This window comes from Bacteroides cellulolyticus (assembly GCF_025567135.1).
GTDB classification, from domain to species: Bacteria; Bacteroidota; Bacteroidia; order Bacteroidales; family Bacteroidaceae; genus Phocaeicola; species Phocaeicola cellulolyticus.
In genome coordinates, this window is sequence record NZ_JAOQJJ010000003.1 from 1 (window position 1) to 115,343 (window position 115,343).

83 protein-coding genes, 5 tRNA genes and 2 pseudogenes (1 of these 90 running past the window's edge) are annotated in these 115,343 nt (G+C 40.5%); 47 read left to right on the top strand and 43 right to left on the bottom strand.

Annotated features, from left to right (window positions below; all coding sequences use genetic code 11):
- A pseudogene (locus OCV82_RS04655) lies at positions 1 to 376 on the top strand (hypothetical protein); the annotation flags it as partial.
- A 226-nt stretch (positions 377 to 602) separates the two neighbouring features.
- Positions 603 to 3,359, top strand: a complete 2,757-nt coding sequence (locus OCV82_RS04660; protein WP_154043366.1) for a substrate-binding domain-containing protein — start codon at positions 603 to 605, stop codon at positions 3,357 to 3,359.
- Between the two features lie 46 nt (positions 3,360 to 3,405).
- Here OCV82_RS04660 and OCV82_RS04665 read toward each other — a convergent pair whose 3' ends face one another.
- The 14 genes from OCV82_RS04665 to OCV82_RS04730 form a co-directional block, all read right to left on the bottom strand.
- On the bottom strand, positions 3,406 to 3,684 hold the full coding sequence (locus OCV82_RS04665) for a Txe/YoeB family addiction module toxin (protein WP_262543082.1): 279 nt from the start codon (positions 3,682 to 3,684) through the stop codon (positions 3,406 to 3,408).
- Positions 3,684 to 3,998, bottom strand: coding sequence for a hypothetical protein (locus OCV82_RS04670; RefSeq protein ID WP_154043368.1), 315 nt, complete (start codon positions 3,996 to 3,998; stop codon positions 3,684 to 3,686). The genes OCV82_RS04665 and OCV82_RS04670 overlap by 1 nt, the downstream gene beginning before the upstream one ends.
- A gap of 141 nt (positions 3,999 to 4,139) precedes the next feature.
- Positions 4,140 to 5,018, bottom strand: coding sequence for a carbohydrate kinase family protein (locus tag OCV82_RS04675; RefSeq protein ID WP_154043369.1), 879 nt, complete (start codon positions 5,016 to 5,018; stop codon positions 4,140 to 4,142).
- 107 nt (positions 5,019 to 5,125) lie between these two features.
- Positions 5,126 to 6,289, bottom strand: a complete 1,164-nt coding sequence (locus tag OCV82_RS04680) for an MFS transporter (RefSeq protein ID WP_154043370.1) — start codon at positions 6,287 to 6,289, stop codon at positions 5,126 to 5,128.
- Positions 6,290 to 6,294: 5 nt separating this feature from the next.
- On the bottom strand, positions 6,295 to 8,163 hold the full coding sequence (locus OCV82_RS04685) for a GH32 C-terminal domain-containing protein (protein ID WP_154043371.1): 1,869 nt from the start codon (positions 8,161 to 8,163) through the stop codon (positions 6,295 to 6,297).
- A 36-nt stretch (positions 8,164 to 8,199) separates the two neighbouring features.
- Entirely contained in the window at positions 8,200 to 10,545 is a 2,346-nt protein-coding gene (locus OCV82_RS04690) for a TonB-dependent receptor (protein WP_154043372.1), read from the bottom strand.
- Between the two features lie 202 nt (positions 10,546 to 10,747).
- Positions 10,748 to 11,626, bottom strand: coding sequence for a carbohydrate kinase family protein (locus OCV82_RS04695; RefSeq protein ID WP_154043373.1), 879 nt, complete (start codon positions 11,624 to 11,626; stop codon positions 10,748 to 10,750).
- A 6-nt stretch (positions 11,627 to 11,632) separates the two neighbouring features.
- Positions 11,633 to 12,787 carry an MFS transporter gene (locus tag OCV82_RS04700; RefSeq protein ID WP_154043374.1) on the bottom strand — a complete coding sequence of 385 codons (1,155 nt, stop codon included), beginning with the start codon at positions 12,785 to 12,787 and terminating at the stop codon, positions 11,633 to 11,635.
- Between the two features lies 1 nt (position 12,788).
- A complete protein-coding gene (locus tag OCV82_RS04705) occupies positions 12,789 to 14,576 on the bottom strand; it encodes a GH32 C-terminal domain-containing protein (protein WP_262542959.1) in 1,788 nt (595 codons plus the stop codon).
- A 39-nt stretch (positions 14,577 to 14,615) separates the two neighbouring features.
- Positions 14,616 to 16,547 (bottom strand): glycoside hydrolase family 32 protein, encoded by a 1,932-nt coding sequence (locus tag OCV82_RS04710; protein ID WP_154043376.1) that lies wholly within the window; start codon positions 16,545 to 16,547, stop codon positions 14,616 to 14,618.
- Between the two features lie 133 nt (positions 16,548 to 16,680).
- Entirely contained in the window at positions 16,681 to 18,258 is a 1,578-nt protein-coding gene (locus OCV82_RS04715) for a glycoside hydrolase family 32 protein (RefSeq protein WP_154043377.1), read from the bottom strand.
- Positions 18,259 to 18,274: 16 nt separating this feature from the next.
- A complete protein-coding gene (locus tag OCV82_RS04720) occupies positions 18,275 to 19,675 on the bottom strand; it encodes a DUF4960 domain-containing protein (RefSeq protein ID WP_154043378.1) in 1,401 nt (466 codons plus the stop codon).
- Positions 19,676 to 19,700: 25 nt separating this feature from the next.
- Entirely contained in the window at positions 19,701 to 21,434 is a 1,734-nt protein-coding gene (locus OCV82_RS04725) for a RagB/SusD family nutrient uptake outer membrane protein (RefSeq protein WP_154043379.1), read from the bottom strand.
- A 50-nt stretch (positions 21,435 to 21,484) separates the two neighbouring features.
- Positions 21,485 to 24,535, bottom strand: coding sequence for a SusC/RagA family TonB-linked outer membrane protein (locus OCV82_RS04730; RefSeq protein WP_394802648.1), 3,051 nt, complete (start codon positions 24,533 to 24,535; stop codon positions 21,485 to 21,487).
- A 376-nt stretch (positions 24,536 to 24,911) separates the two neighbouring features.
- Between OCV82_RS04730 and OCV82_RS04735 the strand changes: the two genes are divergently transcribed.
- Both OCV82_RS04735 and OCV82_RS04740 read left to right on the top strand, forming a co-directional pair.
- Positions 24,912 to 26,195, top strand: coding sequence for a voltage-gated chloride channel family protein (locus OCV82_RS04735; RefSeq protein ID WP_154043381.1), 1,284 nt, complete (start codon positions 24,912 to 24,914; stop codon positions 26,193 to 26,195).
- Positions 26,196 to 26,380: 185 nt separating this feature from the next.
- Positions 26,381 to 27,442, top strand: a complete 1,062-nt coding sequence (locus OCV82_RS04740; RefSeq protein ID WP_154043564.1) for a linear amide C-N hydrolase — start codon at positions 26,381 to 26,383, stop codon at positions 27,440 to 27,442.
- Between the two features lie 59 nt (positions 27,443 to 27,501).
- Here the strand turns inward: OCV82_RS04740 and OCV82_RS04745 are convergent, their stop codons facing one another.
- Entirely contained in the window at positions 27,502 to 28,407 is a 906-nt protein-coding gene (locus OCV82_RS04745) for a glycosyltransferase family protein (RefSeq protein ID WP_154043382.1), read from the bottom strand.
- 126 nt (positions 28,408 to 28,533) lie between these two features.
- On the opposite strand from OCV82_RS04745, the gene OCV82_RS04750 reads away from it, so the two are divergent.
- From OCV82_RS04750 to OCV82_RS04775, 6 genes are all read left to right on the top strand, one after another.
- On the top strand, positions 28,534 to 33,135 hold the full coding sequence (locus OCV82_RS04750; protein ID WP_154043383.1) for a translocation/assembly module TamB domain-containing protein: 4,602 nt from the start codon (positions 28,534 to 28,536) through the stop codon (positions 33,133 to 33,135).
- Positions 33,116 to 35,440: a translocation and assembly module lipoprotein TamL gene (gene tamL, locus OCV82_RS04755; protein WP_262543084.1), complete on the top strand. Its 2,325-nt coding sequence runs from the start codon at positions 33,116 to 33,118 to the stop codon at positions 35,438 to 35,440. The genes OCV82_RS04750 and tamL overlap by 20 nt, the downstream gene beginning before the upstream one ends.
- A gap of 26 nt (positions 35,441 to 35,466) precedes the next feature.
- Positions 35,467 to 36,309: a peptidylprolyl isomerase gene (locus tag OCV82_RS04760; RefSeq protein WP_154043385.1), complete on the top strand. Its 843-nt coding sequence runs from the start codon at positions 35,467 to 35,469 to the stop codon at positions 36,307 to 36,309.
- Positions 36,310 to 36,315: 6 nt separating this feature from the next.
- Complete coding sequence (locus OCV82_RS04765) at positions 36,316 to 37,566, top strand: M16 family metallopeptidase (protein ID WP_154043386.1); 1,251 nt, start codon at positions 36,316 to 36,318, stop codon at positions 37,564 to 37,566.
- On the top strand, positions 37,563 to 38,882 hold the full coding sequence (locus OCV82_RS04770; RefSeq protein ID WP_154043387.1) for an MATE family efflux transporter: 1,320 nt from the start codon (positions 37,563 to 37,565) through the stop codon (positions 38,880 to 38,882). Before OCV82_RS04765 ends, OCV82_RS04770 begins: the two co-directional genes overlap by 4 nt.
- 104 nt (positions 38,883 to 38,986) lie before the next feature.
- Positions 38,987 to 41,539 (top strand): ATP-binding response regulator, encoded by a 2,553-nt coding sequence (locus OCV82_RS04775; protein WP_154043388.1) that lies wholly within the window; start codon positions 38,987 to 38,989, stop codon positions 41,537 to 41,539.
- A 35-nt stretch (positions 41,540 to 41,574) separates the two neighbouring features.
- Here the strand turns inward: OCV82_RS04775 and OCV82_RS04780 are convergent.
- Positions 41,575 to 41,880 (bottom strand): annotated as a pseudogene (locus OCV82_RS04780) (glycosyl hydrolase 115 family protein); the annotation flags it as partial.
- 369 nt (positions 41,881 to 42,249) lie between these two features.
- Between OCV82_RS04780 and OCV82_RS04785 the strand changes: the two are divergent.
- The 3 genes from OCV82_RS04785 (at position 42,250) to OCV82_RS04795 (ending at position 49,023) form a co-directional block, all read left to right on the top strand.
- The gene (locus OCV82_RS04785) at positions 42,250 to 45,390 is read left to right on the top strand and encodes a SusC/RagA family TonB-linked outer membrane protein (protein ID WP_154043389.1); all 3,141 of its coding nucleotides are present in this window, start codon (positions 42,250 to 42,252) and stop codon (positions 45,388 to 45,390) included.
- 11 nt (positions 45,391 to 45,401) lie between these two features.
- Positions 45,402 to 47,105 (top strand): RagB/SusD family nutrient uptake outer membrane protein, encoded by a 1,704-nt coding sequence (locus OCV82_RS04790; protein WP_154043390.1) that lies wholly within the window; start codon positions 45,402 to 45,404, stop codon positions 47,103 to 47,105.
- A gap of 232 nt (positions 47,106 to 47,337) precedes the next feature.
- Positions 47,338 to 49,023 (top strand): GH35 family beta-galactosidase, encoded by a 1,686-nt coding sequence (locus tag OCV82_RS04795; RefSeq protein ID WP_154043391.1) that lies wholly within the window; start codon positions 47,338 to 47,340, stop codon positions 49,021 to 49,023.
- 78 nt (positions 49,024 to 49,101) lie between these two features.
- On the opposite strand, the gene OCV82_RS04800 is transcribed toward OCV82_RS04795, so the two are convergent.
- The 7 genes from OCV82_RS04800 to OCV82_RS04830 form a co-directional block, all read right to left on the bottom strand.
- On the bottom strand, positions 49,102 to 50,382 hold the full coding sequence (locus OCV82_RS04800) for a murein hydrolase activator EnvC family protein (RefSeq protein ID WP_154043392.1): 1,281 nt from the start codon (positions 50,380 to 50,382) through the stop codon (positions 49,102 to 49,104).
- Between the two features lie 6 nt (positions 50,383 to 50,388).
- Positions 50,389 to 51,213, bottom strand: coding sequence for a DUF4292 domain-containing protein (locus OCV82_RS04805; RefSeq protein WP_154043393.1), 825 nt, complete (start codon positions 51,211 to 51,213; stop codon positions 50,389 to 50,391).
- Positions 51,214 to 51,223: 10 nt separating this feature from the next.
- A complete protein-coding gene (locus OCV82_RS04810) occupies positions 51,224 to 53,008 on the bottom strand; it encodes a tetratricopeptide repeat protein (RefSeq protein ID WP_154043394.1) in 1,785 nt (594 codons plus the stop codon).
- A gap of 13 nt (positions 53,009 to 53,021) precedes the next feature.
- Positions 53,022 to 53,456, bottom strand: coding sequence for a dUTP diphosphatase (dut, locus tag OCV82_RS04815; RefSeq protein ID WP_154043395.1), 435 nt, complete (start codon positions 53,454 to 53,456; stop codon positions 53,022 to 53,024).
- A 53-nt stretch (positions 53,457 to 53,509) separates the two neighbouring features.
- A complete protein-coding gene (locus tag OCV82_RS04820; protein WP_154043396.1) occupies positions 53,510 to 54,841 on the bottom strand; it encodes a deoxyguanosinetriphosphate triphosphohydrolase in 1,332 nt (443 codons plus the stop codon).
- A gap of 137 nt (positions 54,842 to 54,978) precedes the next feature.
- Positions 54,979 to 55,956, bottom strand: a complete 978-nt coding sequence (locus OCV82_RS04825; RefSeq protein WP_154043397.1) for a GNAT family N-acetyltransferase — start codon at positions 55,954 to 55,956, stop codon at positions 54,979 to 54,981.
- A gap of 27 nt (positions 55,957 to 55,983) precedes the next feature.
- Entirely contained in the window at positions 55,984 to 56,802 is an 819-nt protein-coding gene (locus tag OCV82_RS04830; protein ID WP_154043398.1) for a 1-acyl-sn-glycerol-3-phosphate acyltransferase, read from the bottom strand.
- A 436-nt stretch (positions 56,803 to 57,238) separates the two neighbouring features.
- Between OCV82_RS04830 and rsmH the strand changes: the two genes are divergently transcribed.
- From rsmH to OCV82_RS04905, 15 genes are all read left to right on the top strand, one after another.
- Positions 57,239 to 58,153: a 16S rRNA (cytosine(1402)-N(4))-methyltransferase RsmH gene (rsmH, locus tag OCV82_RS04835; RefSeq protein ID WP_154043399.1), complete on the top strand. Its 915-nt coding sequence runs from the start codon at positions 57,239 to 57,241 to the stop codon at positions 58,151 to 58,153.
- A 3-nt stretch (positions 58,154 to 58,156) separates the two neighbouring features.
- Entirely contained in the window at positions 58,157 to 58,513 is a 357-nt protein-coding gene (locus OCV82_RS04840; RefSeq protein WP_154043400.1) for an FtsL-like putative cell division protein, read from the top strand.
- Positions 58,513 to 60,627, top strand: a complete 2,115-nt coding sequence (locus OCV82_RS04845) for a penicillin-binding protein (protein ID WP_154043401.1) — start codon at positions 58,513 to 58,515, stop codon at positions 60,625 to 60,627. Before OCV82_RS04840 ends, OCV82_RS04845 begins: the two co-directional genes overlap by 1 nt.
- A gap of 43 nt (positions 60,628 to 60,670) precedes the next feature.
- Positions 60,671 to 62,122 (top strand): UDP-N-acetylmuramoyl-L-alanyl-D-glutamate--2,6-diaminopimelate ligase, encoded by a 1,452-nt coding sequence (locus OCV82_RS04850; protein ID WP_154043402.1) that lies wholly within the window; start codon positions 60,671 to 60,673, stop codon positions 62,120 to 62,122.
- A 28-nt stretch (positions 62,123 to 62,150) separates the two neighbouring features.
- Positions 62,151 to 63,419 carry a phospho-N-acetylmuramoyl-pentapeptide-transferase gene (locus OCV82_RS04855; RefSeq protein ID WP_154043403.1) on the top strand — a complete coding sequence of 423 codons (1,269 nt, stop codon included), beginning with the start codon at positions 62,151 to 62,153 and terminating at the stop codon, positions 63,417 to 63,419.
- Between the two features lie 10 nt (positions 63,420 to 63,429).
- The gene (murD, locus tag OCV82_RS04860; RefSeq protein WP_154043404.1) at positions 63,430 to 64,764 is read left to right on the top strand and encodes a UDP-N-acetylmuramoyl-L-alanine--D-glutamate ligase; all 1,335 of its coding nucleotides are present in this window, start codon (positions 63,430 to 63,432) and stop codon (positions 64,762 to 64,764) included.
- A 12-nt stretch (positions 64,765 to 64,776) separates the two neighbouring features.
- Entirely contained in the window at positions 64,777 to 66,060 is a 1,284-nt protein-coding gene (locus tag OCV82_RS04865; protein ID WP_154043405.1) for an FtsW/RodA/SpoVE family cell cycle protein, read from the top strand.
- Between the two features lie 142 nt (positions 66,061 to 66,202).
- Positions 66,203 to 67,333 (top strand): undecaprenyldiphospho-muramoylpentapeptide beta-N-acetylglucosaminyltransferase, encoded by a 1,131-nt coding sequence (gene murG / locus OCV82_RS04870; RefSeq protein WP_154043406.1) that lies wholly within the window; start codon positions 66,203 to 66,205, stop codon positions 67,331 to 67,333.
- Positions 67,323 to 68,699, top strand: a complete 1,377-nt coding sequence (locus OCV82_RS04875; protein ID WP_154043407.1) for a UDP-N-acetylmuramate--L-alanine ligase — start codon at positions 67,323 to 67,325, stop codon at positions 68,697 to 68,699. Before murG ends, OCV82_RS04875 begins: the two co-directional genes overlap by 11 nt.
- A complete protein-coding gene (locus tag OCV82_RS04880) occupies positions 68,696 to 69,430 on the top strand; it encodes a cell division protein FtsQ/DivIB (RefSeq protein WP_154043408.1) in 735 nt (244 codons plus the stop codon). Before OCV82_RS04875 ends, OCV82_RS04880 begins: the two co-directional genes overlap by 4 nt.
- A gap of 8 nt (positions 69,431 to 69,438) precedes the next feature.
- A complete protein-coding gene (gene ftsA, locus OCV82_RS04885; protein WP_154043409.1) occupies positions 69,439 to 71,214 on the top strand; it encodes a cell division protein FtsA in 1,776 nt (591 codons plus the stop codon).
- Positions 71,215 to 71,279: 65 nt separating this feature from the next.
- Positions 71,280 to 72,587 carry a cell division protein FtsZ gene (ftsZ, locus tag OCV82_RS04890; RefSeq protein WP_154043410.1) on the top strand — a complete coding sequence of 436 codons (1,308 nt, stop codon included), beginning with the start codon at positions 71,280 to 71,282 and terminating at the stop codon, positions 72,585 to 72,587.
- 45 nt (positions 72,588 to 72,632) lie between these two features.
- Positions 72,633 to 73,082, top strand: a complete 450-nt coding sequence (locus tag OCV82_RS04895) for a GatB/YqeY domain-containing protein (RefSeq protein ID WP_154043411.1) — start codon at positions 72,633 to 72,635, stop codon at positions 73,080 to 73,082.
- Between the two features lie 119 nt (positions 73,083 to 73,201).
- Positions 73,202 to 74,119, top strand: coding sequence for an ABC transporter ATP-binding protein (locus OCV82_RS04900; protein WP_154043412.1), 918 nt, complete (start codon positions 73,202 to 73,204; stop codon positions 74,117 to 74,119).
- Positions 74,120 to 74,152: 33 nt separating this feature from the next.
- Positions 74,153 to 75,451, top strand: coding sequence for an ABC transporter permease (locus OCV82_RS04905; RefSeq protein WP_154043413.1), 1,299 nt, complete (start codon positions 74,153 to 74,155; stop codon positions 75,449 to 75,451).
- A 103-nt stretch (positions 75,452 to 75,554) separates the two neighbouring features.
- Here the strand turns inward: OCV82_RS04905 and recO are convergent, their stop codons facing one another.
- The 4 genes from recO to OCV82_RS04925 are packed head-to-tail and all read right to left on the bottom strand — an operon-like array spanning position 75,555 to position 79,085.
- The gene (gene recO / locus OCV82_RS04910; RefSeq protein WP_154043414.1) at positions 75,555 to 76,280 is read right to left on the bottom strand and encodes a DNA repair protein RecO; all 726 of its coding nucleotides are present in this window, start codon (positions 76,278 to 76,280) and stop codon (positions 75,555 to 75,557) included.
- A gap of 34 nt (positions 76,281 to 76,314) precedes the next feature.
- Entirely contained in the window at positions 76,315 to 77,763 is a 1,449-nt protein-coding gene (locus OCV82_RS04915; RefSeq protein ID WP_154043415.1) for a catalase, read from the bottom strand.
- Positions 77,764 to 77,778: 15 nt separating this feature from the next.
- A complete protein-coding gene (locus tag OCV82_RS04920) occupies positions 77,779 to 78,216 on the bottom strand; it encodes a flavodoxin family protein (RefSeq protein WP_154043416.1) in 438 nt (145 codons plus the stop codon).
- Positions 78,217 to 78,221: 5 nt separating this feature from the next.
- On the bottom strand, positions 78,222 to 79,085 hold the full coding sequence (locus OCV82_RS04925) for a YncE family protein (protein ID WP_154043417.1): 864 nt from the start codon (positions 79,083 to 79,085) through the stop codon (positions 78,222 to 78,224).
- 106 nt (positions 79,086 to 79,191) lie between these two features.
- Between OCV82_RS04925 and OCV82_RS04930 the strand changes: the two genes are divergently transcribed.
- The 8 genes from OCV82_RS04930 to OCV82_RS04965 all read left to right on the top strand — a co-directional run bounded on the left by OCV82_RS04930 (position 79,192) and on the right by OCV82_RS04965 (position 88,621).
- Positions 79,192 to 80,076 (top strand): LysR substrate-binding domain-containing protein, encoded by an 885-nt coding sequence (locus tag OCV82_RS04930; protein ID WP_154043418.1) that lies wholly within the window; start codon positions 79,192 to 79,194, stop codon positions 80,074 to 80,076.
- 194 nt (positions 80,077 to 80,270) lie between these two features.
- A tRNA-Glu gene (locus OCV82_RS04935) sits at positions 80,271 to 80,342 on the top strand.
- A 42-nt stretch (positions 80,343 to 80,384) separates the two neighbouring features.
- Positions 80,385 to 80,639: a 30S ribosomal protein S20 gene (rpsT, locus tag OCV82_RS04940; RefSeq protein ID WP_154043419.1), complete on the top strand. Its 255-nt coding sequence runs from the start codon at positions 80,385 to 80,387 to the stop codon at positions 80,637 to 80,639.
- Between the two features lie 187 nt (positions 80,640 to 80,826).
- Entirely contained in the window at positions 80,827 to 82,788 is a 1,962-nt protein-coding gene (gene gyrB / locus OCV82_RS04945) for a DNA topoisomerase (ATP-hydrolyzing) subunit B (protein WP_154043420.1), read from the top strand.
- Positions 82,789 to 83,050: 262 nt separating this feature from the next.
- The gene (locus OCV82_RS04950) at positions 83,051 to 85,729 is read left to right on the top strand and encodes a 4-alpha-glucanotransferase (RefSeq protein ID WP_154043421.1); all 2,679 of its coding nucleotides are present in this window, start codon (positions 83,051 to 83,053) and stop codon (positions 85,727 to 85,729) included.
- Positions 85,730 to 85,913: 184 nt separating this feature from the next.
- The gene (locus OCV82_RS04955; protein ID WP_154043422.1) at positions 85,914 to 86,516 is read left to right on the top strand and encodes a ribonuclease HII; all 603 of its coding nucleotides are present in this window, start codon (positions 85,914 to 85,916) and stop codon (positions 86,514 to 86,516) included.
- Positions 86,517 to 86,969: 453 nt separating this feature from the next.
- A complete protein-coding gene (locus OCV82_RS04960; RefSeq protein ID WP_154043423.1) occupies positions 86,970 to 87,407 on the top strand; it encodes an Hsp20/alpha crystallin family protein in 438 nt (145 codons plus the stop codon).
- Positions 87,408 to 87,685: 278 nt separating this feature from the next.
- On the top strand, positions 87,686 to 88,621 hold the full coding sequence (locus OCV82_RS04965; protein WP_154043424.1) for a DnaJ C-terminal domain-containing protein: 936 nt from the start codon (positions 87,686 to 87,688) through the stop codon (positions 88,619 to 88,621).
- Positions 88,622 to 88,658: 37 nt separating this feature from the next.
- Here the strand turns inward: OCV82_RS04965 and OCV82_RS04970 are convergent, their stop codons facing one another.
- Together OCV82_RS04970 and OCV82_RS04975 are read right to left on the bottom strand one after the other, a co-directional pair.
- Positions 88,659 to 89,051, bottom strand: a complete 393-nt coding sequence (locus tag OCV82_RS04970) for an antitoxin HicB (RefSeq protein ID WP_154043425.1) — start codon at positions 89,049 to 89,051, stop codon at positions 88,659 to 88,661.
- A gap of 39 nt (positions 89,052 to 89,090) precedes the next feature.
- Positions 89,091 to 89,279, bottom strand: coding sequence for a type II toxin-antitoxin system HicA family toxin (locus OCV82_RS04975; protein ID WP_154043426.1), 189 nt, complete (start codon positions 89,277 to 89,279; stop codon positions 89,091 to 89,093).
- 218 nt (positions 89,280 to 89,497) lie between these two features.
- Here OCV82_RS04975 and gpmI point away from each other — a divergent pair, with 218 nt between their 5' ends.
- Positions 89,498 to 91,012 carry a 2,3-bisphosphoglycerate-independent phosphoglycerate mutase gene (gene gpmI, locus OCV82_RS04980; RefSeq protein WP_154043427.1) on the top strand — a complete coding sequence of 505 codons (1,515 nt, stop codon included), beginning with the start codon at positions 89,498 to 89,500 and terminating at the stop codon, positions 91,010 to 91,012.
- A gap of 97 nt (positions 91,013 to 91,109) precedes the next feature.
- Positions 91,110 to 91,823 carry a hypothetical protein gene (locus tag OCV82_RS04985; protein ID WP_154043428.1) on the top strand — a complete coding sequence of 238 codons (714 nt, stop codon included), beginning with the start codon at positions 91,110 to 91,112 and terminating at the stop codon, positions 91,821 to 91,823.
- 81 nt (positions 91,824 to 91,904) lie between these two features.
- Here OCV82_RS04985 and OCV82_RS04990 read toward each other — a convergent pair whose 3' ends face one another.
- Complete coding sequence (locus tag OCV82_RS04990) at positions 91,905 to 92,651, bottom strand: hypothetical protein (protein ID WP_154043429.1); 747 nt, start codon at positions 92,649 to 92,651, stop codon at positions 91,905 to 91,907.
- Between the two features lie 229 nt (positions 92,652 to 92,880).
- Here OCV82_RS04990 and OCV82_RS04995 point away from each other — a divergent pair, with 229 nt between their 5' ends.
- Positions 92,881 to 93,462: a DUF3109 family protein gene (locus OCV82_RS04995; RefSeq protein WP_154043430.1), complete on the top strand. Its 582-nt coding sequence runs from the start codon at positions 92,881 to 92,883 to the stop codon at positions 93,460 to 93,462.
- A gap of 90 nt (positions 93,463 to 93,552) precedes the next feature.
- On the opposite strand, the gene OCV82_RS05000 is transcribed toward OCV82_RS04995, so the two are convergent.
- From OCV82_RS05000 to OCV82_RS05010, 3 genes are read right to left on the bottom strand one after another with little or no spacing between them, the layout of a single operon-like run.
- Positions 93,553 to 95,268, bottom strand: coding sequence for an outer membrane beta-barrel protein (locus tag OCV82_RS05000; RefSeq protein WP_154043431.1), 1,716 nt, complete (start codon positions 95,266 to 95,268; stop codon positions 93,553 to 93,555).
- A 5-nt stretch (positions 95,269 to 95,273) separates the two neighbouring features.
- Positions 95,274 to 98,282 carry a tetratricopeptide repeat protein gene (locus OCV82_RS05005; RefSeq protein WP_154043432.1) on the bottom strand — a complete coding sequence of 1,003 codons (3,009 nt, stop codon included), beginning with the start codon at positions 98,280 to 98,282 and terminating at the stop codon, positions 95,274 to 95,276.
- 11 nt (positions 98,283 to 98,293) lie between these two features.
- A complete protein-coding gene (locus tag OCV82_RS05010) occupies positions 98,294 to 98,818 on the bottom strand; it encodes an NUDIX hydrolase (protein WP_154043433.1) in 525 nt (174 codons plus the stop codon).
- A gap of 273 nt (positions 98,819 to 99,091) precedes the next feature.
- Here OCV82_RS05010 and OCV82_RS05015 point away from each other — a divergent pair, with 273 nt between their 5' ends.
- The 3 genes from OCV82_RS05015 to cysK all read left to right on the top strand — a co-directional run bounded on the left by OCV82_RS05015 (position 99,092) and on the right by cysK (position 100,912).
- Complete coding sequence (locus OCV82_RS05015; RefSeq protein ID WP_154043434.1) at positions 99,092 to 99,556, top strand: Lrp/AsnC family transcriptional regulator; 465 nt, start codon at positions 99,092 to 99,094, stop codon at positions 99,554 to 99,556.
- On the top strand, positions 99,556 to 99,885 hold the full coding sequence (locus OCV82_RS05020; protein ID WP_154043435.1) for a DUF4491 family protein: 330 nt from the start codon (positions 99,556 to 99,558) through the stop codon (positions 99,883 to 99,885). The genes OCV82_RS05015 and OCV82_RS05020 overlap by 1 nt, the downstream gene beginning before the upstream one ends.
- Before the next feature lie 94 nt (positions 99,886 to 99,979).
- Complete coding sequence (gene cysK / locus OCV82_RS05025; protein WP_154043436.1) at positions 99,980 to 100,912, top strand: cysteine synthase A; 933 nt, start codon at positions 99,980 to 99,982, stop codon at positions 100,910 to 100,912.
- 36 nt (positions 100,913 to 100,948) lie between these two features.
- On the opposite strand, the gene OCV82_RS05030 is transcribed toward cysK, so the two are convergent.
- The 4 genes from OCV82_RS05030 to OCV82_RS05045 form a co-directional block, all read right to left on the bottom strand.
- Positions 100,949 to 101,023 (bottom strand) — tRNA-Val (locus tag OCV82_RS05030).
- A gap of 38 nt (positions 101,024 to 101,061) precedes the next feature.
- Positions 101,062 to 101,136, bottom strand: a tRNA-Val gene (locus tag OCV82_RS05035).
- Positions 101,137 to 101,171: 35 nt separating this feature from the next.
- Positions 101,172 to 101,246: transfer RNA gene (locus OCV82_RS05040), tRNA-Val, on the bottom strand.
- A 33-nt stretch (positions 101,247 to 101,279) separates the two neighbouring features.
- Positions 101,280 to 101,354, bottom strand: a tRNA-Val gene (locus tag OCV82_RS05045).
- A 460-nt stretch (positions 101,355 to 101,814) separates the two neighbouring features.
- On the opposite strand from OCV82_RS05045, the gene OCV82_RS05050 reads away from it, so the two are divergent.
- Entirely contained in the window at positions 101,815 to 102,783 is a 969-nt protein-coding gene (locus OCV82_RS05050) for a calcium/sodium antiporter (protein ID WP_262542981.1), read from the top strand.
- Between the two features lie 86 nt (positions 102,784 to 102,869).
- On the opposite strand, the gene trpS is transcribed toward OCV82_RS05050, so the two are convergent.
- The gene (gene trpS, locus OCV82_RS05055; RefSeq protein ID WP_154043437.1) at positions 102,870 to 103,961 is read right to left on the bottom strand and encodes a tryptophan--tRNA ligase; all 1,092 of its coding nucleotides are present in this window, start codon (positions 103,959 to 103,961) and stop codon (positions 102,870 to 102,872) included.
- Positions 103,962 to 104,041: 80 nt separating this feature from the next.
- On the bottom strand, positions 104,042 to 104,680 hold the full coding sequence (locus OCV82_RS05060; RefSeq protein WP_154043438.1) for a lipoprotein signal peptidase: 639 nt from the start codon (positions 104,678 to 104,680) through the stop codon (positions 104,042 to 104,044).
- Positions 104,681 to 105,001: 321 nt separating this feature from the next.
- Here OCV82_RS05060 and OCV82_RS05065 point away from each other — a divergent pair, with 321 nt between their 5' ends.
- The 4 genes from OCV82_RS05065 (at position 105,002) to carB (ending at position 111,205) form a co-directional block, all read left to right on the top strand.
- Positions 105,002 to 105,742: a (Fe-S)-binding protein gene (locus OCV82_RS05065; RefSeq protein WP_154043439.1), complete on the top strand. Its 741-nt coding sequence runs from the start codon at positions 105,002 to 105,004 to the stop codon at positions 105,740 to 105,742.
- Complete coding sequence (locus tag OCV82_RS05070; protein ID WP_154043440.1) at positions 105,739 to 107,106, top strand: lactate utilization protein B; 1,368 nt, start codon at positions 105,739 to 105,741, stop codon at positions 107,104 to 107,106. The genes OCV82_RS05065 and OCV82_RS05070 overlap by 4 nt, the downstream gene beginning before the upstream one ends.
- Positions 107,107 to 107,108: 2 nt before the next feature.
- Entirely contained in the window at positions 107,109 to 107,723 is a 615-nt protein-coding gene (locus OCV82_RS05075; protein ID WP_154043441.1) for a LutC/YkgG family protein, read from the top strand.
- A gap of 257 nt (positions 107,724 to 107,980) precedes the next feature.
- The gene (gene carB, locus OCV82_RS05080) at positions 107,981 to 111,205 is read left to right on the top strand and encodes a carbamoyl-phosphate synthase (glutamine-hydrolyzing) large subunit (protein ID WP_154043442.1); all 3,225 of its coding nucleotides are present in this window, start codon (positions 107,981 to 107,983) and stop codon (positions 111,203 to 111,205) included.
- Between the two features lie 166 nt (positions 111,206 to 111,371).
- On the opposite strand, the gene OCV82_RS05085 is transcribed toward carB, so the two are convergent.
- From OCV82_RS05085 to buk, 4 genes are all read right to left on the bottom strand, one after another.
- Positions 111,372 to 111,671, bottom strand: coding sequence for a heavy-metal-associated domain-containing protein (locus OCV82_RS05085; RefSeq protein WP_154043443.1), 300 nt, complete (start codon positions 111,669 to 111,671; stop codon positions 111,372 to 111,374).
- 125 nt (positions 111,672 to 111,796) lie between these two features.
- Positions 111,797 to 114,016 (bottom strand): TonB-dependent receptor plug domain-containing protein, encoded by a 2,220-nt coding sequence (locus OCV82_RS05090; RefSeq protein WP_154043444.1) that lies wholly within the window; start codon positions 114,014 to 114,016, stop codon positions 111,797 to 111,799.
- Between the two features lie 116 nt (positions 114,017 to 114,132).
- A complete protein-coding gene (locus tag OCV82_RS05095) occupies positions 114,133 to 114,555 on the bottom strand; it encodes a hypothetical protein (protein WP_154043445.1) in 423 nt (140 codons plus the stop codon).
- 131 nt (positions 114,556 to 114,686) lie between these two features.
- Positions 114,687 to 115,343, bottom strand: the 3' portion of a protein-coding gene (gene buk / locus OCV82_RS05100) for a butyrate kinase (RefSeq protein WP_154043446.1). Its footprint extends 408 nt past the window's final position; the window shows 657 of its 1,065 coding nt (coding positions 409-1,065); its start codon lies beyond the right edge, outside the window; it ends in the stop codon at positions 114,687 to 114,689.

The following is a 115,343-nucleotide window of genomic DNA, read 5'->3' on the forward strand; positions in this document are numbered from 1 at the left end:
AGGACTGGAAATAGAGGAACAGCTTGTGGTTGACAGGCTGATAAAGGCAGCTGTCGAACCGGATGTAAGAAGGGATATGGATGTTGAGGATGAAATTCTTTCGGAAATAGAATCACGTGACACTACGATAATGATGAAGAATAAGGAGCTGGAGCTTAAGAACAAGGAACTTGAGAGCAAAAGCCAAGAACTTGAGAGCAAGAGCCAGGAACTTGAGAGCAAGAGCCAGGAACTTGAGAGCAAGAGCCAGGAACTAATTTCTAAAAATAAAATGCTAGGAAATATGATAAGCCTCTTAAGGAAACAAGGGCTATCCGATGAAGATATTGCTAAAGAGCTGAATATAGGAATTAATAAACTCTCGGAATATGTATAAAAAAGTGAAATAGATATTGTATCTCACATTGTATTTACGCTTAGCAAACATTGTATGCATACTGCTTGAATGTAGTTTTGAAAATCATACATGTTCACTAAGCGTTATTTTTACTCACCTATAGAAAAGATACAGCCCCCTATACGACATTTGTAAATATTGTATTTATTGATTACTTTTGCATAATAGACAGTAGAATAAATACCAATATACCTAACCAAATAAGATGAAACACAGCAGAATCAAACATATCGCAGGCAATGTCTGTATAACCCTTTCGTTTTTTCTGTTATTATTTATTTCATCATGTTCTAAATCCGAACATGATTTCATTATCGGTGTATCGCAATGTAGCGATGATGAGTGGAGAAACCGAATGAACGACGAGATAAAGCGTGAAGCACTCTTCTACCCTAATCTGAAAATTGAAATAAAGACTGTAAAAGACAATAGTAAAGAACAGATAGAAGATATAGAAGAATTCATTTCAGAAGGAGTTGATCTGCTTATTGTATCACCCAACGAAGCAAAAGCCATTACCCCTGTAGTGGAAAAGGCTTACGATGGGGGTATCCCTGTAGTATTGGTGGACAGGAAAATAGCTTCCGACAAATATACGGCATTTGTTGGAGGTGATAATTATCTGATGGGAGAACAGGTAGGAACATACATAGCCAACAGACTTAACGGAAAAGGCAGAATAGTTGAACTGACCGGACTAAAAGGCTCCACTCCAGCCCTGGAAAGACACAAAGGAATGAACGATGTTCTGAAAAATTATCCTTCTATCGAAATAATTGCTACGGCTGATGCCGCATGGCTGAAAGCAAATGCAGAAAACAAGTTTGATTCAATTCTTTCAATATACAAAGATATCGATCTGGTATTTGCACAAAATGACCCGATGGCTGCCGGTGCCTACGAAGCAGCCAGAAAAAAAGGACGTGAAAAAGAAATGCTCTTTGTCGGTGTTGACGCCCTGGCTGGCGAAAAGCTTGGTGTCGAACTGGTAACCGACAGTATTCTTGACGCTACGTTTATATACCCTACAGGAGGTGACAAAGCTATCCAGGTAGCTATGAACATCTTGGAAAAGAAGAAATACGAAAGGGAAAATCTACTATCATCGGCACTTGTAAACGCCGGAAATGCCAGAATCATGCAGATGCAGACATCACATATCAAGACTTTGGATGACAAAATAAAAATACTGAATGAAAAACTTGATACATACCTTATGAGGTATTCATCACAAAAGATGTTTCTGTATGCATGCATAGTAATAGCCATCCTACTGGCAGTATTACTGTTCTTTGTAGTCAGGGCATACTGGACAAAAATAAGACTTAATGCGGAACTTGCCGAACAGAAACAACAATTGGAAGAGCAAAGGGATCAGCTTATTGACCTTTCACAGAAACTTGAAGAGGCTACAAAAGCAAAGTTGTCTTTCTTCACAAATGTATCTCATGATTTCCGTACTCCTCTCACTCTTATAGCCGATCCTGTGAAACGGTTGATGGAAAGCAAAAACATTAAAGAAGAAGAGAAATTCCTACTCAACATTATAAACAAGAATGTTACCGTTCTACTCAGACTGATAAATCAAATAATGGATTTCCGTAAATTTGAAAACGGAAAGCTGGAAATGCATCTCTCTGAATTCAACATAATGGACTGTATGAAAGAATGGGCAGAGGCGTTTCGTACATTAAGCTACAGAAAACATATCACATTCAGGTTTAATGCAGAAGAAGGCGATTATAATATCATAGCAGATGCAGAGATGATGGAAAGAATAACTTATAACCTGTTGTCGAATGCTTTCAAATTTACACCCGAAAATGGCTGTATAAGCATCTGCTTACGCAGGGGTACTGATAACAAGATTACAATGAAGTTTACTGACACAGGCGCAGGTATGCCTGCAGAACACGTAAAACATATTTTCGAGAGTTTCTACCAGATAGACGTACATCATGCCGGTTCTGGAATAGGTCTTGCACTTGTTAAAGCATTTGTTGAAATGCATCATGGCGAGATTAATGTGGAAAGCACTGAAGGTAGTGGTACTGTATTCACTATCTGTATTCCTGTAAAACAGGATGGAACTGTAACGGGAAGTGTTGATCGTAAAGCTCTGCTTAACAATCTTAAAGAAGGAGCTGTAGTTATGGCAGATCAGGAAAGTCTTAAGGCAGAAAATAATAATGCAGGCAAGAAAGATGTATCGAAAGGAATAGTGCTTGTTATTGACGACAATCAGGATGTCAGGGACTATGTGAAATCGTTACTGGAGGGTGAATATTCTGTAATGGAAGCTGGCAATGGAGAAGAAGGATTGAAACTTGCTATTGCCGGAGTGCCAGACATAATAATCTGTGATGTGATGATGCCAGTAATGGACGGTATGGAATGTTGTCGCCGTCTGAAGGCAGAGCCACGCACATCACACATTCCTGTAATGATGCTCACGGCATACTCAATGGACGAACAGAAGATAAAAGGATATGAATGTGGTGCGGACTCATACATATCCAAACCTTTCAGTTCTGAACTTCTGATGGCAAGACTACATAATCTTATAGATAACCGTAAAAGGCTGAAGGATTTCTTCGGAGACAAGACATTGACCAATGCTACTCCTCTGGCAGATGCAGACAAAGGTTTTGTGGAAAAGCTGCGCCGTCTGATTGAAGAAAATATCGGTAATGCTGATTTCAGCGTAGAAGATATGGGAGAACAGATAGGATTCAGCCGCGTACAGCTGTACAGAAAAGCTAAAGCATTGACAGGATATACACCCAACGAGTTGTTAAGGATAGCAAGGCTTAACAAGGCAAATGCTATAATAAAGACTTCAAGCGAAAAAAGTATATCGGAAATAGCATACGAAGTGGGATTTTCATCGCCATCATACTTCACAAAATGCTATAAAGAGTTTTTTGGAGAAAATCCTACGGATGTATTAAGGAAAAAATAATAATCTTTTTAATTGACGAGCTGACTAACTAGTCGTCAATTAAATTCTATTTCATACCATAATGACCTTTTGCGGAAACTACCACAACAGTAACAATTTCTTCTTCAATGGTATAAATCAAACGATTGTATTTATCAATTTTTCTGCTCCAGAAACCGGAAAGATTTCCTTTCAAGGCCTCAACCTGACCGGTACCTGATGTAGGATGTTCTTGCAGCTCAACAAGAAGTTTTCGGATTTTAATTATAGCTGAAGTATTTCCACTTTTCTTTAATAAGGCTATATCATCTGCAGCCCTATCACTGATTTCAACGATATACATTATCAAAGGTTATTTATGAAATTATTTATATCATCAACAGATTTCAGTACTACCTTTGATTTTGTTTTTCCCCTCTTATACTCATTTACTCTTTCAACCGTTTCATTCAGATTTTCAGGATAAGAGAAAAATTCATCATCACTCGGGCTGGGATTCTGTACCTCTAATTGTAATGTATCGGCTTTTGCTACAAGAATATTCTCAATATATGCCTTTAGGCTTTTTCCTTGTGATGCAGCCATTATGGAAAGTTTCTGTAATGTTTCTACAGGTAAGTCTATATTCTTTCTTTTCTTTTGTAAAGCAACTGTTACCATAATCATATATTTTCTGCAAATATATATAATATACATGATATATATCATATACATTATATTATTTAATCCTAAATATATAAAAAAAGCAAGTTGACGAGACCAGAACCTCGTCAACTTGCCAACTTATATATTTGTTACATATTAGTCCAGATACACATCCGGCAACACAGGCATGGCGCCATTCTGCGTACATACGTATGCAGAGACTTTTACTGCAAGCTCATGAGCCTCACGTACTGACTTTCCTTTAAGAATGGAAGCTACGAATGTAGCGGTAAAGGAATCACCTGCCCCAACTGTGTCGGCAACAACCACTTTCGGCGTCTCTACAAATGAAACACTGCCCGGAGTAAATACATAACTGCCGTTCACTCCGCAGGTGAGTATCAGCATCTTCAGGTTGTACTTGGCCAGGAGGATCCAACATTTGTCCTGAAGGTCGATGCCGGGATAGCCGAACATGCGGCTCACTGTGACGAGTTCTTCATCGTTTATCTTCAGAATGTTGCACTTACGGAATGAATTGCAAAGTATTTCCTTTGTATAAAAACCCTGACGAAGATTGATATCAAATATCTTCAATATATCATCACCATCAGGCATAGCGTCTATAAAACGGTTGATTGTCTCACGAGACACGACACTGCGCTGTGCCAAAGAGCCGAAACATACGGCACGGGTATGGCGGGCCAAATCTTCAAGGGCAGGAGTAAACGGGATATTGTCCCATGCAACACCTTCCTTTATGTCATAACAAGGAACACCTTCGGCATCGAGTTCCACCTGAACGGTTCCTGTAGGATAAGGTACTGTCTCTACTATTCCGTAAAGCTTCTTTTCACGGAAATTTTCAAGTATTTCTGCACCTAGTTTGTCATCACCTACAGCACTTACTACTCGGCTGTTAAGGCCGAATTGTGAAATATGGTATGCAAAATTTGCAGGGGCACCACCCAATTTCTTTCCTTCCGGAAGCACATCCCATAGCGCTTCACCCATTCCTACTACTATATCGTTCATGATATTCAATTAAGTCAATTAAGAATTAAAAATTAAGAATTAAGAACCGACGGTCAACGTAGTTAATCAAGAACCGACGGGCGACAAAGCTAATTAATGAGCACTACTCATTTTTTCAATTTCATGGTGTAGAAGAGTAAGTAGATAACTCCTACTGCCATTACTGCTACCGCTCCGTCCTGACCGGCTGCATCGGAAGCAAATCCCATAAGCAATGGGAATACTGTTCCACCGAAAAGGCCCATTATCATCAAACCTGATATCTCGTTTTTCTTTTCTGGCATTGAAAGAAGAGCCTGAGAGAATATTATCGAGAATACATTTGAATTACCGAAACCTATCAATGCGATGGATGTGTATATCACTGAATCTGCATCTGAAGTCAACAGTCCTACCATTGCAGCAAGCATACAGAGTACACTTATAAGGAAAAACAAACGGGCAGAAACTTTCTGAAGAATAATAGAACCGGAGAAACAGCCGATAGTCCTGAAGATGAAATAAAGGCTGGTCGCAAAAGAAGCCTCATCAAGGCTCATGCCAAGACGTTCCATCAGTATCTTTGGAGCTGTAGTATTGGTTCCGACATCTATACCTACATGACACATTATACCGACAAAACAAAGCAGGATGAAAGGAGAGCCAAGAAGTTTAAGACAATCGGCAAAACCGGATGCCTTGTCGGGACGTTCTTCTTCTATAGGAGTAGCGCCTAGCCAAAGTACGGCTATAACAGCTATTATCATGTATATAGGGAAGAGAATTCTCCAGCCAAGACCAAATGTAGGCATGGCCTGAGTAGCTCCCCACATGGCGATGTATGGTGCCAGAAATGAAGCTATTGCCTTGACAAACTGTCCGAAAGTCAAAGAACTGGCCAACTTGTCACCGCTTATGATATTACTTAATAGCGGATTCAATGATGTCTGCATAAGGGCATTTCCTATACCTAACAAAGAGAATGAACAGAGCATAAGCATATAACTGTCACCGAATATAGGCAGAAGCAATGAAGCGAATGTCACTACAAGACTCAACAGTACTGTTTTCTTACGACCTATACGGTTCATCAGAATTCCGGTCGGTACTGAAAATATCAGAAACCAGAAGAATACCAAGGAAGGGAAGATATTGGCTTGAGAATCACTCAAGCCAAGGTCTGCCTTCACATAATTGGATGCTATTCCCACCAGGTCAACAAAGCCCATGGCGAAAAAGCAGAGCATCACAGGGATTAGTCGAGAAAGGTTATTTTGTGAAGTGGTATTCATAACTATTATAATCCTAATTTATGAATACTCAAGTTCTTAACCTCTGCTTTACCACCCTCTGTATAGAAACGAAGAGAATTATATACTTCTGTCGGGAATACAAGATTTGTCATTGCTATACGTCCTCCGTCAACGAAAAGTTCTACAGAACATTTGTCAACGAAAACGTTAAGATGATATGACTTACCTTCACACAATGAAAGTGGTGCCCATGTTCCCAAAGCGAAATCATTGATATAGTTTATAGATTCTGTCTTGCGGCGGTCATGATTTTCCTTGAAGTGTGGTTCGGCTTTCTCACCAAAAGCGATCAAACCGCTTTCAGTACGATCCATCACAGCACGACCGGATTTCAGATCAAGATAGATTTTTGTCTTCTCACCTTTGGCATTCATTATGTCGAAACCTACTGTCTGAGCCTTACCCGGAACGATATCCATTTCCAATTCAACACCACTGTTCAATCCGTCAGTTATACTGTCTATTACAGTTTCACCTTCTACAGAAAGACTTTCTATATTGCGTGTTGACTTACGAAGAGCTTCAGTTTCTTTCACTACATTTGCAGCCATATATATTTCGCCGTTCTTGGTATAAAGAGAAAGTTCTCTTGGCAATGCATTAGCTCCACGATATTGGCGTATAGGAGTTACGTTGGCGTACTGCCAGTTGCTCATCCATGGAACAGCAATTATACGGTCGCCTGTATTTGAGAAACAAACTGTAGCATAGTGGTCTTTACCGAAATCAAGCCATTTAGTTACACTCTTGTCTGTATCGCATTTGAATTCTTTTCCGTCGAAATCACCGATAAAATATTCAGTAGCGCTACCACCGAAAGGACATCCCGGATTGATGTTTACTATCATAACCCATTTCATGTTGTCCTTGTTGCCGTCAACAGGAAGCTGGATAAAGTCTGGACATTCAAACTGGTTAGGCTGTACACCGTAGCCTTCGCCAAACTGGCTGAGGTATTCCCACTGCTTAAGATCTGTAGAAGAATAGAAACGCATGTTCTTGTCTGCAGAAACTATCATATACCATTTCTGTGCCGGTTCGTACCAGAACACTTTAGGGTCGCGGAAATCCTTCAATCCGTCAAACGGAGTAAGGATAGGATTCTTTTCGTATTTTGTATATGTACGTCCGTTGTCGTTGCTATATGCCATGCACTGTATCTGTCCGTGTTCGTCACTGGCAGATGTATAGAATGCTATCATGGCATCTTTGCCGTAGCCTGCGCTGTTATTCTTGTCTATAACTGTACTTCCTGAGAAGATATGTCCCAATGTATCGCGTGCGATAGCCGGGTCTAGATGTTGCCAGTGTACCAGGTCTTTACTTACAGAGTGTCCCCAGTGCATATTTCCCCATTTTGAGCCATAAGGGTTATACTGGAAATAAAGATGATATTCACCATCCTTGTAAACAAGTCCGTTAGCATCGTTCATCCATCCGTAAAGCGGAGTGTGATGATATTCAGGACGGTAATAATCAGTATTCGATGTATCGAATGTATCAGCAAGAGAGATATTATCCCAGCATACCGCATTGGCAGCTACACGTCCGATAGTAACAACTGCTTCCTTTACTCCCTGTGGTAATGCGAAAGGTACGTAATATTCTACGCTGTCAACAGCCAGACGAACGTCCATTGCCATATCTGCAGGACTTCCTGTATCAAGTTTCACTTTACCCTCATTACAAGATTCCTGAATAGGAAGGATAAGATATTTTGAAGGATTTGTAATATGTACTATTGTTAGAGTATCACCCTGATGTTCAAAGGTAAGACCACTCTTCTGTGGCTGACATGCAGTAAAGGAAACAGCTGCCATAGCCACTGCCAGATGATTGATAATCTTTTTCATGGTTGAATATTTTTTGTTAGTTTATTTTTTCTTTTCTCAGAATTTCAAGCTTGCAGTAAATTCTACAGTGAACGGACGGATATAGCTACCTGCCATTACATGTCCTGCATACTGTCCTGCATCTTCTTTTTCGATAAGTTCAGCACCTGCTATACTACCTTTTGCTCCTGTCTGGTTAAGGAAGTTGACAACAGTACATCCAAGAGCCAGTTTCTTGTTAACCTGCCAATTCAAACCACCGAATGTTTCCCAACGACCGTTGAAATAATATGCATCATTGATGTTTGCATATGTCTTGCTGAAATAACGGAAGCTTGTCCAGATTTTCAGGTCTTTTGTAATCATATAACTTGGGTCGATTTCAACAATCACCTGTGGAATTTCAGCTACGATATTTCCTGTTGCATTAATACTTCCTACATAACCGTCTGAGAATGTAACTGAAGTTTCATATTTCTTGTAAGTCGGTTTCTGATATGTGAACAGGAAGTGAAGATCAAATCCCTTGAACGGACGTGCTACAACGTCAGTTGTCCATCCCAATGTCTTGATATCGTATGTCAGAGGAGCAGCCATGATTTCAGTCTGTCCCGCATCTGTTTTATGCTGAAGATTCAAAGTTGAGTTATTGTTTGTCTTTGAAATATATGAGAAGAGTGATGTCAAACTCAACCATTCATTGTTGTAATATATTCCGGCACGTCCCAAAGGTACAGAAATTTTGTCAACGTTAGGCAATGTAGCCGGAGCGAAATTCTCGATTTTCGGATGCTGTGTGATATAAGTGAAGTCACCTGTGAAACCGAACTGTTTTGTCAACTTATATGTTGCAGCTGCAGTAAGAGCATAGTTCAACCAGTCATAGCTCATAGGAGTTGCAGCAATTTTTGTAACACCGTCAGGAGCTGTTGTACCAAGATTATAATTTGCGAAGCGTCCTACATAATTACCATTTGCATCTTTTACAGCTGCATTCTCACCACGCAATGCCTGATATTCAAGACGTGCACCGTAGTAAACATTCAGGAAATCTGTGATATCCCAGTCATGAGTAAAGTAAAGTGCAAGTTTGTTTTCATATCCGTTGTAATACTCCGAAGCATTCTTGTTCAGGTCGTAATAATAACCATTGCCTGCGTATGTGCGGCTAGCATATGAAGCATAATCTGTATTGTACAGTCTTACAGGATAGCTGCCGTCTGAAGGGACAGACTGATCGTACATTGTTGTACTTGAGCTGTAATCTACATCGTAATACCATTCGTTAAGACCTAATCTCCATGTACCATTGTTCAACTTTCTAGAAAGCTCTGTAGTAAACATGAATGAATCGATAAATCCACGGTTCAGACATGACATTCGGCTCTGTACATATTCGCCTGTATAAGGCTGCATGCTTCCATCGGCTGCTTCGTACTGATAATTGATACCTGCTTCGTTTTTATCAAGTGACATCGGTGACTGATATACCAGCGAACCGGTAGAATGATCATACTTCATAACTGTCTTCCAGTTCAAGCCGTTGTCCCATGAATAATCGTTCATCAATGTCACTACATGACCGATATTTTCTGTAGCATCGTATAAGTTAGTCTTTTTCACTTCTCCTGTACGCATGTCACGATACACCATTTCATTATCCATAGGAAGATATGATGCAGTACCGAGAGTAAAATCGCCGAATTCACGTACACTACCGTCGCCTACATATACGAATGGAGCAGACTGAGTGGCAAATGTATATACCGGATGGCTCTTTGAGAAATTATAAAGTGCAGTGAAAGCACCTCTGTTATTATTATATTTCTTTGTGATTGCAAATTTATATATCTGTGTACGGTCCTGGAACGGAGTTGCCTTAATATCGAATGTTCCCGGATCGAAGTCCTGATACATGCTGGCGCTGTATAACCAACCTTTACCAAGTCCGCCGTTAAGGTTAAGCGAAACTTCCTGCATTCCGAAGTGATTGGTCTTATAATTTAAAGTACCGTTGAATTTATCCTGACCAAGCTGAGTAAAAGAGTTTACGGCATAACCGATGTTACCTGTAGTCACAGCTGTTTCTGAGATTTTAAGCAATCCCACATGGCTAAGGCTGGCATCAGCACGCCAAAGAGAGTTCACACTGTGAGGGTTAGTAGCATAAGTAACGGGAATACCGTTTTCAAGAACGTTCACATCGGCCGAAGGAAGACCAATCTGGATTTCACGAGGACCGTTAGCACTTGCGGCATTAAGCATAACGTTTCTGTTTGCTTCTTCCTTTTTGCTGTCACTGTTTTCATTTTTCTCTTGTGCATAAGAAGTTGCACATGCAATGGCAAGTAATAGTACTGCCGAATTCATTCTCTTCAATAGTTGTTTCTGTTCTGCCTTCATAGCATTCACATTGTTCTAGTAGTTTATGTTTTTTGCAAATGTATGAAGAAGTAAAACAAAGATTTATAACAAATGTTTCATACAAAATAAAAAATGTTTCATGCAACATTTGTATATGTACATGAAACATTTTTAGGAAGATACTAATCTTTCTAATTTTAAGACATAAAACCCTATTAAACAATAAAATGCTCTTAACTTCTTAGTCCAGATATACATCTGGCAGTACAGGCATTGCACCATTCTGTGTACATACGTATGCCGACACTTTTACAGCAAGCTCATGAGCCTCACGTACTGACTTTCCTTTAAGAATGGAAGCTACAAATGTAGCGGTAAAGGAATCACCTGCCCCTACTGTGTCGGCTACAACTACTTTCGGTGTCTCTACAAATGAAACACTGCCGGGAGTAAATACATAACTGCCGTTCACTCCGCAAGTCAGTATCAGCATCTTCAAGTTATATTTGGCAAGGAGAATCCAGCATTTGTCCTGAAGGTCAATACCGGGATATCCGAACATACGGCTCACTGTAACGAGCTCTTCATCATTTATCTTAAGTATATTACACTTACTGAATGAATGGCAAAGGATTTCCTTGGTATAAAAGCCCTGACGAAGATTGATATCAAATATCTTCAATATATCATCACCTTCGGGCATAGCGTCAAGGAAACGGTTGATTGTCTCACGAGACACGACGCTGCGCTGTGCCAAAGAGCCGAAACATACCGCACGCGTATGGCGAGCCAAATCTTCAAGACCCGGAGTAAACGGTATATTATCCCATGCGACACCTTCCTTTATGTCATAACAGGGAACACCTTCAGCATCCAGTTCTACCTGAACGGTTCCTGTCGGATAAGGTACTGGCTCTACTATTCCGAAAAGTTTCTTTTCACGGAAGTTTTCAAGTATTTCGGTGCCAAGTTTGTCATCGCCTACGGCACTTACTACACGGCTGTTAAGACCGAACTGTGATATATGGTATGCAAAGTTTGCAGGGGCACCACCCAATTTCTTTCCTTCAGGAAGCACATCCCATAGTGCTTCACCCATTCCTACTACTAAATCATTCATAATGTGTTATTTTTTAAGTTTCATGGTATAAATCAATAAATAAATCACTCCTACTGCCATTACTGCTACTGCTCCGTCCTGACCGGCTGCATCGGAAGCAAATCCCATAAGTAATGGGAATACCGTTCCACCGAAAAGACCCATTATCATCAAACCTGATATCTCGTTTTTCTTTTCTGGCATTGAAAGCAAAGCTTGGGAGAAGATTATTGAGAAGACATTTGAATTGCCGAAACCTATCAGAGCGATTGATGTATATATCACTGAATCGACATCAGAAGTCAGCAGTCCAACCATGGCAGCAAGCATACAGAGGACACTTATCAGGAAAAACAAACGTGCAGAAACCTTCTGAAGGATTATTGAACCCGAAAAACAGCCGATGGTACGGAAGATGAAATAAAGGCTAGTAGCAAAAGATGACTCATCAAGACTCATACCCAGGCGTTCCATCAATATCTTCGGAGCAGTGGTATTCGTTCCCACATCGATTCCGACATGACACATTATGCCGACAAAACAAAGCAGAATAAAAGGTGAACCAAGAAGTTTAAGACAATCGGCAAAACCGGATGCCTTGTCAGGACGTTCTTCTTCTATTGGTGTAGCAGAAAGCCAGAGAACAGCTATTACGGCTATTATCATATAGATGGGGAAAAGCACACGCCATCCCAAGCCGAAACTTGGCATTGCCTGAGTGGCTCCCCACATGGCTATGTAAGGGGCCAGGAATGAAGCTATGGCTTTTACGAACTGTCCGAATGTCAAGGAACTGGCAAGTTTATCTCCACTTATAATGTTGCTTAACAGCGGATTCAATGATGTCTGCATAAGGGCATTTCCTATACCCAACAAGGAGAATGAACAGAGCATCAGCATGTAACTGTCGCCGAATATTGGCAGAAGTAATGAAGCAAATGTTACAACAAGGCTTAACAGTACTGTTTTCTTACGGCCTATACGGTTCATCAGAATTCCGGTCGGCACCGAGAATATAAGAAACCAGAAGAATACCAAGGAAGGGAAGATGTTGGCCTGAGAATCACTCAAGCCAAGATCTGCCTTCACATAATTGGATGCTATTCCCACCAGGTCGACAAAACCCATGGCGAAGAAACAAAGCATCACGGGAATTAATTTATTTAGTTTTACTGTAGCCATATTACTTTATCTGATATATATTTATATTTTTAACCTTATACCTATTGCCGTCACTTTCAAATGTAATCATATCGTATGGTGCTGACGGGAACACACAGTTTGTCATAACGAATTCTCCATTATTGACAAAAGCCTCTACACTGGACTTGTCGACAAACAGACGAAGCTTCAATTCCTTGGATTTGCTTACAGGCATTTCTGTCACTGCAGGGAAATCTTTACTGAAAGATACTTCACCACTCTTCGAACGGTCCATTGCTAAAGTTTTTTTCACCGTATCATATGTTATCAGGACTTTCTCTCCTTTTCCGTTTGAAAGAGTGAATGATACTTCTTTTGATTTGCCCGGATTGATTGAGAGTTCTACTTCGTAAGCTCCGTTACCACTCTGTGGTGACAGTGATATTGTTTCAGCTTTGGCTACATTTACTGCCTTTATCTGTCTGCCATCTTTTCTTGCTTCAACCATTTCCTTACAAGGCTCCGATTTCAGGAATATGCTTCCATTCTGTTTGAAAAGAGACAAATCGCGGGCTATGGTATTTGCGCTGCGGTACTGGAGTGTCGGAACATTATTTGCATACTGCCAGTTACTCATCCAACCAATGGCTATACATCTTCCGTCAGGAGCATTGTTCCATGTCACTGTAGCATAATGGTCCTTACCGTAATCCATCCATTTGGTTTCTTCAGGATAATTGTTTGTAAAAGTGCTGCCGTCAAAATCGCCTACAAAATACTGTGTAGCCGAGCCGCCGAAAGGACCTCCGGGATTGATATTGCATATAAGCACCCATTTCTTTTCCTTAGTACCTTCTACCGGGAGTTCCACCAGATCCGGACATTCCCATACTCCTCCATGACATCCATAACCTTCACCAAACTCACTTTCCTTAGTCCAGTCCTTCAGATTCTTTGACGAATAAATTTCCATGTGCTGACCTACAGCAAGCATCATAACCCAATGTTCTTTTGGTGCATACCAGAACACTTTCGGATCGCGGAAATCTTTTTCTGAAGATGTCAAAATAGGATTATTCTCATATTTAATAAATGTCTTACCATTGTCAAGACTATAAACCATACTCTGTGTCTGGCAGTCACCCCATGGAGTTTGTTTTGCTGAAGTATAGAATGCCACCACAGCGCCTTCGCCGAAGCCAGATGTATTGTTATGGTCAACCACACACGAGCCGCTGAAAATTGTTCCTATGGCATCGGGAGCAATTGCAACACCTTCATTTTTCCAGTTCACCAGGTCAGTAGAAGTAGAATGTCCCCAATGCATGTTTCCCCACATTGATCCGTAAGGGTTGTACTGGAAATACAGATGATAGACTCCATCCTTGTAGAACATTCCGTTAGGGTCATTCATCCATCCGTATGCTGGGGTATGATGATATGAAGGGCGGAATTTCTCTACACTAATCGACATATCGTCTGACTCTTTTATATCATTCCAACAAACAGAGTTCGAAGGAACACCCCTGACTATCATAATAAGACTGTCCTTGTCGAATTGTGACAAGTCAACCGGTACATAATAATCAGTCTTGCCACGAGATAGACGCACCTTCTGAACGTATTCTGTCAGGCTGCTGTTCTGATATACAAAATCTATCTCTCCTTCCGGTGCAGAGTCTTCCACCGGAATCAGCAGAAACTTTTTCTCCGGACTGATGTAAACGAAATTATTTTCGTTACCAAGATTTTTAACCCTGATTGCTGAATTCGCGTCCTGTATCCCCAAAGAGAATGCAAGCGACACGCAAAGGGCTGTGATTTTCATGCTATTCATATTTATTCTAATAATAGTTAATTCACAAATTTACTGTTTATTCCATACACTTTTTATATTCCAGGCCTTAAGACTGACTTTAGCAGTATTTCCATTCTCGGAGTATAATTCTACTCCTGTCTGATTATCACCGGGGAAAGTCAGTAAAGAGAAAACCAATTTTCCGTCACCGGCAAAAATCTCTACACTAGACTTATCTACAAAAATATGCAGTCTGAGTTTGCCGTCGGCAAGCGGAATATGTCCGTTCATCTTACGACTGAATCTCGGGATATCCTCCGAAGTACAGCTGGTTCTGTCGACAGTCAATAATGAAACCCTTGAGTCATATCTTACAGGAAGGCTGCGACCGTCGCCTGTACAAAGATTCAGACCTATCACATCGGGCTCAGTGAGAGTAAATGTCACATCCATCTCGTATACATTCTGTTCAGGAACGAAAGACGGTATTGCCATACTGCCTTTTCGGACTACTCCACTGTATTCTTTTTTATTTGTACGCAGTTTCTTCAGTTTGTCAAACGGTTTCTGAACCATGCGTACTCCATCAGGATATGTCTTTAAAGATATAGTGCGCGGAATAGACCAAAATCCAAAGCCTCTGGAGGCAGGTATTTCGCCCCTGGCATAATCCCAATTATTCATCCACCCCATCCATACAGTTTCATCAAGTGTACCGTCATAATCTTTAAAAGCTCTGGCAGCATAGAAGTCACTTCCTTCGTCCACCCATAAGGCATGCTCCATATTGTTAGTCATCAGCTCGTCAGAGAACATTATATGGTCAACACTGATAAAACCGAAATCCTCGCCGTCATAATCGTCATTTATCCTTATTCTGGCCTTACTTCCAATATAGTCTGAAACATTCCATCCATTCCATTTCAGATATGAAGAATTGCCGCCGGTAGCTGTTCTTACTACAGAATCATTGACAAGCAAATCAATACATGTCTTTCCGGGATGATTTCCGCCGGCAATAAGAAAGTTAATTGCCGTCGATGATATTACAAACTCCGGAGAAAGCAATGTTCCTTTCATTCTATCACCTCCACCGTATGACGAAGCCATACCCGAGCCAAGATGAGCAGAAGTGTTATTTCTGCGGGGCGACATCCAGAATGCCTCACCTTTGTATTTCCAATCTCCATAGTCATTCGCATCGAAATCTGCAAAGACATCACCTTTGAGTCCTTTACCTTCAAGCAGAAATTCTCTGCAATCTTCGTCCAACTCGAAAGATTTACCGTTGAAAGTACCAATAAAATACTGTCCTTTATTAGGACCAACAGATGTCATCAGTACCCATTTCCTATTGCTGGAATCTCCATCCAAAGGCAACTCATAGATATCAGGACATTCCCATATATTCTCGCACGACCCCAACTGTCCGAAATCACTCATCCAATCCCACTGCTTCAAATCTGCTGAAGAATAGAATCTGATTTTTCTCTCTATAGGCAAAGCTATCACCATTACCCATTTCTGCTCCGGCTCATACCAGAAGACCGTAGGATCGCGAAAATCCTCATAATTTATATCAAGCACAGGATTGCCTTCATAATAATGCATCAATCCGTCATCACCTTCTACTGAAAGTCCCTGCGACTGGATTTTATTTTTCTTATTTGCCATGGTATAGACAGCAATCACCTTGTCTTTGCCAAACGACGCTGTATTGTTCTTGTCGACTACACAGGAGCCGGTGTAATACATAAAACTGTTGTCATCGCCTACTACTGCTCTGGAAGCAGTTTCATTATAAGTCGTAAAATCTTCAGTGTAAGCTCTACCCCACCAAAACAAATTAAACTTTCCTTTATTATAAATCAATCCGCACGGGTCACCAATTCCACCTTTCTTGGGAGCAAAATGATAAACAGACCTGTAACTTTCATTATACTGAGAATATGAGACTGAAGAAAAAAGCGAAAAAGCCAATAGTGCAAATATTATTCTCATGTCCTTTAGATTAATAAGTTTTAGACTTTGAAACAAGCTACAACTGCCGTCTGCGGCTGTTTATCTAAAAAAAACCTAAACATAATAAAGATAAACAGCACGGAACGAACAGCAATAATTAATTATAGTCTATTTAATAATACATTACTTTCAAATCACTGACAGAAATATTTCCATCATAACAGTTGATAGACCAACAATTTTTCTGTATGCCATATACTCTGTTAGTATATGCCAGAACATCATTGATATATACTACACACACTGAATTATCCGTAAAGACTGTAACATTATATGTATTGTCGGCAGGTGATTCGAACGTATAGCTGTCTGCACCAGCTATAAATCCCATTCCCAAATTTCCTTCTTCCTCAAAATTCAGTTTTTTCTTACTTTCTCCTTCCGGATTTATAACCATGCTGTAGAATTTGTCTGAATCAGTACCACGGCATAAAGAAAATCCGAACTTGTCTGAGGCATCAGAGACCGAAACCTTAAATGTTATCTTGTTGTGTACATTAAGTCTGTTAAACAATACATAACCGCCAGAGGATAATGAATATGTTTCATTATTAATCTGAACACCTTCTTCTGATTGAGCCATAACTTTAATTTCTGATGTTTTAGCATATTTATCAGATATACCGTCAATAGCACCAAGTGTAATGGTTCCATTCTCATGTTGGATCAGTTTATGAGCAACCAAAGCCCCTGCCCACTGCGGTTCCGCAGGTGCAGCACCTACAGCTGTGTTATTATTACCCTCTCTAGTGGGACACCATCCCCAAATATACCTTTCAGTACCATTAGAGGCTGTTTTCCCTGCATAAAACCCTCTTGAATCAAGAAAGCCTTCATGAGCATCAGGCCAAACAGCATTGTCATTAAGTGTAGAATTCTTTAATTCATCAAGAGTACGTCCTTTGAAATATTGTACTCTTCTTATAGCAGAGTGTTTCTCAGAATATATCATGTACCACCAATCACCCATTTTGAAGATATCCGGACATTCATAGAATCTGTCCCACATCATTGTCATGAAAACTCCGTTATCCTGCCAATTTATCAAATCTTCAGACAAAAACTCAACTAAAGACCCTTTACCGTTTTTCATTGTTGATACTATCATGTGATACTTTCCGTCATCACCTTTAAACACAAAAGGATCACGGAAGTTTTTTACATCATATCCATATTGTCCCCCCTGAAGATAAAAAGTATTATCTTTGATCCATGTCTTAAAATCAGATGATGTAGCAAGCATTATAACTTCTTGTGCAGATGTATGACCTGTATAAAAAGTATAATACTGCTTATTTCCTTCATTATAAATAGTTGAACCAGTACCTATTGCTGCATCAGCATCTGTTCTTGAGCCGTATGGTATTAATTCACCCATTGATGTATAAGAAGACATATCAGATGTCGAAACAGCCCATATTGGATGATAAGTATATTCAGGATTAGGACGAAAATCCTGAAGATACAGAATTTTGAAGTCTCCCGCAACCGGATCGTAGAAAGGCATCGGGTCACCTACATAACCTACATAAGGCTGATAGTACGTTCCGAAAGTTTTCTCATCGGTTGAAGAGAAGTAATTTGTTGTACCATCCCAGTCCTTTTGTGTAAGGACTGGAGATTCATCGTCACAGCTTGCAAATGACATTGCCATAGAAGCCAATAGTAAAGCATATATCATATTTTTCATAACCTTTTAGATTTGATTATTCACCCTTTAAATAATTGATTGCATTTTCTGTTAATTTAGCCACATTACCGTGATATCTATCGCCCGAAGCATCAACTCCATAAGAATACCAGTCATAACATCCTGAGCCTATACATACGATACCGCCTCTACCATTATTTGGAAGATATTCCCAAGCAACAACAGCACCGTCACCTCCATTTCCAATAGCTTTTGCTCCGTGTAGAATTTCCCAATCAGCTTCTGTAGGATAACCACCCCAATCGGAACCAATGTGCCATTGTGCGGTACTGTTAGTTATTCTATATCCTGCATCACAAGTATACACTTTATCACTTTCTCCAGAATTCATTACAAGATTCTGATAAAGAGCATGTTCCGTATTACCTTGAATGAAGAAACTCCAAGGTCCGGAAGTTATTTCACCACTTTCTTCAACCTGTCCCCAGCAATTATTAGGATTATTTCCATCTAATGTAGCACCTAATTTTACGGCATAATAGGAAGCAAACCTAGTCAGCAACAAACTACCGCCAGCTTCGTAGAAATCCTTTATTTTCTGTATGGCAGTCAGTGAAGAAGCTGCATTCTGATCAAATTTATCCATATTGTCTATTCCGCCGTCAATATGAAGATGCCACCACATAACTTTACATGAACTTAAATCTACAACTCCTTTAGCAATATCATCAAACGAAACATACTGTGAGGAAGGAACATTTAAAAGCATCCAGTTTGCAGCCTCTTTTTCTTCAGAATTTAAAGATTCAACATTCTCTGCCAAACCTACATAAAGGACTTCTGCAGCATCTGATTGTATTACAGAAACCGTATAAGTAGTTCTAGCTGTGTTGTTCTCAACCACAAATTCAACAGGAGAGGAATAGTCCAAATTGCTGTAGTTTTCCGGGGAAACAATTACAGTTCCTTCATTCATCTCAATATTTGCAGTAAGGGAAGAAATATTTTCGGAAGTAGGAATTCTTACTGTTATAACATTTGTTTCATGATTTATAACTCCAATATATCCATTCAGCTTAAATGATAATATTTTTGCCTCATCATGCTTTACATTTATTGTATAATCAAAAAAAGCATCCCCATTAACAACACGTACGCTTTGTGAAAAAGAGAAATTCACTATATCACCAGTCTTTATTGTAGCTTCTGCTCCTTCCGACAATTCCAACTGACTGACAGTCATAGCTTCTGTATCGTATGCATAAGGAACACCTATGGTTATACTGGCGTTCTTATTGTCTATAACCCCTTCATACTGGTCGTCAAGAACAATTTTATTGATAAATGTGTCTCCATCCAATGAAAGACTTTTATTCTCATTATTATCGCACCCAGACACAACAATCATGAACAATGCCAAGGACAATAGATACAGTTTATTTATATATGTTTTCATAATCATTCTCTTTTTAAAATATTTATTACCAACCTCCGCAATTCTGATCATAAATACCGTTGCTGGCACTTATCTGAGCAAAAGGTATAGGAAGATACTCATTCTTGTTTTTAGTAAAATGAGCATTTGAATATATTGTACAAACCTCTGCTTCCGCTGCATAATATGCGTTAAGAACTCTTTCAGCTTCCCCCCAACGAACCAGGTCGAAAAATCTATCAGACTCCATGGCCAATTCTACACGACGCTCAAATTTAAGTCTCTCCAAAGCCTCTTCCTGTGTGAATGTACCATAATATGGTTCTACATCATACTTCACTCCGTACTCAGAAGGATAATTAGCTATCATCGCAGTGGAAGCCTTAGCTCTATTTCTTACACGATTAATCAGATCAATAGCTTCCTGAATTCTTCCGTCATTAAGCTGGATTAAAGCCTCGGCTCTCATAAGCAATACATCTGCATATCTCAATACTATGTGGTTCATAGGAGTTCCCCACCAAGAACCTTTTACCAGATATTCACTTTCTGGATCAACATTCTGTTTAAGTGTTACATAGTAACCGTAAAGTCCATTACTTCTGCTCCATGTTGATGATTTATCCATCATAAATTCAGGATTAAACTCATAAGGAAGTCCTGGTATACCTACAGTAAGGAACAGACGAGGGTCCGCATTGTCTACACTCATGTCATAATCATCATCGTTGAAATTATCAAACAGCGGATGACCGTTATTGTCTGTCTTGAAAGCATTTACCAAATTCTGACTTGGTTTGTAAAAATCACAACCTCCATCAGTTACGCCAGGAATATTAGGTACAATAAGACCTGTAGACCAGTTACAGTTACCGTTTGTAGTACCATCATTGATAGAATACTGCATTGCCCACAAAGATTCCTTGCCGTTCTCATACTGAGGTTCTGGACGGAAATTATTATGGAAATCACTTTCCAAGTCATAACCACCTGCATTCATGATTGAAGCCTCAGTATATTCCACGACCTTTTTCAGGTCCTCAGCATTAATGCTTGTAACTTCATTTGTTTCCGGATTATCCTGTCTGTATGCCTTATACAGATAAGTCTTTGCAAGATAAGCAGCTGCTGCACCTCTTGTAGGTCTTCCTTTATCTGCTTGAGTATCAGGAAGATTTTCGTATGCAAACTGGAAATCGTTAGCTATCTGCTGCCAGCCTTCATCATTAGTATAAACAGTATTAGACAGATTATTATATTCCTCAGGAGAAAGATTTTCATCGTTAGCAATTACAATCTTCTTGAAAAGCTGTTTCAAGAGGAAATGTCCGTGTCCGCGCAAGAACCTCATTTCCGCTATTCTCTGCTGTTTGAGAGGATAAGTGTTTTCATCCATCTGATCGAGCAACTGCAATGCGGCATTTGAACGAGAGATACAGTTATAAAGTCTTTGCCACATATCGCTGATGTTCCATGCAGTAGTCATAATACCCTGTGAAACTTCAAGGTTATGGAACACGTCACCATCCTCTGTACCGTTTCCGCCTTTATAAGCGTCGTCTGAACGAACATCATAGTTCCACATTGAGAATGATGAATTTATATCCTCGGCTGAAATCCATATAGCGTATGCAGAAATCACCAGATTGTCTACATATTCTGGGTTATTAAGCTGTTCATTATCTATCGTACCTTGAGGGGTGTGACGGTCAAGGAAATCAGAGCAACCTGATGATAGTAACATTAAACTTATAATGAATATATTTATATATGTTTTCATAAGTGTATGTTTGTAAGTTATTATTTTTTATAAAAGTTATTCCTCCAATATTAGAAACCTACGTTGATACCGAATGTCAAGTTCATCGGGATAGGGTAACCGTAGTTAGGGTTTTCCGGATCTACACCTGTAAATTCCTTGCTTGTGATAGTAAGCACATTCTGTGCACTAAGGTACAATCTCAATCTGTCTACCTTAAACTTCTGAGATATTGATTTTGGCAAGTTATAACCTAATTGTATATTTCTTAATTTAAGGAAAGAACCGTTTTCAACGAAGTATGTTGATACTCTCTTTTCATTATTAACGTCACTTCTTGTCAATGCAGGAATATCTGATGAAGAATTATATGGAGTCCATGCATCAAGAAGACGTTTACCCTTATTCAGGAAACCGATATTCAAACCGCTCCACAAGTCTGTTTCCTTCTTCAGGTCACTGATGATATCAACACCTTGTACACCCTGCCAGAACATTGTGAAATCGAAATCCTTATATTCGAAGTACATATTCAAACCATAGCTGAATGCAGGTGTCGGATCATAGATCCACTGCTGGTCTTTTTCGTTGATTACACCGTTACCGTCCAAGTCACGCCAGCGGATACGTCCTACTCCGGCACCTTCTTGTACAGCATGATTATCAACTTCTTCCTGAGATTTGAATATTCCGTCTGCCACATAACCCACTTGTGAACCATTTGCATGACCGATGACGCTTTCTACGCCATTACCACCGAATGTACCGTTAGCTGCTACAGTGATAGGCAAAGCAGTAATTTTGTTTCTATAAGTAGAGATATTAGCATTGAAATCATATTTGAATCCGTTGTCGAATGTTTTTCTATGACCGATATTGAATTCGAAACCTTTATTTTCCATTTCTCCGGCATTAATCCACTGGGTAGTACCTTCTCCCATAGAAGCGATACCCGCCATCTGAACAAGGATATCAGTAGTTTTCTTATAGAACCAGTCCAAAGATCCATATACCTGCTGATTGAACAATGAGAAGTCAATACCGATATTAGTCTGAGTAGTAGTTTCCCATTTTATATCATCATTACCCAACTGATTACGTTTAAATCCAGACTGAAGAGTCTTTCCACCGTTTGTACCTTCAATATCATAAGAAGTACCGTAACTCTGACCTCCTGATTCTGTAACACCATAGTTAGGAACATAAAGAGTATAACGTGCAGTATTAGAAATTTCCTGGTTACCAGTCTGTCCCCAAGATGCTCTCACCTTAAGGTCATCAAGCCATTCAATATCTTTCATGAATTCTTCCTGACTCATACGCCATCCCAAAGATACAGAAGGGAAAGTTGCAAAACGATTATTCTTACCGAATCTTGAAGAACCATCCCTACGTACTGTCAATGAAGCCAGATATTTGTCATCGAATGTATAGTTGAATTTACCAAAGAATGATACCAATGAATAACCATCACCAGAACCGTAAGCCTGTGCTGTACCTACTCCGGCATCAGGCCACATGAAATCAGGATTCAGAATTGAGAAATCTTCTTTATAACCAGAGAACCATGTATTGTCTTCGTTATTCAACTCAACACCAATCATAGCATCACCTCTGTGCTTGCCTTTTTCGAAGTTATAAGTAGCAACGGCATTCCACATCCATCTCATCCAATGTTCCTGTTTTGCCTCAACAGCATTCTTGTCATTGGCTACGTTACCTTCAGTGATAGGATATGTGAATATTCTCTGTTGTTTCTGAGAATAATCGATACCAAAAGTAGAACGAACATTAAATCCTTTGAATAGATTAAGGTTGATGTATGCATCACCAAACATTCTCCAATAATAATATTTTGTATCAGAATTTCTCTCAAGGCGAGCTACCGGATTTTCACGGTCAGGATAACCACCTACCGGACCTGCATATTCTCCTTCGGTAGTATATACAGGCAAAGACGGATTGGCCTGCAACACATTCTGCAAGAAACCACCAGGTGCTACTACTTCAGAAGTTCTGTTGACAGTAAAATGCTCTCCTATAGTAAGGATGTTTTCAATCAAGTTATAATCTGAATTCATACGAGCTGAAAAGCGTTCGAAATCAGAAGTCTTTATAATACCATTGTTCTTATAGTATCCTAAAGAGAAATAAGACGAGCCTTTCTCAGAACCATTGCTTACAGAAAGATTGTATTGCTGTATTACACCGGTACGGCTGATTTCGTCAAACCAATCTGTATCAGCAGAAGGAACGGTATTCGCAGAATCCAAGAAACGTGACATGCTGATTCCATGCAATACAGGAATACCATTCTGGTCGTATCCCCAATTATAAGAATATCCCAAAGCATTTGTATTCGGATCCTGACCATCGTTTACATAAGCTTGCCACATAGCCTGACCATATTCTCTGGCATTGAGGACTTCCATCTTGTTTGTGTACATGGAAGCTGATACAGAAGCGTCGAAATTAACTTTAATCTGACCTTGCTTACCTTTCTTAGTTGTTACAATGATAACACCGTTTGCCGCGCGCGAACCATAGATTGAAGCAGAAGCGGCATCTTTCAACACCTGAATAGACTCGATATCGTTACCATTCAACTCATGCATACCACCCTTTGTAGGCACACCATCAATAATGTATAAAGGGTCATTGTTGTTCAATGTTCCGATACCACGGATACGGATTGTTGTTGAACCGCTTGGGTTACCGTCAGCTGTAATATTCATACCTGGAACCCTTCCCTGAAGAGCTTTCATGGGATTGTTTTCGTTCTGTTTTGAGATTTCGTCCATACTGACAACAGAAACGGCACCGGTAAGGTCAGCCTTACGTTGAGTGGTATAACCCGTTACCACAACTTCTTCAAGAACCTCTGAATCTTCATCAAGCACAATGTTCATCATGCTTTCAGCTTTAAGAGTAACTGTCTTGAAACCGACAAAAGAAACAGTGATTGAACTTCCGGAAGCAACATTCAACGTAAATTTACCGTCAAAATCAGTAATAGTACCGTTGGTATTATTACCATTCTCCACTACAGTTGCTCCAATTACAGGGAAATTATCAACGGCAGAAATGACCGTTCCCTGAACCACCAAATCTTGCGCATGCATGACTATGCATATAAATAAGAAGAGCGCAATAAGAAATTTTCTTTTTATGCTTTCCATACGCATTAAAAATTAGATTATTAATAATTGTTTTAAAATTCTGTTACAAATATATAATGGTATAACAAAGATATTTATAATAAATGTTTCATAGCCATGTAAAAATGTTTCATGTATCATTTTTACATGGCTATGAAACATTTATTAAAATTAGGTTTTAAGGCCTACTCCCAAAAAAAACATTGATTTTCAACAGATTATAAATAACATATAAATATCTGTCATCCAATCTAAAAAAAGACTCCGTATGTTATAATAATCTTGTTATTATATTAATCATTTGAATTAACTTTGCAGCGCATTTGATTCCTTAAAAAAAATGAGACTTAACAGAAAAATTACAGAATTAGGAACAACTCCTGAGCAATTGCCTATATTATGGTACTTGCTGAAATGGACAATTATAGGTGCGGTAGCCGGCGCACTGATAGGATCGGCATCAGCCTTGCTGTTGGCATCACTTAACTGGGCGACCGATTATCGTGAGAATAATCTGTGGATTATTGCCTTACTGCCATTAGGGGGTCTGGCTATAGGACTGATGTACCACTATTGGGCAGGTACGGCAGCCAAAGGCAATAATTTCCTGATAGAGGAGATACGTTCGTCAAAAAATATCATTCCTTTCAGAATGACGCCACTGGTGTATGTAGGTACAGTACTTACACACTTGTTCGGAGGTTCTGCCGGACGTGAAGGTACGGGAGTACAAATGGGTGGAGCAATAGCCGATTTCATGTCAAGACTGCTGAAAATGCATCCATACGACAGAAAGATAATGATACAGATAGGAATAGGAGCCGGATTTGCTTCAATCTTCGGTACCCCATTGGCAGGAGCAGTTTTCGCTCTTGAAGTAATAATTGTGGGAAGACTGAGATATGATGCCATACTTCCGGTTTTCCTGTCGGCCTTCTTTGCTAATTTAACATGTCATGCCTGGGGAATAGCACATACTCATTACGTCATCAGCTACACACCGGACATAAACATACAGACGTTATTGATTGTACTTGTGGCAAGTATCCTTTTCGGACTGGCAGCCATGACATTCTCACGTTTCATAGAGATATGGGGTGGTCTGGCTAAAAAATATATAAGTTATCCACCGCTGCGCCCATTTATAGGCGGTATTTTCATTGCCTTGAGTGTTTATCTGTTGGGAACTACCAAATATATAGGTCTGGGCGTTCCCACAATAGTAGCTTCATTCAGCGAAGTGCAGATGTGGTATGACTTTCTTCTGAAAATACTTCTCACCACGTTCACCATCGGAGTAGGATTCAAGGGCGGAGAGGTTACTCCATTGTTCTTCGTAGGTGCCACTTTGGGTAGTGCATTATCTGCCGTACTTCCATTGGATGTTTCATTGTTGGCAGGTTTGGGCTTCGTGGCTGTATTTGCAGGCGCCACCAACACTCCAATAGCATGTACTCTGATGGGTATAGAGCTGTTTGGTGCTGATGCAGCTGTTTACATAGGTATAGCATGTGTAACCGCATATATGTTCTCCGGACATACAGGTATCTACACATCACAAGTTATAGGAAGTCCGAAACATATCATTTTCTGGAAAAAGAAAAAAGGAAAGATGTTGGACTGATACTGTTTTTTCAAAGAAATCCTTGATTTTTATCAACAAAGTCTTTAATTTTGAGGATATAAGCAACAAAACTGTTATTTCTGTTGTTTAGTATCATTAAAGAACAAAGACATTCACAGTTTATGAAAAAACAGATTCTTACAATCGGAAGATCAACGAAGTTAATCGGAAGATCGATTAAATTAATGTGCATCGCCGCTACCATTGCAGCAGTAGGCACAGATACAGCTAATGCATGTACAGGCATCACACTTACAGCAAAAGACAGTACAAAAATCCTTGCTAGAACAATTGAATGGGGAGGAAGCGACCTTAACAGCCAATACGTGATAGTTCCTCAAGGCTATACAGCACAATCATACATACCAGGCGGTATTGACGGTATGAAATTCACTTCGAAATACGGATACGTAGGTCTGGCTGTAGAGCAAAAGGAATTCATTGCCGAAGGGCTCAACGAAAAAGGGCTTTCAGCAGGCTTATTCTATTTTCCCAAATACGGCAAATATGAGGACTACAACCCGGCTTATAAAGGGGAAAGTATAGCCGACCTTCAGCTCGTGTCATGGATTCTCGGTGAATGTAAAAACGTGGAAGAAGTTAAAGACGCAATTAGCAAAATCCATGTGATAGCAATAGACCCAAGAGCCTCGACTGTACACTGGAGATTTGCCGACACAACAGGAAGACAGATAGTGCTTGAAATAATAGACGGAAAGCCTGTGTTCTATGAAAACAAGCTTGGAGTTCTCACAAATTCACCTGACTTCAATTGGCAGATGACAAATCTGAACAATTATGTAAATCTTTTCCCGGGATCGGCTCCTTCGCAAAAACTTGGAGAGACAGAGCTGTCACAGTTCGGTGCCGGAAGCGGTTTCCTAGGAATACCTGGCGATGTCACTCCCCCATCACGATTTGTAAGGGCTGCATTCTATCAGGCTACGGCACCAGTACAGGAAACTTCGGAAGAAACAGTTCTGCAGGGATTTCAGATATTAAATAATTTCGATATTCCGGTTGGAATAGAATTTGCGAAAGGACAGGTTCCGGTAAACATCCCGAGTGCTACACAATGGACATCGGCTACCGACATGAACAATCTGAAGATTTACTTCCGAACAATGTATAACAGTGCTATAAGAAGTATTAATCTGAAAGATATTGATTTCAAGAAAGTGAAATATCGTGCTGTACCAATGGATACAGAAAAACAACAACCTGTGTTCAATATAAAGATTAAATAGACAAAAAAACGGATTGCCCCACAATAAGGCAATCCGTTTATATATTGTAAAATTGCTTATCAGAACAATTTAGAAGGATATTCACCTGCATCTACCAATGCCTGCAATTTTTCAACTACACTAGGACGGTCTGCTGCATATGTTACACCGAACCATTTAGATGTAGTATCAAGAACCTTAACATTAGCAGTCTTTTCATTGATAAGTTTATTAACCATCAATGGAATAAAATACTCAGCCTTAAGGTTTTCCTTATTTGCATCAAGGAATTCAGTAAAGTAATCTTCTGAATATTTGAAATAGTCAGGAGTGAATCCCCACATATTCATAGAAACAGGTGTATTGTCATCAAGACCTACCCATTCACCATTTTCGTCCTTATAGCTTACAACACCATTTACACGCATGATTTCAGTACGTTCAACAACTGTAGTAAGGTTACCTTCTTCATTTGCAGAACAAACGCCACGTGCAACAGAACCACTTTCAGATAAAGTATTGCCTATGCGGAAACCTACCATGCAATAGTCGTTCTTTGAACCTTCAGGAAGTTCTGACAAATATTTGCCTAATACTGCAAAACTGTCTCTTCCATAAAAATCGTCTGCATTGATTACTGCAAATGGTTCTTTGATAACATCCTTACCCATAAGTACAGCATGGTTAGTACCCCATGGCTTAACACGGCCTTCCGGACAAGTATATCCGGCTGGAAGATTATCCAAAGCCTGGAAGACAACTTCTACAGGGATATGATTTTCATATTTGCTGAGAACGATTTTACGGAAGTCATCTTCAAAATCTTTACGGATTACAAATACTATTTTACCAAATCCACCACGGATAGCGTCATAAATAGAATAATCCATAATTGTTTCACCGCTTGGTCCGACTCCGTCAAGCTGTTTAAGACCGCCGTAACGGCTTCCCATACCGGCTGCCAATACAAATAATGTTGGTTTCATAAGTTTTATTTTTAGTTAGTAACTATGCAAAGATAGGCATTTATTATTAATCACGTACTTCTTGAACAAATTATATTAATTAGTAGTTATTTTTTTAGTATATTCGCATCACAAACTGTCATTAACATGAAGAAATTTTTAAAATGGTGTGGAATAATAATATCTATTCCATTTGCTTTATTTATAATTATATCAATATTGATCTATATACCGCCTATACAGAACTTTGCTGTAAGAAAGGCGGCATCAATCGCTTCTGATGCTACAGGTATGGACATCAGTGTAGGAAGAATTTCACTTTCTTTTCCATTGAATCTGGGAATCCATAATGTGACTGCCATACAGGAAAACGACACTCTTCTAAGTGCCGGAAAAATGACTTTAAAGGTTCAGATGAAACCTTTGTTCAGAAAACAGATTGAAGTTGATGCTTTAAAGCTGGAGAGTGTAAGCGTCAACACAAAGGACATGATTGAAGGATTCATGATGAAAGGCAAGCTGGGAGAGCTTTATCTGGAATCGCACGGAGTCGCCTTATCACCGGAAACGGCAACAATCAACTCCTTTATAATAAAGGATACACATGTGGATATAAGCATAGCCGATACAACTGCCACAGATACAACTGCCAGCGAGCCTCTGTATTGGAAATTCATGCTGCAAAAGGCCAATTTTGAGAATGTAGCCGTAAATCTCAGTATGCCATTAGACAGTATGGACATGGGAATAAACATCGGTTCTGCTGTACTGACAGAGGGTATTGTAGATTTAAAGAAAGAGGCTTATTCTTTGCAAAAATTCAAAATCAGCAATTCATCAGCACAATATATTATTGGGGAAAAACAGCAGACTGAAGGTTTCAACCCGTCATTTATATCTCTTGCCGGATTAAATATAGACCTGAGTTCTATATATTATTGTGGTAATGCAGTAAATGCCGAGATCAAAGATTTCAAGATGAAAGAACATTCAGGACTGGAAATCACATCTGCAGGAGGAAAAATTACAGCCAATGATGAAAAAATTGAAATTTCAGGCCTGGAACTGAAAACCACAGATTCGTACTTTTCTGTACAGGCAAATGCTGACTGGAACATCTCACAGATCAACAACGACGGCAGCATATCAGCCAGAATAATGGCAGACATCGGAAAGAATGACCTGTTCAGGTTCGTTACAGATATGCCTGAAGATTTCAAGAAAGATTTTCCTGCAGAACCAATACAGATAAGAGCCGGTATTGACGGAAGCATAAACGAAATGAAAATTACTGCCGTAAGCGCAGAAATACCGGAACATGTTAAATTCACAGCAGGAGGATATGTGAATGATTTACCGGACAGTACAAAAATATCTGCACATTTGGATATGGATGCCGTTTTCCCTGACATGGCTTTTGCTAAATATTTTATTGGAACTGCAGTTATCCCATCGGATATGGTCTTAAAGGGAAGTGCCGATATAAGGAACGACAGCATAAACGCATTATTAGGATTGACACAAGGTGAAGGTGCGATAAATCTCAACGCCGGCTTCATTCCAAAAACAGAATCATTCTTCGCTAAAATGGATATCAACGAACTGAATATCCATAACTTCATGCCGTCAGATTCACTGTTCAGAGTGACAGCTTCACTTATGGCGGAAGGAAAAGGTTTCGATATATTCTCGCCAACTACAAAAATGGGAATGGAAGCGGGTATATCATGCTTTGAATATGCCAGCTATTCTTTTTCCGGAATAAACATGAAAGCCGGAGTGGAAAACTGTAAGTCGTCTGTAACATTAAACATCAACGACAACACCATGGAAATAGGTTCCACACTGAATGCTGATATTTCCGCAAAAGAAATAGCGGCCCAAATGCGCACAGATATCAAACGTCTTGACTTGCATGGATTGGGACTTATTGCACAACCGTTCAAGATAGGACAAATAATAGACATTGATGCACATACAGATATGAATAACAGGCATCGTGCAAAAGTGTCTATAAACAACATCAAACTTATGACCGAAAAAAAGACTTTCAAAACGAAAGATCTGAACTTCGGTGTCAGTATGACAGAGGACTCCCTACGTACTTATATAAACTCGGGTGACATGACCATGCTGCTGCGTACAACGGGAGGAATAGATAAAGTTACGGAAAAAATAAGCAAGATTTCCGAACTGGCAGCCAAACAGTGGGAAAACAAGTTGATGGATCTTGAAGCATTGCGTACATTGTTGCCGGAAACATCATTCAGGCTTTTTGCAGGCGACGACAATCCGTTTGCAAATACCCTGGAAATGAGGAATATCGGATTCAAGAGACTTTATGCATCGCTAAATACATCCGAGAATAGCGGTATTAACAGCTCGGCATATCTCTATGGTCTGCATACGGACAGTCTGCGACTGGACACAATAACTTTCCGTGCTTCACAAGATTCTACAGGAATAATAATAGCAGGTGGAGTGAAAGCCAACCAGACGAAGAAACAGGAAGCTTTCAGTATAGCGTTGGATGGAGGTATATTCAACGACAATGCACACATGCTTGTGAAATATGATAATGCACAGCAGCAGACAGGAGCACTGATCGGTATGAAGGCTGTACTTAGAGACAAAGGCATAAGCCTGCATATACTGCCGGAAAATCCTATTCTGGTATATAGAAAATTCCATTTGAACGATGAAAACTATATTTTCCTGAGCGACAAAGGAAGGATACATGCAGATATGCGTCTGAACGATGATAATGGAACCGGATTGCAGATTTACTCTGTTCCAGATTCTACCGTGCTGCAAGACGTAACTGTAAACATAAACAAACTTGATATCGGTGAATTCAGACGTATCATTCCATACATGCCACCTGTAGAAGGTATAATTAATGCTGAAGCACATTACGTACAGCAGAAGGAGGATATGTTCATGACAGCATTTGAGACAGATGTGAACAGACTTGCCTACGGAGGAAAGCCGCTTGGCAACTGGACTATGAGTGCTGTATATCTGCCTATGGAGAACAGTGGTCATCATGTGGATGGATACATAACACATAATGGAAACACTCTGGCAGAAATCAACGGACAGTACAATACACCGCTTACTGAAGAGGAAGAGGACAAGGTAAACGCACACCTGTCGATATACCGTTTTCCACTGGCACTGGCTGGAGCATTTGTTCCGGAAGAAATGGCACAGTTGAAAGGGTATGCAGGAGCAGACATATCTTTAAGCGGGTCAACATCAGCACCAGTCATAGATGGAAGTGTCACAACCGACAGCGTAAACGTGTTCATTCCTATGACATCAATGAACCTTAGATTTGAAAACAAGCCTATTACGGTAAAGAACAACAAGCTGATGTTTGACAAATATAGCATATTCTCAAGAGGCAAAAATCCGTATATAATAGACGGTAGTGTTGATTTTGCCAATATGGAGAATATGTATATGGATTTGAAAATGACTGCCAGAAACTTTGAGGTATTCAATTCAAAGAAAAACCGTACTTCAATGGTTTACGGGAAAATGTATATTGACCTCAACACTACCATAAAGGGTACACCTGACGCCATTTCGGTTAAAGGTAATGCCAATATTTTGGGTAGCAGTGATTTCACATACATACTCCGCGAATCGCCTCTGACGGTGGAAGACCGACTGGCTGAGACAGTAACATTCGTAAACTTTGCAGATACAGCCTCTGCACGCAGAAAACCGCTTCAGGAAATGCGCCCAGGCGGTATAGACATGCTTGTCAACCTGCATATTGACCAGGCTGTACAATGCCGTGTCGATATTAACGAGAGCGGTTCCAACTATATGGAAGTGGAAGGTGGAGGAGATTTGGCATTCCAATATACTCCCGACGGAAACATGTTGTTGAACGGACGTTACCAGCTGATGAGCGGAGAAATGAAATATGAAATGCCAGTCATACCGCTTAAGACATTTAAAATACGCGAAGGAAGCTACATTGAATGGACCGGAAACGTAATGGACCCGAAACTGAATATCCAGGCGTACGAGAGGACAAGAGCTTCAGTAACTCAGGAAGGCCAGGCTGCAAGAATGGTAAGTTTTGATGTGGGCGTAAGTATCACCAACAGGCTGAACGACCTGGGATTTGAGTTTACAATCGAAGCTCCTGAAGACGGTTCAATGCAAAATGAACTGGCAGCAATGTCAGCGTCACAGAAGAATAAGGCTGCGGTAACAATGCTCGTAACAGGTATGTATATTTCAGACAGTTCGACAGCTAAACTGGATGCCAACAGTGCGCTTAACTCATATCTGCAAGGACAAATAAACAGCATTGCAGGAAATGCCCTAAAGACAATTGACCTTAGTGTGGGTATGGAAACAACAAATGCGACAGAGACAGGCGACACACGTACAGATTATAATTTCCAGTTTGCAAAACGTTTCTGGAACAACCGTGTGCGTGTAGTAATCGGTGGAAAAATTTCCACAGGAAATGCTGCAGTGAGAGACGAATCATTTATCGACAATATATCATTGGAATACAGACTGGACAATAGCGGTACCAGATATGTCAAACTTTTCCACGACAAAAAATATGCAAATGTCCTTGAAGGAGAAGTGACAGAAACAGGAGCCGGTATCGTTCTTAAAAAGAAAGTGAGCCGTATAAAGGACTTGTTTATATTCCAAAGAAAGAAAAAGAAGATTAATGAAACAGAGGAAAAAGGAAATGAAAATGAGAATAAATAACATAGTTGTGGCATTAATAGCCGTTTTAGGCTTTGCAGGATGTTCCACCACAAAAAATCTTCCTGAAGGCGAAACTCTTTATACCGGTATAAAGAGAATAGAAATAAACGAGAAAGACGAAAGCGCCAATGGAGAAAAGACTATTGAGGAGGTGACAGCCGCAGTAAGCGTTGCACCTAACAATTCTTTCCTTGGAAGTGCTAAATACCGAATTCCCATTCCTTTCGGATTATGGATATACAATAATTTCCAGAAATACGAAAAAGGGCTGGGAAGATGGATATTCCGTAAAATGGCTGCCACTCCTGTCACAGTATCGTCTGTAAACCCTGACACACGAGTAAAAATTGCATCCAACCTGCTTAAAGATTACGGATATTTCAACGGCAATGTGACTTACACTGTAGATAGCACCCGTAACCCAAGAGCCGTAAAACTGAGTTACCAGATTGATATGGGAAAACCATATTACATTGATACCGTACTGTACGAAGGTTTCACAGGACGTGCCGACTCGCTTATCAGAAAACACTTTGATGAAAGACTGATACACAGAAATGACAATTTTGACGTTACACGTCTGAACGAGGAACGCGAAAGGCTTGTTACATTATTCAAGAATAACGGGTATTATTTCTTCCGCAGCGAATATATCACATTTTTGGCAGATACACTTATGCGCCCCGGATATATCAATCTGAAGATTATACCAAAGAGCAACACACCTAAAGAAGCCAAGACAAAATATATAATAGGAAAAACCGATATTAATCTGATTGGATACAACGGAGAACAGCCTGACGATTCAATTTGTGCTAGAGACTTCACCGTACATTATTTTGGTGAAAAGCCGGAACTAAGATACGGCGTTTTAAGGAAAAGATTCCTTTACAGAAGTGGTGAGACCTACTCGCAACTCAGGATGAACTATACCCAGGAAGCACTTGCCAGACTAGGCGTATTCAAGTTCAACGAGTTTCAATATACGCCACGTAACGGATCGGACACACTGGACATAAAAGTGAATTCGATGTTTGATCTGCCATACGACAGTGAACTGGAATTTAACCTGACAACCAAAGACACGAAACAGACAGGTCCGGGAGCCAAATTTAATCTTTCCAGAAAGAACTTCATGCGTATGGGAGCATCATTGAATCTGGAATTGAAAGGTTCGTATGAGTGGCAGACAAGCTCTACCGTTGACGGACGTAGTTCTGTGATGAATTCATACGAACTGGGAGCTGCTCTGTCATTGGATTTTCCACGTCTTATCCTTCCATGGATAAAAAACAGGATAGATCCGTTCCGTTTCCCTTCCAATACCAACTTCAAGGTTTATGCCGAGCAGATTAACCGAGCTCGATATTTCAAGATGTTGTCATTCGGTGGAACCGTATCGTACAGTTTCCAGCCTAAAAGAAGTATAAAGCATTCTGTAACTCCTTTGAATCTGGCATTCAATACACTGCAAAACAGTACGGATGAATTCAATCAGATAGCTGCACAGAACCCGATGCTGTTCTACAGTTTGAGTGACCAGTTCATCCCGTCGCAATCATATACTCTGACATACGACAACTCATTCCGCAAACGTAAGAACCGCTTGTGGTGGGAAAACTCGCTTACCAGTGCAGGTAACGTGACATCACTGATTTATGCGGCTTTCGGACAGAAGTTTACAGAGAAAGACAAGAAACTTCTTGGTACACCGTTCGCACAATTCCTGAAATACTCGTCGGAAGTAAGAAATACAATTTGGTTCAATGACATGCATCAGCTGGCATTCAGAGCTATGGGAGGAATAATTTGGTCGTACGGTAATAAGACGATAGCACCATATACGGAACAGTTCTATGTAGGAGGAGCCAACAGCATACGTGCGTTTACCATACGTTCAATAGGTCCGGGCAGGTATCGTCCTTCGGAAAGCAACACATATTCATACGTCGATCAGACCGGTGATATAAAACTTGAAGCCAATATGGAGTACCGTTTCAGAATATTGTCTAAATTTGCAGGCGGAAACCTGAACGGTGCGGTCTTCCTGGATGCCGGTAACGTATGGCTACTAAGGGAAGATCCAGCACGACCGGATGCACAATTCACATTCAATCATTTCTTCGACAGTATAGCCCTAGGTACAGGCGCCGGAATAAGATATGACCTTGACTTTCTGGTTCTACGCTTAGATCTAGGTATTGCCCTCCACGTGCCATACGATACAGGGAAGAAGGGATATTATAATATTCCACGATTTAAAGACGGAATGGGACTGCATTTTGCAATAGGTTATCCGTTCTAAAAAATTAATGACTAAAATTTAAGACCATGACAAGAACTTTCATCACTATAATGATTGCCATCTTCATGACGGCATGTACAGGAAACAGCAAATCAGAAAAAAAGATAAATATGGAAAATGTAAAGGAAACATTGGTATGCCTGGAAACTACTATGGGCAACATCACAGTGAAACTGTATGACGAGACTCCAAAACACAAGGAAAACTTTATCAAACTGGTGAAAGAAGGTACATACGACAGTACACTGTTTCATCGTGTCATAAAGGATTTTATGATTCAGGCAGGCGATCCGCTTAGTAAAAATGCTACTGACACAACAACACTGGGAAGCGGTGATGTAGGCTACACTATCCCTGCAGAATTCAACAAAAACTTTTTCCACAAAAGAGGAGCCCTTGCAGCAGCACGCCAAGGCGATGAAGTGAACCCGGAAAGAGAATCATCAGGATGTCAGTTCTATATAGTGACAGGAAGAAAATTCAGCGAGGCACAAATGATAAATATGGAAAACCATATGAACGAAGCCCGTCTGGAAGAAGTCTTCAATAATCTGGCACGCAAACACATGAAAGAAATATACAAGATGCGTAAAGCAGGCGATACTGAAGGGTTGCTTGAACTTCAGGACTCTCTCGAATCGCAAGCACGCAACATTGTTGATAAAGAACCTGCACTGAGATATACCAAAGAACAGAAACAGGCTTATACCACAATAGGCGGTGCACCTCATCTGGACGGAGCATATACTGTATTCGGTGAAGTCATTGACGGAATGGATGTTGTAGAAAAGATTGAGCAGGTAGGAACAAACCGTGCCGACCGTCCGAAAGTAGATATCCGTATCCTTAAAGCTACAGTGATTAATTAAACGGACATGATAACTGTAAACCGTCATATACTGGAAAACGGACTACGCATTGTACACAGTGAAGATACCACCACACAAATGGTGGCACTGAACCTGCTATACGATGTGGGAGCAAGAGACGAACACCCCGAACACACGGGGTTTGCTCATCTGTTTGAACATCTTATGTTCGGAGGTTCAATAAATATTCCTGATTACGACACTCCTGTACAGAATGCCGGAGGGGAGAACAATGCGTGGACCAACAACGATATAACCAACTATTATATTACTCTGCCTTGCAACAATGCGGAAATAGGTTTCTGGCTGGAAAGCGACAGAATGCTGTCGCTTGACTTCAATGAAAAAAGCCTTGAAATACAAAAGAATGTGGTGACAGAGGAGTTCAAACAAAGAAACCTGAACCAGCCTTATGGTGATGTGTCGCACATACTGAGGAAGATGGCATACAAGACACACCCCTACCGCTGGCCTACAATAGGAAAAGAAATAAGCCATATAATGAATGCTACACTGGAAGAGGTGAAAGACTTCTTCTATAGCTTCTATGCACCCAATAATGCAATACTGGCAGTCAGCGGAAATATCACATTCGAAGAGACAAAACGTCTTGCTGCAAAATGGTTCGGAGATATCCCTGCCAGAGACATCAAACCTAGAGAACTGCCACAGGAAGAGCCTCAGACAGAAGAACATCGCGTCACTGTATTCCGTGATGTTCCAGTGGATACACTCTACATGGCTTTCCATATCTGCGGAAGAAGAGACAGCAGTTATCATACATTCGACATCATGTCTGACATTCTTTGTAACGGACGTTCATCACGTCTCATTCAAAGACTGGTAATTGAAAAGAAAATATTCAGTTCCATAGATGCCTATATTTCCGGAAGCATAGACAGCGGACTTTTCCATATTACAGGAAAACCATGTGACGGAGTCAGTCTGGAAGAAGCGGAAAAAGCCGTTTGGGAAGAGCTTGAGGATCTGAAAAATCATCCCGTAGAAGAATTAGAGTTGGAGAAAGTAAAAAACAGATACGAGAGCGAGCAGATTTTCAGCAATATAAATTATCTGAACGTAGCAACAAATCTGGCTTTTTTTGAACTTATAGGCAAAGCGGAAGACATCAATGATGAAGTAAGGAAGTACCGTTCCGTATCGTCCGAACAAATAACCGAGATGGCAAGAAAGTGCTTCATCAATACTAACAGCAATATTTTATATTACAAAAAAGCATCAGGCGAAATAGAATGAAACAACACTACCGTACCCTTCTGGCACTGGGAATCCCTATAGTTATCGGACAAATAGGAGTTATAATACTGGGATTTGCCGATACACTGATGATTGGTCATCACAGCACTACAGAACTGGCTGCAGCAAGTTTTGTCAATAATATGTTCAACCTGGCAATAATCTTCAGTACAGGTTTTTCGTATGGGCTTACTCCTATTGTGGGTAGCCTGTTCGGACGCGGCATGCGCAGTGACGTAGGCCGTGCATTAAAGAACAGTCTTGCAGCCAATACACTGCTTGCCGTACTTGTGTGTGGAGTTATGGCATGTGTTTATGCAGCAATTCCACGAATGGGACAACCGGAAGAACTGATTCCGTACATCCGCCCATATTTCCTGATTCTGCTTGCCTCAATACCTTTTGTATTATGGTTCAACGGTTTCAAACAATTTGCCGATGGAATAACAGATACCAAGGTTTCGATGTGGATTCTTTTAGGTGGAAATGTACTTAATATCATAGGTAACTATATCCTTATATACGGTAAACTGGGATTACCTGAGATGGGACTTTCAGGAGCAGGTATTTCTACTCTCACATCAAGAATTCTGATGGTAATAGCTTTCGTCACGCTGTTCTTCATGACCGACCGCTACAAAGAGTTCAAGGAAGGATTCAAACGCGGAAGAATAAATAAAGCGGAATTTGCCCACCTTAATAAACTGGGATGGCCTATAGCCGGACAGATGGGAATGGAAACAGCATCATTCAGCCTCAGCGCCATCATGATAGGATGGTTGGGAAGCATGGAGCTGGCATCGTATCAGATTATGATAGCCGTATCGCAAGTATGCTTCATGATGTATTATGGCATGGGAGCTGCGGTTTCAGTAAGGATAAGTAATTTCCACGGACAAGGAGATATGGAAAACGTACGCCGTACGGCAAATCACGGTTTCCACATTATACTGGTAATGCTACTTATGACCGGTATCCCTATATTTTTATTAAGGGAGCACATCGGAGGCTGGTTTACAGACAGTGAAGAAGTAAGCCAGATGGTAGCAAGCGTCATTTACCCGTTCCTGCTCTACCAGTTTGGAGATGCACTACAGATAAACTTCGCCAATTCATTGCGTGGTATAGCAGATGTAAAACCTATGCTCCTGTATGCATTCATAGCCTACTTCGTAATCTCTCTGCCTGCCGGATATATTTTCGGTTTTGTTCTAGATGGAGGACTAACAGGAGTATGGATGGCATTTCCTTTCGGACTGACTAGCGCAGGTATCATGTACTGGCTACGTTTCAGGAAAAAAACTACGATTGCTTAATAGTTGTTAGTTGTTGGTTATTTGTTTTTAGTTTCCAGCCGCATGACTCTAACAACTAACAACTGAAAACTCATAACTTTTAATTATTAATTCTTAATTACCCCATGTTTTCCACCAAGACCAAACTGGCATTCGGATATATCATCCTGATTATCCTACTCTTAGGAGCTATAGGATATGTATATAAGCAGATGAACCTCCTTACGCAACCTACCGGACTGGAGGAAAGCATTTATAACCGCCGCCGTACGACACACAATATCATAAGCCGGTTATACGAGACTGAAGTTATAGGTCAGGCACTCCGTACTGGAAGCTCGGATGAAATCTGGCTTTACACCAAAGCCATGAAAAAAGTACATCTTTCGCTTGACACTCTTAGAAACCAGCTAACCGACACTGTACAACAGGCACGTATTGACACTGTAAACATGCTCTTGCGCGACAAGGAGCGTAACATGCTGGCTGTGTTGGAGGCCATGAGCACTACTCCCACCGACATTATCTACAGAAAGCAACTTGACAGCCTTCTGAACGAACATGATTCTCTCATTACAGAAAGTCATGTACGCCGCCGTGTGGTGACACATCACAACACATATACCATCCATCATGAACCTAAAAGTTTCTTCAGACGCCTGGCAGATGTTTTCTCTCCCGGTAAAGCAGACTCTACGGAAGTGAGCAATGTAGTTGAGGAAGTATTCACCGATACAATTGATCAGGTATTCAGTCCGATAGACACCATTGCATCAATGCTGTCCGGAATACAAGACAAGGTATTCCAAACACGTCAGGATGAACTTCGCACTCTAAGTTACAGAATAAACCGTCTGAAAATAGCAGGAAGCCACCTAAGCCGACGTGTAAACCAACTGCTTGAAAGCATAGAACAAGATGAACAGGAAGCCTTGGCAGCACGTATGTATCACGAACAGTCCATACGCCGCGATGCAGCTCTGGCAATGGCAGTCATATCCGTTGCTGCAATAATACTCGTTCTGGTATTCTTCACGATAATATGGAGAGACCTGACACGCAGCAATCACTATAGGAACGAATTGGAAAAGGCACGCGACTACGCCGAAAACCTGCTTAGGGCACGCGAAAAACTGATGCTCACCATTACACACGACATAAAGGCTCCTGCAGGCTCGATAATAGGATATACAGACCTGCTGGAACGTCTTATAACAGACAAACGGCAGACATTCTATCTTAACAGTATGAAGAACTCTGCCCAACACCTTCTGGCCCTCGTTACGTCATTACTTGACTATCACCGCCTTGAAGCCGGAAAGATGGATCTTAATCCGGTAGCGTTCCGTCCATACAGACTGATGGAAGATATATACAACAGTTTCCTTCCACTGGCTGAGAAGAAAGGAATCACACTGTCATACGTTCCTGATTTACAGCAAGACCTTACACTTGAAGGTGATCCTTTCCGCATAAGACAAATAGTTGAAAATCTGTTGTCGAATGCTCTAAAATTCACAAACGAAGGCAGTATCACTTTAAAGGTTTCATATTCAGGTGTACGCCTGACATTCAGCGTAGAAGATACAGGCTGCGGTATGAGTAAGGCCGAGCAGGAAAAGATATTCACCGAGTTCACACGTTTGCCAGGAGCACAGGGACAGGAAGGGTTCGGATTGGGACTTTCAATTACCCGCAAATTAGTTGAACTCCAGGACGGAGAAATAAATGTAGAGAGTACACCGGGACATGGCAGCTGTTTCAGTGTAATAATCCCATTGCCATCATACGTCCACGAAAAGCCAGCAGAAGAAAAAGAAATTGAAAATCCTGTATCATTCATCTCTGGAATACGTATTCTCATAATAGACGATGACCGCATCCAGCTTGGTCTGACACGTGACATGCTGTTAAGTCTTACCAGCACAAGTAAGGATGCAATGCCTGATATTGTATGCTGTCAGCATCCGGAAGAAGTGTTCGAACATATCAGAAAAGAGAAATTTGACCTTCTTTTCACAGATATCCAGATGCCTGCCATGGATGGTTTCAATCTTCTGGAAGCAATACGCGCACTTTCTTGCGAGCAAGCCAAGAACATCCCTGTAGTGGCAATCACCGCACGTGCCATTCCGGATGATGAAGGTTTCCGTGCAAGAGGTTTCGCAGCCGTACTACGCAAGCCATTCAGCCGCAAAGATATCATTAACGCAATAAGCCTGGCACTAAACAAGACATCTATTGATACGTCAGAAATCAGTACCTCAGCGAAGGAATCTATTTTACCTTCAGACAACATTCAGCCATCTGAAGAAAGTATTACCGAAAATTCTTCCAGACAAACAAAGTTCAATTTTTCACGTCTTACAGAATTTTCTATGGACGATGAAGAAGCCGCACGCTGCATACTCAACACGTTTGCTGAAGAGACACGTAAAAATATCATCAAGATGAATGAAGCCATTGACAGAGGAGACACCACAGAAATATGTGCCATAGCACATAAGATGCTCCCTACATTTATTATGATAGAAGCACGCGAAGCAATTCCTGCCCTACAATGGCTTGACGAACATAAAAATAAAGGCACGGACCCTGCTACAGCAGAGGCCCATGCCCATACAGTGATACGTATTGCACAAGAGGCAATAGAGGTTATACAATCAGTTAGTAAATAATAAATTCTATCTGATTATTTTCTTCTACATTCCGATTAGTTCATATACAGATATGACTTTTCATATCCTCCGAAATCCACAACGATTTTCTCCAGTACAACAGCAGGATCATGTGGCATAAAGTCAAGTACATACATTCCATTATCCGATGCAGGGAGAGACAATGTCACTTCGTTTTCCACTACCCTACGGGCTACCGTCGGATAATATATTGTATATATGTTCTCAGGGTTTTCATTTAGATTAGCATTAAAGTTAACCCTTTCTGCTTTTGCCCCTCTGAAACCGATAGAATATTCATGTCCTTCCTTGCGGCTGAAAGCAAGGAAGGATTTTAGTATACCTATACTTAATTTATTCTTGAAGAATTCTTTTAATTATTACGATGTAAACACGTATAAATATGTTATATAGCATTTTACTACATCTATTGTAACATACGTGATAAAATATGTAACATTTATCTTCTTTTGTATTACATCTAAAAAACAATTGGTAACGTCTGAAATTTTATCTTATTGATTAATACGTACATTTGTATTGTCGATAACAATTGTTTTACTTTAATATACTAAGTATGAAAAACGGTTCAATTTAAGTATATAAAAAAATTGTTATTAGGTTACTTATTACCTATATATTAATTAATAGAAGAAGTGATATTAATTTATAAAACTTAATACTTAATGTTTAATTTAATTATTTCAATCATGAAAAGCACAAGAAATCTGAAACCTTTATGGTTATTGATGTTTTTTTGCCTGATACCTTTTTGGGCAATAGCACAGACTGTAACTATTAGTGGTAACGTTAAGGACTCATCAGGCATACCGGTTATTGGTGCCAGCGTGCTAGAAAAAGGTACTACCAATGGTATTATCACCGACTTTGACGGAAACTTCACTTTATCTGTAGAAAGCAACTCTACACTTGTTATTTCTTTTGTCGGATATAAGACACAAGAAATAATTGTAAATGGTCAGACTTCGTTCAATGTAATATTAAAAGAAGATACAGAAGTATTGGAAGAAGTTGTTGTCGTTGGTTATGGTGTTCAAAAGAAGAAACTTGTAACAGGTGCTACAGTGCAAGTAAAAGGAGATGACTTACAGAAGTTAAACACTGTAAGTGCTTTAGGTGCATTGCAGAGCCAGAGTCCTGGTGTTAACATAACACAAAGTTCAGGTATGCCTGGAGAAGGATATAAAGTAAACATCCGTGGTATGGGTACTATTGGGTCTTCTGCTCCTCTATACGTTATAGACGGTGTAGCTGGTGGAGACATAAATATGCTTAACCCTGCAGATATCGAATCTATTGACGTATTAAAAGATGCTGCTTCGGCTGCAATCTACGGTGCCCGTGCAGCAAACGGTGTAATCCTTGTCACAACCAAACAAGGTAAAACAGGAAAAGTACGAGTATCATATGACGGATATTACGGTGTACAGCAAATAGCTAAAAAACCGGAGTTATTGAATGCCAAGCAGTATATGGAGATAATGGATAGAAAAGACGGCGCATACGATTGGGAAAGCTTACTTCCGTCATACCTTTATGATTCTATTATGGACGGTTCATGGAACGGAACAAATTGGCTGGATGAAGCCACAAACAATAATGCACCCACCCAGAACCATGCATTCAATATTACAGGTGGAAATGAATTCTCTAAATTCTCATTAGGTTTGTCATATACTTCTCAGGAAGGAACCATTGGTAAACCCGTTGAACCTAACTATGAACGTTATACATCTCGTCTAAATTCAGAACATGTAATTTTGAAGAACAATGATTTTGATGTTATCAAGTTCGGAGAAAACATGACCTACAGCTATACAGAAAGATCAGGTATAGGAATTGGTAATATATATTGGAACGACGTCCATAACTTCCTTGTAGCAAATCCTTTGATGCCTGTTTACGACAGCGAAGGCAATTATTATGACCAGGACGACAAAGTAGCAGAAGGTTGGGGGTTTGAACCTAATGCTGCCAACCCTATTGCTTCGATGGTTTATCAAAGAGGTAAAAACCTTACAAGGAATCATGCTTTCCGTGGAAACTTCTATTTGGAAATACAGCCAATAAAAAATTTAAAATATAAAACCAGCTTTGGCTATCGTTTCAATTCATCAAGTTACAGATCTTATACAGACAAGTTCAATTTATCTGCAGCTACAATAAATACAAACGATAAAGTAACCCAAACTCAGAGCATGGATCTGGCATGGACATGGGAAAATACTTTAAGCTATAGCCTGAAAAAGAACTATCATGCTTTTGATGCCGTTATCGGTCAATCAATGGAAAAATGGGGTATAGGAGAAAATGTTTCTGCTACAAATGCAAACTCATTGTTCCCTGGACTGTTTGACTACGCTTATTTGAGCAATACACAAGGTATTAATTCAAGTTTGACAACTGTCAGCGGAGCACCTCAGACCGCAGGTCGTCTGGCTTCTTTCTTCGGTAGAGTTAACTACAACTATAACGAAAAATATATGTTCTCTGCAACTTTACGTGCCGATGGTTCAGGAAACTTTGCAAGAGGAAACAGATGGGGCGTCTTCCCATCATTCTCAGCAGGTTGGGTAATTACTAATGAATCGTTCATGGAAAGTGTTCAAAACTGGATGGACTTTTTGAAGATCCGTGCCAGCTGGGGTCAGAACGGTAACTCAGACATAACTAACTTCCAGTATCTTTCAACTATTGCTTTTGATGCCCAGAACTCATATGTATTTGGAACAGATAAAGTTACACAAACTACAGGAGCCTATGCAAATATATTGCCAAATAAAGACATCTCATGGGAAACATCAGAACAGTTAGACTTGGGTATTGATGCACGTTTCTTTAATTCCAGACTTGGATTAGCTTTCGATTACTACCACAAAGTAACTAAGGACTGGCTTGTTCAGGCTCCTATCCTTGCCAGCTACGGTACAGGTGCTCCATACATAAATGGTGGTGACATTGTAAACAAAGGTTTTGAAATAGCTTTGAACTGGAATGAAAGAATAAGAGACTTTAATTATGGTATCAATTTCAACCTGTCACACAATAAAAACGAAGTTACAAGAATCGCCAATACAGAAGGCATTATCCACGGTCCTAGCGATGTGCTTACAGCTATGAGTGGCGGTGAAATTTACAGAGCCGAAGTCGGTTATCCAATAGGATATTTCTGGGGATATAAAACAGCAGGAGTATTCCAGAACCAGGCACAAGTAGATGCTACAAAAGCTAAATTATCAACAGCTGCTCCAGGTGAACTTATATTTGTTGATGTAAACGGTGACGGAGAAATATCAGAGGCTGATAAAACTATGTTAGGTGATCCAAACCCTGATTTCCGTATGGGATTCTCTTTCAACCTCGGTTATAAAGGATGGGATTTGTCTGTTACAACTAACGGTGCTTTCGGACAGCAAGTTGTAAAATCATACCGTCAATATTTGGGTGAAACAAAACAGAACTTTACAACAGATGTTTACGAATGCTGGAATGGTGAAGGCACATCAAACACTATGCCGTCTATCTACAAGATGGAAAGTAGCGAAAGCTGGAAAAACTTCTCTGACATTTTCGTTGAAGATGCCAGCTATCTGAGAATACAGAACATCACATTAGGATATGATTTCAAGAAATTGTTCCCTAAAATGCCTCTTGAACAAGCCAGAATATATTTGTCTGTTCTTAATGCTTACACATTCACAGGTTATTCTGGTATGGATCCGGAAGTTGGTGCAAGCGGTAACGATTCTTATAGCTGGGCTTCAGGTATAGATTTAGGTTTCTATCCAAGTCCTCGTACATATATGGTTGGTGTAAATCTTAAATTTTAAATAGTATAGTCATGAAACTAAAATATATATACGCAGCAATTTTTGCAGCACTTACATTAAACAGTTGTGAAAACTTTCTCGATACTGAGAATTACACACAGAAAACTACAAGTAACTTCCCTAAAACATCTGAGGATATCAGTATGATGTTGTCAGGTTTGTATTCAACATTGAATCATCAAAACAGACAGCACACTGTCAATATATACTATGTGGCAGGAGCAGCTTCAGACGAATTATTCGGCGGTGGCGGTTCTGCAGATAAAGCATTCCAAATGACAGACAAACTGTTAAATGTAGGAGTTGATGCATTCCAATCATTCTGGGAAGAAAATTATAAGGGAATATATCGTGCAAACATGATACTTGAATACGTTGGCAATGTAACTGATTGGGTTGACGAAGCAACGAAAAATCAGGCTATCGGCGAAGCCAAGTTCATGAGAGCCTTGCTTTATTTCCAGATGGCACAAATGTTTGGCGAAGTTCCGATGCCGTTAACTTCTGAGGCGCAAAACCTGCCAAAATCTTCTGCCGAAGAAATATATGCCCAAATAACTACAGATTTGAAAGAATGTATTGAAAGCATGCCTGACAAGAAATATTCTCCTGATTTCTCCGGTCATGCAACAAAATATGTAGCAGAAGCTTATATGGCAAGGGTATTCTTATTCTACACCGGTTACTATAAGAAAGATACATTACCTTTGGCTGATGGTGGAAGTGTTACAAAAGATGAAGTTATAAGCTGGCTGGAAGATTGCAAGGACAACGGTGGTTATGGTCTTGTAAATGATTATAGGGAATTATGGCCATATACTAATCCTTATACTATAAATGACTATTCTTATACAAAGGGGCAAAATGCAATTGACGGTACAAAACTGGCATGGGAAACGGATGTGAATAATGAAGTGCTTTTCGCTACTAAATATAACGTATATGGTTCATGGGATGATGTAAGTCTTTCAAACATGTTTCCACTTTTCTATGGTCTCAGAAATCAGGATTACGCCAAGACTTTCCCATTTGGCCAAGGTTGGGGATGTGGAACTGTAAACTCGGTATTATTTAATGACTGGTTGGCAGACGAGCCTAACGACCCAAGACGTAATGCTTCTATCTTAGATGTTAAAGAAGAAGGAATAACATATTCATGGGACGGTAATGACCAAATGGAATATACAGGATATTTCCAGAAGAAATATATGAATATAAATGCTAAAGCATCTGATGGTTCACTTGTGGTATATTCATATTTAATGTATGGTGCACAAAACAATATGCAGCTAGGTCAGACTCAGGATTTGGTAATGATGCGTTATGCCGATGTTCTTTTAATGCACTCTGAATTGACAGAAACAGCAGATGGCTTGAATAAAGTACGTAACAGAGTAGGACTTCCAAGTGTTGACTATTCACTGGACAACATAAAAAAGGAAAGAAGATACGAACTAGCATTCGAAGGTATCCGTTGGTTTGACCTTATGAGATGGGGCGATGTAGAAACTCAGTTGGAAAGACAGATAGGCGTAAAAATCATAAATGCCGGAAAAGAAACTACAATGCAATCATTCGGTGGCGGATTTACCAAGAGATATCAGGAAACAGGTGGTTTCTGGCCAATACCTAAATCTCAGATGGATTTGTCAGGCGGTGTACTAGTTCAGAATAAAGGATGGGGTACTACTGATGCTGAATTCTTAGGCTGGTAAAAAATCTAAATTCAAAATACTTAAAATAAAACCGACATATATCGTAATTAAAAAAATTGATATATGCCGGTTTTTTTTATACTCATTAATATAAACAACGAATATGTTACAAATGCTTCCGTATATATTACATACACCATTTTTACATCAGATATTATTATTTTGAAGAAATAAAATAATTTACCTTTGTCTCATTCTCAAAACATAATATCATGAAAAACATTTATTATCCATGGCATTATTTTTTGCCATATCAGCATCGTACGCACAAGAACTGCCTCATTGGACCAGACAAGGGACAGCCACACAAATGACAGTCAATGACAAGCCAATGCTTCTTCTAGCCGGTGAACTTGGAAACTCCTCGGCTTCATCGCCAGAAGACATTGAGAGTATATTCCCAAAATTAAAACGTATCGGACTGAATACCGTACTTGTACCGGCTTATTGGGATCTGATAGAGCCGGAAGAGGGGAAATTCGACTTCTCACTCATTGACAAGGCCATCACTGAAGCTAGGAAACAAGATATGAAAGTCGTTTTCCTGTGGTTCGGCGCATGGAAAAACTCCATGAGCTGTTATGCCCCGCTATGGTTCAAAAGCAATTACAAGAAATATCCACGGTGTTATACTGAAGCCGGAAAGCCACTAGAAATAGCCAGTCCTTTTTCGGAAAATGTTTTCGAAGCCGATTCCAAAGCTTTCGTGAAACTGATGAGCCATATAAAGGATTTTGATTCAAAGGAGAATACGGTAATCATGATTCAGGTGGAGAATGAGATAGGCATGCTGGAAAGCGCAAGAGATCACTCAAAGACGGCTGATAAGCTGTTCAAATCTCCGATACCGGAAGAGCTGAAAAAATATTTGAAGAAGAATATCAATACTCTTCACCCATGGCTGAAAGAAAAATGGCAGAAAGCCGGTGGAAAAACGGAAGGCACATGGGAAGATGTTTTCGGGAAAGACATTTTCACTGATGAAATATTTATGGCATGGCAATATGCCGCATACGTAGAGAAAATGATTCAGAAAGGAAGGGAAGTATATAACCTGCCAATGTATGTCAATGCAGCGATGAACAGCCGTAACAGGAAACCGGGCGAATATCCTTCAGCAGGACCGCTTGCACACCTTATTGATATATGGAAATGTGCAGCTCCAAGCATAGACCTTCTTGCTCCGGACTTGTATGACAAAGGATTTGTGGACTGGGTTGCACAATACAAACTTCATAACAATCCGCTTTTCATTCCAGAAATAAGACTCGAGCCTAATGATGGGGTGAGAGCATTCTATGTGTTCGGACAGCATGATGCCATAGGCTTCAGTCCTTTCTCAATAGAGGATGCTCCCGACGACGGCAATTACAAACTCACCAAGGCCTATGCCAAACTTGAAGAACTTATGCCTCTGATCACCAAATATCAGGGTAAGGAACAGATGAAAGGCATATTATTCGACCAGACGAACAAGGAAAAGAACATTGAGTGGGACGGGATTACGCTTTCATGCAAGCATTTCTTCACTCTTCCTTGGGATGCCCGTGCCACTGACGGAAGTGTATGGCCCGAAGGCGGAGGTATCATAATAAAGCTGGACAGATACGAATATATTGTTGCCGGAAGCGGTATTGTAATAGAATTCAAGAATCCTAATGAATTGAAGGGATTTATACAGAAGAAGCTTGGCGAGGACGGTTTCATTGCTGCCGGTGGTAATACCGCCAATGAAGAAAAATGGTATGCGGAAAAACGTATAGGAATAGGTTCGGTAGATGAGGTCAGTATAGACGAGGAAGGAAATATGAAATATTTGCGCCGGCTTAACGGCGATCAGGATCATCAGGGCCGACACGTCAGAATTGGAGTCGATGACTTCAGTATTTTACACGTGAAACTATACGAATATAGATGAGCGTTCATTTAATTTAAAACAGACGTTCATTTTACATACAACGACAGTTCATTTTACTTCGAATGAACTGTCGTTTTTTTATCTTGCTATCCAAAGCTCTGGATTAAGCTTTTCTTTCTCCTTTCTTAACTGAAAATGAAGTACTGTATTGCCGTCTGCATCAGTATTTATCTGCCCTATTACGTCACGCGTTTTCAACTGGCTTCCTTGTTTCACAATCACTGATTCCAGATTACAATATACGGAGATATAACTTCCGTGACGAACCAGAACATTTGCCAGACCGTTATATTGGAACACAGCAGTAACTTCTCCATCAAATATGGTACGTGCCATTGCACCTGATTTAGCCTTAATGTCTATACCTTTATTATCGAGACGAACATTTTTCAATCCTTCTACCTGATACTGACCGTAACGACCGACAATTACATATGGACCTGTAACCGGTATAGGAAGTCTTCCTTTATTGCGTTCGAATGTTCCTGATAATTTACGGTCCGAATCATCAACTTTATAGACGTCCATCTGTTCCTTTTCTTTCTTGACACTTTCACCTGCAGGCTGTTTTTTAGTCTGTGCCTGTTTACGCCTGCGTTCCTCCTCTGCTCTTTTACGTGCCGCTTCTATTTCTATGGCAATCAGACGGTCTATTTCCGCATTAAGTCTGTTTGCTGCCTTTCGTTGTTTATCCAACTCACTTCGCAGTTGTATCTGCTTTTTTTGCATAGATGCAAGCAGTTTCTTTCTGTCAGCCTCTTGAGTTTCAAGTTTCTTTTTCTCGGCTTCCTGATGCTTAAGCAAGGCAATCTTTGCCTGATAGGTTTCTTCGGTCACCTTCTTCTTCTCCTGAATCTCAGACATTTTTGCCTTTATTTCCTCACCTTTAAGACGCTGGAAGTTAGCATACTGTCTCACATAGCGCAAGCGCCGGTACATCTGACTCAGATTATCTGCAGAGAAAATGAACATAAGTTTTTCCTGTATAGAGCTGTTACGATGAAGATATTTGAGTGATTTTTCATAACCGGCACGTTTACGTTCCAAATCTCCTTCCAATACTTTCATCTCACTTTCCAGACGGTTTATTTCCTGCTGTATGCTATTTACATCACTCTGTATAGCTGATAGATAGCGGCGTCTTTCGGCAATCTGTCCGCTTATAAGAGCCAGATTGTCCAACTGGCTTTTAACGTCCTTCCCTGCCGACTGTAAAAGTGTTTCAGATTCGTTTATGCGCTTGTGAAGTTCATTACGTTCCTTCTCCAACTGCCTTATCTTGGGAGTTGACTGTGCACAAACAAACTGTACGAGTTGTATGCAAATAAATAGTAATATGTACCTTAACGAAATATACATTTTTGCTTACTGTTTTATAAATAGTTTCAACAGTTCCTGTACTGACATTTTTCTATATTTTGATGAGAGTTCTGTCTTGGAATCCCAATTGGAATCTGTATTGATACGGGATAATTTCATATCCAATGAATACTTTTTGTCAGTTCCTTCGGACATCATCTCTATAGACTGCGGGAAGACATCATTTCCCAACATGGTGAAATCCGCATAACGGCAATGAAGCGAATAGGGCAAGCTTTTAAGCGCTATAACTGTCTCCTCCAGACGACCGTCTGTAGCCGACGTAAAGAAACTGTATCCTATACGCTTTGTTCCTTTTACCTGTAATCGGGCTCTGTCTGCATAAGGAGACAAAGTAAATCCGGAAGCATCAGCCACTGAAAGCTTATCCTTTCCTGGAATAAATATTTCATTCAATATTAAAGACTGGAGAATATTAAAATCCAGTTCAGTATTCAGAAGACTGCTTATTTCGGCAAAACCTAACTCCACATAACGCTTGTTCATCCTGTCAACTGCCATGACTTTATCCGGAGTTATGTCTATACGTGCCACTTCTATACCCAATATAGGAGCCACACTGAAACGTATTATCTCACCACGACGCACACGCATATTTGCATTAACACTCATAGGCGAGGATGAGCCTACATTCAACTCTATACGGGCACGGGCGGTCAGATTATCACGTGATGGAGTCCACTCTATCACCTTTTCCATATATTCAGTTCCGGAAAGACCACCAATCGTAGTATTACGCAATGTATTTCTGGAAGTTGAACATGATGTCAGGATTAATACAAGCAGAACTATGTAGCTGATTTGTTTCATAAAAGCACTATTATTCAATGTATTTACGTAAGGCTATTTTCTGTTTCAGTCTTTTTATCTCTTTTTCGGGACGTGGAGTTGCACCCTCTTCCTTAGAATCATCAATTGTTAAAGCTTTCTTCCATAACTCCAGGGCCTTTTCCTTTTCTCCCAATTTGAAATATATGTCGCCACAATGCTCTACTATTACCTGACTGCTGTCGCCACCGTTTTTCATCGCCTGTTCTATATATATGCGAGCTTCAGTAAGTTTCCCTTTTTCAAACAGTATCCATGCATACGTATCCAGATAAGTAGGATTTTCCGGTTCGGCCTTAACTGTCAGAAAACTCATTTCTTCTGCTTTATCCAAATTTGTACGTTCTACAGAAAGATAGTAGGCATAATTGTTAAGTGTATTAATATTCTTAGGATTATATACCAAAGAAGAGTCGTATGCGGCATAAGCCTCAGCCTTCATTTCGCGCGAATGATATAAATCGCCCAGTATGGAGTAAAAATCCGAAGCTATATTCTTATCACTCTTTTCATTTATCTGCTGTACTCCTTTTTTGAACACTTCCAACGCCTTTTCTGTCTGGTCTTTCTGATAATGCGCCAAACCCAGATAGTAATAAAACTCCATAGCGTCAGGATTATATACCAATGCCGGAGTCGCCACACGTATAACTTCATCAAGATTGTTATCCGCTATAGCATAACTCAGCAATTGAAGTCTGGCAGGTTTATTTTCAGGATCAAGTTCCAGTACCTTATTCAATACAGGAACTGATTCTTTTTCCATTTTCTTTGTTATAAGATACTGTGCATAAAGCATCGGCACATCGGCATTCGGCTGTTTTCCAGTCAGTATTGTCTCAAAAAGGCTTATGATTTTTGTACTGTCCTTATCTGTCTGTTCCGATTTTACTATAAGCTGACGCATAAAGTCAAGCTTGAGTTTTGTATCTACATTCTCATTGACCAGAATTGAATCAAGCTGAATGTTATACAAGCTGTCCTGACCGGTTTTCTGATAATATGAAGCCAGAGAAACCATGGCAGGAGCATAATCAGGTTCTTCTTTAAGAATATCCTGATATACTTTCAGGGCCTCTTCATTGCGTCCGTTGCTGAGATAAACATCTCCAAGCACCGTACGATAACGCATATCGTATGGATATTCGTCCACCAACGACTGTATTTCCATAAATGCCTTATCCATATTGTCCAACTGGAGATATGCACGGAATTTCTCCATACTTATCTGCTCTGATTTTCCGTCAAGTTCTTCTATGCGGTCAAGTGTAGAGACAAGGCTGTCATAACTCTTGGTTCTGTTATATAAGTCTGCCAGTGAAAGCAAAGGTTCCAGACGTGACGGAAATATCTGTGCCATATCCTCATATACAGATATAGCTTTAAGCCAGTTTTGCTTTGACTGGTAATATGAAGCCAATGTCTGCTTATACCAGAAATTGGTATCATCCGAACGAGACGCCTGTTTCAAAGCTTCTTCTCCTTTGGCCTCCTGTCCAAGGAACATATAGAACTGTGATATTTCATACAAAACGGCAGCCGACTGCGGATATATGTCCAGACAATGGGTATATAGCTGAAAAGCAGCATCGTATTCCCCCTTCTGTTTCATACGGACAGCTTCCAGAAAATAATAGTCAAACTTTCGGCGTTGTTCGTATGTCAAAGGATCTTTCAATTCAGACGATACCTTATTAGCGCGCTGTTTTCTCTGATTTAATGTTCCACATGACGAAAGCAACGGCAATATAAGAATTAATAAATAAATGTACTTCATTGTTTTTATATTATCATTTCTTTCCGCTGTGACCGAATCCTCCTGCTCCACGCTCGGTTTCATCAAGCGTATCTGTCTCTTCCCATTCAGCCTGTTCATGACGTGCTATGACCATTTGAGCCACACGCTCTCCGTCTTCTATTACAAAAGGTTCGTTAGACAGATTTACAAGTATTATACATATTTCACCCCTGTAATCGGCATCAATAGTGCCCGGGCTGTTCAATACCGTTATACCTTTCTTTATTGCAAGTCCGCTACGTGGGCGCACCTGTGCCTCATATCCTTCAGGCAGAGCTATATAAAGACCTGTCGGAACAAGACAACGCTGAAGAGGTTGGAGTGTTATTGGGGTATCTATATTGGCACGAAGGTCAAGGCCTGCCGAAAGAGGTGTTGCATACTGTGGCAACGGATGTTTTGACTTATTGATAATTTTAATTTTCATACGAGTAATATTTTTACGTCACAAAGTAAATAGAAATATTTTATTTCTCAAAATCAAACGGCAGGCAGGCTGTTCCCATTAATTTTTCTATACAAATCAAGAGCATATACATCTGTCATACCGGAAATATAGTCCAATACCGCTATTATCCTTCCATAAAGCGTAGGGGCAGATATGTCATACTGAGCAGACACTCTGTTTATCAGCAGTTGAGAATATGCCTTTTCAGGGTAACGTACGGCTTCTATCATCAAATCGGTAAGTGTAGATATCACCTGATAACCTGCCAATTCTATGTCAACCACATCTTTAGAGCAATATATACGCTTGAATGCAGTTTCCGAGCATGTTTCATACGCCTTTCTGACATGTTCGTCAAGATGACTTATCAACTGACCCGTAAAAGTACCGTCCAATATGCTTTCTTCATTTTCTACGAACACACGTGTACACTCCTTTACCAATATTCCTATAGCCGTACTTCGAAGATATGCTATCTGTTCGTTCGTATCAGTCACCATAGAACATATCATGTCTGTGCGTTCAAGCCTTTCTTTGCTCAGAAAACCTCTATACAGATGTTTTGTTTCTTCGGTTGTCAGGATTTTAAGCTTATGTGCATCCTCTATATCCATCATCTGATAACAAATGTCATCGGCAGCCTCAACAAGATATACCAAAGGATAGCGTGCGTATCTCACCGGTTCTCCGTCTTTGCTAAGTCTTATAATACCTAATTCATCAGCTATCTTCTTGAAATATTCTTCTTCTGTGATAAAGAAGCCGAACTTCTGTTTTTTTCCAGCCAGAACTGAGGAATAAGGATATTTTACAATCGAAGCCAAAGTGGAATACGTCATTACGAATCCCCCCTGACGGCGCCCTTTAAACTGATGCGTAAGCAAACGAAAAGCATTGGCATTTCCCTCAAAATGTATGATATCATTCCATTCTTCGGGGGTAAGCATGTCTTTTAATATCTGTCCTTTTCCTTCCGAAAAATAAGTTCCGATAGCTTTTTCGCCGGAATGTCCGAAAGGTGGATTGCCAAGATCATGGGCAAGACACGCGGCCGACACGATTGCTCCTATTTCACTAAGATGAGTATTTGCCAGTTCAGGATGTTTTTTGAGAAGTCTTTGGGATACTTCATTTCCCAACGACCGCCCCACACACGACACCTCCAGGCTATGTGTAAGACGGTTATGCACGAAAATGCTTCCCGGTAGCGGGAAAACCTGAGTCTTATTCTGCAATCGTCGGAAAGGAGCCGAAAACACCAGCCTGTCATAGTCACGCTGGAATTCGGTCCTGTCATCCTTACGCAATTCGTGAAGATGTTCCAGACCGAAACGTTTATTTGATATAAGTTGTAGCCAATTCATGTATATTTGTATTAACTATGCAAATATATAGTTTTGTTTCCCAATATTCAACTTTTTGATAATCAATAAGACTTACACACAAAAAGGGCAGAGATAAAAACCTCTGCCCTTTACATATATTATAACTCATTTTAAAATCATCTGACAATAGGATTTGCTCCTGATGTCAAGTTCAATGCTTCAGGATGCTCTTTGATATAAGATTCAATATGACGCACACGTTTTTCTTCCAGTATTTCATCTACCGCTATAAGTATTCCTGTTTCCTCCACATCGCCGAAACCGTAATTGATGGCTGTACCGAACATACGCATTGTTGGTGACAGACTCATATAAGCATTAACCAAAGGAGGTATGTTATATCCTAACTTACGTACTTCAGTATTAAGAATCTTATAATCTTCCTTGAACGTATCGCAACAGAACAGTTTTTCAAGAACTTTCTCGTCAGTCTCTATTTTAAGAGGTTGTTCCGGCAAAATAAGTCCGTCGGGATCATTGAAATGTTTGTTCAGGAAATAAAGGATCATGTCACGACCAAATCTGTTATAACTTGGATACATTGTCATCTTACCGAAAAAATATTTCATTTTAGGATTTATAACGGTAAGTGCTCCAAGTCCGTCCCATAAATTGTCAAGGGCAAACAACCCCTTAGAACCGGCACGGCTGGACTGATATTCCAAAGTTACAAATGAACGTCCTAGTTCAACAGTGTATGGCATGTATTCTTTAAGGAATTTTTCCGAGAAGTTGAACATGTGGGCAGTTGCCAATACAGGCTTGCCATGTTCGTCGAATTCTACCTCATCTCCAAACAGATAACGATAACCACCAAGTATCTCTTCGGCATCAGGATTCCACACAACCAGCTGTTTGTAAGGATTTTCCATCAAGTCATATTCGTCAAGGTCAAGCGATTTACCGGTACCTCCACCCGCCTCACGGAAAGCTATCTCGCGAAGACGACCAATTTCTTTAAGGACATTAGGAGAGTCCTTCCATGTAACAATATATATTTCATTGTTACTTTTATTGGTAAATCTCAATCGTTTTTCTTCTGTCAATTCCGATTTAAGGACTTCCTTGTCAATCGGAGCAATAATATCTTCCATATATCTTCTTGTTTATTTTCTTCTTTTCTATAACTTGTAAACAAGTTCGCGGACATAAGCTGCCCATGCTGCCTGAGATCGTGATTTGTCGAATGTCTGCCAAGGTATAGGCTTTCCAATAGTAATCTTAAACGTCTTATGTCTGTTCTTATACATCTCGTCAGCAAGATACAGCATGGCAATATTGAATTTTATGCCAAGAAATTTGCACAAATTTGCCAAATTATAAAAGAAATCGGAGTTTCTTCCCTCAAAATGAATAGGTACGACATCTCTCTGAGTTTCTACACTCTTCGCTATAAAAGTTTTTTTCCATTCCAGATCCCTTATTACGCCATTACGTCGTCTGGAACACAAACCGGCAGGAAACATAATGATATGCTGGTCGGAACGAAATCCCGCTTCTACCATACGCGGAAAATCCCTTGATTGGGAACCTGTTTTGTTGATAGGAATACAAAGCGGAGCAAGTCCGTGCAGATTCATCAAGAGGTCATTTACAAGGTATTTTATTTTTCCATCATAGTGTTTGCCAAGAACATAGCCGAGAGCAATACCGTCCTGACCTCCCAAAGGATGATTGGAAACAAATATACATAATCTGTCGTCAGGCAGGTTTTCCAGTCCTTCAACCTCAAGCTTTATGTCAAGATAGTCCATACATGCTTCCAGAAAATCCACTCCTTTCTTATCAGACACGCTTGACAGGAATGCATTTATCTCATCCTGATGAACTATGCGTTTAAGATAAGAAACAACAAAACGAGGAACACGACGAGCTTTGCTGCCCGCTTTTTCCTTTAATATTTTATCAATATCAATCAGAAAAACTGAACCGTCTGACATATTAATTCTTGTTTTTTTGAAGTTATACAGCGCAAAAATAGTGTATCTTTTGCAAAAAGTTACACTTTCAACGAAAAATTATACAATAATACGCTAAAAAAGATGTAACAATATATTTTCGGGAAGAAATTTTACAATTGGTTTAAATATTATATATCCAAACCAATATACGTCTTACGTATGCAACACACCTCCAAAAATATTTTTCATCATAGCCATCCTTTAATTCATAGTCTAAAAAAATCCTTCTCATACACAAATTACATACACCAAATCATCCTGCAACGTTTCTGCCTGTTTTTTGAACTTTTTGCCTCATACCTGTTGATAACTTTTAGAAAGATTTTCTGTTTTCGGTAGCTAATCTTTGTAAGGAAATTTATAATTTTACGCCTAAATTGGATAATAAGGTATAAAGCATAAAAAAACGACATATATGGACGATGTAAAACAGACATATCACGTACCTGTCCTACTGGAAGAGAGTATAGATGGACTGAACCTTAAAAAGGGAGGGATCTATGTTGACGTTACTTTCGGAGGGGGAGGTCACTCCAAAGAAATACTGTGCAGGATGGACAAAAGCTGTAAACTCTACAGTTTCGACCAGGATGAGGATGCCGAAAGGAACATTGTCCATGATGAAAGATTCACATTTGTCAGAAGCAATTTCAGATATCTGAAAAATTTCCTCAAGTATTATGGTGTTGAAGAAGTTGACGGGATACTGGCAGATCTTGGTGTTTCATCGCATCATTTCGATGACTCAGAAAGAGGGTTCTCATTCAGATTCGACGGAAAACTGGACATGCGAATGAACAAAAGAGCCGGTATGACTGCGGCCGACATATTAAACAATTATGATGAAGAGAAATTGGCAGATATTTTCTACCTATATGGAGAATTGAAAAACAGCAGAAAACTGGCTTCGGTAATAGTCAAAAGAAGAAGCGTAAAACCTTTTGACACTATTGGTGATTTTCTTGAGACTGTAAAACCGCTATACGGTAAAGAAAGAGAAAAAAAGGAGATGGCAAAAGTATTTCAGGCTCTTAGAATAGAAGTAAATCAAGAGATGGAAGCTCTGAAAGAGATGTTGTATTCAGCTACAGAAATGCTTAAGCCAGGAGGAAGACTGTCAGTCATCACTTACCATTCACTTGAAGACAGAATGGTAAAGAACATAATGAAGACAGGGAATATTGAAGGGAAAATGGAGCAGGACTTTTTCGGAAACGTAAAGACCCCATATAAGACAATAAACAATAAAGTCATTGTACCTGACGATGATGAAATAGAAACAAATCCACGTTCTAGAAGCGCGAAACTGAGAATAGCAGAAAAAAGATAAATTATGAGTAACAAAGGCGACACAAAAAATGAACATAAAAGCGCGAATATCACCTGGGGTAGTATTCTGGGAGGAGATATTCTGGCTCATGACTTCTTCAAAAGACAGGTCAACCTGCTATGTCTGATTGTGGTGCTTACAATTGTATATATCGACAACAGATATTCAAGCCAGAGAGAAATGATAGAAATAGACAAGCTCAAAAAGGAACTGACAGACATCAAATATGATGCTCTGACCATTTCATCTGAACTAACAGAAAGAAGCAGGCAGTCAAAAATTGAGACCTACATTTCTGAAAAGAGCACTCCTTTGGCTACTTCTACAAAACCACCATACTTGATCAAGGAGGATTATTGATGATACCCGGACATAAAAACCTAACTCTAAGATATACGTTTTTCGTACTGATTATGGCTTTACTGGCCATAGCCGTAATAGTTAAGGCAGGCATAATAATGTTTGCCGAAAGACAGTATTGGAAAGACGTTGCCGACAGGTTCGTCAGAGAAAATGTAATTGTATTCCCTACAAGGGGTAACATAATATCATCCGACGGTAAACTTATGGCAAGCAGTCTGCCGGAATTCAGAATATACATGGATTTCAAGGCTGGTGGCGTACAGAAAGACACAATGTTGATGAACCACTTGCAGGAAATATGCGAAGGACTGCACAGAATATTTCCCGACCAGAGTGCCGCTGAATTCAGAAGAACAATACTGAAAGGGAGAAAAGCCGGAAGCAGAAATTATCTGCTTTATCCTAAAAGGATTTCCTATATCGAGTACAAAGAAGTGAAAAAGCTTCCCGTTTTCTCACTTAGCAGATACAGAAGCGGACTTCATGAGCTGGCTTATAACCAAAGAAAAAAACCGTTCGGTTCACTTGCCATGCGAACATTAGGAGATTTGTATCCGGACACAGCCTTGGGAGCAAAAAACGGTCTGGAACTGACATACGACAAGTATCTTAAAGGAGAAGTTGGTATTACACACAGGCAAAAGGTCAGAAACCAATATCTGAACATTGTAGATAAGGCACCTGTTGACGGATGTGACCTAATAACTACAATAGATGTTGACATGCAGGATATTGCCGAGAAGGCATTGGTAGATCAGCTGACCAATCTTGAAGCTGAAGCCGGTGTAGCAATAGTTATGGAAGTAAAGACAGGAGAAGTCAAGGCTAATGTAAATATGACAAGAGCCGGAGACGGGAAATACTACGAGATGAGAAATCTTGCAGTAAGCAACCTTATGGAACCAGGTTCTACATTCAAGACAGCCTCAATAATGGTGGCCATGGAAGACGGATACATAACACCCGACTACGAAGTAGATACGGAAAAAGGTATTGTGAACATGCATGGCAGCAGGATGAGAGACTGGAACTGGTATAAAGGAGGATATGGAGTAATTGACGTTACAAAAATCCTTGAAGTTTCTTCAAATATAGGTGTTTCAAAGATTATAGACCATTTTTACGGTGATAATCCTCAGAAATTCATTGACGGTCTTAAAAGAATGAGCATTGACACTCCATTGGAACTGGGATTTACAGGTGAGGCCAGTCCAAGAATTTTAGGTCCTAAAGAAAGATACTTCGCAAAGACTACCCTACCATGGATGAGTATAGGATATGAGACACAGATTCCTCCTATATATATACTCAATTTCTACAATGCAATAGCAAACGACGGAAAGATGGTTAAACCCAAGTTCGTCAAGGCTATCACAAAGGATGGTGACATTATAAAGGATTTCCCGACAGAAACCGTAAACGAACAGATTTGTTCTGAAAAGACTTTGGAACAAATAAGAGCAATACTTAAAAGTGTTGTAGCAAACGGACTGGCAAAACCGGCAGGAAGCAAACTGTTCAGTGTATCCGGTAAAACAGGAACAGCTCAGATCTCACAAGGAAAAGCGGGTTACAAGAGTGGAGGAACGAAACACCTTGTAAGCTTTTGCGGTTATTTCCCTTCTGAGAATCCGATGTACAGCTGCTACGTAGCTATACAGGCCCCAAAGGCTAGTCCGTCAGGAGGTGTGCAGGCAGGTAGCGTATTCAGCAAGATTGCGGAACGTGTTTATGCAAAACATCTGTTCTTCGATTTGGCACAAGCCAAAGACTCGACTTCAATAATGATTCCTGACACAAAAAACGGACTCAAAAGTGAAATTGCATATATATTAAACGAATTGGATATCGACTGCAACGAGCCTGGAGATGAAATTGTATGGTGTAAAACTGCAAATGGCAGCAACAGTGTTCAATTGAGCGAGCTCAACACCAATGAGAAATCCGTTCCTAATGTAAGAGGAATGGGAGCTAAAGATGCAGTATTCCTCCTGGAAGAAAGAGGTCTGAGAGTAAGAATAAGCGGTATGGGTAAAGTTGTCTCACAAAACATACCACCCGGAAGTACCGTAAGAAAAGGACAAACCATAACATTAACCCTCAGACAATAAGAATACATAAGTACAAGAATTAACAAACTAAAAGTTCAAACATATGTTACTGAAAGAACTATTACAGACAGCCGGAAAATATGAAATATCCGGTTCTGACGAGATTGAAATCAACGGTATAGAAATAGATTCAAGAAAGATAAAAGACGGCAACGCATTTATAGCAATCAGAGGTACACAGGCTGATGGTCACGACTATATCTCAAAAGCCATTGAACTGGGAGCCAAAGCCATTATATGCGAAAAATTGCCTGAAACTACTATAGAAGGCATAACATATGCTATTTTCAGCGATACAGAAGATGCGGTAGGCAAGATTGCGACCACATTTTATGGTAATCCTACAGAAAAGCTAGACTTAGTAGGTGTAACCGGAACCAACGGAAAAACGACAATCGCCACATTATTATATAATATGTTCAGGGCTTTCGGATATAAAACAGGGCTTATATCAACTGTATGCAATTATATCGACGGGGAAGCTATACCGACAGAACATACAACTCCCGATCCTATCACACTTAATCAGCTGCTTGGAAGAATGGCGGACGAAGGATGCAAATATGCTTTCATGGAAGTCAGCTCACATTCTGTAGCACAAAAACGTATAGGCGGGCTTAAGTTTGCCGGAGGAATATTTACCAATCTGACCAGAGACCACCTGGATTATCACAAGACCGTAGAGAATTATCTGAAAGCCAAAAAGGCATTCTTCGACGGACTTCCAAAGACTGCATTTGCCCTTACAAACGCAGATGACAAGAATGGAATGGTAATGGTACAAAATACTAAAGCAAAAGTAGCCACCTATTCTCTGCGTACCATGGCAGACTTTAAAGGTAAAGTTCTGGAAGACGGATTTGAAGGTATGTTGTTGGATATAAACAATACAGAGGTAAATGTTCAGTTCATAGGCAGATTCAACGCGTATAACCTTTTAGCTGTTTACGGAGCAGCAAGTCTGCTTGGCAAAAAGCCTGAAGATATTTTATTACAGCTGAGCACCCTCAAACCGGTAAGCGGACGTTTTGATTCACTGCGTTCACCTGAAGGGTACACTGCAATAGTTGATTATGCACACACTCCGGATGCACTTACTAATGTGCTGGATGCTATACACGATGTGCTAAAAGGCAGGGGTAAGGTTATAACTGTAGTAGGAGCTGGCGGCAACAGAGACAAAGGTAAGAGACCTATTATGGCCAAAGAGTCTGTAAGACAAAGCGACAAAGTAATAATTACATCCGACAATCCACGCTTCGAGGAGCCGCAAGACATCATAAACGACATGCTTGCCGGACTAAATAAAGATGAGATGAAGAAGGTCGTTGCCATCACAGACAGAAAAGAAGCTATACGTACAGCTTGCATGATGGCTTCGCAAGGTGACGTAATTCTGATTGCCGGAAAGGGACATGAGAATTATCAGGACATAAAAGGTGTGAAATATCATTTTGACGACAAAGAAATAGTAAGAGATATTTTCTCTAATTGATTATAACCAATAATTTTAGAAGAACTGAATGTTATACTATCTGTTTAAATATTTAGAGCAATTTGACTTCCCGGGTGCGAGAATGTTCGGCTATGTCTCGTTCAGAGCTTTAATGGCTGTTATCCTGTCGCTCCTTATTTCTGCAATTTTCGGTGAGTTTTTCATTAACAAGCTAAAGAAAAAACAAATCACCGAGGTACAAAGGGATGCATCGATAGACCCTTTTAACGTAAACAAGAAGGGGGTGCCTACTATGGGAGGAATAATAATCATAGTAGCGATACTGATACCATGCCTGCTTTTAGGTAAACTGCATAACATATATATGATACTTATGCTGATTACAACCATATGGCTTGGTACATTGGGCTTTCTTGACGACTATATAAAAGTATTCAAGAAAGACAAGGAAGGGCTTCACGGCAAATTCAAAATAATAGGTCAGGTTGGTCTTGGCTTCATAGTAGGCCTGACACTTTATCTCAGCCCGGACGTTGTTATCAGAGAAAATGTTGAAGTACAGAAAAACGGAGAGGTGGTAGATGTGATACACAAGGCACAGGACGAGAAATCAACCAAAACCACTATTCCATTTTTCAAGAACAACAATCTTGATTATGCCGATATAGTAGGCTTCATGGGTGAACATGCACAGGCTGCCGGATGGGTGGTATTCGTAATTATAACCATATTCGTTGTGACAGCAGTTTCAAACGGTGCAAACCTTAACGACGGAATGGATGGTATGACGGCCGGTAACTCCGCTATAATAGGTGTCACATTGGGTATATTGGCATACGTATCGAGCCACATAGAATATGCATCATATCTGAATATAATGTATATACCTGGCAGCGAGGAACTTGTTATATATATATGCGCCTTTATAGGTGCCCTGATAGGTTTCTTATGGTATAACGCATTTCCGGCACAGGTATTTATGGGCGACACCGGCAGTTTGACCATAGGTGGTATCATCGCTGTCTTTGCTATTATCATACACAAAGAACTGCTGATACCTATACTGTGCGGAGTTTTCCTTGTAGAAAATCTTTCTGTTATCCTACAAGTGAAATATTTTCAGAGAGGTAAGAAGAAAGGAGTCAAACAAAGAGTGTTCAAACGTACACCGATACATGATCATTTCAGAACGACCATGGCGCAACTTGACCCTAACTGTACATATATATTTACCGGACCAAGTAACGTTTTCCATGAATCAAAAATAACTGTCAGATTCTGGATTGTTACCATAGTTCTGGCTGCAATAACGATTATAACTTTAAAGATCAGATAAATTTATCATCATGGCAAAAAGAATTGTCATTTTAGGAGCCGGAGAAAGCGGAGCGGGAGCTGCCGTACTGGCAAAGAAGAAAGGATTTGACACGTTCGTATCAGACATGTCACTCATCAAGGACAAGTATAAGTATATGCTTGACAGTAAAGGTATTGCCTGGGAAGAAGGCAAACACACTGAAGAACTCATTCTCAATGCAGATGAGGTTATTAAAAGTCCGGGAATACCGAACGACGCACCTATGATTTTAAAGATCAAGGAGAAAAACATTCCAATCATATCTGAAATAGAATTTGCAGGCAGATATACTAATGCAAAGATGATATGTATTACAGGAAGTAACGGAAAAACGACAACAACGTCGCTGATTTATCACATATTCAAAAAAGCAGGACTCAATGTAGGTCTTGCAGGAAACATTGGCCAGAGCCTGGCATATCAGGTTGCTGAATGCAATTATGACTATTACGTAATAGAACTAAGCAGTTTCCAGCTTGACAACATGTACGATTTCCATGCAAACATTGCCGTACTTATGAATATCACTCCGGATCATCTGGACAGATACGAATATAAGATGCAGAATTACATTGACGCAAAATTCAGAATCATCCAGAACCAGACAGAGAACGACGCATTCATTTTCTGGAATGACGATCCTGTAATACAAAGAGAACTGCATAAATATGGAATACACGGACACTATTATCCTTTTTCAGAGACAAAGGAAGAAGGTACTGTGGCTTATGTGAAAGAAAAAAGAATTTGCTTCACCGAGCCTATAGCGTTCAACATGGAACAGGAAGAACTTGCACTGACAGGAAAGCATAATCTGTTCAATTCCATGGCTGCCGGACTTTCCGCCAATATTGCTGGTATAAAGAAAGAGTGTATCCGCGAGGCTTTGAGCGATTTCAAGGGAGTGGAACACAGACTTGAGAAAGTAGCCAGAATAAAAGGAGTGGAATACATAAACGACTCTAAAGCTACAAACGTAAACTCATGCTGGTATGCACTCCAGAGCATGACTACAAAGACTGTGCTAATCCTTGGCGGAAAAGACAAAGGAAACGATTACAACGAAATAGCCGACCTGGTAAAAGAAAAATGTAGCGGTCTTATATTCATGGGACTGCATAACGAAAAACTACATGACTTCTTCGATGGTTTCGGACTTCCAATAGCAGAAGTAAAAAACATGAAAGATGCAGTTGATGCAGCATATAAGATGGCAAAAGACGGTGAGACTGTTCTTTTGAGCCCTTGCTGCGCAAGCTTTGACCTGTTTAAAAGCTACGAAGACCGAGGTGACCAGTTTAAGGAATGTGTAAAAAAACTATAATCTGCAACAAAGATGGATTTGCTAAAGAAATTATTTAAAGGCGACAGAATAGTATGGATTATCTTCATGCTATTCTGCCTTATATCAATCATTGAAGTTTTCAGTGCTTCCAGTACACTTACATTCAAGTCGGGTGACCACTGGAGACCGATAACTTCACATATTTCATTGATAATGGCAGGTACCATCATAGTATTTTTCACACACTTGATGCCATGCCGGTGGTTCAAAAAATTCAATATGCTTCTTCCGATATCATGGGGATTGCTTTTGGTAGTACTCATAATTGGTGCCATGACTAACGGGGCAAAAAGGTGGATTGATTTGGGAGTATTCCAATTCCAGCCGTCAGAAGTAGCAAAAATGGCTCTGATAATATCTGTTGCAACTACACTGGCAAAATTCCAGCAGGAAGACGGTGCAGACAAAAAGGCTTTCAAATACATACTGATATCAACAGGTATAACGGTAATGCTTATCATTTCAGAAAACCTGTCAACAGCTGCCCTACTCTGTGCCACAGTGTTCGTTATGATGTTTATAGGAAGAGTACCGATGAAACAGTTGGGCAAACTGGCAGGAGCAGCAATACTATTCATTGTAATAGCACTCAGCGCCATAAAGTTCATACCAGACCAAGCCTGGGACGCAGTAGGACTTCACCGTTTCACTACATGGAAAAGCCGACTTGACAATCATTTCAATCAGGCTCAGGTTCCTGCAGCCAAATTTGATATTGACAATGATGCTCAGGTTGCACATGCCAACATAGCAATAGCTACAAGTAACATTATAGGAAAAGGTCCCGGCAACAGTGTGCAACGTGACTTCCTGTCGCAGGCATTCTCGGACTTCATCTATGCTATCATCATAGAAGAGCTCGGACTGATTGGAGGAGCTTTTGTGGCACTGCTGTATATAGTACTATTACTTAGAATAGGTAAAATAGCACGAGGGTGCGATGAACCTTATTACGCTTTACTCGTTATAGGTATAGGCATATTATTGTCAATACAGGCAATGTTCAACATGCTGGTGGCAGTAGGCATAATACCGGTAACAGGACAACCTCTACCACTTATAAGCAAAGGAGGAACATCCATACTTATCAATTCGGTTTATATCGGTATAATATTAAGTATAAGCCGACACGTATATGACCTTCAGGCAAAAGAGGAAGAGGAAAAAGCTGCAGAAGAAGCCAGATTACATGATGCGGCAGTCTCAATACTGAAGAATGCAGCATTGGAACTGGCAGAAAAAGATCCAAAAGACAAAGATGAGAATTTCAACTAAAAAGTTGGGATATAACGATATAAATATATTAATTTCTTATTATTCTGTTTTTATTTGAAGTTTATTAATAACTTTGCGAAAAATAGTTTTAAAAGAAAATATAAAATAGCAGGGTTTTAAAGGCCTGACAAAATATAAAACAATGAACGATAATCTACGTATAATAATAAGCGGAGGTGGAACCGGAGGACATATTTTCCCGGCAATATCCATAGCAAATGCCATAAAAGAATTGAGGCCAGACACAGAAATACTCTTTGTAGGTGCAGAAGGAAGAATGGAAATGCAAAGAGTTCCGGCTGCGGGATATAAGATAATAGGTCTGCCGGTAGCAGGTTTTGACAGGAAAAATCTCTTAAAAAACTTTGCAGTGATAGTGCGACTTATAAAAAGCCAGATGATAGCGCGTAAGATTATCAATGACTTTAAGCCACATGCAGCTGTCGGAGTTGGTGGATACGCAAGTGGTCCGACCCTGAAAATGGCAGGGGCAATGGGAATACCTACTCTTATTCAGGAACAGAACTCATATGCCGGAGTGACAAACAAATTACTTGCCGGAAAAGCATCTAAAATATGTGTGGCTTATCCTGGCATGGAAAAATTCTTCGATAAGGATAAAATAATAATGACGGGAAATCCTGTAAGACAAGGATTATTGGAAAACAATCTGTCTAAAGAGGATGCAATTAAGTCATTCGGCCTTGACACTAAAAAGAAGACAATCCTTATTATAGGCGGTAGCCTGGGAGCCAGAACACTGAACAACTGCGTGATGCACTCTATGGGAAAGATTAAATCATCAGATGTACAGTTTATATGGCAGACAGGTAAATTTTACATCAACGAAGCCAAAGAATGCTACAATGCCGAAGGCAATCCGGAAATGATTCACACTACGGACTTCATATCTAATATGAATGCTGCTTATACGGCTGCCGACCTGGTAGTCAGCAGAGCTGGTGCAGGTTCTATTTCAGAATTCTGTCTTTTGGGCAAGCCTGTGATTTTAGTTCCATCACCAAACGTGGCAGAAGACCATCAGACAAAAAATGCTATGGCCCTTGTGGATAAAGGAGCTGCCGTTTATATAAAAGATTCGGAAGCTGAAGATAAACTAATAGCCACTGCCATTGAACTGGTAAATGATGAATCAAGACTAAAAGCCCTTAGTGAAAATATAAAGAAACTGGCCTTTAACAACTCTGCAACTATCATTGCTGAAGAAGTTTGTAAACTGGCTGATAAATACAAGAACGAACATGAACATTAATTCTATAAAATCCGTATATTTTATTGGTGCAGGCGGTATAGGAATGAGTGCACTGGTCAGATACTTCCTGTCAAAAGGCAAGAAGGTGGCCGGCTACGACCGTACTCAAAGCGAACTTACCGACAGACTGATAGAAGAAGGAGCAGAGATACATTACGAAGAGAATATTTCCCTGATTCCGGAAGAATGTAAAGACAAAGAGAATACGCTGGTTATATACACCCCGGCAATACCTTTGACACATAAGGAATTCGTTTACTTCAAAGAAAACGGGTTCGAGATTCTAAAACGTGCTCAGGTGCTTGGAATGATAACAAAGACCGAAAAAGGATTGTGCGTGGCAGGTACACACGGAAAGACTACAACATCTACGCTTACCGCACATCTGCTTCACCAGTCACATATAGGCTGCAATGCATTCCTTGGCGGTATCTCTAAAAATTACAAGACAAATCTTCTATTATCCGATACCAGCGAATATGTAGTAATAGAAGCAGATGAGTTTGACAGATCATTCCACTGGCTTACACCATTTGCAACTGTTATAACAGCAACGGATTCTGACCATCTGGATATATACGGAACACGTGAAGCATATCTGGAAAGCTTCAACAAATATACTTCGTTAATACGTCCGGACGGATATCTCATTGTGAAAAAAGGAATAGACCTCTCTCCAAGAGTACAAGATGGTGTAAAGACATATTCATACGGAATTAACGAAGGGGATTTCAAGGCTGAAAATATAAAAATCGGGAATGGCGAAATAATTTTCGACTATATATCCCCATTCGGCAATATAAAAGATATAAAGCTCGGAGTGCCTGTATATGTTAATATAGAGAATGGTATAGCTGCAATGGCTCTGGCACAAATAGCAGGAGTAAGCAACGAAGAGATTAAAAGCGCAATGCCTACATTTGAAGGTGTTGACCGACGTTTTGACTTCAAAATAAAGGAAGACAATCTGGTGTTCCTGAGTGACTATGCACACCACCCGGCAGAAATAAAGCAAAGCATTTCTTCAATAAAAGCACTTTATCCTGACAAAAAAGTTACAGCTGTATTCCAGCCGCACTTATATACCAGGACCAGAGACTTCTATAAAGAATTTGCAGAAAGTCTGTCACTGGCAGACGAAATTATACTGCTTGACATTTATCCTGCCAGAGAGCTTCCTATTGAAGGAGTTACAAGCAAGCTGATATATGATAATATTGCATCCGGAAAAACAAAAAGTTTATGCAGCAAAGACGAACTTCCTGAAATAATCAGGAACAAGGATATTGAGGTTCTCATAACTTTGGGCGCCGGCGACATAGACAACATGGTTCCACAAATTTATAATATACTGAAAAATAAATGATAAAACGAATTCTTATACTCTTGGCTTTGATTGCAACATCGGTTTATCTGGTGTTGGCAGTCACTATGTTTAACGCAAAGCCTCTTGACAGGCCTTGTGAGGGTATGGAATTGGAAATTATGGACGACATTGATTATGAGTTCATAACACTACGTGATATCGAAGCAATATTAAAGAACAAAAAACTTCTACCTACAGGTAAAAAACAAAAGGAGATAAATGTCAGGAACTTAGAAATAGAACTTGAGAAGAATTCTTTTGTAAAAGATGCAGAATGTTACATCACCAAAGGCGGTAAAGTAAAAATAGATGTATATCAGAGAATACCACTGATGAGGGTAATGAGCAGCAACGGCGACAATTATTACATTGACAACGAAGGGAAAGTGATGAACGCAAGCGGTAAAGCCGTACACGTTGCCGTAGCTACAGGATACATTGACAGAAAATTTGCAAGCGACAAACTTTTCCAACTTGCATGTTTTCTTAAATCGGATAAATTCTGGAATTCACAGATTGAACAAATCAACGTGACTCCCAAACAAGAAATTGAACTTGTGCCAAGAGTAGGAAATCATATACTATTCTTAGGGAAGCCTGAAATGTTCGAAACTAAATTCAAGAAACTAAAGGCATTCTACACTGAAGGTTTAAATAAAGTAGGATGGAATAAATACCAACGTATCAGCGTTGAATTCAACAACCAGATAATTTGCACAAAAAAGGAGTAATATAAGATATGGCAGCAACAGATTTCATAGTAGCGATTGAATTAGGTTCAACAGAGATAACCGGCATCGCAGGTAAGAAAAATGCAGATGGTAGCTTGAATATACTGGCTTATTCTTCTGAAAAGTCAGCCGACTGTATTAAAAAAGGAGTTATCTATAATCTGGATAAGACCACACAAAAGCTCACCTCAGTTATAAAAGGGCTTGAAAACAAACTTCAGGCCGGTATAAAGAAAGTTTATATCGGTGTGGGCGGTCTATCATTAAGAAGTGTCAGAAATTCCGAAAACAGACAGTTGGGAGAAGATACCAGAATATCGCAGGCCATAATTGACAGTATGATGCAGAATAATCTGGACATACCTCCATTGGACTATGAGATACTTGCTGTTGAACCTCAAGAATATAAGATAGGCAACAATCTGCTTACTGAGCCTGTAGGTACTACAGCCAACAGCATAGAGGGAAACTATCTGAATATCATCGCACGCCCTTCTGTCAAACAAAATATAAGACAGTGTCTGTCGCATACCGGATATGACATTGCCGGATTTGCTATATCACCTATGGCTACAGCTGATGCCGTGCTCACTACTAACGAAAAAAGATCAGGTTGTGCACTTATCGATTTCGGAGCCGATACTACAACTGTAAGTGTCTATAAGAACAATATATTGCGCCATGTCTGTGTAATTCCATTAGGTGGAAACAACATTACCAAAGATATAACCAGCAAACAGATAGAGGAAGACGATGCAGAACTGATAAAACTGAGATATGCATCTGCCTATACAGAACACAAAGAAGGTGAAGAAGTACAGGACTCAGAGTTCACTATCGACGGTAAATTCACCATACAGTCAAGGGTACTTGAGGATATTGTGGAAGCCAGAGTAAATGAAATTCTGAACAATGTATTCAACCAGATAAAGCTTTCCAACTATAGCGATTCATTAATGGCCGGTATCATCGTTACCGGAGGAATGGCTAATATGCCGGATATTGACAAAGCCATAACAAACATTACAAAAATCGAAAAAGTAAGGATAGCTTTAAACAGCGAGACAAATATTGTAGGAAACACTGTTATACCTAAAAACGGTAAATCAAATACCCTAATAGGAATATTGATGTCCGGCGAAGAAAATTGCTGCAGAATTGATCCTAGAAAGGGACATCAACTTGACTTTAATGAAGAAGCTGTTGCCGGAAGCGACAAACAAGAGAATAATAACGCGGAAGAGCAGCAAAAAGAGTCAGAAGAAACCAAAGCTGAAAAGACAATCAAAGAGGTTGAAACTATAGATAACACAAAAGAATGTCATCAACTGGTAATTACAGCATCACAGCTGATATTGAGCAGAGGATATTCTGAAGCGCTTGAAGTATTGGACAAGGCCAAGAAGCTGAACGTAGAAGCCAAAGCCAGAGAAATTGACTCCCTGGAAAAAGAGGCAAAGAGACTTTTGGAAGAAGCCGAAAGAGTGAGAGCTATAAAAGAGGCAAAATTACAGGCTGAAAAGCAACGTGAAGCACAGAAAAAAGAAGAATGTAATAAATTGTTGGAAGAAGCAATAGAGCTCATAGACAAAGAAAAATACAAAACCGCAAAAGAAAAACTTGACGCTGCAAGGGTATATAATATTGCGGAATGTAACCTGATTATAGAAGATCTGGAAGAAAAAATTGTGAAGACCCAGAAAAACAAGAAAAGAAGTATCTTTGACAGGATAAAACAAGGTATGAGCAAAGCTTCTGAAGAGTTTTTTGATGGAATAAAATAAAAGGCATCCATCATTTGATACCAACAATAAACAGTTATAACTAATAAACTAAAACTTAAAACGATATGTCAGACGAAACAACAATGCCTTTCGATTTTCCGAGAGACGTACAACATATAATAAAAGTCATTGGTGTAGGTGGCGGTGGCGGTAATGCCGTCAATCATATGTACAGGGAAGGTATCCATGATGTAAACTTTGTAGTCTGCAATACAGATAACCAGGCCTTGGATGAGTCGCCTGTACCTATAAAGCTACAGTTGGGTAGCGAAGGTCTGGGAGCCGGTAACCGTCCGGAAAGAGCCAGAGCCGCAGCCGAGGAAAGTATCGAACAGGTAAAAGATATGCTCAACGACGGATGCCGTATGGCTTTCATCACTGCCGGAATGGGTGGTGGAACAGGAACAGGTGCAGCCCCAATCATCGCCAAGGCAGCCAAGGATATGGACATCCTTACCGTAGGTATCGTTACCATTCCATTCCTTTTTGAAGGAAACAAGAAAATTGACCAGGCTCTTGACGGTGTGGAAGAAATGAGCAAACATGTCGATGCACTTCTGGTTATCAACAACGAAAGACTTCGTGATGTATATTCAGACATCAGCGTAATGAACGCTTTTGGAAAGGCCGACGACACCCTGTCTGTTGCAGCCAAGAGTATAGCAGAGATAATAACATTGAGAGGTAAGATAAACCTTGACTTCAACGATGTGAAGACCGTACTTAAGGATGGCGGTGTGGCTATCATGAGTACAGGTTATGGCGAAGGTGAAGGTAGGGTTTCAAAGGCCATCAACGATGCTTTAAACTCGCCATTGCTGAACAACAACGATATTTTCAATTCAAAGAAAGTACTTTTCGTCATTACATATAGTCCGACAAGCGAACTTATGATGAACGAGATGGATGAAATCCACGACTTCATGAGCAAATTCGGAAAAGACTTCGAAACCAAATGGGGTCTTTATGAAGACAGCTCTCTTGAATCGAAAATCAAGTTTACCATACTTGCCACAGGTTTCGGTATTTCGGATGTTCCGGGAATGGACAATGTAATACAGAAACATACCAAAGAAGAAGAGGAACGTCTGGCTGAACAGGAAGAAATCAGACAGAAGAAGGAAGACCGCCGAAGCAACTACTACGGGGCGAATATAGTAAGAACAAACAGAAAGAGAAGACATCACTTGTATGTATTCAGTCAGGAAGATCTTGACAACGATGATATTATAAGCATGGTAGAAACTATACCTGCCTACAAGAGAACAAAGAGTGAGCTTGAAAGCATACAGTCGAAAGCAGCTATGCAGGAAAACCCGTCACAGAATTCGGAATCCAACAATTCTGAAAGTACTGTCATAAGCTTCTTCTAATACCAACAAAGATAAAATACTTATAAACTTAAAAACTCATATATTATGGATTTATTCGAACAGATCAGCAACGATATCAAGGAAGCCATGAAGGCTAAAGACAAAGTTAAACTTGAAACTTTGCGCAATGTGAAAAAATTCTTCCTTGAAGCAAAAACAGCTCCGGGAGCTAACGATACCCTGACAGACGATGCAGCACTGAAGATTATGCAGAAACTAGTGAAACAAGGAAAAGATTCAGCTGCTGTGTATGAAGGACAGGGCCGTGCAGACCTGGCAGAAGCTGAAATGGCACAGGTAAGAGTAATTGAAACTTACCTTCCAAAACAACTTTCTGCAGAAGAACTTGAAGCAAAGCTTAAAGAAATCATTGAGCGTACAGGTGCAAAAGACGGAAAAGACATGGGTAAGGTCATGGGAGTGGCATCTAAAGAACTTGCAGGCCTGGCAGAAGGAAGAGCAATATCAGCAAAAGTGAAAGAGCTTCTGAACTAATATTACTCACAAAATTAGAATATAATGACAGCGGTATATATATTATGATTTAGACAAAAGCTTATTTCATAACTATATATACCGTTTTTTCTTATTATAAGATTAAAGACCAAACATTTATGAGCGAATTCTTTTTGGAAGCGCATAACATAGTGAAAAGTTATGCCAACCACACAGCCCTGAACGGCGTCAGCATAAATGTCCCAAAAGGAAAAGTATTCGGACTTCTGGGACCTAATGGAGCCGGAAAGACAACATTGATAAGAATAATAAACCGTATAACTGCCCCTGATTCAGGAGAAGTATATTTCGACGGTCATCTGTCACAACCTGACGATATCTACAGTATAGGATACCTGCCTGAGGAAAGAGGACTTTACAAAAAGATGAAAGTTGGCGAACAGGCTATCTACCTTGCACAACTCAAAGGATTGGACAAACGTGAAGCGACAAAACGTCTGAAAGAATGGTTTGACAAATTCGAAATAACCCAATGGTGGGACAAAAAGCTGGAAGAGCTGTCGAAAGGTATGCAACAGAAAGTTCAGTTCGTTATAACAGTACTTCACAAACCACAATTGTTGATATTCGATGAACCATTTTCAGGTTTCGATCCTGTAAACGCAGAGCTTCTGAAAAGAGAAATCCTGGAACTTAAAAATCAGGGACACACAATAATCTTTTCTACTCATAACATGTCTTCAGTTGAGGAAATTTGTGATAACATCGCCTTGATAAACCACTCACAAGTAGTACTGCAAGGGGAAGTAAACGAGGTACGTTCGCAATTCAAGTCTAACACATACAGACTAGGATTACACATGGAAGACAAACTGGCCGAGAACAGTATGTTCGAAATCCTATCATCCGAAATCAAAGGAGGAGAACATATTTATACCATAAAGAAGACAAACGAGATGAGCAATTCACAACTTCTGACAGCTATTGCTACTGGAAATGAAGTGACATCATTCTCCGAATGCCTTCCTTCGATGAACGAAATATTCATCAGAACTGTGGAGAACAGCAAACCGTAAAACTCAAAAACTTATAAACTCACAAACTTATATATGAACAAGACATTCATTATAATTCACCGCGAGTTCATGAACCGCGTGAGCAAAAAATCATTTATCATACTGACTGTTCTGATGCCGTTCATTTTTGCAGCACTGATATTCGTACCACTGATGCTTTCGATGGTAAAGAGCGACGAACAGAAAAACATTGCTGTGATAGACCATACTGGAAAATATTTCCCTATGATGGCCAATGACGAATCATATTTATTCTTCCCTGAGACAGAAATGAAAGATGAGTTCCGCTCGGATACGACAGCCTACAGCGCAGTTATAGAAATCACGGCAGATCTGATAGAAAATCCTGATGCAGCAGCTATCTATTCGCGCAAGGAAATCCCACAGGGACTGTCGCGCATAGTTAACAATGCCATAAACGAACAGATCCGTCACGACAAACTGACAAACTACAACATTCCTCAGTTGCAGAGGATTATGAACGATTTCGAACAGACCTACAGCATACGCACAATCAAGTGGAGCGACGACGGCAGCGAGAGCGAATCGAATGCAGGAGTAGCCGTAGCAGCAGGTATGATACTGACATTCCTCATCTATATGTTCGTTATGTCATACGGAGGTATGGTAATGCAAAGCGTAATGGAAGAGAAGACCAACCGTATAGTAGAACTTATGATTTCATCTGTACGCCCATTCCAGCTGATGATAGGTAAAATCATAGGAATCGGACTTGTAGGAATATTGCAGCTTGCCATTTGGGGAGTAATGCTTGTTATAATACTTACTGCTGCCGGATTAATGTTCGGAGTATCAGCAATGTCAAATCCTGACGCAATGATGGCTGCAACTTCAACACCGATGCCGGAACCTACAGAAGCAAATGCCATACTTGCATCTATCAACAACCTTAACCTGCCTGCACTGGGTGGTATCTTCGTACTGAACTTCATAGGCGGTTATCTGGTTTATGCTTCTATATTTGCAGCGATAGGCGCATCTATCAATGAGGCTGAAGACTCACAGCAGTTTATGACTCCAATAGTGTTCCTTCTTATTTTTGCACTATATGCAGCTATATACAGTGCGGAAAATGCCGATGGCCCGTTAGCCGTGTGGTGCTCAATGATTCCTTTCACATCTCCGGTGGTCTCAATGGTACGTGTATCTCTCGACGCTCCTGTATGGCAGACAACTGTTTCTCTGATAATTCTATATATATCTGCTTTCACACTGATATGGCTTGCAGGAAAGATTTACAGAGTGGGAATCCTGATGTACGGAAAGAAGCCATCATTAAAAGAGATGATTAAATGGATAAGCTATAAATAAGTTTTCCAATGCCGACTATTGTCGGCATATAAAAAAGACTATAAATACGAAAACTTTATACCCGTTGGCAGAGTTAAATTATAGTTCTGCCAACGGGTATTTCTTATATAAACAGTTCCTGTAATACGGACAAAGATTTCAGTTCCGGAAAATCCGGCAGATGCAACCGGTAATATTCGTTTATAATATCCAGACATCTGTTTCTCTCCATACGGTTCATGGCAAACAGATGCATATTGTCGTACTTCATACGCATCAGGTTGACTATACGTGCCGATTCCTCAGGATGAAGGAACATTCCATGAAAAGGTTTCTCTATAGTAAAACATGCATTCATAAGGTCGAAATAAGCACCTTCTGCGTAATCCTCAGTATTGGGATAGAGTCCGAAAAATCTTGACAGGCGGATAAGGAACACGAGATGAAAATTAGAAAAACTTTTTTCGCAGGCATCAAGCCACATTATCGAACCTGCCAAATACGAGAAAAGAGCTTCATCTCTACCCTCTTCTTTCAAAGCACGGAAAAGGAATTCTGACAGGAACATTGCTATTCCCGATTTATATGGATCATATGGAAGTGAACTCAGGACATGCCACAATCTGGCTTCACGTACAGGATGCAACGAAGCTCGCGGGCGGACTTCTGCATCAATCTCAACCATTGCAAAAGGCTGAAACAAAAGACTCATCGCACCTTTTTTCTTCGATCGCGACACAGGTATAAGAAAAGACATTCGCCCATTCTCACGTGTGAAGATATGGGCGATGTTCTTTGTGTCATTATACTTGAATGAACATAATACTATTCCTTGATATCTCTGCAACATAACAGTGCAAAGTTAAAGAATATATCATAAAAAATCAATCAATTTCCAATCCAAGTGCTTTTGCCACTCCACGACCGTAAGCCTCATCAGCTTTCATACAGTTATTGATATGTCTGCGCTTGATTTCTACAGGTATATCACCCATCGCACGGGCAGTATTTTCAAACAATACCTGCTGCTGTTCCGGTGTCATCAGGCGGAATAGGGCTCTCGGCTGTGAATAATAATCAGTATCGTCCTCACGGTAATCCCACTGGTATGCTGCACCGTCGAGTTCCAAAGGTGGCTCCTTATATTCTGTCTGGTTCATCCATTCTCCGAAGCTGTTAGGCTCGTAGCCGATAGTAGAACCGTGATTGCCATCCACACGCATCTGTCCATCACGGTGATACATATTCAGGAACGGACAACGGCTGCGGTTTACAGGTATCTGATGATGGTTCACCCCAAGACGGTAACGCTGTGTATCTCCGTATGAGAACAATCGTCCCTGAAGCATGCGGTCAGGCGAGAAGCTGATGCCCGGAACTACATTTGCCGGATTAAAGGCCGCCTGTTCCACATCGGCAAAATAGTTTTCAGGATTACGGTTAAGCTCCATGATCCCCACCTCTATCAACGGATATTCTTTCTGCGACCATACCTTGGTCAAGTCGAACGGATTGTAAGGACAGTTTCTTGCCTGTTCCTCTGTCATAAGCTGTACGAACATCTTCCATTTCGGGAAGTCACCCTTCTCAATGCTTTCATACAAATCACGCTGATGACTTTCACGGTCTTTTGCTATGATAGCCTCAGCCTCTTGGTCTGTCAGGTTCTTGATACCCTGCATGGTGTGAAGGTGGAATTTCACCCATGTGCGCACGCCTTCGGCATTAATAAACGAGAATGTATGGCTTCCATATCCGTGCATGTGTCTGTATGAATACGGAATACCTCTGTCACTCATAGTGATTGTTACCTGATGTAGTGCTTCTGGAAGTAGTGTCCAGAAATCCCAGTTATTCTTAGGACTACGCATATTTGTGCGAGGGTCACGTTTCACGGCATGGTTCAAATCAGGGAATTTAAGCGGATCACGCAAGAAGAATACAGGAGTATTGTTTCCCACGAGATCCCAATTGCCTTCCTCTGTATAGAACTTGATGGCGAAACCTCTGATGTCGCGTTCCGCATCGGCTGCTCCGCGTTCGCCTGCCACAGTAGAGAAACGAACAAACAATTCCGTTTCCTTTCCTACTTCAGAGAAGATGGCAGCTTTAGTGTATTTGGTAATATCATTAGTAACGGTGAATTTTCCGAAAGCGCCCGAACCTTTGGCGTGCATACGTCTTTCAGGAATTACCTCTCTGTCAAAATGTGCAAGCTTTTCAAGAAACCATACATCCTGTAAAAGCATAGGTCCTCTTTTTCCGGCTGTAGCCACATTCTGATTGTCGGCTACCGGTGCCCCCTGGGCTGTTGTTAGTTTTTTTGTTTCCATAAATACCTCCTTAAATTATTTAGTTAACATGTTACTTTGTATAAAAGTGTCCAGTTTAGTTTTGTCTTCGTCTGTCAAACGTGCTGTCTTCGATTTCAGGAAACCGCTTACTCCCTTTCCGGTCATATTCATAGCCTTTCTCATCCTGCGGTACATACTTCCGGTCCTTATCTTGTAGGTAGTAAAAAACATGACCTTACGTTCATCAATAAGACCTGCAACAGACTTGCTGAAGTCAATCCACTTCCGATGCGGATGCTGTCCTATAACAAACCAGCCGCAAGTCCAACACCCTGATAACACAATGTCTGATTTCAACAATCTCTGCTTGTCGAAATCCGAAATTGAGGACAGGCTGACATCAAGTCCCTTCGACCACAGATACATGGCAATCTCTCTGGCATATGCAGCTGTCCGGCCGGTATGGCTATAATATAAAACCGTTGCTTTCATAATCGTTATTCCTTAACTATTACGACTCTACTGTTTGGCAAATCGGGTATATAAATATATCCTTCTTTAACTGAAATATCTGCCGGACCAATCAACGGATTGTCAAGACTGATATTTACAGGAGTAACAGAGCGGTCGGAAAGACTGATTTTGCTTAATGAAGCAGGAACCCAGTTTGTGATATAGATATAATCTCCGTCTGTAGATGTTGCAATACCGTCATACTGTCCGGCAATATCGACAAACTTCTCAAGCTTCGGATTTGCAATATCATCTATCTTATATATAACATTCTTTCCTGTTGTATTTCCGTCGGCAGGATAAGATGCCACATACATAATGCCGTTATTGATTATCAAACCGTTCGGACCAGGTACTTCCAACCATTCCTCAGGATTATAGCCTTTATTTCCACTGATATCAATTCTGAATATACGGTCTGAATTTGTAACTGAAGCGTACAGGTATTTTCCGTCTGTCACAAGATCATTTACAAACAGATGACCTTCCGGCAATCTGATAATTACAGGCTTAGACGACTTATCTGCTACATTATAAACCACAATCTTGTTTACATCACACACAAAGAGTCTGTCGCTTTGTACTAACATTCCTTTTGGAGCAGAAAGATTACCATCAGCAGCTATAAACATCTCTGCTTTTCCATCTTTATAATACATTATATATCCTTTACCTTCATCGTTCAGAGGGTTAAGTTCCTCTGTTCCGAAATTGGCAATAAGAATACCATTATTATAAGGTAATGTACTTTCGCAAAAGCGTAAACCGTTATCTACAATACTCAAATCTGTCTGGGCAGAAGCAAATCCAAAGACACTCATAAACATAATAATCAATAAAGTTTTCATACGCATTTAAAATTTGTAACAAATATAAATATGCAAAAGATATTTCACTATATTTGTGAAATTCTATTTTCCGATAACAGTTATTGATAAAAACGATATAGCACAAATGGAACTAAGACAACTAAAGTATTTCGAGAAGGCATGCGAACTCAAAAACTTCTCCGAAGCATCCAGAATGCTTCATATATCGCAAAGCACATTGTCGCAACAAATCAAGCAACTGGAGGACGAACTCAACGTTCTGCTTTTCGACAGAATAGGCAAAAGAATTATACCGACAGAAGCCGGTATGGCTTTTCTGCCATTTGCAAGAAATTCCATACTAGAGGCAGAAAACGGAAAACAGATTATAAAAGACCTTAAAGGTATTATGACAGGAACGCTCAATATCGGTGTAACCTACAGTCTAAGTCATCTGTTGAGATGCTCCATAATCGATTTCAAGAAAGCTTATCCGGGAATAAATGTCATTATAAATTTCGGTACGTCAAAAGAACAGATAAGGCTTCTTGAGAATAAGCATGTGGATTGTGTTCTTTCATTCGAACCGGAAGAAATAGATGAAGAATATGAAAAAATCAAACTCTTCTCATCCAAACTGTATTTCATAGTTCATGAATCACACCCAATGTCTTACCTGTCATCCATATCGTTAAAAAAGCTACAGGAAATCGACTTGATTTTACCGGCTGTAGGATTTGCCACTCGCATGAAAACAGACGAGGTGTGCAACAAGAACAACCTCAAACTAAATATGGTAATGGAAATAAACGATGTGCAGACCATAATACATCTAATAAGAAAAGGAAACTGGGGAACTATACTGACCAGAGCAGCAATAAAAGACGAACCTGACCTAAAGGCCATACCTATACTTACAGCCGAAACACTAACATCGCAGGCGTACTTGTTCTGGCCAAAAGGCAGCTATAGAAAGAAATCAGCAACAGCTTTTGCCGAATTCGTACTAAATACCATAAAAAACGGATAATCAGAACTGCATAATACGCTTAAAGTCACTTGAAAACATAAACTGACACCATCGAACCAGTCTAAAACATAAATTCTCACCTCTTTAGAAAAAAAATAGCACAGAAGTTTTGGTAATTTGAAAAAACTTCATACCTTTGCATCCGCAATCGAGAAATAATAACCTCGACAACATCGGAATATCCGATTTAGGATGGCCCGTTCGTCTATCGGTTAGGACGCAAGATTTTCATTCTTGAAAGGGGGGTTCGATTCCCCCACGGGCTACATAATAAACAATATCACGAACAATATTAAAGATTAGTCGAGATGGCAAATCACAAATCATCTATCAAAAGAATTAGACAGGAAGAAAAAAGAAGACTTCACAACAGATATTATGCTAAAACTATGCGTAATGCTGTAAGAAAACTTCGTGCTACAACAGACAAAGCTGAAGCAGTAGCATTGTATCCAAAAGTACAGAAAATGTTGGATAAATTGGCTAAGGTTAACATTATCCACAAGAACAAGGCTGCTAACTTGAAGTCAAAATTAGCTGCACACATCGCTAAGATTGCTTAATTTTGGTACCTTAAAAAGATATTAAGGCTAGGTTTTTACCTAGCCTTTTGTCGTTTATACACTTCACATCCGAAAGCCAGGTGAAAATCAAAAAACATGCTGATTTTCACCTTTTTTTTGGCTATTTGGAAAGATTATTACACAGATTTTTCGTAACTTTGAACGATTAAATAAACTATTTAAAAACATGAGTGAAGAACTGACACCAAACAGCGGAAGTAACTACTCGGCAAGCAGTATTCAGGTGCTTGAAGGACTTGAAGCCGTACGTAAACGTCCCGCTATGTATATCGGCGACATCAGCGAAAAAGGTTTGCATCACCTCGTATATGAAGTTGTAGATAACTCTATCGACGAAGCTCTGGCCGGATATTGTACACATATAGAAGTAACCATAAACGAAGATAATTCAATCACCGTACAGGACAACGGACGTGGTATCCCTGTTGATTTCCATGAGAAAGAGAAAAAATCGGCTTTGGAAGTCGTTATGACAGTGCTGCACGCCGGAGGTAAATTCGACAAAGGTTCATATAAAGTTTCAGGAGGTTTGCATGGTGTGGGTGTATCGTGTGTGAATGCACTTTCTACTCACATGACAACAAACGTATTCAGAAACGGAAAAATTTATCAGCAGGAATATGAATGCGGTAAGCCACTCTATCCTGTAAAGGAAGTAGGTACCACTGATTTGAGAGGTACGAAACAGACTTTCTGGCCGGATGCATCAATATTCACCGTAACCGAATATAAATATAACATTCTTCAGGCACGTCTTAGAGAACTGGCATATCTGAACAAGGGTATCACTATCACTCTTACAGACAAGCGCGAAACAGAAGAAGACGGAAGCTACAAGAGTGAGGTATTCCACTCTGACGAAGGTGTTAAGGAATTCGTACGTTTCCTCAATTCTACAAATACTCCACTTTTTGATGATGTAATCTATCTGAACACCGAAAAACAGGGTGTTCCTATAGAGTGTGCCATCATGTATAACACAGGTTTCCGCGAGAACCTGCATTCATACGTAAACAACATCAACACTATAGAAGGCGGTACTCACGAAGGTGGTTTCCGTGCGGCACTTACACGTGTATTGAAGAAATACGCCGAAGAAAGCAAGGCACTGGAAAAAGCAAAAGTTGAAATCTCAGGTGAAGACTTCCGCGAAGGCCTTATCGCAGTAATCTCTGTAAAAGTTGCCGAACCTCAGTTCGAAGGTCAGACAAAGACCAAACTTGGAAACAGCGAAGTAAGCGGTGCCGTACAGCAGGCTGTAGGTGAAGCTCTTTCAAACTATCTTGAAGAGCATCCTAAAGAAGCAAAAGTCATTGTTGACAAGGTCGTACTTGCTGCAACAGCACGTATCGCAGCAAGAAAGGCACGCGAGTCTGTACAGCGCAAGAGCCCTATGGGCGGCGGCGGACTTCCAGGTAAATTGGCAGACTGCTCAAGCCGAGTAGCTGAAGAATGCGAGTTGTTCCTAGTCGAGGGTGACTCTGCGGGTGGTTCTGCAAAACAGGGACGAAGCAGACAGTTCCAGGCTATCCTGCCTCTGCGAGGAAAAATCCTTAACGTAGAGAAAGCGATGTGGCACAAGGCATTCGAGAGTGATGAAGTAAACAACATCATTCAGGCACTTGGAATCCGTTTCGGTGTTGAAGAAGAAGACAGCAAGAAGGCAAACATCGAAAAACTCCGCTACCACAAAGTGATAATCATGACCGATGCCGACGTCGATGGTTCTCACATCGACACACTTATCATGACTCTGTTCTACAGATATATGCCTGAAATCATTCAGGAAGGTCACCTATATATAGCTACTCCTCCATTGTACAAATGTACTAAGGGTAAGGTCAGCGAATATTGCTACACCGAAGAAGCAAGACATGCTTTCATCCAGAAATACGGTGACGGAAGCGAACAGGGAATACACACTCAGAGATACAAAGGTTTGGGTGAAATGAATCCGGAACAACTTTGGGAAACAACAATGAATCCTGAAACTCGTATCCTGAAACAAGTACAGATTGAAAATGCCGCTGAAGCGGACTATATTTTCTCTATGCTTATGGGAGATGATGTAGCTCCACGACGCGAGTTCATAGAAAAGAATGCTACTTATGCCAATATTGATGCATAATGTAGTTTATATGTTTAACTAAATTTTTTTACCTCCTCACATCTTACACGGAGGAAAGCCTCGGAATTCACAAAGTTCCGGGGCTTTTTTATTTATAAAAATCTTATATTTTATACAGTATAAATCATGCTCAGAAAGCGTATGAGGCCGTTTCATGCCATAAAACATTTATATTTTTTAGATTTAACGATTAAGCATTATTATAAAATAGCTACATTTGGAAAAAGAAACAACTAAATAAAAACTAATACCTAAGAAAGATATGAAACTGACATTTCGTATTAAGTATCGTACAGTATGGGGCGAAAGCATGAGAGTTATTATCAACAACGATGAGGAGAACTCACTTCCCCTATTCACTCGCGACGGACAAGAATGGCAAGGAACTTTCAACTACGATTTACCCGAAAATGAAGATATGGCAGCATACAGATATGCCGTATTCAGAAATGAAAGATGCGTAAGAAAAGAGTTCGGTGCAATTCCCCACTCTATTATAAAAGGTAATGCACAGCAACACCATTTTATTTTTGACGATTGCTGGCGTGACCTTCCGGAAGGAAATCACAGATACAGTTCCGCATTCAATGGTATTCCACATACAGAAGAGCCAAAGAAACTTACTGACAACGTAGGCAGCTGTATAACATTCAGAGCATTATGTCCAGGACTGAGACACAAAGAACAGGAACTGGGAATAATAGGCAGCTGTAACGCACTTGGCAACTGGGAGTATTACCGTCCGCTCAGAATGCAGGAGATATTGCCTGACGTATGGTACATATCTATAGACACTTCATCACTCACATTCCCTTTTGAATACAAGTTTGTAGCAATCAGCTCTAAAACCGGAGCTGTAGAGGAATGGGAATGTGGATACAACCGTACATTCCACATCCAGCCATTAATGCGTGGCGAAACTTACTTCCCTACGGAAACGGAAGTGTTCTTCAATCTGCCTGAAAGAAAAGTTGCAGGAAGTGCGATACCGGTTTTCTCACTCCGCTCGGAAGGCAGTTTCGGTGTAGGCGATTTCGGCGACCTGAAAACATACATAGACTGGGCAGCGGAAACAAACCAGCAGGCAGTACAGATATTACCTATAAACGACACCACAAGAACAAAGACATGGGTAGATTCATATCCGTACAATGCTATCTCAATATACGCGTTCCATCCTATGTATATTGACCTGAGACAACTTCCTGCTCTTAAGGATACAGATAAGGCTGCAGAATATGAAAATGAACGCCAGAAACTGAACAGTCTTCCACAAGTGGAATACGAAGGAGTAAACAACACCAAACGTGCATACCTGAAGGACATATTCACTCAGGAAGCCGAAAACATCCTTTCATCGGAAGATTTCAAAACATTCTATTGCAAGAACGAAGAATGGCTTAAACCGTATTCGGCATTCAGCTATCTGAGAGATCTGTATGGTACAGCCGACTTCAATACTTGGCCGGAATACAGCACATACGTTTCCGAAGAGATAGACAAGCTATGCGACAAGGAAGCCGAAACATATCCCGAAATTTCATTCTATTACTTCCTGCAATACGTACTGCATGTACAGCTCCTCGCAGCTGCCAACCATGCACGCAGCAAAGGTGTGATTCTGAAAGGAGATATTCCTATCGGTATAAGCCGCGGAAGTGTGGAAGCATGGGTAGAACCATATTACTTCAATATGAACGGACAGGCAGGTGCGCCACCTGATGCATTCTCTGTGAACGGTCAGAACTGGGGATTCCCTACATACAACTGGGACGTGATGGAAAAAGACAACTACCAGTGGTGGAGAAAGCGCTTCTCAAAAATGGCTGAATACTTCACTGCTTACCGTATCGACCACATACTTGGTTTCTTCCGTATATGGGAAATTCCTGTAAACTCTGTACACGGACTGTTAGGACAGTTTGTTCCGGCACTGCCTATGAGCGCGGACGAAATAAAAGGTTTCGGACTGAACTTCCAGAAAGAGTTCATGACAGAACCTTTCATCAACGACTATATGCTTAACACCATATTCGGCGACAAGAGTGATGAGGTACGCAACACTTTCGTACAGCATGATCACCATGACATCTACCGCATGCGTCCTGAGTTCGATACACAGCGTAAAGTTGAAGCTTACTTTGCAGGAAAGACAGATCAGGAAAGCCTCAACTTGAAGGAAGGCCTATACTCATTGATAAGCAATGTTCTGTTCGTAAAAGACAGAAAAAATCCTGAGATGTATCACCCGAGAATATCTGTACAGAACGACTTCATCTACAAGCAACTCAATTGGCAGGAACAGGAAGCCTTCAACAGACTATACAATCATTACTACTACCAGCGCCACAACAAGTTCTGGTACGACGAGGCAATGAAAAAACTGCCTGCCCTCACCCAGTCAACTTCAATGCTTGTTTGCGGTGAAGACTTGGGAATGGTGCCAGACTGTGTGCCATGGGTAATGAACCAGCTGCAGATTCTTTCTCTCGAAATACAGAGAATGCCTAAGGACCCTAAAGATGAGTTCGGACATGTCTATAACTATCCGTTCCGCTCTGTTTGTACTATAGGTACCCATGATATGTCAACCCTCCGTGGTTACTGGAAGGAAGATGCACAAATCACAGAACGCTACTATCATTATGAGCTTGGACATTGGGGTGAAGTTCCACAGGATGCACCGGGATGGCTATGCCGTGAGGTTGTAAGCCAGCATCTGAACTGCCCGTCACTACTATGTATCCTGACATGGCAGGACTGGACATCAATAGATGAAACTCTCCGCAATCCGGACATTGAGATAGAACGTATTAACGTTCCTGCAAATCCTCGCCACTACTGGAGATGGAGAATGCACGTCACTCTGGAAGACCTTATGAAGAAAGACGATTTCAACGAACAGATAAGAAACATGATTTCTGAAAGCAGAAGAATCTAAGGATAATCCGTAATCAAGTTATTAACAACCAGACAGGGTTTAAACAGTATTTACAAGCTGTTTAAACCCTGTTCCTTTTTAACACCGTATGTGAATAACACATTAATAACTCCATACATAAATATTGCTGCATGAAAAACAAAATGCGTACCTTTGCATCCGGAAATTTTAAAACCCCATAAAGATGCTTTTACCATACTTGAATGAAAACCTTATAGAAGCCGGATGTGATGAAGCGGGACGAGGATGTCTTGCCGGAGCAGTTTATGCCGCAGCCGTCATTCTGCCGAAGGACTTCAAGAATGAGATGCTGAACGACTCGAAGCAATTGTCTGAGAAACAGCGCTATCAGCTTAGAGAAGTTATAGAAAAGGAAGCACTGGCATGGGCAATTGGTATTGTAGAACCGGAAGAAATTGATAAAATCAACATTCTGAACGCTTCGTTCCTCGCGATGCACAGAGCAATTGACCAACTGAAAATTACTCCAGAACATTTGCTGATAGACGGCAACCGTTTCAACAAATACAAGAACATTCCGCATACCACAATAGTAAAGGGCGACGGAAAATATCTTTCAATAGCAGCCGCTTCGATACTTGCGAAGACTTATCGTGACGACTATATGAACAGGCTGCACAGTGAATATCCTATGTACGCATGGGATATGAACAAGGGATATCCCACAAAAAAACACCGACAAGCCATAAAAGAATTCGGCACTTCTCCCTATCACCGCCTGAGTTACAACCTTTTAGGCGACACTCAGCTTTCGCTGGATTTCTAAATCAAGTCTTGGATTTCAACATCAACAGGAGTTATTAACAACCTGTTGAAAACCTACGTTATTAACAGCCTGTTAATAACTCTGCCTTCATGCCTTCTAACTTTGGCACGACCGAATCAATTCATATAACATTTTTCCAGTCCAAACACATTAAATACAGAAGTAAGAGTCCGCAAAAGGACATTTTGACACGTAAAACAAGATAACCAAATGACAATTTGTCAATTTCCAACTTTATCAACACCTGTGAATATATTAATAATGTTTCCACATGTTTAAAACAATGGCCTGAAGGTTTAAAATCAGATTATAAACATTAAACACCGTCTGACAAAAATTCAAACTCACGGCATCGGCACACAGTTTGCAATATCAATAGTGAACTTGAGGTTCAAAAACCAAGAGTTCGGAAATAATTGAAAATGTATAACTTAAATATAGGAGATTAAAACTATGATGCCGATTAGAAAGTATTACAATCAGAACTGGTTACCAAGTATCTTTAATGATTTCTTCGATAACGACTGGATGGAAAAAGCTAACGCTACAGCCCCGGCTATCAATGTTATTGAGAGCGAAAAGAACTACAAAGTAGAGGTTGCAGCTCCAGGAATGACAAAAGACGATTTCAACATCCATTTGGGAGATGACAATGAACTTGTTATTTCTATGGAAAAGAAAGTTGAAAACGAAGATAAGAATAAAGAAGACAAGAAATACTTGCGACGCGAGTTCTCTTACACAAAATTCCAACAGTCACTTTACTTGCCTGACAATGTTGATAAGGAAAAGATAAGTGCTAATGTTTCAGACGGTGTATTGACTATCGAGTTGCCGAAGTATTCACCAGAAGAAAAAGCTAAGGTTAATCGTGTTATTGAGATACATTAATCATTGGTAAACCAAATAAGAGCCTCCCGCCAACAGTCAACGGGAGGCTCTGTTTTTATAAGTAAACAACTTAAATAAATGCTTATGAGAACTTGAAATCATCTTTACATATTCTATAAATACAACTTATATTTACATATCTATAGATTGTATTTTTATATATATAACTTGTATTTATAAAAACAAAGGTTGTATTTATAGAATATGTAAGGTTGTTTACAAGAATTTCCAGGCATAAAACAACTTTATAAACCACCAACTTTAAAAACTCAAAATATATGGCTTTTATAGATTATTACAAAGTACTGGGCGTAGAACGTAATGCCACACAAGATGATATCAAGAAAGCCTATCGTAAGATGGCCAGAAAGTATCATCCTGACCTGAACAAAGACGACCCTAACGCCAAAGACAAGTTTCAGGAGATAAACGAAGCTAACGAAGTTTTGAGCGATCCTGAAAAAAGAAAGAAATACGACGAATACGGCGAACACTGGAAACATGCCGACGAATTCAAGGCTGAACGTGAAGCATACCAGAGAGCACAAGAGAAAGGCGGACAATCTGCATACTGGTACTCCGTAAATGGCGACGACTTCATGGGAGGCTTCGGAAGAGGAAACGCAAGCGGATTTTCCGACTTCTTCGAACAGCTGTTCGGACATGGAGCTTCTGGCAGCAGAAGCAGAAGGACCTACAACATGATGGAAAGCGGAGAAGACATAGAAGCACAGATGAACCTTTCACTCCGAGAAGCGGCTGTAACGCATAAACAGACCTTCAGCGTAAACGGCGAAAATCTGCGTATAACCATACCTGCGGGTATTGCCGACGGACAAATGATAAAACTGAAAGGACACGGCGAAAAAGGCAGCAACGGAGCTCCTAATGGAGACCTTTACATCACATTCAAAATTGCTCCTGACCCTGAGTTCAAACGTGAGGGAGACGACCTGTTCACAGATGTCGATATAGACCTTTATACAGCTGTTCTTGGAGGTACTGTGAACGTCAAGACCATAGACGGAATGGTTAAGCTGAAAGTAAATCCGGGCACTCAGAACGACACAAAAGTCAGACTGCGTGGTAAAGGATTCCCTGTTTATAAGAAAGAAGGTACTTTCGGCGATTTGATTGTGACATATCATGTGGATATACCTACATCTTTAAGCGAAAAGCAGAAAGAACTGTTCACACAGTTGAAAAATAGCTAAAATTGAAGCGATAATCCATAGATAATAACTTTATCAATTACAACAGATTTATGGCAGCCAATTCCTCAGTCAGTGCGTTAATACCTTTCTGAATCTTCTCCAACTGCTGCTTGCGAGGTTTATGCACTCCGGCCGCATAATGCCACAACTGGCGTTCATTGATGCCTGTTATCCGACTCAATGCGGCCTTAGTGAAAATACTACTGTAGTAGTTGATAAATGTAGAAGCATCTATTTTAAATTTTAAGGAAAATTCCCCTTTGAGAATTTCGCAAGGATTCGGATTGTCCTCCAAATATAAGTCTATAGCTTCTTTCATGTTATCTTCAATCTCCCTTATGTTATTACCAACCGTAATAACAGGAGCACCTTCGATATAAGCACTAAGATTGTTGCCGGCATGTTCCACAATAACTTCAACTGTTCTCATTTTGACCACCATTTTATAGTTAAACAAAAGAGGCTGGGGCTATTTTAGCCCCGCTTGCCTCAAAATGCTGTAATAAGTGCCTTTTTCAACGCCTTTCTTTCCATGATTCGGAACGACTACCGTTATTCCGTCTTTTTCAAACTTCATGTGGCTGCCCTTCTGGCTTTTTAGAACGAAGCCGTTGTCAAGCAACATAGTTACAACCTCCTTAACTGACTTGTAACTCATAGCGTTTTTGACTTTATTACTTTGCAAATATAGTAAATCCACGAATAATTCACAAACAATATATTCTCATTTTTACTATAATTGAAAGTATATTCTAAATTATCCATTATAAGCTCTATATTAAAAATACTCAAAACATTCGCTCAAAAAGCAGATATTTTGTACTTTTGCAGCCGGAAAACAAATTGGATTTCAAACTTCTAAAACATATTACAATTATGGCAAAGAAAGCACTTTTAATGATCCTCGACGGATGGGGCTGCGGCGACCATCAAAAAGACGATGTAATCTTTAACACTCCTACTCCTTACTGGGACAGCCTGTTGGCTAACTACCCTCACTCACAGTTGCAGGCAAGCGGTGAAAACGTAGGTCTTCCTGACGGACAGATGGGTAACTCAGAAGTTGGTCACCTCAACATCGGTGCAGGACGCATCGTTTATCAGGATTTGGTAAAAATCAACCGTGCTTGTGCCGACGGAAGCATCATGAAGAACCCTGAAGTTGTTTCTGCCTTCACATACGCTAAGGAAAACGGTAAGAACATACACTTCATGGGTCTTACTTCAAACGGTGGCGTTCACTCTTCACTAGACCACTTGTTCCGCCTTTGCGACATCGCTAAAGAATACGGTATCGAAAATACTTTCATCCACTGCTTCATGGACGGTCGTGACACTGACCCTAAGAGCGGTAAAGGATTTATCGAAGAACTTACTGCACACTGCGCTAAATCAGCAGGTAAAATCGCTTCTATCGTAGGTCGTTTCTATGCAATGGACCGCGACAAACGTTGGGAACGTGTGAAAGAAGCTTACGACTTGCTCGTTAACGGTACAGGCAAGAAAGCTACAGACATGGTTCAGGCTATACAGGAATCATACGATGAAGGTGTTACTGACGAATTCATCAAACCTATCTCTAACGCTAACTTCGACGGTACTATCAAAGAAGGCGACGTAGTTATCTTCTTCAACTACCGCAACGACCGTGCAAAAGAGCTTACTATCGTTCTTACTCAGCAGGATATGCCTGAAGCTGGTATGAAGACTATTCCAGGACTTCAGTACTACTGTATGACTCCATACGATGCTTCATTCAAGGGTGTACACATCCTCTTCCCTAAGGAAAACGTACAGAACACTCTTGGCGAATACCTCGCTGCAAACGGAAAGACTCAGCTTCACATCGCTGAAACAGAAAAGTATGCACACGTTACATTCTTCTTCAACGGCGGACGTGAAACTCCATACGACAACGAAGACCGTATCCTGGTTCCTTCTCCAAAGGTTGCTACTTACGACCTGAAGCCTGAAATGAGCGCTTACGAAGTAAAGGACAAACTGGTAGAAGCTATCAACACTCAGAAATACGACTTCATCGTTGTTAACTATGCTAACGGTGACATGGTAGGCCACACTGGTATCTACGAAGCTATCGAAAAGGCTGTTGTTGCTATCGACAACTGCGTGAAAGATACAGTAGAAGCTGCTAAGGCTAACGACTACGAAGTAATCATCATCGCTGACCACGGAAATGCTGACCACGCATTGAACGAAGACGGAACTCCTAACACTGCTCACTCACTTAACCCGGTTCCATTTGTTTACGTAACAGCAAACAAGGACGCTAAGGTTGAAAACGGTGTATTGGCAGACGTTGCTCCTTCTATCCTTCACATCCTGGGCATGGCTCAGCCAGCTGATATGACAGGAAAAGACCTGATTAAGTAATCTTTCAGAATAGATTAAAGATACAAACAAAAGCACAGACAGCATATGGACAAGGATCCTATGAGGTCTGTGCTTTTTTTATAACAGTAAGTTCATAATGAAAAAATTTTGGAAATATATGGCAGCTGTCGTGAGAGGATGGCGTATAGGCGACTATCTGCGTCAGTTCAGCATCGTGGCAGCCGGCGTTATAGTAACCTTTTGGGGAAGTGACCTGATAAGTACTCATTCCAGAGAGAAAGAAATACGTTCGGTCATGCAACTTATCAGACAGGAGCTGGCAAACAACTATGAAGAGTTGAAACATACCCGTTCGATGATAGAAGCCGACATCCGCATGAGCAGGATGCTGAAAGAGGCAAATATGGAACTGGAAGCCATACCTTCGGATACAATAGAAAAATATTGGGAATTTTTCTCATCATCTGCCACCCTGAATGTTGATACAGACGCACTTGAAGTACTGAAAGGCTCACAGCTGATGCAGCATATCAATGACAAGCAGATGCTACAGGATTTGTTACAGACATATGGTTATATAGAACGTATGAGAAAAGACATCTCAGATTATTACAATCTGAAGAATAATGCTATTATGAGATGTATTGAGAGTCTTGACAAACAGAGTATCAAGAAATACATGTTCAATAACACCAGTGTATATAAAGGATTTTATGCTTTCCAGATGGAGCATCCTGTATTTCTTTCATTCGTAAGTACAGTGGAAGGTTATTGCGACTGGAACCGTTTCAACCGTATCGACAGGCTTTTGAATAAAGAAATCAATCTGCTTAATGAACGGTTCAAGTAAATATATACTTAAAGACATAACAGATATATACTAAAAAAGGTTGCCACTCAAGACAACCTTTTTTTAGTATATATCTGTTTATCAAAATCTGAAACTTATATAAAAACGTGTAGAGCCTGTTTTCCAAGTTGACTTAGGTGCTCCGGATGACGGTTCATCATCCTCACCTGTTATATCACCTAAATCCACAATGCTTTTATATTTAGTTTTACCCCAACGCCCTTCAATACCAAGCGAAATAACTTTATAAGACACAGCACCACCGACAGAGAAGAAAGTACCATAACTGCCGCTAAATTCCTCACCACCATACATCATTGAATAAGAAGGAGTGACACGGAAGTAAGCGTTAACTTTAAGATGATCAATAGGATTAACTGTTACAGAAGGGCCTACCTGCATACCTATTTCTGCCTGATAGATATTTTCATTTTCCTCATCGTAACTATTAGCAACTTTATTCTCATACATCGCAAAATTCACATCAAAGAAACTCCAGTCTATACCGAACTTAATCATTCCTAATATTGGTTTCTTATGCAAATAATAAGTTCGTCCGTTAGTTATTGCTACACCAAGACTACTATTATACTTATAATTTGCATCTTTGACGGACAGACTCTGTTTTACATACGAAATGTTGAAATACTTTGCCCTGTCTTTCCATATTTTCTTATCGAGAGCTTCTGCCTCAAGCTGTTTGTTCTTTTCTGACATTTCATCAACTACCTGCTGCAACGAATCTGTCTTTTCTTCCACACTCTGCGACATCACCGGGGCTGAAACCAATCCCAACAACATACAAACAATAAAGTTCTTTGTTTTCATAATAATCTAAAATATTTTAAAAGTTAATAGTTATCAACTATACAAAGTAAAAGCAAAAATATAACTAATATCCATAAAAAGATAATATTCTATATTAAAAAATAATGACATACAAAAACTTTCACATAATACCGTGAAAAATCACATCATAATGATTAAATCAGTTTTTCTCTGTTTGATAATAAGAATATACCTACTATGACTTATCTTTGCAAAAAAATTATACAATATGGTTCAGATAGACGATGTAGTAGTAAGCCTCGACGTATTCCGCGAGAAATTCCTTTGTAATCTTGATGCCTGCAAGGGAGAATGCTGTATAGAAGGTGATGCCGGCGCACCTGTAGAACTTGAAGAGGTAGAAAAACTTGAGGAAGTACTTCCTGTGATATGGGACGACCTTTCGCCTGAAGCACGTGCGGTTATAGACAAACAGGGAGTAGTTTATACAGACCAGGACGGTGATCTGGTGACTTCCATCGTAAACGACAAAGATTGTGTATTCACATGTTACGACGAGAAAGGCTACTGTTATTGCGCAATAGAAAAAGCCTATCGCGAAGGCAAATGTAATTTCTACAAACCGATATCTTGTCATCTGTATCCTATCAGAATAGGCGATTACGGCCCTTTCAAGGCTGTAAACTATCACAGATGGGACGTATGTAAAGCTGCAGTTCTGCTTGGAAAGAAAGAAAATCTGCCTGTCTATAAATTTCTGAAAGAACCTTTGATAAGGAAGTTCGGTCAGGCATGGTATGATGAATTGGAGAATGTGGCAGAGGAACTGAAGAAACAGAAGTTGATATAATATTATTCATAAAACATTTATCCCCTGTTTAGAAGTACTTTGTAAATACTATCCAAACAGGGGATAAACATATAATGTAATCTATTATCTTCAGAAATTCAGACTCACTCCCGCCATTACATTAAAGCCCTGAACAGGATATCCGCTTTCTGTCACATAATTCTTGTTCAAGATATTATTCAGCTTCAGGAATACATTCACCCTGTCGTTGAACAGATATTCCGCGCCTAAATTCAGTTCATTCACAGCATCAGCCTTTATGCCCAATGTCTTTTTACGACCTTCGTAATTATATTGTGCCATTGCATGGAAGCCCTTGAACACCTTGGCACGGGCATTAAATCCGATACTGTAAAGCGGTTTCAACCATAACAGATGTTCCATTTCATTCTGAACATTCCAACTGTAGAAATTACCGTTAAGACCAAAGTCCAACATATCTCTGAAAGAATAATCAACAGAAAGACCAGCATATGCCACACGCGCCTTTGCCTGTGCTATTCCATTATAAATACCTCCTCCATCTGCATAAGGCATAGAGAAAAGTTCATTTCTCGTCTCACGATATCCTCCATATATTCCTAAGCCGAAACCTGCAACCGGCGATGCCTTCAGACCGAGTTTTGCATCATACGGAGTGTATGAAGTATTAAGCTGTATTGGCTGAACCCAGAACGGAGAGAAACCGTTTATTGTTCCGAAATCATTCAGACGTGTATTACCCGTAACATGAACATAAAGCACATAATTGTCGGCAAATGTATAATCAAACTTTACATCTGGCGAAAGTTTCAGTCCACCATCGTTCGAAATCTGGAAATCAACATTCACTCCGGCAGTAAAAGATACAGATTCTGTACTTACCGAATAATAAGGACGAAGCTTTATCAGTGAATAGTTGCTGAACGACTTGTCATAGAACACATTGTCCATACCCAATAACACACCTACATCCTGTCTGTCATCAATCCCAGCTGAAATATATCCTTGAGTATGTACTACACTCTCCGACATGCTTCCCGGAATATATATGCCATGTTTGCGGTTGAACATCTTATATCCCGTCTGTAAACCGAATTCTACCGGAAGAGCATCTTTCACAGAAGATACACCTACATATCCACCACCTGACATGAACAACTGATGTCCGAACGAAGGTGCATCAGTTTTCTCTTCAGTCTGTGATGTTGACGCTGACAACTGTACATCAGGCATATAGCTGAATACCTGCGATGCAAAATTACCGCCTACGTACATGCTCACCTTATCGAAATCGTGAGTATATTTAAGCGAAGCACCTGTACGGAAGAAACGATGCTTCCACTCCTTATCGTAATTGAGAGTCGGTATATCCGTCACCGGATCAAAATCATATCCTGCATCAATATTACCTGAATAGCCATGGAATGTGGCCATTACATCCAGGACATCCCTGTCGGTGATATTCCACAAATATGAGCCTTTAAAATCAGTATTGTTTCTGTTTCCGTAAGCCAGACGCACGTAACCTCTTCTGGCCTTATCCTCTGTAACCTCCCTGTTCATAACATCCATGTGATAAACAGGAAACTTGTTCAACTGATGCACTGACGATGCATAGTTGATCTGTGTTTTCGCCACAGCCGGTTCTTCTATCTTTGGCAATACATTCACCTTGAATGCATCCATCACCTCAGGATTATACTGGTTCTCTACCACCACCGTACGGTTTACGGTAGAGTCATTCTTCTGTTGCTGTTGTGCCGCCACATTAGTCAGTGTGACAAGTCCGGCACATATCAAAATCTGTTTTCTATATTTCTTCATTGTCGTTACTGGTTAAGTTTAGCCAATCTGGTTTCTATCATTTCCGCTATGTCATCTTCTGCCTGATAGTTCTGCTGCAGAGACAACAGATACTGTTTTGCATCCAGTTTGCGTCCGAGTTTCACATACACATCACTCAACAGCACAAAACTTCTTGCAAGCCAGTAGGCGTGCGGTGTACTTACCTCGATATATTGCAGTATTTCCTTCTCGGCTGCCTCGGTCTTTCCTTCATCGAAGTAAATTTGTGCCACCAGATATTTGGCTTCGGCACCATATACATTTCTAGTATCTCCTGCAAGGGCTTTCAGGTCAGCAAGAGCTTCATTGCTCTGTCCGTTCTTGATGAATGCCTTTGCTCTATAGTATCTTGCCTCGTTTTCCAGTTCAGGTGCAAGCTTGCTGTGAGCCATCATAGCCGATGCGGCACTGATAGTTTCGTTTGTATCTCCAGCCATATATGCGCTGCGCAAAGCACCGGTCTGTGCCTGAAGACGTTCTTCCTGGTTTCCGGCACGGTCAGCCAAGCGTTTATAAAGTTCCAATGAACGGCTATACTCTTTACCATTGTAAGCCATCTGCGCGCACAGAGTCATAGCCTCTGTAGAGAATTTGCTGTCAGGATATTCCAAAACCTTGTTCAGATGTGATGTAGCTCCAGAGTAATCCTTTTCGTTATATGCTATGATACCAAGATAATATGATGCATTCACACTGAAGGCTCCCTGCGGGAACGACTGCAGATAAGACGTAAAGCTACTCTTGGCCTCAGCAATGTTTCCACGCATATACGCATGTTCGGCAGCTGTATATGTCAGTGAGTCACGTTCGTTTACGTCAAAGTTTGCACCACCCGGCAGAGATGAAGCATACGACATATATTCGTCCACCTTATTAATATCTATATATACAGATTTCAAGTCACGCTGAGCCATTCTAGCCTCTTCACTTCCAGGATAATCTGCAATAACCTTCTTATATGCGGCAATAGCTTCATTGAATTTGTCATTCTGATAATAAAGCAGAGCTATCTCGCTTGCCGCCTTGCGTGCCAGCTGGCTTTCAGGCCATTTTTCAACAAGGATCTTATATCGTCCTATAGCATTGTCTGCCTGTTCCATCTGTACAAAAGCACGTCCCTGTTCGTACAATGCATCATCAATGTATTGTGATGAAGGATATTTTGACAGAAGGATATTTAGTGTCTCAATCTTTCCGGTATAGTCACGCTGCAAACCTTTCACGAAAGCCTCCTGGAACAGAGAGTAATCACCGTATGAAGGCTCGATAGATACAGCCTTGGCATACTGTGCACGTGCCTCATCGAAACGGCGTGCATAGAAATAGCAGTCGCCGGCACGGTTGCACGCATCGCCTCTCACTGAAGCATCTATGGCTGCATTCGTTTCAGCACATCTCACGAACCATGTCAGAGCCTTATCGTAATTCTTTTGTTTGAAAGACGTATATCCCATATTATAAAGAGCAAGGCCATATTCCATACTCCTTCTGTTAGTGGCAAACTCCATATACTGGCGATAGTCGGCAGCAGCTTGTGCAAATCTGTCAAGTCGGTATTTTGCTTCGCCACGCCAGAAATACGCATCAGCCTTTGTCTGTGCATTATATCTGCCCAGCTGCAAAGACTGTGTGAAATAGTCGATGGCATTCTCGAACGAAGCCTGGGCAAAAGCCTGTGTACCTACGCGGAACAGAAGTTTCTGTTTTGCTTCCAGAATTCTGCTTCCAGGCTGGCTGATTTTGGCTATGGATTTCAGAGCTGCCATATAGCTGCGGGTGTTCATATATACCTCGATAAGATAATCATTCACCTTATCGGTATATTGCGAATGTGGAAATTCATTAAGGAAACGTTCGAACACCGTAACAGACTCTGCAAACGGAGAATACGACGTTTCATGAATACACAGGGCATAGTTATATAGAGCCTGCTCCTTTATCTGCATATTACGGTTGGATGCAGCAGCCTGTTCGAAAGCCATTCGCGCCTGGTTACGTTCTTTCAGGTTCAGATACGCAAGTCCCATGTGCAAATAAGCATTCTGCGACATGTCATCATCCGCCCCTGTCACTCTTCCCAGATTTTCTGCAGCTTCAGAATAAACTTGAGTATTGAAATAACTCATACCCAGCTTATACAGAGCATTACGCTGCGGATTAGAAGCCTCGTTACAATAAGGAGAAAGATAATTCACAGCAGCTGTATAATCCCTCTGCGAGTAAGCAGCCTCACCCGCTATTCTCTTCATTTCAAGCGATTTTTCATTTCCGGGATAGTCATTAAGATATTTCAGAGCCATATTCCTTGCTGCAGCATAATCACCAGTGATAAGGCTGATGTCTGCCATATAATATGGAGCAAGTTCCGCATAGTTCTTGTTATCCTTTACAGAAGAAAAGCCTTTCATTGCAGAATCGTATCTTCCTGCCGAATAGTCTATATAAGCCAGGCTGTATGTAGCGTCGTCCGAATATTTCGTGCTGGCCTCTTTCAACACCGTTAGCCATGCAGTAGCTTCCTCTGTATTTCCTATCTCAAGATAAGACTGCGCCAGACGATAGACATTATCGTCTCTTTCTTCATTCCCCAAAGCATCGAAATCACAACCTCTGTAACATGCAATGGCTTTCAGGTATTCCTTATCGAAGAAATAAGAAGATGCGATAAGAGCCTGTACCCTATTCTTGTATCTTGACTCGGGATGATTTTCCAGATATGTCTCAAGTTTCTTGATGCGGTCCGGCAGGCGCAACTCGTATGCAGTACATGCCAGCATATACTCGGCCTCATCCACAAACTCCGCACAGTTACCCGAATCCATATAACGCATCAATGTCTGTCGGGCAGCAGCATAATCATGACGCATAAACAGTTGTTTTCCATCGTTGAACAGCCTGCTCTGACCTGTCAACGGTTCAGTCTGCTGCGCACCTGCCACAATCGGCATAGTCATCAACAGACCGGCTATAAATGCGTTTCCTTTATTCTTCATAAATATATAAGTTATCTATTGTATTCATTTATAAAACGTTCCACTCCCTTGCGTACAGAATCCAGTCCGAAGTCCTGAGGATTTATCTTGTCCAAAGGCATCCAGAAAGTCTCTGCCACGTCGTCCATAGCTTCCAGAACAGAGTCATTCTCTACCCTGCATAGGAAAAACATATCCATGGTGTGTACAAGAAAACCTGAATAAAGATATGTATTCGGATATGAGAACAGATACTCTGCCTTCACCACATCAAGCCCTGTCTCTTCCTTCACTTCACGCGCAACTCCTTCTTCCGCCGTCTCAAACATATCAATAAATCCTCCGGACAGGTCAAGAGTCCCTTTGGCAGGATCTTTCGCACGTCGGCACACCAAAAGTTCATTTTTGGAATTAAGGATGAAAGCTACAGTTGCCGCACTGGAGTTGAAATAATACACAAAGCCACAGTCGGCACATTTCTTCGATTTGAAATTGTGTTCCTCAAAATGCGGAGAACCGCATACAGGACAATATTTGAACAGATGTAAAGGGTGCATAATAACACAAGTTTAGTTACAGTGGCAAAGTTAACAGAAATAATGATAATATGTTACATTTCTGACATAAAGAACAATTTAGAATAAAGTTATGTTTATATCATTTAGTCAGTTTATGAAAGTTTTGCAAAACAAAACTATAAAAAATATTGTTATATAACAGATATAATGCTCTTTTTATTTAAAAAATGATGATTTTCTGAATAAAATATCGAAATAATAAAAAAGTTTTTCTACATTTGCTTACAAAATGACATAACAAAACATACAATTATGGAAAAGATTGATAAATTAGACAAACAAATTCTGGAAATTATCTCTCAGAACGCGCGTATTCCTTTCAAAGACGTAGCAGCTGAATGTGGAGTATCACGTGCAGCAATTCATCAGCGCGTACAACGCCTGATCGATCTGGGCGTAATTATCGGTTCAGGATACAATGTCAACCCTAAGAGCTTAGGCTACATGACATGTACATACGTTGGTATCAAGCTGGAAAAAGGCTCAATGTATAAAAGCGTTGTGGCAGAACTGAACAAGATTCCTGAAATCGTGGAATGTCACTTCACTACAGGTCCTTACACAATGCTTACAAAGCTATATTCTAAAGACAACGAGCATCTGATGGATTTATTGAACTCACGTATTCAGGAAATTCCTGGTGTTACTGCCACTGAAACACTGATTTCATTGGAACAGAGCATAAAGAAAGAAATCCCTATTCATCTGGATAAATAATGGAAACAATAGCCGGATTAAACGCAGGAGGTATAATCATAGGTCTGTGCACATTCCTGATAATCGGTTTCTTCCATCCCGTAGTGGTCAAAGCCGAATATTATTGGGGAACAAGGTGCTGGTGGATTTTTCTTCTGCTTGGCATTGCTGGTTTAACAGGTTCTGTATTAACAGATAATATTCTGATATCCACACTCTTGGGAGTATTTTCATTTTCTTCGTTCTGGACTATAAAGGAACTTTTCGAACAGAGAGAAAGAGTCTTAAAAGGATGGTTCCCAATGAATCCTAAAAGGGAAAAAGAATACAGAACAAATTCAGATAAATAAAAGTAAAGCAAAATAGAAGATAAAGAGTTCATGTACTTCCATAAGGAATTGCGTGAACTCTTTTTTTATCACATAACCACAAAAGCTCATAATCATGCAAAATATCAAGAACAATCTGACAGAACTTATCGGCAACACTCCGATGCTAAGACTGAACAACATGGAGAGAACTTACAGTTCCGAGGCTTCAGTAATTGCAAAACTTGAAATGTTCAATCCGGGCGGAAGCGCAAAGGACAGGATTGCACTCAACATGATAAACGACGCAGAAGCAAAAGGGATACTCAAACCCGGAGCCACTATCATAGAACCTACAAGCGGAAACACCGGTGTAGGACTGGCATGGATTGCCGGACTGAAAGGTTACAAACTTATACTCACAATGCCGGAAACAATGAGTCGCGAAAGACAACTCCTTCTTAAAGCATACGGAGCAGAACTTGTGCTTACCACCGGCAGCAAAGGCATGGGAGGTGCTATAGAAAAGGCAAAGGAACTGAATTCTGAAATTGAAGGTTCGGTCATTCTGCAACAGTTCTGCAATCCGGCAAACCCGGAAGCCCATTACAACACTACCGCTGAAGAGATATGGAGAGACACTGATGGCAAGATAGACGTCTTCGTAGCTGGAGTCGGCACAGGAGGAACCATAAGCGGAACAGGCCGAAAGCTGAAAGAGAAGAATCCGGAGATAGAACTTATAGCCGTAGAACCGGACTCATCGGCAGTAATTTCAGGCGACCAACCGGGCCCGCACAAAATTCAGGGTATAGGTGCAGGCTTCATTCCAGATACACTTGACACAAAGATTATTGACAGAGTGTTCCGCGTAAAGAATGATGATGCAATGGCAACGGCGCGCGAGCTTGCCAATAAAGAAGGAATACTTTGCGGAATATCATCCGGAGCAGCAGCATACGCAGCAATGAAACTATCGCAGGACAGCAGATACAAAGGAAAGAACATTGTAGTACTGCTGCCGGATACAGGCGAAAGATACCTATCTACAGAACTTTTCGACAGATAACAAAAAAGCCTCGCACATGCGAGGCTTAATTTTTAGTGGGCGTTGACGGATTCGAACCGCCGACCCTCTGCTTGTAAGGCAGATGCTCTGAACCAGCTGAGCTAAACGCCCGAAAGGTGAGAATATTTGATCAAATTATTTCTTTTACGTGGGCGTTGACGGATTCGAACCGCCGACCCTCTGCTTGTAAGGCAGATGCTCTGAACCAGCTGAGCTAAACGCCCGAAAGGGGGAAATTTGATCAATTATTTTTTAGGAGTGGGCGTTGACGGATTCGAACCGCCGACCCTCTGCTTGTAAGGCAGATGCTCTGAACCAGCTGAGCTAAACGCCCCTAAAACAAATTGATAAAGAGATTTAATCGGAGTGGGCGTTGACGGATTCGAACCGCCGACCCTCTGCTTGTAAGGCAGATGCTCTGAACCAGCTGAGCTAAACGCCCGAAAAGGTCTCTTTGTCAATTGCGATGCAAAGGTATTACTTTTTTTTTTAACCGACAATACATTTCCCGTTTTTTTTTCTCAAAAAAACCTGTTTTTATTCTTTTTCGTACGTAATCATCATGCAAAAAGGCCTTACATGTTTATCTCCACACGGCCGTGTGGAGTACTCGACACGAACGTGAGGAGAACTCCGCACGAGCGTGTGGAGATCTTGACACGAGCGTGTGGAGACAGACCAGTTTTGTATTTCTGAAAACTGAAACACCTCATTCATTTCAGTAACTCAAAAAGACATTTCAGAAAGTTAAAATCTTATCATACAGTCAGCGCATCACCAGAGTTTGAAGGCTCAATACAGATAAGCCGCGAGAAAGTTCCTGCAATAAAAATGTGGTTGGCAGAGGAAATATAATATTAAACTATATCTTTGCAACCGTAAAAAACAATAAACTAAAAGTTATGATTTGGAATATCTTTATATTGGTTGCAGGTCTGGCACTGATATTGGCAGGAGCCAACGCACTGACAGACGGAGCCGCATCGGTGGCTAAACGGTTTAAAATATCCGACCTCGTAATCGGTCTTACTATCGTGGCATTCGGTACATCAGCACCTGAGCTGGTAATAAGCCTCCTGTCTTCAATACAGGGTAGCGCGGAAATGGCGATAGGTAATGTGGTGGGTAGCAATATCTTCAACATACTTATGATTATAGGCTGTACGGCTATGGTACTACCTATACAGGTGGGACAAGGAACAATGAGCAAGGAGATACCTCTGGTTATTCTTTCTTCGTTCGTACTTGCCTTTATGGCTAATGATATCTGGCTAGACGGTGGAAGCAGCAATGTGATAGGCCGTGCCGACGGACTTGTACTGTTGGCTTTCTTCCTTATATTCATGCGCTACACTTTCTCCATAGCCCGCAATCAGGATGGAGAATCTGAGGAACAGAAGATAGTGGAAATGCCGGTATGGCGTTCTTCGGTCTATATCCTTGGCGGATTGGCAGGACTTATTTTCGGAGGACAATGGTTTGTAGAAGGCGCCAGCGGTATAGCCTCATCACTTGGAGTAAGCGACTCAATTATAGGTCTGACACTCGTAGCCGGAGGTACATCACTGCCTGAGCTTGCCACTTCGGTGACAGCCGCTCTGAAGAAAAATCCTGGAATAGCCATAGGAAACGTAATAGGAAGCAACCTGTTCAATCTGTTCTTCGTACTTGGATGCAGTGCTTCGGTATCGCCACTGCCTATGGGAAATATCAACAACATTGACATTCTGGTACTTGTACTGTCATCTGTACTGTTCTGGCTGGTTGGCTGGTTCTTCAAGAAACGTACTGTTACAAGAATCGAGGGTGCCTTGCTTGTGGTTTGCTATATAGCTTACACAACATATCTTATCATGCAGCAACAGGCATAAACAGACATATATATAAAGAAAAACGTCCGGAGCGATAAAAACACTTTATCATCCGGACGTTTTACTGTTATATACTAGTTCAAAAATTATTCAGCAAAACGCTTTGCCTGTTCAGCTATGAGTTCTACATCATCAAAATAATTGATTTTCATTGCCTTGCGAACCTCATCCATGGTCTGTGCAGCTGTTTCGCGAGCCACTTCGCAACCTTTCTTCAACATTTCGTAAACAGCAGGGATATCTTTTTCAAACTCGCTGCGGCGTTCACGAATAGGACTAAGTTCTTCCTGCATGATGGCAGCAAGGAACTTCTTAACCTTCATGTCACCAAGACCGCCACGTGTGTAGTGAGCTTTCAATTCGTCAAGGTTCGGATAATCAGGCAAGTAACGTCCGAAGTGTTCAGGACGGCAGAATGCATCAAGATATGTAAACACACAGTTGCCTTCCAATTTTCCAGGGTCGCTAACCTTGATGTGTGTAGGATCGGTGTACATGCTCTTTACCTTCTTTTCCACTTCATCAGCAGAGTCAGACAGATAGATACAGTTTCCAAGCGACTTACTCATCTTAGCCTTTCCGTCTGTTCCCGGAAGACGAAGACATGCGGCATTGTCTGGAAGCAGGATTTCAGGTTCTACCAGTGTTTCACCGTAAATATGGTTGAAACGGCGGACAATTTCACGTGTCTGTTCTATCATAGGTTCCTGGTCTTCACCCACGGGCACTGTAGTAGCCTTGAATGCAGCGATATCGGCAGCCTGGCTGATAGGGTATGTAAAGAAACCTACAGGGATACTAGTTTCGAAGTTACGCATTTGGATTTCAGTCTTCACTGTAGGGTTACGCTGAAGGCGTGACACAGTAACAAGGTCCATGAAATAGAAACTCAACTCGCAAAGTTCCGGAATCTGCGACTGAATAAAAATAGTAGATTTGTTCGGGTCAAGACCTACCGCAAGATAGTCAAGAGCCACTTCAATAACATTCTGACGAACCTTTTCAGGGTTATCAATATTGTCTGTCAAAGCCTGTCCATCAGCTTCGAAAACGAATATCTTATCAAATTTTCCGGAGTTCTGGAGTTCTACACGACGACGCAAAGAACCCACATAATGACCTATATGAAGCTTACCGGTTGGGCGGTCGCCGGTCAGTATAATTTTTTCTTTTGCCATATATTAATTTATTAATAATCTCGATTTGCCGCAAAAATACAAAATAAAGAAGTATTTTGCACTAAACATTTAAACTTTAATTACTTGGATGTATTATTCTTACCGAATAACGAAAAACTCTCACCGAAAGTTTTTGAATAGAAAATCAACAAGGCTATAGTGCCACAGCTTATTGCCGCATCAGCCAAATTGAATACCGGGGAGAAGAAGATAAAGTGATTACCACCTACAACAGGCATCCATGACGGCCAGTCAAATTCGAATAACGGGAAATAAAACATATCCACCACCCTACCGTAAAGCCAATCCGCATAACCTTCACCGGCAGGAACAAAAGTAGCGACACTGGAATATGTACTTTCGCTGAAAATAGCTCCGTAGAATATACTGTCGATTACATTTCCTATTGCTCCGGCAAAAATCAGTGAGATACAGGTTATATAACCGTTCTTATATTTCGCCTTCACAAGCTTCATTATATACCACAATATAAACCCTGAAAATATCAGTCGCATAATTGTCTGAACAGCCTTAGGCATAACCTGCATACCGAATGCCATACCGTTATTTTCGATGAATGTAAGATAGAACCAGTCTGTTATACGAACACTTTCTCCATAATGGAAATTGGTCTTTATTATTATCTTAATGAGTTGGTCAAGAATTATAGTAACAAGTATCACGGCTATTGCCAATATTGATTTTGATTTATTGTTCATATAAATGTCTGATTAATTTAATTTCTGTTTCATTGAAGTGTGAATTACAGTAAGCCCGTAACTGTTTGCAAAGATAGTTATTCGAATGAAGAAACCTATTATATTTATCATAATTCATGATACGATATTTACCTCATAAATTTCTACTGAATAATGATGACTAAGATTTTAGCCACATTAAAGAAATTCCATCAATCTGTTAACAGAGTTATGTCACTATCGTGTAAACAATAAAGGTTTATTACTTTTTTATTTTTATTTTCTTGTTTATTCGATAATAACACATACCTTTGTTTATACAGAAACAAAATAGACAAAAAGATGAAAGTAGGATTATTTATTCCCTGTTATATCAATGCTGTTTATCCCGAAGTTGGAGTTGCTTCATATAAGCTTCTTAAAAGCTTGGGGGTAGATGTTGACTATCCGTTAGACCAGACCTGCTGCGGACAGCCCATGGCGAATGCAGGGTTCGAAAACGAATCGAAGGAATTAGCCAAGCGATTCGATAGATTATTTGAAAGCTATGATTATATAGTCGGTCCTTCTGCCAGTTGTGTAGTATTTGTGCGCGATCATTATGGTAATCTGCTGGAAGGAGAAAAACATCGTTGTGCCAGCGAAGGCAAGATATACGATATCTGCGAGTTTATTCACGATGTAGTGAAACCGTCTTCCCTTCAGGCTTCATTCCCTCATAAAGTAAGTATTCAGAACAGTTGTCATGGAGTACGTCTGATGAAACTTTCTTCTCCAAGCGAATTGAACATACCTTATTATAATAAATTGCGCGATTTGCTGTCGTTGGTGAAGGATATCACAATTGTAGAGCCAGAACGTCCCGACGAGTGTTGTGGCTTTGGCGGTATGTTTGCCGTTGAGGAACACGATGTATCAGGACAAATGGGGCGTGACAAAGTAAAACGTCACATGGCTACGGGAGCAGAATATATCGTAGGAGCCGACGGTTCTTGCCTGATGCATCAGAACGGTATTATCTCGCGTGAAAAACTTCCTATAAAGACCATTCATATTGTTCAAGTATTAGCTGCAGGATTATGAGTACAAAACATTCAAAAGCTGCCGGAAAGTTTCTGGAGAATAAAGGACTGGCAGCATGGCACGATGAAACATTGTGGATGGTTCGTGCCAAACGTGATAAAGTAAGCAAAGAGGTTCCTGAATGGGAACATCTGCGTGATATGGCGTCCGCTATAAAGATGTACAGCAACAGTCATCTGGAGCAGTTGCTGTTGGAGTTTGAAAAAAATGCCTTAGCCAACGGAGCTCATGTCTATTGGGCAAAAGATGCCGATGAGTACTGTTCCATTGTCTATAATATATTGAACGGACATCAGGTGAAGCATTTTATCAAAAGCAAATCAATGCTGGCTGAGGAATGTGGACTGAATGAATTTCTTGAGAATAAAGGTATAGAGGTCGTAGAAAGCGATTTGGGAGAACGTATTCTCCAGCTGATGCATAAACGTCCGAGTCATATCGTACTTCCTGCTATCCATGTTAAGAAAGAAGAAATCGGAGAGTTGTTCGTCCGTGAGATGGGAACAGAACCCGGCAATAATGATCAGACTTATCTTACCCATGCTGCACGTAAGAACCTGCGCCGTAAGTTTATCGAAGCCGAAGCAGCTATGACAGGGGCTAATTTTGCCGTTGCTTCAACAGGAGAATGCGTCGTTTGTACAAACGAAGGTAATGCCGATATGGGAACATCGCAGCCCAAACTTCAGATAACAGCGTTCGGTATGGAGAAAATTGTACCGGACCGTGATGCACTGGGAGTATTTACCCGTCTGCTTGCCCGTTCTGGTACCGGACAGCCTATCACAACCTATACATCTCATTATCGTAAACCTCGCAAGGGAGGAGAGTTGCATATCATCATTGTAGATAATGGCCGAAGCCGTATTTTGGCCGATCAGGAACATGTCAAAACATTGAACTGTCTTCGCTGTGGAGCATGTATGAATACATGTCCTGTATATCGCCGTTCGGGAGGTTACTCATACACTTACTTTATCCCCGGTCCTATAGGTATCAATCTGGGTATGCTGAAAGCACCTCTTCATTACTATGATAACGTATCGGCATGTTCTTTGTGCTATTCATGTCAGAACGTGTGTCCTGCAAAGGTAGATCTGGCAGATCAGATTTATCACTGGAGACAGCAACTACATACACTAGGGGTAGCCAGCTCTTCCAAGAAACTGATGTCAGGTGGTATGAAATTCCTTATGTCGCGTCCCGCATTATTCAATTTCGCTTTAAAAAATGCTCCGATTGTAAACTCATTGCCTCGAGGTATGATATACAACGACTTGAATGATTGGGGTAAAGAACGTGAAATACCAGAATTTGCCAAAGAGAGTTTCAACGAAATGTGGAAAAAGAATAAAGTGAAATAAGTATGAGTAGCAGAGAAGACATATTGCAAAGCATACGCCGCAATACCAGAGTGCGTTATGAAAAGCCAGACTTATCCGGTTTGGAGCATGAGGCTCTTACGTACGAAGATAAACTTTCAAAGTTTTGTGAGATTCTAAAACAGGTAGGCGGACAGGCTGTAATACTGAAAGACAAGGAAAATGTCAATGACGTGATAAAGGCTGCATATCCTGAAGCCAAACGCATTGCTTCAACAATAAAGGAAATAAAGACAGGAAATACAATACAGCCTATTACTTGCAGCACTTTTCATCCGGACGATGTAGAGAAACCGGGAGACCTGGATGGTACTGATGTGGCAATTGTAGAAGGACATATAGGAGTCTGTGAGAATGGAGCTGTATGGTTGACACAAGATGTGGAACAACGTGCCGTATATTTTATATCCGAAGCGCTTGTAATTATACTCGACAGGAACAATCTGGTAAATAACATGCACGAGGCTTATAAGCAAATCGATACAGGCGAATATGGCTATGGCGTATTTATCTCAGGGCCTTCAAAAACAGCTGATATCGAACAAGCGCTTGTTATGGGAGCACACGGAGCCCGCAGCGTTACGGTAATTCTGATTTGAAAATTCTTTAAAACCTGAATAAAAGCTTGCCCTTACACATAGAGCAAGCTTTTTTTATTGGTATGTCCGGCACATATATTAGCCAGTCAAACCTTTAAAATCCAATTTCAGCGAAATATTGTTCATCCAACTGATGGATGAATTGTTTAAAGGCTGACAAATACTTTGTTTTCTTCGAAATAATTGTTTTCTTTGCATATATTGTAAAACACACTGAATTGAAAAACATAAACAACCTTAAATAAAAACAACATCTTATGAAACAGAAATTTAAAAAAGTACTTGTCCTTGGTTCAGGAGCACTGAAAATAGGTCAGGCTGGTGAGTTTGACTATTCAGGTTCACAAGCCCTCAAAGCCCTGCGCGAGGAAGGAATCAAGTCTGTTCTTATCAACCCAAACATCGCTACAATCCAGACATCCGAAGGTATAGCCGACAGAGTATATTTCTTGCCTGTTAATACATACTTCGTTACAGAAATCATCAAGAAAGAAAGACCGGATGGTATTCTTCTTGCTTTCGGTGGTCAGACAGCACTTAACTGCGGTACTGAACTTTATCAGAAAGGTATTCTCAAGGAATATGGAGTAAGTGTCTTAGGAACATCTGTAGAGGCTATCATGTACACTGAGGACCGTGACTTGTTCGTGAAGAAACTGGATGAAATCAAAATGAAAACCCCTGTAAGCCAGGCAGTGGAAAACATGAAAGATGCTCTGGAAGCTGCACGCAGAATAGGTTATCCGGTAATGATCCGTTCGGCATACGCACTTGGAGGTTTGGGTAGCGGTATATGCCCTAACGAAGAAAAATTCATCGAACTGGCAGAAAGCGCATTCACATTCTCTCCTCAGATTTTGGTAGAAGAATCTTTGAAAGGATGGAAAGAAATTGAATTTGAGGTTATCCGCGATGCAAACGACCACTGCTTCACTGTTGCCAGCATGGAGAATTTCGACCCTCTGGGTATCCATACCGGTGAGTCAATCGTTGTTGCTCCTACTTGTTCACTTACTGAAGAACAGGTTACATTGCTTCAGGATTTATCAAAGAAATGTATCCGTCACCTTGGTATCGTTGGTGAATGTAATATCCAGTACGCTTTCAATGCCGAGACAAACGACTATCGTGTAATCGAGGTTAATGCACGTCTGAGCCGTTCTTCTGCTCTGGCTTCAAAAGCTACAGGTTATCCTCTTGCTTTCGTAGCAGCCAAGATCGGTTTGGGATATACACTCGACGAAATTGGAGAAATGGGTACTCCAAACTCTGCTTACAAGGCTCCTGAACTTGACTATCTTATCTGCAAGATACCTCGCTGGGACTTGACTAAGTTTGCAGGCGTTTCAAGACGTATCGGTTCAAGCATGAAGTCGGTAGGTGAAATTATGTCTATAGGTCGTACTTTCGAGGAAATCATCCAGAAAGGTCTCCGTATGATTGGTCAGGGTATGCACGGTTTCGTAGGTAATGACCATACCAAGTTCGAAAATCTTGATGACGAACTTGCCAACCCGACAGACTTGCGTATCTTCGCCATTGCACAGGCTTTGGAAGAAGGCTACAGCATAGAGCGTATATTCGACCTTACTAAGATAGATCCTTGGTTTATCGGCAAACTGAAAAATATTGTTGACTACAAGGCCAAACTCCAGACATATAACTCATTGGAAGAAGTTCCTGCCGACGTATTGCGCCAGGCTAAGGTTCTTGGTTTCTCAGACTTCCAGATAGCACGCTTCGTTCTTAAACCTACAAGCGGAAATATGGAAAAAGAAAATCTGGCTGTACGCGAATACCGTAAGAAACTTGGTATCCTTCCGGCTGTTAAACGTATCAATACAGTAGCTTCAGAACATCCTGAACTGACGAACTATCTGTATATGACATATGCTGTGGAAGGTTACGACGTAAACTATTACAAGAACGAAAAATCAGTAGTGGTTCTCGGTTCGGGTGCATACAGAATCGGTTCTTCTGTAGAGTTTGACTGGTGTTCTGTAAATGCTATCCAGACAGCACGTAAATTAGGCTACAAGTCTATCATGATTAACTACAACCCTGAAACAGTATCTACAGACTATGACATGTGCGACCGTCTGTACTTCGACGAGCTTTCATTTGAACGTGTTCTCGACGTAATCGACCTTGAACAGCCTCGCGGAGTTATCGTTTCAGTGGGTGGACAGATTCCTAATAACCTGGCAATGAAGCTTTACCGTCAGTCAGTGCCTATCCTCGGAACATCACCAGTATCTATCGACCGTGCAGAAAACAGAAACAAATTCTCTGCAATGCTCGACCAGCTTGGTATCGACCAGCCGGCATGGCAGGAACTTACAAGCCTGGACGATGTAAAAGCATTCGTACAGAAGGTAGGCTATCCTGTTCTTGTACGTCCTTCATATGTATTGAGTGGTGCAGCCATGAACGTATGCTACGATGAAGAAGAACTGACACGATTCCTGCAGATGGCAAGTGAGGTATCTAAGGAATATCCTGTAGTAGTATCTCAGTTCATGCAGGAAACCAAGGAAATAGAGTTCGACGCAGTAGCACAAAACGGTGAAGTTGTGGAATATGCCATTTCAGAACATGTGGAATATGCAGGCGTACACTCTGGTGACGCTACATTGGTATTCCCTGCACAACAGATTTATTTCTCTACAGCACGTCTGATAAAGAAAATCAGCCGCCGCATCGCTAAAGAACTTAACATATCAGGTCCTTTCAATATCCAGTTCCTTGCACGCAAAAATGAGGTTAAGGTTATCGAATGTAACCTTCGTGCTTCAAGAAGTTTCCCATTCGTATCAAAAGTTCTGAAGAGAAACTTAATCGAAACAGCTACACGCATCATGCTGGATGCTCCTTATACACAGCCTGACAAATCTGCGTTCGATATTGACCGTATCGGTGTCAAGGCATCTCAGTTCTCATTCGCACGTCTGCAGAATGCCGACCCTGTATTGGGTGTTGACATGTCGTCAACAGGTGAAGTAGGATGTCTTGGAGATGATTTCAACGAAGCATTGCTGAATGCAATGATAGCTACAGGATATAAGGTACCTAAGAAAGGTATCCTCGTTTCTTCAGGAGCTACCAAATCCAAGGTTGACTTGCTTGATGCCAGCCATGCTCTAAGCAAGAAAGGTTACAGTCTGTATGCTACAGCAGGTACAGCTGCATTCCTCAACTCACATGGTATCCCAACAACTCCTGTATTCTGGCCGGATGAACGTCCTGATGCAGAGAACAATGTGATAAAGATGATAGCCGAGCATAAGTTCGACCTGATTGTGAATATACCTAAGAACCACACAAAACGCGAGCTTACAAACGGTTACCGTATCCGTCGTGGCGCTATAGACCATAACATTCCTCTTATCACAAATGCACGTCTTGCAAAGGCATTTATCGAAGCATTCTGCTCTATGGATGAAAAAGACATCCAGATAAAGAGCTGGCAGGAATATGTATAATGAAGATTTTCTAAATCAATAATTTAAATCCCGGATACCGAACTGGTGTTCGGGATTTATTTGTTAAATGAGATATGCAAAATCGTGTTTTTTAACAGTATATAAACAAAAAAGTAGAGCACAATATAACTTGTACCCTACTCTTTTCAATATGTAAAATTCTATTTTACTTTACTTCAACATCGCTGATGACCTTAGCCTCATATTTGAATTTTGCAAAGCCGTCTTTCAGTTTCTGTATATTTGTTTTATCTGAATCGTAAGTAATAGTAACTGTACGTGTCTTAAGATCTGTTTCCATCTTCTTTACACCTTTCTCGAAAGGTATATTCTTCTTCACTTTGTTTTCACAGTTAACGCATTCCATCTGGTCAACCTTGAATACAATCTTACGAAGTTCTTTAGCAGATACCTGAGCTGCACACATGAAAGCAGCCATGAATGTAAACAATAATACTCGTTTCATGTTAATCAATTAAGAATTAAAAATTAATAATTAAAAACCTTATTCAATTTAGTAATTAACAATTAAAAATTAATAATGGCGTTAAACTAATTATTAACTCTTAATTATTAATTATTAATTCGTCGTTAGTTTCTTGGTAAATTATATCTCACTCCTATATATCCCTTTGCTCCGTGCATAGGTCCCCATATCATTGAAGCATCAAAGTTGTCGCCCCAAGGATCATCTGCACCGATAATGGCATTCTTCTGCTTGAAGTTTGTAAGGTTCTCGCCACCTATATATACAGACCAGTTTCTGAAGAAACGTGTAACCTGGAAGCTCAACTGTTCGAAACCTTTGTATCTTTCATTCCATGATAATGTACCGTCGGCAAGAGTTTCCGGTGTCGGCATACGTCCACCACCGTTCAACTGTAACGTTCCGTCAAACTGCCATTTTCCAAGAGGAGTCTTGTAAGATGCAGTCAAGAGACCTTTATACTTTCCGGTAAGTGCTTTTTCGTAAAGTTTTCCGTTTATATCCTGCTTGACATCTGTCATACGCCATGCCGCAGTAAGGTTAAATCCTTCGAAGAACGGATATGTAGCCTCAATCTGGAATACCTGTGAATATGAACGTCCGTCAAGATTGGTAAAAGCTATTGTATGAGCATCTGATTCCATATCCACTACCAGCTGATTCTGGAAATCCGTATAGTAATATTCTGCATTCAGATTAAGTGTCTTACCGAACAAAGGAATATACGACGCTATACTCAAACCATAGTTCCATGCCTGCTCCTGATCCAAATCGTCAGCAATAACTACTTTTCTGCTGCTGGCAAGCATATAACAGTTTTCTGCCAATATATGGTTTGTGCGATACCCCTTTCCTGCAGAAGCACGGAAATTGATATATTCATTAGGAGCGTAGCGTACATTTGCACGCGGAGTAACAAAGAATCCGTACAAACTGCTGTAATCACCTCTAAGACCGGCCATAACAGTCAGTTTATCACTTGGCATATATGTATATTGTGCATAGACACCGCTTACAGTTTCTTTATCAAGTTCCGGAGTCAGACCTAGATTTACATCATTCACAAGACGGTATTCCTGATCATAACGGTCATAGTTCAAGCTAAGACCAGTTGACAAAGAATGCTGGGAAGTAAATTCTGTCTCGAACAAAAGTGATGCGTATGCATTCTGCTGATCTACGTTATAGAGTTTACGTCCATACACAGCATCCATATTATGAATGGTACCGGAAGTGATAAGCGCGATATTTGTGTTATGTTCCTTATTGAAGATATAAGCCTGTTTAATAAAAGCCTCATATCTGTCTGTATTCATGTCTATACGATATGGATCGGCATATGTATGTCCGCCATGAGATACCTGTCCGCTGGCACGTTCTTCATTTATAAATTTGATACCTGCCTGGAACACATAATGTTCGCCCATATAAGCCCATCTGTTGAAAAGATTGTACTGTTCCACCTGTGGGATATCGGCAAATCCGTCACCATCGCTGTCATGCGCCTTTGTCTCATTCTCATAATGAGCAAAAAGCATTGTACTCCACTTGTCCGACAGTTTAACTGAAGCATCAGCATTTGCCTCATAACGATTTGTAGTACTTGCAAACAGATTTGCAGAGAACCAGTCTGCCTCGGCAGCCTGAGGTTTTTTGAACTCGATATTAATCTGACCTGTAAGGGCCTCGTAACCGTTCTTTACAGAAGATGTACCTTTGCTCACCTGGATACTGCTCATCCACGGTCCCGGAACATATCCCAGTCCGTAAGGCGCAGAAGCACCTCTGAAGTTAGGAATATTTTCAGTAAGCATCTGCACATATGTACCTGACAGTCCAAGAAGTTTTATCTGTTTTGCACCTGTTGCCGCATCAGAATAATTCACATCAACAGAAGGGTTAGTGACAAAGCTTTCTCCAAGGTTACAGCATGCGGCACGGCACAACTCATCCGAATTAATAAGTTCCGCGTTTGTCACGCTGCTACGCAGTTTCTGGAAACCCATTTTTCTTCCGGTCACGTTTACTTCAGCCAGCTGTACACCTTCGTTCAATACTATATCAATATATTCCTGATAAGATGCAATGCTTATGGTATCTGTGTTATAACCGATAAAGCTCACAATAAGCTTGTCAGCATTAGCCGGACGTTCAAGAGTAAACTCACCATTCATATCAGTACTGGCTCCACGCGAAGAATTGAGCCATACAAGGTTTGCTCCGGGTATAGGTTCGCTGTTGCTATCTTTAACTGTACCCGTAAGAGTATTTGCCGCCATCATAGGCAAAGCGGTCAAAGACAATAAAATAATCAAGTATTTCATTAAAAAAATATTTAGTTAAACACATTTTCACGGTGCAAATGTAGCTATTCCTCAATGCAACACGATTGCAAAGAAGAGGCAGCACATCAAGCATAACAAAAGCAAAATGTGTAAAACTAAATAATCAATACTGAATGAAAAGCCAATAATGTCCGTCCACTGTTATATACCGGAGGAGCATTAGGAGCCTGTGAGAATAAAAGTCCGGAAGAAACCGGAGGTATTATATAAGATACATGTTCAGGCAAATCAAATGGCATCGGAACAAACGACACCATATCATCATCCTGCGACACCTTAAAGAAATCTATGTTATAATGAACATTGATACAAGAACATTCCTCAGAAACAGATGTACACGAAGTGTCTTCATTTGAATGATGACAACATCCTGACATATCAGTATGCTTATGCAAAATAGAAGAACATGTCTGTGTCTTGCAATAAGCCGAACAGATATGTACCATTCCTGCACCTGCTCCCAGGTTAAATACGGTGAAAGCAAGTATAAATACCAATATGTTGCACAAGTTCTTCATCGGCTGCAAAGATAATACAAACTGAGTGAAGTACAAAGTGAAAACAAAGTTTTCGACTTTTAGTTCCGAGGTGCAGGCTATCTTATATAAAGATGCGAAAAACTATCAAAATATGACAATTTCGTGACAAACTATTCCGGATTGTAAACCTGCAAAGGCAATTCGCCACGTAATGCCCCAAGTGCATTCATAGCCAAAGCACCCATCTCGTCTTCACCCGGAATTACTTCTATCGGAGCAAGTCCGTCTATCCATGATGATATTTCAGATATGACATAATCACCGTGAGCCATTCCACCTGTAAGTATTATCGCATCTGTCTTTTGCCTCAAAACAATATGCATACTGCCTATAGTTTTTGCGATATTATATGCCATGGCATGCAAGACATTATATGCATGCTTGTTTCCGGCCTTTATTTCTGCAACGATACTTCTTACATCTGTAGTTCCCAAGTGAGCAAACAATCCTCCATGTCCGTTTATCATCTTACGTATCTCGTCATACGAATATTTTCCGCTGAAACATAAATCCACGAGTTGCCTCGTAGGTATCGAACCGGCTCTTTCGGGACTGAAAGGGCCGTCACCGTCAAGTGCGTTATTCACATCTATAACCCTGCCTTTTGAGTGTGCACTGATAGAGATTCCGCCACCCAAATGGGCAACTATAAGATTAAGGTCTTCATACCTGCGTCCAACACTTGCAGCATATCTTCGTGATACGGCGCGACTGTTCAACGCATGAAAAACCGATATACGGGATATTTCAGGCATTCCGGTTACACG

Coding starts and splice junctions, on each gene's coding strand:
- OCV82_RS04670 (WP_154043368.1), bottom strand. CDS start 3,998: ATGGTAACAGTTGCTTTACAAAAGAAAAGAAAGAATATAGACTTACCT.
- OCV82_RS04985 (WP_154043428.1), top strand. CDS start 91,110: ATGAAAAAATTTTGGAAATATATGGCAGCTGTCGTGAGAGGATGGCGT.
- murD (WP_154043404.1), top strand. CDS start 63,430: ATGGCAAAAAGAATTGTCATTTTAGGAGCCGGAGAAAGCGGAGCGGGA.
- tamL (WP_262543084.1), top strand. CDS start 33,116: ATGAAAATGAGAATAAATAACATAGTTGTGGCATTAATAGCCGTTTTA.
- OCV82_RS05020 (WP_154043435.1), top strand. CDS start 99,556: ATGGAAACAATAGCCGGATTAAACGCAGGAGGTATAATCATAGGTCTG.
- OCV82_RS04965 (WP_154043424.1), top strand. CDS start 87,686: ATGGCTTTTATAGATTATTACAAAGTACTGGGCGTAGAACGTAATGCC.
- OCV82_RS04730 (WP_394802648.1), bottom strand. CDS start 24,535: ATGCATGCGCAAGATTTGGTGGTTCAGGGAACGGTCATTTCTGCCGTT.
- OCV82_RS04825 (WP_154043397.1), bottom strand. CDS start 55,956: ATGGAAGATATTATTGCTCCGATTGACAAGGAAGTCCTTAAATCGGAA.
- OCV82_RS04840 (WP_154043400.1), top strand. CDS start 58,157: ATGAGTAACAAAGGCGACACAAAAAATGAACATAAAAGCGCGAATATC.
- ftsA (WP_154043409.1), top strand. CDS start 69,439: ATGGCAGCAACAGATTTCATAGTAGCGATTGAATTAGGTTCAACAGAG.
- OCV82_RS04685 (WP_154043371.1), bottom strand. CDS start 8,163: ATGAAAAAGATTATCAATCATCTGGCAGTGGCTATGGCAGCTGTTTCC.
- OCV82_RS04720 (WP_154043378.1), bottom strand. CDS start 19,675: ATGAAAACATATATAAATAAACTGTATCTATTGTCCTTGGCATTGTTC.
- OCV82_RS04970 (WP_154043425.1), bottom strand. CDS start 89,051: ATGAGAACAGTTGAAGTTATTGTGGAACATGCCGGCAACAATCTTAGT.
- OCV82_RS04990 (WP_154043429.1), bottom strand. CDS start 92,651: ATGAAAACAAAGAACTTTATTGTTTGTATGTTGTTGGGATTGGTTTCA.
- OCV82_RS04810 (WP_154043394.1), bottom strand. CDS start 53,008: ATGAAGTACATTTATTTATTAATTCTTATATTGCCGTTGCTTTCGTCA.
- OCV82_RS04895 (WP_154043411.1), top strand. CDS start 72,633: ATGGATTTATTCGAACAGATCAGCAACGATATCAAGGAAGCCATGAAG.
- OCV82_RS04830 (WP_154043398.1), bottom strand. CDS start 56,802: ATGTCAGACGGTTCAGTTTTTCTGATTGATATTGATAAAATATTAAAG.
- OCV82_RS04845 (WP_154043401.1), top strand. CDS start 58,513: ATGATACCCGGACATAAAAACCTAACTCTAAGATATACGTTTTTCGTA.
- OCV82_RS04795 (WP_154043391.1), top strand. CDS start 47,338: ATGGCATTATTTTTTGCCATATCAGCATCGTACGCACAAGAACTGCCT.
- OCV82_RS04930 (WP_154043418.1), top strand. CDS start 79,192: ATGGAACTAAGACAACTAAAGTATTTCGAGAAGGCATGCGAACTCAAA.
- OCV82_RS04920 (WP_154043416.1), bottom strand. CDS start 78,216: ATGAAAGCAACGGTTTTATATTATAGCCATACCGGCCGGACAGCTGCA.
- OCV82_RS04960 (WP_154043423.1), top strand. CDS start 86,970: ATGATGCCGATTAGAAAGTATTACAATCAGAACTGGTTACCAAGTATC.
- OCV82_RS04710 (WP_154043376.1), bottom strand. CDS start 16,547: ATGAGAATAATATTTGCACTATTGGCTTTTTCGCTTTTTTCTTCAGTC.
- OCV82_RS04660 (WP_154043366.1), top strand. CDS start 603: ATGAAACACAGCAGAATCAAACATATCGCAGGCAATGTCTGTATAACC.
- OCV82_RS04785 (WP_154043389.1), top strand. CDS start 42,250: ATGAAAAGCACAAGAAATCTGAAACCTTTATGGTTATTGATGTTTTTT.
- OCV82_RS04715 (WP_154043377.1), bottom strand. CDS start 18,258: ATGAAAAATATGATATATGCTTTACTATTGGCTTCTATGGCAATGTCA.
- OCV82_RS05050 (WP_262542981.1), top strand. CDS start 101,815: ATGATTTGGAATATCTTTATATTGGTTGCAGGTCTGGCACTGATATTG.
- recO (WP_154043414.1), bottom strand. CDS start 76,280: ATGTTGCAGAGATATCAAGGAATAGTATTATGTTCATTCAAGTATAAT.
- rpsT (WP_154043419.1), top strand. CDS start 80,385: ATGGCAAATCACAAATCATCTATCAAAAGAATTAGACAGGAAGAAAAA.
- cysK (WP_154043436.1), top strand. CDS start 99,980: ATGCAAAATATCAAGAACAATCTGACAGAACTTATCGGCAACACTCCG.
- OCV82_RS04690 (WP_154043372.1), bottom strand. CDS start 10,545: ATGAAGGCAGAACAGAAACAACTATTGAAGAGAATGAATTCGGCAGTA.
- OCV82_RS04760 (WP_154043385.1), top strand. CDS start 35,467: ATGACAAGAACTTTCATCACTATAATGATTGCCATCTTCATGACGGCA.
- OCV82_RS05015 (WP_154043434.1), top strand. CDS start 99,092: ATGGAAAAGATTGATAAATTAGACAAACAAATTCTGGAAATTATCTCT.
- OCV82_RS04855 (WP_154043403.1), top strand. CDS start 62,151: ATGTTATACTATCTGTTTAAATATTTAGAGCAATTTGACTTCCCGGGT.
- trpS (WP_154043437.1), bottom strand. CDS start 103,961: ATGGCAAAAGAAAAAATTATACTGACCGGCGACCGCCCAACCGGTAAG.
- OCV82_RS04820 (WP_154043396.1), bottom strand. CDS start 54,841: ATGAATTGGCTACAACTTATATCAAATAAACGTTTCGGTCTGGAACAT.
- OCV82_RS05010 (WP_154043433.1), bottom strand. CDS start 98,818: ATGCACCCTTTACATCTGTTCAAATATTGTCCTGTATGCGGTTCTCCG.
- OCV82_RS04705 (WP_262542959.1), bottom strand. CDS start 14,576: ATGAAAATCACAGCCCTTTGCGTGTCGCTTGCATTCTCTTTGGGGATA.
- murG (WP_154043406.1), top strand. CDS start 66,203: ATGAACGATAATCTACGTATAATAATAAGCGGAGGTGGAACCGGAGGA.
- OCV82_RS05000 (WP_154043431.1), bottom strand. CDS start 95,268: ATGAAGAAATATAGAAAACAGATTTTGATATGTGCCGGACTTGTCACA.
- OCV82_RS04765 (WP_154043386.1), top strand. CDS start 36,316: ATGATAACTGTAAACCGTCATATACTGGAAAACGGACTACGCATTGTA.
- dut (WP_154043395.1), bottom strand. CDS start 53,456: ATGAAAATTAAAATTATCAATAAGTCAAAACATCCGTTGCCACAGTAT.
- OCV82_RS04900 (WP_154043412.1), top strand. CDS start 73,202: ATGAGCGAATTCTTTTTGGAAGCGCATAACATAGTGAAAAGTTATGCC.
- OCV82_RS04695 (WP_154043373.1), bottom strand. CDS start 11,626: ATGAATGATTTAGTAGTAGGAATGGGTGAAGCACTATGGGATGTGCTT.
- OCV82_RS04850 (WP_154043402.1), top strand. CDS start 60,671: ATGTTACTGAAAGAACTATTACAGACAGCCGGAAAATATGAAATATCC.
- OCV82_RS04925 (WP_154043417.1), bottom strand. CDS start 79,085: ATGAAAACTTTATTGATTATTATGTTTATGAGTGTCTTTGGATTTGCT.
- OCV82_RS05085 (WP_154043443.1), bottom strand. CDS start 111,671: ATGAAACGAGTATTATTGTTTACATTCATGGCTGCTTTCATGTGTGCA.
- OCV82_RS05090 (WP_154043444.1), bottom strand. CDS start 114,016: ATGAAATACTTGATTATTTTATTGTCTTTGACCGCTTTGCCTATGATG.
- OCV82_RS04775 (WP_154043388.1), top strand. CDS start 38,987: ATGTTTTCCACCAAGACCAAACTGGCATTCGGATATATCATCCTGATT.
- OCV82_RS05005 (WP_154043432.1), bottom strand. CDS start 98,282: ATGAAGAATAAAGGAAACGCATTTATAGCCGGTCTGTTGATGACTATG.
- OCV82_RS04800 (WP_154043392.1), bottom strand. CDS start 50,382: ATGTATATTTCGTTAAGGTACATATTACTATTTATTTGCATACAACTC.
- OCV82_RS04950 (WP_154043421.1), top strand. CDS start 83,051: ATGAAACTGACATTTCGTATTAAGTATCGTACAGTATGGGGCGAAAGC.
- gyrB (WP_154043420.1), top strand. CDS start 80,827: ATGAGTGAAGAACTGACACCAAACAGCGGAAGTAACTACTCGGCAAGC.
- OCV82_RS05070 (WP_154043440.1), top strand. CDS start 105,739: ATGAGTACAAAACATTCAAAAGCTGCCGGAAAGTTTCTGGAGAATAAA.
- OCV82_RS04740 (WP_154043564.1), top strand. CDS start 26,381: ATGTGCATCGCCGCTACCATTGCAGCAGTAGGCACAGATACAGCTAAT.
- OCV82_RS05095 (WP_154043445.1), bottom strand. CDS start 114,555: ATGAAGAACTTGTGCAACATATTGGTATTTATACTTGCTTTCACCGTA.
- rsmH (WP_154043399.1), top strand. CDS start 57,239: ATGGACGATGTAAAACAGACATATCACGTACCTGTCCTACTGGAAGAG.
- OCV82_RS04955 (WP_154043422.1), top strand. CDS start 85,914: ATGCTTTTACCATACTTGAATGAAAACCTTATAGAAGCCGGATGTGAT.
- OCV82_RS04995 (WP_154043430.1), top strand. CDS start 92,881: ATGGTTCAGATAGACGATGTAGTAGTAAGCCTCGACGTATTCCGCGAG.
- OCV82_RS04880 (WP_154043408.1), top strand. CDS start 68,696: ATGATAAAACGAATTCTTATACTCTTGGCTTTGATTGCAACATCGGTT.
- OCV82_RS05060 (WP_154043438.1), bottom strand. CDS start 104,680: ATGAACAATAAATCAAAATCAATATTGGCAATAGCCGTGATACTTGTT.
- OCV82_RS04915 (WP_154043415.1), bottom strand. CDS start 77,763: ATGGAAACAAAAAAACTAACAACAGCCCAGGGGGCACCGGTAGCCGAC.
- OCV82_RS04680 (WP_154043370.1), bottom strand. CDS start 6,289: ATGAATACCACTTCACAAAATAACCTTTCTCGACTAATCCCTGTGATG.
- OCV82_RS04700 (WP_154043374.1), bottom strand. CDS start 12,787: ATGGCTACAGTAAAACTAAATAAATTAATTCCCGTGATGCTTTGTTTC.
- OCV82_RS04875 (WP_154043407.1), top strand. CDS start 67,323: ATGAACATTAATTCTATAAAATCCGTATATTTTATTGGTGCAGGCGGT.
- OCV82_RS04735 (WP_154043381.1), top strand. CDS start 24,912: ATGAGACTTAACAGAAAAATTACAGAATTAGGAACAACTCCTGAGCAA.
- ftsZ (WP_154043410.1), top strand. CDS start 71,280: ATGTCAGACGAAACAACAATGCCTTTCGATTTTCCGAGAGACGTACAA.
- OCV82_RS04975 (WP_154043426.1), bottom strand. CDS start 89,279: ATGAGTTACAAGTCAGTTAAGGAGGTTGTAACTATGTTGCTTGACAAC.
- OCV82_RS04905 (WP_154043413.1), top strand. CDS start 74,153: ATGAACAAGACATTCATTATAATTCACCGCGAGTTCATGAACCGCGTG.
- OCV82_RS04745 (WP_154043382.1), bottom strand. CDS start 28,407: ATGAAACCAACATTATTTGTATTGGCAGCCGGTATGGGAAGCCGTTAC.
- OCV82_RS04675 (WP_154043369.1), bottom strand. CDS start 5,018: ATGAACGATATAGTAGTAGGAATGGGTGAAGCGCTATGGGATGTGCTT.
- OCV82_RS04805 (WP_154043393.1), bottom strand. CDS start 51,213: ATGAAACAAATCAGCTACATAGTTCTGCTTGTATTAATCCTGACATCA.
- OCV82_RS04725 (WP_154043379.1), bottom strand. CDS start 21,434: ATGAAAACATATATAAATATATTCATTATAAGTTTAATGTTACTATCA.
- OCV82_RS05075 (WP_154043441.1), top strand. CDS start 107,109: ATGAGTAGCAGAGAAGACATATTGCAAAGCATACGCCGCAATACCAGA.
- OCV82_RS04750 (WP_154043383.1), top strand. CDS start 28,534: ATGAAGAAATTTTTAAAATGGTGTGGAATAATAATATCTATTCCATTT.
- gpmI (WP_154043427.1), top strand. CDS start 89,498: ATGGCAAAGAAAGCACTTTTAATGATCCTCGACGGATGGGGCTGCGGC.
- OCV82_RS05065 (WP_154043439.1), top strand. CDS start 105,002: ATGAAAGTAGGATTATTTATTCCCTGTTATATCAATGCTGTTTATCCC.
- OCV82_RS04865 (WP_154043405.1), top strand. CDS start 64,777: ATGGATTTGCTAAAGAAATTATTTAAAGGCGACAGAATAGTATGGATT.
- carB (WP_154043442.1), top strand. CDS start 107,981: ATGAAACAGAAATTTAAAAAAGTACTTGTCCTTGGTTCAGGAGCACTG.
- OCV82_RS04770 (WP_154043387.1), top strand. CDS start 37,563: ATGAAACAACACTACCGTACCCTTCTGGCACTGGGAATCCCTATAGTT.
- OCV82_RS04790 (WP_154043390.1), top strand. CDS start 45,402: ATGAAACTAAAATATATATACGCAGCAATTTTTGCAGCACTTACATTA.